The 104878-nt window shown below is 41.9% G+C and carries 86 protein-coding genes and 1 pseudogene; 34 read left to right on the top strand and 53 right to left on the bottom strand.

Going from position 1 to position 104878, the window contains the following annotated elements; genetic code table 11:
- Nucleotides 1-209 (bottom strand): annotated as a pseudogene (locus tag F1E73_RS03260) (4-phosphopantetheinyl transferase); the annotation flags it as partial.
- A gap of 189 nt (nucleotides 210-398) precedes the next feature.
- Here F1E73_RS03260 and ahcY point away from each other — a divergent pair.
- Complete coding sequence (ahcY, locus tag F1E73_RS03265; RefSeq protein ID WP_086475815.1) at nucleotides 399-1715, top strand: adenosylhomocysteinase; 1317 nt, start codon at nucleotides 399-401, stop codon at nucleotides 1713-1715.
- A gap of 100 nt (nucleotides 1716-1815) precedes the next feature.
- Nucleotides 1816-2919 carry an SDR family oxidoreductase gene (locus F1E73_RS03270; RefSeq protein WP_150451084.1) on the top strand — a complete coding sequence of 368 codons (1104 nt, stop codon included), beginning with the start codon at nucleotides 1816-1818 and terminating at the stop codon, nucleotides 2917-2919.
- Between the two features lie 94 nt (nucleotides 2920-3013).
- Here F1E73_RS03270 and rpmA read toward each other — a convergent pair whose 3' ends face one another.
- The 3 genes from rpmA to F1E73_RS03285 form a co-directional block, all read right to left on the bottom strand.
- The gene (rpmA, locus tag F1E73_RS03275) at nucleotides 3014-3274 is read right to left on the bottom strand and encodes a 50S ribosomal protein L27 (protein ID WP_086475813.1); all 261 of its coding nucleotides are present in this window, start codon (nucleotides 3272-3274) and stop codon (nucleotides 3014-3016) included.
- Between the two features lie 22 nt (nucleotides 3275-3296).
- Nucleotides 3297-3806: a 50S ribosomal protein L21 gene (rplU, locus tag F1E73_RS03280; protein ID WP_086475812.1), complete on the bottom strand. Its 510-nt coding sequence runs from the start codon at nucleotides 3804-3806 to the stop codon at nucleotides 3297-3299.
- Between the two features lie 97 nt (nucleotides 3807-3903).
- Nucleotides 3904-4362, bottom strand: coding sequence for a DUF4199 domain-containing protein (locus tag F1E73_RS03285; protein WP_086475811.1), 459 nt, complete (start codon nucleotides 4360-4362; stop codon nucleotides 3904-3906).
- Nucleotides 4363-4685: 323 nt separating this feature from the next.
- Between F1E73_RS03285 and F1E73_RS03290 the strand changes: the two genes are divergently transcribed.
- Nucleotides 4686-5105, top strand: a complete 420-nt coding sequence (locus tag F1E73_RS03290) for a hypothetical protein (RefSeq protein WP_150451085.1) — start codon at nucleotides 4686-4688, stop codon at nucleotides 5103-5105.
- Between the two features lie 126 nt (nucleotides 5106-5231).
- Here F1E73_RS03290 and gldD read toward each other — a convergent pair whose 3' ends face one another.
- From gldD to mutY, 4 genes are read right to left on the bottom strand one after another with little or no spacing between them, the layout of a single operon-like run.
- Nucleotides 5232-5786: a gliding motility lipoprotein GldD gene (gene gldD / locus F1E73_RS03295; RefSeq protein ID WP_086475809.1), complete on the bottom strand. Its 555-nt coding sequence runs from the start codon at nucleotides 5784-5786 to the stop codon at nucleotides 5232-5234.
- A complete protein-coding gene (locus tag F1E73_RS03300; RefSeq protein ID WP_086475808.1) occupies nucleotides 5776-7104 on the bottom strand; it encodes a gliding motility-associated protein GldE in 1329 nt (442 codons plus the stop codon). Before F1E73_RS03300 ends, gldD begins: the two co-directional genes overlap by 11 nt.
- 24 nt (nucleotides 7105-7128) lie before the next feature.
- On the bottom strand, nucleotides 7129-7593 hold the full coding sequence (locus F1E73_RS03305) for a single-stranded DNA-binding protein (protein ID WP_086475807.1): 465 nt from the start codon (nucleotides 7591-7593) through the stop codon (nucleotides 7129-7131).
- Nucleotides 7594-7617: 24 nt separating this feature from the next.
- Nucleotides 7618-8655 (bottom strand): A/G-specific adenine glycosylase, encoded by a 1038-nt coding sequence (gene mutY, locus F1E73_RS03310; protein WP_086475806.1) that lies wholly within the window; start codon nucleotides 8653-8655, stop codon nucleotides 7618-7620.
- Nucleotides 8656-8783: 128 nt separating this feature from the next.
- Here mutY and F1E73_RS03315 point away from each other — a divergent pair, with 128 nt between their 5' ends.
- The gene (locus tag F1E73_RS03315; RefSeq protein WP_086475805.1) at nucleotides 8784-9074 is read left to right on the top strand and encodes an HU family DNA-binding protein; all 291 of its coding nucleotides are present in this window, start codon (nucleotides 8784-8786) and stop codon (nucleotides 9072-9074) included.
- A gap of 276 nt (nucleotides 9075-9350) precedes the next feature.
- Nucleotides 9351-10898 carry an Rne/Rng family ribonuclease gene (locus F1E73_RS03320; RefSeq protein ID WP_086475804.1) on the top strand — a complete coding sequence of 516 codons (1548 nt, stop codon included), beginning with the start codon at nucleotides 9351-9353 and terminating at the stop codon, nucleotides 10896-10898.
- Nucleotides 10899-10975: 77 nt separating this feature from the next.
- On the opposite strand, the gene F1E73_RS03325 is transcribed toward F1E73_RS03320, so the two are convergent.
- A complete protein-coding gene (locus F1E73_RS03325; RefSeq protein WP_150451086.1) occupies nucleotides 10976-11905 on the bottom strand; it encodes a 3-keto-disaccharide hydrolase in 930 nt (309 codons plus the stop codon).
- A 366-nt stretch (nucleotides 11906-12271) separates the two neighbouring features.
- Between F1E73_RS03325 and F1E73_RS03330 the strand changes: the two genes are divergently transcribed.
- Complete coding sequence (locus tag F1E73_RS03330; RefSeq protein WP_150451087.1) at nucleotides 12272-12754, top strand: regulatory protein RecX; 483 nt, start codon at nucleotides 12272-12274, stop codon at nucleotides 12752-12754.
- Nucleotides 12755-12808: 54 nt separating this feature from the next.
- Here the strand turns inward: F1E73_RS03330 and F1E73_RS03335 are convergent, their stop codons facing one another.
- Together F1E73_RS03335 and F1E73_RS03340 are read right to left on the bottom strand one after the other, a co-directional pair.
- Nucleotides 12809-13306 (bottom strand): DUF6646 family protein, encoded by a 498-nt coding sequence (locus F1E73_RS03335; RefSeq protein ID WP_150451088.1) that lies wholly within the window; start codon nucleotides 13304-13306, stop codon nucleotides 12809-12811.
- A 46-nt stretch (nucleotides 13307-13352) separates the two neighbouring features.
- Nucleotides 13353-14216, bottom strand: a complete 864-nt coding sequence (locus F1E73_RS03340) for a cupin-like domain-containing protein (RefSeq protein ID WP_086475800.1) — start codon at nucleotides 14214-14216, stop codon at nucleotides 13353-13355.
- A 900-nt stretch (nucleotides 14217-15116) separates the two neighbouring features.
- Between F1E73_RS03340 and F1E73_RS03345 the strand changes: the two genes are divergently transcribed.
- Together F1E73_RS03345 and F1E73_RS03350 are read left to right on the top strand one after the other, a co-directional pair.
- Nucleotides 15117-15539, top strand: a complete 423-nt coding sequence (locus F1E73_RS03345) for a response regulator (protein WP_086475798.1) — start codon at nucleotides 15117-15119, stop codon at nucleotides 15537-15539.
- A gap of 81 nt (nucleotides 15540-15620) precedes the next feature.
- Complete coding sequence (locus tag F1E73_RS03350) at nucleotides 15621-17708, top strand: ATP-binding protein (protein ID WP_150451089.1); 2088 nt, start codon at nucleotides 15621-15623, stop codon at nucleotides 17706-17708.
- Nucleotides 17709-17991: 283 nt separating this feature from the next.
- Here F1E73_RS03350 and bioD read toward each other — a convergent pair whose 3' ends face one another.
- Together bioD and F1E73_RS03360 are read right to left on the bottom strand one after the other, a co-directional pair.
- Nucleotides 17992-18603 (bottom strand): dethiobiotin synthase, encoded by a 612-nt coding sequence (bioD, locus tag F1E73_RS03355; protein ID WP_150451090.1) that lies wholly within the window; start codon nucleotides 18601-18603, stop codon nucleotides 17992-17994.
- Nucleotide 18604: 1 nt separating this feature from the next.
- A complete protein-coding gene (locus F1E73_RS03360; RefSeq protein ID WP_150451091.1) occupies nucleotides 18605-19000 on the bottom strand; it encodes a putative signal transducing protein in 396 nt (131 codons plus the stop codon).
- Between the two features lie 310 nt (nucleotides 19001-19310).
- On the opposite strand from F1E73_RS03360, the gene F1E73_RS03365 reads away from it, so the two are divergent.
- From F1E73_RS03365 to F1E73_RS03405, 9 genes are all read left to right on the top strand, one after another.
- Nucleotides 19311-21119, top strand: a complete 1809-nt coding sequence (locus F1E73_RS03365) for a M61 family metallopeptidase (protein WP_150451092.1) — start codon at nucleotides 19311-19313, stop codon at nucleotides 21117-21119.
- 1 nt (nucleotide 21120) lies between these two features.
- The gene (locus F1E73_RS03370; protein ID WP_150451093.1) at nucleotides 21121-21654 is read left to right on the top strand and encodes a GNAT family N-acetyltransferase; all 534 of its coding nucleotides are present in this window, start codon (nucleotides 21121-21123) and stop codon (nucleotides 21652-21654) included.
- Between the two features lie 239 nt (nucleotides 21655-21893).
- Entirely contained in the window at nucleotides 21894-22697 is an 804-nt protein-coding gene (locus F1E73_RS03375; RefSeq protein WP_086475792.1) for an AraC family transcriptional regulator, read from the top strand.
- Between the two features lie 80 nt (nucleotides 22698-22777).
- The gene (locus tag F1E73_RS03380; RefSeq protein ID WP_086475791.1) at nucleotides 22778-23323 is read left to right on the top strand and encodes a cupin domain-containing protein; all 546 of its coding nucleotides are present in this window, start codon (nucleotides 22778-22780) and stop codon (nucleotides 23321-23323) included.
- 142 nt (nucleotides 23324-23465) lie between these two features.
- Nucleotides 23466-24965: a S10 family peptidase gene (locus F1E73_RS03385; protein ID WP_086475790.1), complete on the top strand. Its 1500-nt coding sequence runs from the start codon at nucleotides 23466-23468 to the stop codon at nucleotides 24963-24965.
- A gap of 285 nt (nucleotides 24966-25250) precedes the next feature.
- Complete coding sequence (locus tag F1E73_RS18105; protein WP_223883345.1) at nucleotides 25251-25436, top strand: PLDc N-terminal domain-containing protein; 186 nt, start codon at nucleotides 25251-25253, stop codon at nucleotides 25434-25436.
- Nucleotides 25437-25701: 265 nt separating this feature from the next.
- Complete coding sequence (locus tag F1E73_RS03395) at nucleotides 25702-28155, top strand: TonB-dependent receptor (RefSeq protein ID WP_150451094.1); 2454 nt, start codon at nucleotides 25702-25704, stop codon at nucleotides 28153-28155.
- Nucleotides 28156-28308: 153 nt separating this feature from the next.
- Entirely contained in the window at nucleotides 28309-29598 is a 1290-nt protein-coding gene (locus F1E73_RS03400; RefSeq protein WP_176328436.1) for an erythromycin esterase family protein, read from the top strand.
- A 156-nt stretch (nucleotides 29599-29754) separates the two neighbouring features.
- On the top strand, nucleotides 29755-30759 hold the full coding sequence (locus tag F1E73_RS03405) for an amidohydrolase family protein (protein WP_150451095.1): 1005 nt from the start codon (nucleotides 29755-29757) through the stop codon (nucleotides 30757-30759).
- 116 nt (nucleotides 30760-30875) lie between these two features.
- On the opposite strand, the gene F1E73_RS03410 is transcribed toward F1E73_RS03405, so the two are convergent.
- The 7 genes from F1E73_RS03410 to F1E73_RS03440 form a co-directional block, all read right to left on the bottom strand.
- Nucleotides 30876-31154 carry a FoF1 ATP synthase subunit delta/epsilon gene (locus F1E73_RS03410; protein ID WP_150451096.1) on the bottom strand — a complete coding sequence of 93 codons (279 nt, stop codon included), beginning with the start codon at nucleotides 31152-31154 and terminating at the stop codon, nucleotides 30876-30878.
- Between the two features lie 72 nt (nucleotides 31155-31226).
- Nucleotides 31227-32735 (bottom strand): F0F1 ATP synthase subunit beta, encoded by a 1509-nt coding sequence (gene atpD / locus F1E73_RS03415; RefSeq protein WP_150451097.1) that lies wholly within the window; start codon nucleotides 32733-32735, stop codon nucleotides 31227-31229.
- A 190-nt stretch (nucleotides 32736-32925) separates the two neighbouring features.
- Nucleotides 32926-34551 (bottom strand): SGNH/GDSL hydrolase family protein, encoded by a 1626-nt coding sequence (locus tag F1E73_RS03420; RefSeq protein WP_086476017.1) that lies wholly within the window; start codon nucleotides 34549-34551, stop codon nucleotides 32926-32928.
- Nucleotides 34552-34570: 19 nt separating this feature from the next.
- Nucleotides 34571-37318, bottom strand: coding sequence for a TonB-dependent receptor (locus tag F1E73_RS03425; protein WP_150451098.1), 2748 nt, complete (start codon nucleotides 37316-37318; stop codon nucleotides 34571-34573).
- A 244-nt stretch (nucleotides 37319-37562) separates the two neighbouring features.
- On the bottom strand, nucleotides 37563-39410 hold the full coding sequence (gene glmS, locus F1E73_RS03430; RefSeq protein ID WP_086475782.1) for a glutamine--fructose-6-phosphate transaminase (isomerizing): 1848 nt from the start codon (nucleotides 39408-39410) through the stop codon (nucleotides 37563-37565).
- A 127-nt stretch (nucleotides 39411-39537) separates the two neighbouring features.
- Nucleotides 39538-41238, bottom strand: a complete 1701-nt coding sequence (locus F1E73_RS03435; protein WP_150451099.1) for a DUF4270 domain-containing protein — start codon at nucleotides 41236-41238, stop codon at nucleotides 39538-39540.
- Between the two features lie 5 nt (nucleotides 41239-41243).
- A complete protein-coding gene (locus tag F1E73_RS03440; protein ID WP_086475780.1) occupies nucleotides 41244-42053 on the bottom strand; it encodes a glycogen/starch synthase in 810 nt (269 codons plus the stop codon).
- 103 nt (nucleotides 42054-42156) lie between these two features.
- Between F1E73_RS03440 and panC the strand changes: the two genes are divergently transcribed.
- The 5 genes from panC to radA all read left to right on the top strand — a co-directional run bounded on the left by panC (nucleotide 42157) and on the right by radA (nucleotide 47165).
- The gene (panC, locus tag F1E73_RS03445; protein WP_086475779.1) at nucleotides 42157-42999 is read left to right on the top strand and encodes a pantoate--beta-alanine ligase; all 843 of its coding nucleotides are present in this window, start codon (nucleotides 42157-42159) and stop codon (nucleotides 42997-42999) included.
- A 78-nt stretch (nucleotides 43000-43077) separates the two neighbouring features.
- On the top strand, nucleotides 43078-43428 hold the full coding sequence (gene panD, locus F1E73_RS03450) for an aspartate 1-decarboxylase (protein ID WP_086475778.1): 351 nt from the start codon (nucleotides 43078-43080) through the stop codon (nucleotides 43426-43428).
- 2 nt (nucleotides 43429-43430) lie between these two features.
- Nucleotides 43431-44396, top strand: coding sequence for a lysylphosphatidylglycerol synthase transmembrane domain-containing protein (locus F1E73_RS03455; protein ID WP_150451100.1), 966 nt, complete (start codon nucleotides 43431-43433; stop codon nucleotides 44394-44396).
- A gap of 21 nt (nucleotides 44397-44417) precedes the next feature.
- A complete protein-coding gene (locus tag F1E73_RS03460; protein ID WP_150451101.1) occupies nucleotides 44418-45560 on the top strand; it encodes an alpha/beta hydrolase in 1143 nt (380 codons plus the stop codon).
- A gap of 243 nt (nucleotides 45561-45803) precedes the next feature.
- Nucleotides 45804-47165 (top strand): DNA repair protein RadA, encoded by a 1362-nt coding sequence (gene radA, locus F1E73_RS03465; protein WP_086475775.1) that lies wholly within the window; start codon nucleotides 45804-45806, stop codon nucleotides 47163-47165.
- A 105-nt stretch (nucleotides 47166-47270) separates the two neighbouring features.
- On the opposite strand, the gene F1E73_RS03470 is transcribed toward radA, so the two are convergent.
- Nucleotides 47271-48311, bottom strand: coding sequence for an NADP(H)-dependent aldo-keto reductase (locus tag F1E73_RS03470; protein WP_150451102.1), 1041 nt, complete (start codon nucleotides 48309-48311; stop codon nucleotides 47271-47273).
- 55 nt (nucleotides 48312-48366) lie between these two features.
- Entirely contained in the window at nucleotides 48367-49131 is a 765-nt protein-coding gene (locus tag F1E73_RS03475) for an exodeoxyribonuclease III (protein WP_086475773.1), read from the bottom strand.
- Nucleotides 49132-49376: 245 nt separating this feature from the next.
- Here F1E73_RS03475 and F1E73_RS03480 point away from each other — a divergent pair, with 245 nt between their 5' ends.
- Entirely contained in the window at nucleotides 49377-51458 is a 2082-nt protein-coding gene (locus F1E73_RS03480) for a TonB-dependent receptor family protein (RefSeq protein WP_086475772.1), read from the top strand.
- A 157-nt stretch (nucleotides 51459-51615) separates the two neighbouring features.
- On the opposite strand, the gene F1E73_RS03485 is transcribed toward F1E73_RS03480, so the two are convergent.
- Both F1E73_RS03485 and F1E73_RS03490 read right to left on the bottom strand, forming a co-directional pair.
- Nucleotides 51616-53160, bottom strand: a complete 1545-nt coding sequence (locus F1E73_RS03485; protein ID WP_086475771.1) for a glycine--tRNA ligase — start codon at nucleotides 53158-53160, stop codon at nucleotides 51616-51618.
- A gap of 37 nt (nucleotides 53161-53197) precedes the next feature.
- The gene (locus F1E73_RS03490; protein ID WP_086475770.1) at nucleotides 53198-54094 is read right to left on the bottom strand and encodes a hypothetical protein; all 897 of its coding nucleotides are present in this window, start codon (nucleotides 54092-54094) and stop codon (nucleotides 53198-53200) included.
- 43 nt (nucleotides 54095-54137) lie between these two features.
- Here F1E73_RS03490 and F1E73_RS03495 point away from each other — a divergent pair, with 43 nt between their 5' ends.
- Complete coding sequence (locus F1E73_RS03495; protein ID WP_140157701.1) at nucleotides 54138-54839, top strand: ComF family protein; 702 nt, start codon at nucleotides 54138-54140, stop codon at nucleotides 54837-54839.
- A 51-nt stretch (nucleotides 54840-54890) separates the two neighbouring features.
- Nucleotides 54891-56504 carry an Ig-like domain-containing protein gene (locus tag F1E73_RS03500; protein WP_086475769.1) on the top strand — a complete coding sequence of 538 codons (1614 nt, stop codon included), beginning with the start codon at nucleotides 54891-54893 and terminating at the stop codon, nucleotides 56502-56504.
- Here the strand turns inward: F1E73_RS03500 and F1E73_RS03505 are convergent.
- The 5 genes from F1E73_RS03505 to F1E73_RS03525 all read right to left on the bottom strand — a co-directional run bounded on the left by F1E73_RS03505 (nucleotide 56488) and on the right by F1E73_RS03525 (nucleotide 63660).
- The gene (locus F1E73_RS03505) at nucleotides 56488-57264 is read right to left on the bottom strand and encodes an amidohydrolase (RefSeq protein WP_150451103.1); all 777 of its coding nucleotides are present in this window, start codon (nucleotides 57262-57264) and stop codon (nucleotides 56488-56490) included. The two genes, F1E73_RS03500 and F1E73_RS03505, sit on opposite strands and share 17 nt — an antisense overlap.
- A 60-nt stretch (nucleotides 57265-57324) precedes the next feature.
- Nucleotides 57325-57795, bottom strand: a complete 471-nt coding sequence (locus tag F1E73_RS03510; RefSeq protein ID WP_150451104.1) for an ankyrin repeat domain-containing protein — start codon at nucleotides 57793-57795, stop codon at nucleotides 57325-57327.
- An 84-nt stretch (nucleotides 57796-57879) separates the two neighbouring features.
- Nucleotides 57880-59334, bottom strand: coding sequence for a catalase (locus F1E73_RS03515; RefSeq protein WP_086475767.1), 1455 nt, complete (start codon nucleotides 59332-59334; stop codon nucleotides 57880-57882).
- A gap of 136 nt (nucleotides 59335-59470) precedes the next feature.
- Nucleotides 59471-60871, bottom strand: a complete 1401-nt coding sequence (locus F1E73_RS03520; RefSeq protein WP_150451105.1) for a DUF5689 domain-containing protein — start codon at nucleotides 60869-60871, stop codon at nucleotides 59471-59473.
- A gap of 47 nt (nucleotides 60872-60918) precedes the next feature.
- A complete protein-coding gene (locus tag F1E73_RS03525) occupies nucleotides 60919-63660 on the bottom strand; it encodes a TonB-dependent receptor (protein WP_150451106.1) in 2742 nt (913 codons plus the stop codon).
- A gap of 121 nt (nucleotides 63661-63781) precedes the next feature.
- On the opposite strand from F1E73_RS03525, the gene F1E73_RS03530 reads away from it, so the two are divergent.
- On the top strand, nucleotides 63782-64825 hold the full coding sequence (locus tag F1E73_RS03530) for an endonuclease/exonuclease/phosphatase family protein (RefSeq protein ID WP_150451107.1): 1044 nt from the start codon (nucleotides 63782-63784) through the stop codon (nucleotides 64823-64825).
- A 4-nt stretch (nucleotides 64826-64829) separates the two neighbouring features.
- Here the strand turns inward: F1E73_RS03530 and F1E73_RS03535 are convergent, their stop codons facing one another.
- The 10 genes from F1E73_RS03535 to uvrC form a co-directional block, all read right to left on the bottom strand.
- On the bottom strand, nucleotides 64830-65423 hold the full coding sequence (locus F1E73_RS03535; protein ID WP_086475763.1) for a 3-keto-disaccharide hydrolase: 594 nt from the start codon (nucleotides 65421-65423) through the stop codon (nucleotides 64830-64832).
- A gap of 102 nt (nucleotides 65424-65525) precedes the next feature.
- Entirely contained in the window at nucleotides 65526-65966 is a 441-nt protein-coding gene (locus tag F1E73_RS03540; protein WP_086475762.1) for a hypothetical protein, read from the bottom strand.
- 94 nt (nucleotides 65967-66060) lie between these two features.
- Entirely contained in the window at nucleotides 66061-68676 is a 2616-nt protein-coding gene (locus F1E73_RS03545; protein ID WP_086475761.1) for a TonB-dependent receptor, read from the bottom strand.
- 171 nt (nucleotides 68677-68847) lie between these two features.
- Complete coding sequence (gene pgi / locus F1E73_RS03550) at nucleotides 68848-70485, bottom strand: glucose-6-phosphate isomerase (protein ID WP_150451108.1); 1638 nt, start codon at nucleotides 70483-70485, stop codon at nucleotides 68848-68850.
- Between the two features lies 1 nt (nucleotide 70486).
- Entirely contained in the window at nucleotides 70487-71755 is a 1269-nt protein-coding gene (locus F1E73_RS03555) for a M23 family metallopeptidase (protein WP_150451109.1), read from the bottom strand.
- On the bottom strand, nucleotides 71748-72722 hold the full coding sequence (locus F1E73_RS03560) for a tryptophan 2,3-dioxygenase family protein (protein WP_086475758.1): 975 nt from the start codon (nucleotides 72720-72722) through the stop codon (nucleotides 71748-71750). The genes F1E73_RS03555 and F1E73_RS03560 overlap by 8 nt, the downstream gene beginning before the upstream one ends.
- Before the next feature lies 1 nt (nucleotide 72723).
- The gene (locus F1E73_RS03565) at nucleotides 72724-73554 is read right to left on the bottom strand and encodes a DUF3108 domain-containing protein (RefSeq protein ID WP_086475757.1); all 831 of its coding nucleotides are present in this window, start codon (nucleotides 73552-73554) and stop codon (nucleotides 72724-72726) included.
- 314 nt (nucleotides 73555-73868) lie between these two features.
- Nucleotides 73869-75008: a 4-hydroxyphenylpyruvate dioxygenase gene (hppD, locus tag F1E73_RS03570; RefSeq protein ID WP_086475756.1), complete on the bottom strand. Its 1140-nt coding sequence runs from the start codon at nucleotides 75006-75008 to the stop codon at nucleotides 73869-73871.
- 249 nt (nucleotides 75009-75257) lie between these two features.
- Entirely contained in the window at nucleotides 75258-77516 is a 2259-nt protein-coding gene (locus F1E73_RS03575; RefSeq protein WP_150451110.1) for a patatin-like phospholipase family protein, read from the bottom strand.
- 17 nt (nucleotides 77517-77533) lie between these two features.
- Nucleotides 77534-79321: an excinuclease ABC subunit UvrC gene (gene uvrC, locus F1E73_RS03580; protein WP_086475754.1), complete on the bottom strand. Its 1788-nt coding sequence runs from the start codon at nucleotides 79319-79321 to the stop codon at nucleotides 77534-77536.
- Between the two features lie 582 nt (nucleotides 79322-79903).
- Here uvrC and F1E73_RS03585 point away from each other — a divergent pair.
- The gene (locus F1E73_RS03585) at nucleotides 79904-80464 is read left to right on the top strand and encodes a 5-formyltetrahydrofolate cyclo-ligase (RefSeq protein WP_086475753.1); all 561 of its coding nucleotides are present in this window, start codon (nucleotides 79904-79906) and stop codon (nucleotides 80462-80464) included.
- On the opposite strand, the gene F1E73_RS03590 is transcribed toward F1E73_RS03585, so the two are convergent.
- From F1E73_RS03590 to F1E73_RS03625, 8 genes are all read right to left on the bottom strand, one after another.
- Nucleotides 80436-81086, bottom strand: a complete 651-nt coding sequence (locus tag F1E73_RS03590) for a lipoprotein signal peptidase (RefSeq protein WP_086475752.1) — start codon at nucleotides 81084-81086, stop codon at nucleotides 80436-80438. The genes F1E73_RS03585 and F1E73_RS03590 overlap by 29 nt on opposite strands.
- Nucleotides 81087-81252: 166 nt before the next feature.
- Nucleotides 81253-81636 (bottom strand): TraR/DksA family transcriptional regulator, encoded by a 384-nt coding sequence (locus tag F1E73_RS03595; RefSeq protein ID WP_086475751.1) that lies wholly within the window; start codon nucleotides 81634-81636, stop codon nucleotides 81253-81255.
- A gap of 4 nt (nucleotides 81637-81640) precedes the next feature.
- Nucleotides 81641-85042 (bottom strand): isoleucine--tRNA ligase, encoded by a 3402-nt coding sequence (gene ileS / locus F1E73_RS03600; RefSeq protein WP_086475750.1) that lies wholly within the window; start codon nucleotides 85040-85042, stop codon nucleotides 81641-81643.
- Between the two features lie 248 nt (nucleotides 85043-85290).
- A complete protein-coding gene (locus F1E73_RS03605) occupies nucleotides 85291-86241 on the bottom strand; it encodes a DUF4382 domain-containing protein (RefSeq protein ID WP_086475749.1) in 951 nt (316 codons plus the stop codon).
- Nucleotides 86242-86637: 396 nt separating this feature from the next.
- Nucleotides 86638-89067: a TonB-dependent receptor gene (locus F1E73_RS03610; RefSeq protein WP_223883344.1), complete on the bottom strand. Its 2430-nt coding sequence runs from the start codon at nucleotides 89065-89067 to the stop codon at nucleotides 86638-86640.
- Nucleotides 89051-89770 (bottom strand): DNA repair protein RecO, encoded by a 720-nt coding sequence (recO, locus tag F1E73_RS03615; protein ID WP_086475747.1) that lies wholly within the window; start codon nucleotides 89768-89770, stop codon nucleotides 89051-89053. Before recO ends, F1E73_RS03610 begins: the two co-directional genes overlap by 17 nt.
- A 176-nt stretch (nucleotides 89771-89946) precedes the next feature.
- On the bottom strand, nucleotides 89947-91296 hold the full coding sequence (gene gdhA / locus F1E73_RS03620) for an NADP-specific glutamate dehydrogenase (protein WP_150451111.1): 1350 nt from the start codon (nucleotides 91294-91296) through the stop codon (nucleotides 89947-89949).
- Nucleotides 91297-91406: 110 nt separating this feature from the next.
- On the bottom strand, nucleotides 91407-92558 hold the full coding sequence (locus F1E73_RS03625; RefSeq protein ID WP_150451113.1) for a cystathionine gamma-synthase: 1152 nt from the start codon (nucleotides 92556-92558) through the stop codon (nucleotides 91407-91409).
- A gap of 89 nt (nucleotides 92559-92647) precedes the next feature.
- Between F1E73_RS03625 and F1E73_RS03630 the strand changes: the two genes are divergently transcribed.
- Entirely contained in the window at nucleotides 92648-93391 is a 744-nt protein-coding gene (locus F1E73_RS03630) for a DUF3298 and DUF4163 domain-containing protein (protein WP_086475744.1), read from the top strand.
- On the opposite strand, the gene F1E73_RS03635 is transcribed toward F1E73_RS03630, so the two are convergent.
- On the bottom strand, nucleotides 93388-93816 hold the full coding sequence (locus F1E73_RS03635) for a DinB family protein (protein ID WP_223883346.1): 429 nt from the start codon (nucleotides 93814-93816) through the stop codon (nucleotides 93388-93390). The genes F1E73_RS03630 and F1E73_RS03635 overlap by 4 nt on opposite strands.
- A gap of 142 nt (nucleotides 93817-93958) precedes the next feature.
- Here F1E73_RS03635 and F1E73_RS03640 point away from each other — a divergent pair, with 142 nt between their 5' ends.
- Entirely contained in the window at nucleotides 93959-94318 is a 360-nt protein-coding gene (locus F1E73_RS03640; RefSeq protein WP_086476013.1) for an arsenate reductase family protein, read from the top strand.
- A gap of 82 nt (nucleotides 94319-94400) precedes the next feature.
- Here the strand turns inward: F1E73_RS03640 and F1E73_RS03645 are convergent, their stop codons facing one another.
- Nucleotides 94401-94877, bottom strand: coding sequence for an acyl-CoA thioesterase (locus F1E73_RS03645; RefSeq protein WP_086475743.1), 477 nt, complete (start codon nucleotides 94875-94877; stop codon nucleotides 94401-94403).
- 140 nt (nucleotides 94878-95017) lie between these two features.
- Between F1E73_RS03645 and F1E73_RS03650 the strand changes: the two genes are divergently transcribed.
- Genes F1E73_RS03650 through F1E73_RS03660 form a run of 3 tightly spaced genes read left to right on the top strand, consistent with a single transcriptional unit; the run spans nucleotide 95018 to nucleotide 97486 of the window.
- A complete protein-coding gene (locus F1E73_RS03650) occupies nucleotides 95018-95992 on the top strand; it encodes an NAD(P)H-dependent flavin oxidoreductase (protein WP_086475742.1) in 975 nt (324 codons plus the stop codon).
- Nucleotides 95993-96003: 11 nt separating this feature from the next.
- Complete coding sequence (locus F1E73_RS03655) at nucleotides 96004-96966, top strand: YheT family hydrolase (protein ID WP_150451114.1); 963 nt, start codon at nucleotides 96004-96006, stop codon at nucleotides 96964-96966.
- Between the two features lie 40 nt (nucleotides 96967-97006).
- Nucleotides 97007-97486, top strand: a complete 480-nt coding sequence (locus F1E73_RS03660) for a c-type cytochrome (RefSeq protein WP_086476012.1) — start codon at nucleotides 97007-97009, stop codon at nucleotides 97484-97486.
- 421 nt (nucleotides 97487-97907) lie between these two features.
- Here the strand turns inward: F1E73_RS03660 and F1E73_RS03665 are convergent, their stop codons facing one another.
- Nucleotides 97908-99446 carry a SulP family inorganic anion transporter gene (locus F1E73_RS03665; protein ID WP_086475740.1) on the bottom strand — a complete coding sequence of 513 codons (1539 nt, stop codon included), beginning with the start codon at nucleotides 99444-99446 and terminating at the stop codon, nucleotides 97908-97910.
- An 83-nt stretch (nucleotides 99447-99529) separates the two neighbouring features.
- A complete protein-coding gene (locus F1E73_RS03670) occupies nucleotides 99530-100492 on the bottom strand; it encodes a phytanoyl-CoA dioxygenase family protein (protein WP_086475739.1) in 963 nt (320 codons plus the stop codon).
- A 158-nt stretch (nucleotides 100493-100650) separates the two neighbouring features.
- On the opposite strand from F1E73_RS03670, the gene F1E73_RS03675 reads away from it, so the two are divergent.
- Nucleotides 100651-101520, top strand: a complete 870-nt coding sequence (locus tag F1E73_RS03675; protein ID WP_150451116.1) for a helix-turn-helix transcriptional regulator — start codon at nucleotides 100651-100653, stop codon at nucleotides 101518-101520.
- 143 nt (nucleotides 101521-101663) lie between these two features.
- Here the strand turns inward: F1E73_RS03675 and F1E73_RS03680 are convergent, their stop codons facing one another.
- Nucleotides 101664-102590 carry a nicotinic acid mononucleotide adenyltransferase gene (locus tag F1E73_RS03680; RefSeq protein ID WP_086475737.1) on the bottom strand — a complete coding sequence of 309 codons (927 nt, stop codon included), beginning with the start codon at nucleotides 102588-102590 and terminating at the stop codon, nucleotides 101664-101666.
- A 395-nt stretch (nucleotides 102591-102985) separates the two neighbouring features.
- On the opposite strand from F1E73_RS03680, the gene F1E73_RS03685 reads away from it, so the two are divergent.
- Complete coding sequence (locus tag F1E73_RS03685) at nucleotides 102986-103987, top strand: NAD(P)H-dependent glycerol-3-phosphate dehydrogenase (protein WP_150451119.1); 1002 nt, start codon at nucleotides 102986-102988, stop codon at nucleotides 103985-103987.
- Nucleotides 103988-104026: 39 nt separating this feature from the next.
- On the opposite strand, the gene F1E73_RS03690 is transcribed toward F1E73_RS03685, so the two are convergent.
- Nucleotides 104027-104878 (bottom strand): FAD-dependent oxidoreductase (locus tag F1E73_RS03690; protein ID WP_150451117.1); only part of this gene is annotated, 852 nt, incomplete at its 5' end.

Below are 104878 nucleotides of genomic sequence, written 5' to 3' on the forward strand. Positions count from 1 at the left end.
AGGTCCTTATCCTCATAACCCTCTTCCGCCAAAAGATGGCGGATACTTAAAAACCCTCTACGGTGCAATTCCGACTTCATTCCTACCAACCGCTTATGACATATAGGGGTGAGTTCTATTCCTTTAGAAAGTTGTGCTTCTGTCTCTTCAACTTTCCAAATCAGGACCTTAACATGGGAATCTACTGTTATTGTTTTGTAAAGAGGCATGGGATTATTTAAGTTATTACTACCTTTGCAACTGCAAAATTGATAATTGCTCCTGTACGAAAGTAAAAATAAAAACGGAGAAGAAATAGGGTAAACTAATTTATTCCTGGTTTGGATATTCTTTTACTGAGTGCCCAGCTTCCCCGACGTACCATTGGAGTCTTTGACCACTAATTTAAAAAACAAAAAATGAGTACTAAAACTATTCCTTACATACCCTATAAAGTAAAAGATATAAGCTTGGCTAGCTGGGGAAGAAAAGAAATTGATTTGGCAGAGGCAGAGATGCCAGGACTGATGTCGCTACGCGAAGAGTACGGAAGTGAGCAGCCCTTAAAAGGGGCCCGCATTGCAGGTTGTTTGCACATGACCATACAAACTGCTGTTTTAATTGAAACCTTAATAGCTTTGGGAGCCGAAGTAACTTGGAGCTCTTGTAATATTTTCTCTACCCAAGATCAGGCGGCAGCAGCCATGGCCGAGGCAGGAGTACCTGTTTATGCTTGGAAGGGAATGAGCGAAGAAGAATTTGATTGGGCCATAGAACAGACCTTGTTTTTTGGGGAGGAACGCAAGCCTTTGAATATGATTTTGGATGATGGTGGCGATCTTACCAATATGGTACTAGACAGATACCCAGAATTGGCCAAAGACATTAAAGGTCTTTCCGAAGAAACCACTACGGGAGTACACCGTCTTTACGAGCGGGTAAAAAAAGGAACCCTTCCTATGCCCGCCATTAACGTGAACGATTCCGTAACCAAGTCTAAGTTCGACAATAAGTACGGATGTAGGGAAAGTGCCGTAGACGCTATTAGAAGAGCTACGGATACTATGCTAGCAGGTAAAAGAGTGGTGGTTGCAGGCTACGGCGATGTTGGTAAAGGTACCGCAGCTTCTTTTAGAGGTGCCGGATCTATAGTAACCGTTACGGAAATAGACCCTATTTGCGCCCTACAAGCAGCTATGGATGGGTATGAGGTAAAGAAAATGGAAACCGTTGTTGGGAATGCAGATATCGTAATTACCACCACTGGAAACAAAGACATTATTCAAGCTCAGCATTTTAAGGCGATGAAAGACAAGGCCATTGTATGTAATATTGGCCACTTCGACAATGAGATAGATATGGCTTGGCTAAACGAAAACTACGGTCATACCAAGGATGAAATTAAGCCACAGGTAGACAAGTATACCTTGGATGGAAAAGACATTATAGTGCTTGCAGAAGGCCGATTGGTAAACCTTGGTTGTGCCACCGGACATCCAAGTTTTGTAATGAGCAACTCGTTTACCAACCAAACCTTGGCGCAAATTGAGCTTTGGAACCATAGTGACAAGTATGAAAACAACGTCTATATGCTGCCAAAACATTTGGATGAAAAGGTAGCCGCCCTTCATTTGGCACGTTTGGGAGTGGAATTGGAAACTCTAAGACCAGACCAAGCAGAATATATTGGTGTTAGCGTTGAAGGTCCGTTTAAGCCTGACTACTACAGGTATTAATAACACCCTATCAATAAATTACAAAATCCCTTATATTGATATCAATATAAGGGATTTTACTTTAGGCCATATCCAGAAATACCCTCTTATAAATCGCTCCATGAATATAATTTTAACTGGTGCCACCGGCACCTTGGGTTCCAGAGTACTATTTACCCTTCTAGAAGAAAAACTGCACAGCCTACATACCGTTTACCTCCCCGTTAGAAAAAAGGGCACCCTTTCACCGAAGGATCGGATCCAGAACATGCTCCAAAGTGAATACGCTCCGGAATTCATCCGGAATAACGAGCAGGAAATACATCAAAAAATAAAGGTGATTAATGCCGACGAGCTGTTGCAACCCAAAACTTTTCTTGGATCTCAAAAGATAGACATCCTTATTCATTCCGCTGGCTTTGTAAATCTCTCTACCCTCCCCGCTGCCAAGGACGAAATCTTCAATGAAAATCTGGACTTTACAAAAGCTATTTTTAAGGCCTTTAGCCCATACATCGGGAAGTTTGTATACATCAGCACCGCCTTCGCAATTGGAGACAAGGGAGGCCTGCTAAAAAACGATTACGGCGCTACCAACACCTCTGCCTACAGGAACCATTACGAGGCTTCTAAGCACCAAGCCGAACTCTTTCTAAGAAGCGAAGGCAAAATAAAAAATATCCCCATCCAGATTTTGCGCCCCAGCGTATTGGGAGGCAATATCACTGATGCGCCCCATTTTTTCATTTCCAAGTACATGGTTTTTTACCTATTTGCTAAATTCTTTAAGAATAGCGGGTCTAAGGACCCTGTACGCATAACGACCATCAAGGGCAGCAGATTAAATATTATCCCCACGGATTATGCCGCCAAGGTAATTGTGAAAGCATTGGATACCGACATTGAGCAGTTGAACATTGTTCATTCCAAAGATACCGACCTAATGCGGGGCATGACGAAAATTTTTGAGGCGGTAGGCTACAACAATTTTAGCTTCACCCCAGAACCAATTAACGAGCGTTTGGGCTTTCACACTGAGTTGGAGCAATTTTACTATCAGACTATTGGGGTACACCTAACCCCCTACCTTACTTCCAAACCCAATGAATGGGACACCCAGCTGCTAGAAAGCATTTTGCCCATGCCAGCGTATAATTTAGAGGAATACCTATCCAAGACCGTACATTTTGCCATTTCAAAAAACTTTAGAAACCAACAGTGGTAGCCCCCCCGGAAGCAGCTACTCCTAACCAAAAGCCATAAAAAAAACCCTTTTCAAAGAATGAAAAGGGTTTTTTTATATTTTAAAGAGTAAGCGACTAAGCCTCGAAGGGCTCAACGGAAACATACGATTTTCCTTTTGCTTTCTTTTGGAACTTAACAAGACCATCTACTTTTGCATGCAAAGTATGATCCTTTCCTAAATAAACATTTTCTCCAGGATTATGTCTTGTACCACGCTGTCTTACGATGATATTTCCAGCTAAGGCAGGCTGACCACCAAATATCTTAACGCCTAAACGTTTCGATTCTGATTCCCTACCGTTCTTGGAACTACCAACACCTTTCTTGTGTGCCATGATATTTCTGTTTTAATTCTTGTTATTTACTTAAAGCGGCAATTAATTCGGCCTTCTTCATTGAAGAATACCCCTCAATTCCCTGATCTTTTGCCATTTCCCTTAACTCCACTACCGTATTTTTACTTAAATCGGCCTCCGATGCTTCGGATTTCTTGGGAGCTTCGGCTTTTTTAGCAGCTGGTTTGGCTTCCGCTTTTTTCTCGGTCTTCTTCGCTCCAGAGGTAACAATTCCCTCAATTAGCAATTCCGTCAAATACTGACGGTGACCATTTTTAGTTCTGTAACCCTTACGTCTTTTCTTCTTAAAGACAATTACCTTATCACCTTTTAGGTGCTTAACGACTTTAGCCTCAACAGCGGCTCCGTCTATAGCGGGGGCGCCAACGGTGATGTTATCTCCATCTTCCAACAAAAGAACGTTGTCAAAGCTTACTTTGCTTCCTTCTTCGTCTTGCAAACGGTGAACATACACTTTTTGGTCTTTCGCAACTTTAAATTGCTGCCCTGCTATCTCTACAATTGCGTACATAGCTTGTGTTTTAATTTTATAAGAACAAGCCTAACACTATATTAGGCGGCTGCAAATATAAATCTAATTACTTAATCTACAAGCATTTTTTTCACATTTATGCCCCTGTTTTCCTCTTTGGATTGTTAGACCCCTTAAATAATTGCATAAAGGAGAGGGTAAGCACCAAAGTAGTGGCAAAACCCATGATGGCCACCGTAAAGAAAACAATTCCTTCCGAAGTGTTGTAATCCTTAAACCAAACCCTAGAAAGCTGATCTAAAAAACCTAGGTTGATTTCGGTGGCATAGAAGGCAAAGAAAATCGTAAAGATGATAGTAGCCACAAAACCGGTAACAATTCCCGCCGTAAAACCTTTACCGTAATTAAAGGACACCCCCTTTTGCAATTTAAAATACTTGATGGCCTCATAAATACCAAAACCAGTGATTACCGCATTGAACAAGCTGTAAAACACATTGATATGCAAATTAAACAAGGATAAGATTAAAAAATAGGCAATCAACGAACCGCTTGTAGCGATCCCAAACCTAATCGGAAGCGAAAACAGTTTCATAGTTTAGTTTTTTAGGTTATGCATTTAAATTACAGAATTTTTATGATTTAAACACATAAATTAACAAGTAACATCATATTAAAATCTACGAAAATTTCATTTACACCTACCCAGCACTCCATTTTCCGGCTTTATTCACCCCAATCACCCATTAAAAAGCCAAATTCCCCAGCTAAATTCCACGGAACACCCCCACCAAAAATACGCTATGTTTATTAATATAGAATGACACCAACCCACACCTATTTTCGTATATTTGATTTTCATAAAACATATCCAAACCCCTAGGGTCTTTACACCCTTTAACAATTTAATTTTTAAGTATGAAAATGAGTAGATTGATTCTTGTACTTGCCATAATAATGAGCACTGCCTATTCTTGTAAGGAAAGCAAACAAGACAGCTCCCAAATGAAAAAAGTATTGGCCATTCACGATGAGGTGATGCCAAAAATGGGGACCATAGGAAGTTTAATAAGTACGTTGGATGAAAAAATCTCCGAGGGCGACACCACCGAGCAGTACGCCACCGCAAGACAAGATCTTAAAGCTGCCCACAAATCCATGATGGACTGGATGAAAAATTTTGGAGAACGCTTTGATGGTGATGAAATTATGAAGGGAAAGTCGCTCACCGAAGAAAAGCAGCAGTGGCTAGATGAGGAAGAGGTGAAAGTAAAAGCCCTTAGAGATCAAATAAACTCTAGCATTAAGAATGCAGAAGACCTACTTGCCAATCCCTAACAGGCAAGTTTTTAACCTCACTTTCCTAAGCGTGCTCCTACACCGGAGCCAAACCAAGGGCTTAAATCCCTATTGATATACGGAAGTAATTTAAAAAACCTTGAAGTGGTAATTGCGGGCAGCGCCCTAGTTGTTCCACTTCAGGGTTTCCATAATTCTACGGATATCGTTTTGAAGATAAGCCGCGGCCGGCAAAACGGAATCATAATTGGGCTTGGCATGGAAGTAGAGGGACCCAGTTAGGAAGTGACCTGTGCTATCCGTGGCATAAAATTGCGCCTGGGAAGCAGCATTCCCCTTTACCTCATAGTACATACCAAACACCCTGTCCTCCTCATTTACAAATGGCTGCTCCAAGATATTATCGGCTTTCACTACATGCTCATAACTCAACCTCTGGGCATCGGTGAGAAGCTTGTCCAGATTGCCATCCACCTCTTTATAGGTAATAAAAATAGCTCCCTGCATTTGGGGATAATCCAAAACAAAAGAGTGGTTTGTTCGTGATGTTATGCGGGCCATCGCATTGCGATCCAGAGAAAAGTAATCTGCGGAATAGGTCGTGTATTCTGTCTCTGGATACTCCAATCTGAGCTGAGCCTTTGGTTTGGGCAATACCTCCCCCTGGCAAGCAGCCAAAAGTAGTACACCAATAAATCCAGCTATTGTTCTATACATCATTGGGCAAGGTAACTTTAATCTGTTTCAACCGTTTTTTATCCAGGCTTTCCACTACAAATTTGTAGTTCTTAAAACGCACCGTATCCCCCCTTTTCGGGAAGCTTCCGGCAATCTCCAAAACAAAGCCTGCAATGGTTTCGGACTCCCCTTTATTATCTTCAAAATCGTCCTCATCCTGAATCTTTGCTACCTTATATAAATCCCGCAAGGGTGTTTTGCCATCAAATACATAATTATAATCGTCCAACTTAGAAAACACTAGGTCCTCATCATCAAACTCATCACTTATATCCCCTACAATTTCTTCTATAATATCTTCCAAGGTCACAATCCCAGAGGTCCCTCCGTATTCATCCACCACAATGGCCAAGTGATTTTTCATGGACTGAAATTCCAATAAGAGGTCGTCCAACTTTTTATTTTCGGGTACAAAATAAGGCTCCCTTATTAGGGAGACCCAATTTAAGGTCTTGCGATCTATATAGGGCAATAAGTCCTTAACGTAGAGCACCCCAAGCACATTGTCCATATTCTCCGAAAAAACAGGAATCCTGGAGTATCCATTTTTCTTTATCTCGGTTAACACCTCTGGATACTTCATATCCTCTTTCAGCGCAAAAATATCTATCCTTGGTCGCATCACCTGCTTGGTATCTGTATTACCAAAGGAGACAATACCTTCCAATATCTTCTGTTCCTCTTTAGTGGTGTCACCCTCGGAAGTAAGCTCTAACGCCTGCGACAAATGATCTACACTTAAGCTTGTTTTTTGTTTCCCCAATTTTTGATAAATCAAGATCGTTCCAGAACGCATGGGCAAACTTAGCGGGGAGAATAGCACATCCAAGACCTTTAATGGGAGTGCCATAAAATGCGCAAAGGTAAATCTATTCCTATTGGCGTACACTTTCGGCAGAATCTCCCCAAACATCAATATTAGAAAGGTAACCACCACTACCTCTACCAAGAAGCGGACAGGAATAATGCCAAAAGCCAAGAATTGCAGGTCCTGAAAAATGATTTTCGCAATCTGATCGAACAGCAAAACCGTTCCAATATTAATGGCGTTATTGGCGATAAGGATGGTGGCCAATAATTTCTTGGGTCTATTTAATAGCTGGACAATAATGTTGCCTTTGGTCGTTTTTTTATCTTCAATCTCCTTCAGATCCGTATGGGAGAGCCCAAAAAAAGCAACCTCCGCACCCGAAACAAGGGCAGAACAACACAAAAGAATAAGAAGAACGATGACCTTTAGGGTTAACGTTACATCCACCGCAATAAAATTTAATAATAAACTATGGGGGTCGGGATCCACTTGTAGGTATCTATTTTAATTGATCTAGAATGGTAAATCATCCTCCTGCTCCGGCACATTACCACTTGCAGGGTTATTTGGCTGCTGCATGGATGAGGGGTCCTGAGGCTGTTCTTGTTGATGTGGCCTAGCAGTATTTGGGTCGCCTCCTCTTTTTGTATTCAAAAAGGTAAACTCCTGCACGTGCACCTCGGTAGCATACCGGGTAGTTCCGTCCTCTGCCTGCCATTGGCGATTTTTCAATCGGCCTTCAATGTACACCTTATCCCCTTTGGATAAATATTTCTCACATACTTCTGCCGCTTTATTTCTCACCACAATATTGTGCCAGTCCGTATTGGTTACCCTTTCACCAGTTTGCCTATTGGTATAGGTCTCATTGGTAGCCAATGGGAAGCGTCCAATACAATTGCCACCTTCAAAATAGTGCATTTTTATCTCGTCCCCTAAATGCCCGATCAGCATTACCTTATTTAATGTTCCACTCATAAATTGAATCTTAGGTCAAAAATACTAAATTTTAAATGCATTTATAAAATCTGCGATCAAAACTGGTACAGGATATTTGTGCAAATCGTCAAATTTTATCCCATCCTTTAAATTGTCCTCTGCACGCACAATCCAAAAGCGGGTGTACAGGTGTTGATGAGACAGTTTATGGACCAGTTGCTTTTCATTATATAGGTATAGCTGGGCGGGCTCTGCTACAGCCACCACCTCGGATAATCTCTTTTCCACCTCAGTAGCCTGAATTTCCTTTTTTGTCTCCAAAAGGGGAAATTCATATAGATTTTCCCAGATACCTTGCCCTCTACGCTGTTGCAACAAGGTACTATTATTTTCATCCACTACCACGAGATAATTGAAATATCGTTTCCTCACCTTATTCTTTTTCACCTTAACGGGTAAACTGCCAATAGCACCGGTAGCCAAGGCAACGCAGCTATCACTTAAGGGACAGCTATGGCATAGGGGTTTTTGGGGCGTACATTGCAAGGCTCCAAACTCCATAATTCCTTGATTGTAATCCTTACTATTATGTACGTCCATTTCCTGCTTTGCCAATTTTTTAAAATAGGAGACCCCAGGTCCGGAATTAATAGGTAGCCCTACCCCAAAATACCGCGCTAGAACCCGATAAACGTTTCCGTCTACCACTGCTTCGGGCCTATCAAAACAAATGGAGGCAATGGCACTAGCGGTATAATCGCCCACCCCTTTAAGCTTTATCAATTCCTGATACGTATCGGGAAATTTTCCGTTGTACTCTTCCGTAATAGTCTTAGCGGTAGCGTGCAGGTTTCTGGCCCTTGAGTAATAACCAAGGCCCTGCCACAATTTTAAAACCTCCTCTTCCTTAGCCGAGGCTAGGGCTTGCACGGTAGGAAACCTTTCTACAAATGTTAAAAAATAGGGAATTCCCTGGGCTACCCGTGTCTGTTGCAACATAATTTCAGACAGCCAAATTAGGTACGGTTCACGGGTCTTTCGCCACGGGAGCGGTCTCTTATGCACGTTGTACCACTCCAAAATAATTCTTGAAAAACTCATTAAACAAGGTATAATTTACAAAAGTAATGGTTTAGCTTCTTAAAATTAAGTTCTTAAGCATTGAAAGATAATATTTAATTCATATATTTGCGTCCCGAAAAAAAACACTTAGAAATATATTAGTTAGCATGACGAAAGCGGAAATTGTAACGAAAATCTCAGATAAGCTGGGCATTGAAAAAGGGGATGTACAAGCAACTATAGAAACCTTTATGGAAGAAGTAAAGGCATCTTTGGAGAGCGGAGACAACGTATACCTAAGAGGATTTGGTAGTTTTATCATTAAAACAAGAGCAGAAAAGACCGGTAGAAACATATCCAAAAACACTACCATTAAGATACCAGCACACAATATCCCTGCGTTTAAGCCTGCAAAGGTTTTCCTAGAAGGAGTGAAAAGTAATGTACTAGTTAAATAAAATAATATTAATCCATAAAACAGACCTTTATGCCAAGCGGTAAGAAAAGAAAAAGACATAAGGTAGCTACTCACAAGCGCAAGAAGCGCAGAAGAGCTAACCGCCACAAGAAAAAGTAGTTGTAGCAACTACTTTTTCTTTTTGTACGTTCATTGACATAGAAATTCTCAAAAGAATTTCGACGGGTTTATACAACCTGTACAAATTATTGTTTAATCATTTATCCCGATCCATCCTTGGGGTGCGATCGCATGGGATAAATATAAATTAATTCAGGTGAATAGAGAATTGATCGTAAGATCTAGTTCCGATGCCGTCGATTTTGCCTTGCTAAAGGAGGGAAAACTCACCGAATTACACAAAGAGGAGGACAGTAACAATTTCTCTGTTGGCGATATTATGATCGCCAAAGTTAGAAAGCCAGTTACCGGCCTTAATGCGGCCTTCGTAAATGTGGGGTACGAGAAAGATGCCTTTCTCCACTACCACGACCTCGGTCCGCAACTCGCCTCTATGTTGAAATTCATAAAAAGCGTTAGCACAGGAAAACTTAAAGACTACTCTTTAAGCAATTTTAAGTTTGAAGAAGATATTGACAAGAATGGTAGCATAAACGATGTTATCAAAGCCAATCAATCCTTGCTGGTACAAATAGTCAAGGAACCCATTTCCACTAAAGGACCGCGAATAAGCTCAGAACTTTCCATAGCTGGCCGTTATTTGGTCATGGTCCCTTTTTCCGACCGTGTTTCGGTCTCTCAAAAAATAGAGAGTAAAGAAGAAAAAGATAGGTTAAAAAGACTCGTGAGGAGCATTAAACCTAAAGGGTTTGGCGTTATTATCCGAACAGTAGCAGAAGGCAAAAAAGTAGCAGAACTAGATAAAGATTTGCAAGGATTACTGGCCAAGTGGACAGCAATGTGCAAAAAAATTCAAAAAGCACCCCATCCATCCAAGGTATTGGTAGAGCTCAATAGAGCTTCCTCCATACTACGGGATGTATTTAACGATTCCTTTACTGGGATTTACGTAGATGAGGAAACGCTTTATGAAGAAGTAAAAGATTATGTGAGTGAAATAGCACCACAGAAAGAATCTATTGTAAAATTGTATAACTCTTCCGTCCCCATTTTTGAAAAATTCGGGATAGAAAGACAGATCAAAACTTCCTTTGGGCGCACCGCCTCCATGAGTAAGGGGGCCTATCTGGTAATAGAGCATACAGAAGCATTACACGTTATTGATGTCAATAGCGGTAACCGCTCCAACAAAGCTAAAAACCAGGAAGAAACCGCATTGGAGGTCAACTTATTGGCCGCATCGGAAATTGCCAGACAGCTAAGGCTCCGCGATATGGGAGGAATTATCGTGGTAGACTTTATAGACATGAGCAAGGGCGAACACAGAAGACGCCTTTTTGAGCATCTTAGAGAAGAGATGAAAGACGACAGGGCCAAACATAAAATACTACCTCCCAGTAAGTTTGGACTGATACAAATTACAAGACAACGGGTAAGACCCGAAATGAAGATTAAAACAAGTGAGGCAAATCCCAACGGCTCTGGCCAAGAGGTGGAAGCCCCAATTGTACTGATAGACAAGATAAATTATGACTTGGAAAAACTTCTAAAAGGGCCGGCAAAGGACAATGGGATTATCTTAAACATCCACCCCTTTATAGCCGCCTATATCCTAAAAGGCTTTCCCTCTATCCGAACCAAATGGTTCTTGGAGCACAAAAGATGGATTAAGATACAGCCTCGGGATGCCTATACTTATCTTGAGTACCGTTTTAAGAATAAAGACGGAAAAACAATTTATTAAAAAAAAGCGACTACCAAAATGGAGTCGCTTTTTTTATTGGCAGCAATTGATATTTTACCATGCCCAATCAAATAACCTTATTCTACCCTTGGGGTAAGCACTATATTTCTAAACTCTATAGGGCCATGATCTCCCTGCAACAATATGGGTCCGGGCTCCCCCTCCCTACTGTCCAGGGCACCACCAGTGATCCCGGGGATAATTCTATCACTGATAACGGTTTGCCCGTTGGCAACCACGGTTACACGCCTCCCTATTAAGGTAATTTCATATTCCTGCCATTCCATGGCCGACTTTGCCACTACCTCAGAGGGCGTAAGAAACCCATATATTCCACTGAATCCTACATCTGAAGGCGCTGCCCCCTTATCATCGGTAATCTGCACTTCATAGCGACCGCGAAGGTATACGCCACTATTACTTCCTTCCGGATACCTAAACTCTAACCGCAATTTAAAATCCGTAAACTTTTCCTCGGTGACCAAATTGGCACCAGGCCCAGGACTTTTTAAGACCCCTTGCTCCACTACCCACTGATTCTCACCCAAGGCATGCCACCCTTTCAGGTTTTTTCCATTAAATATATGCTGCGGTTTTCCCCATTTGGCATTTTTCACATAGGCCAGTTCTGGAGCCCTAACGGCTTCCCATTCATAGGTCTTCCCATCGGTATAGACCATAGTACCAGTTAGCACCTCACCATCTAAAACACCACTAAATTCCATATGCCTATTCCCCTCTTCCCACTGTGGGGGAATAGAGAAACTAAATTTCCGATCTTCTATTTTCACTTCCGAAATAGGACGAGCACTTCCCATGGCATACACAAACCTTCCCACTAAAGTACGCGATCCGGAGGGACGAATCTCCAACCAAGAAGGAAGCTCCTTCCCATCCTGAGAAATTACCATATTCCACCTACCTTCAATAGGATTAATCATTTGTCCATAGGCGAGGGCCCCAAACAAAAGGAGGACCGCACCGGTTAATTTTGATAAAAATTGCATATTAAATACTTTTATTGATAGCGGTAAATATAACCACAAATTTGCCAGCTAACTACACCTCCACATAAAAATCCATACCCTATAAAAGGGCCTTAATAGCGCTTAAACCCGCCATGTTCCCTTCATGGCAGCCACCCAGAACCCCAAATTTCACCTCTATAAATACCCAACTGTTTAAAGAAGAATTACTATTTTGCCTACCTTGCTGCCCCTAGTCCTAAACACGGAAATTGGAATAACACACAACTATTACAAATAGAACACCAACGTCCTATTAATTTATTTAAGATAACAAGCACAGCAGCCCCACTCTTACCAAATCCCAAAATCCACAGAAAACAAGGCGTCACCATACCAGAAGTAACCATGCAACAACCGTATAAATCTTACTCCCTTACCGAAGCCACCAAAAAAATGGAACGCTACTGTGCCTACCAAGATCGCTGCCACAAGGAAGTAGTGACAAAACTACGGGAAATGCGTATGATTCCAGAGGCTATAGACCATATCGTGGTACACCTCATCCAGGAGAACTATCTCAACGAGGAGCGCTTTGCCAAAAGTTTTGCACGCGGAAAATTCAACATAAAAAAATGGGGGAAAAACAGAATTACAAACGAGCTAAAACAGCGCGATATTTCGTCTATCAATATTAAGACGGCACTTAAGGAAATAGATCCTGCAGAATACCTTAACACCTTTAATGCGCTGGCAGAAAAACGTTTGACCGAAATTAAGGAGAAAGACGTTCAAAAACGCCGAAAAAAATTAGCAGACTACCTGTTTTACAGGGGATGGGAGAGCCATCTCGTCTTTGAGAAGATAGGGGAATTAATCCCCTTTAAATAATGAAAATTGCCCTATTCAAGAATCCTACGGACATAGAATAGGGCAACTAAATTTTTAATTGAGGTTGAATGACGCTCCAATACTAAACACAAACTGATTGTGCAGTTTTTCTGCTGCGGTTAAATTCTCAGTTTTATATTTCGCAAAAGGAGTCGCAAATTCGCTGTAAATTCCAAATCCATCCGTAAAGAAGTACCGGAATCCCAAATGCCCACCAAAGTTCTTAAGCCCTAAATCCAGCCCAGGATAAATATCCACATTATCCCCCAACTGAAAAACATTACCTAGGTTAGCATTGAACCTTGCTTTCAAATCAATCCTTTGATCAAAATCGGTGCTAACGTTTTCTGCTACGTCCAAAACATACGACGAGGCAACCCCAATAGAAAAGTTTTCACCAAGACCATAGTCGTAGTTAACAACAATACCGGTACCACGATCCTGAAAATTGGCTCCGATCTGCATTTTTTGGTCTCCTGTTCCTTCAAATGCCTGTGCATTGACGGATGCTGCCGTTAAAGCAAATAACATTACAAGCAATAAATTTCTCATAGTTCAATATTATTTTTAGCGTGCAAAGGTACAACTTCTCATACAATCACAATTGTTTTAAACTTTTATTGGTTCGGATAATTGCCTGTTGGTTCTTCCAATCTATCCATTCTTGCCCTTTCATCCTCCGCATCAGATTGTCATAATTCCTCATCACCAACAGGTTGTAAAACGCTTTCCCCAAGTTCTTGGGGTTTCTGGCTACTGCCCGTAGACTCATAGAAAACCCCGGCGTAATATAGCGCATATAATGCCAGTAGCCTTCGGGCATATACAAGACTTCCCCATGATTCAATTCGGTCTTAAATCCGCTTGCATACTGCAAGGCGGGCCACTTTTTAAAGTCGGGATTAGAGAAATCTATACTTTCATGCGTAATGAGGGAATGAGGCACTTTGTACAAATACCGGTTTTCGGTCTGAGGGAAAAGAACCACCTCTTTCTTCCCCACAAAGTGAAAATGGAAAATATTGGCCAGATCAATATCGTAGTGCATAAAGGTGTAAGAATCCTTCCCCCCAAAAAAGAGCATTGGCAAGCCCTTCATTAGTCGCAATCCAAAATCGGGGTACTTAAAATCTTGCTGCAAGGCAGGAACCTCCTTCAATATATTCCAAAGGAAAATACGGTATTTGGTAGGCTCCTTTTGAAGCAGATCAATATACTCGGACATTTTCATACTGGCATGCGGCTCATTAAAACTATCCTTAGAATTAACGGGCCTATCGTCATACAGGGGTACTATCTTATCACCAGCAACCTTCCGCATATAGTCAAAATCCCATTTTTTATAGGCGGGCCAGTCTTCTATACAATTCTGGATCACCACTGGGATCTGCGGTTTAAAGTAGTTGTTTATAAACTCCTCCTTACTTATATTCAATACCCTGGGTATTTCTTTTAATTCCAATACAACCTGGTTATTTAATACATTAACATTCTATATTATACCTAAGCTGAAACGCAGCTTAGCCCTATAAGTCGTTCAACTTGGCGTTTTGCTTAGCCGCCTCGTTCCGTTCAAAGGCATGTCTTGGTCTGGACCAATTACACCTCAGTTCGCTCTTAACTCATTCTGTTTGGGGCTTCCCCTCCTACCTTTCTGAAGCATGCATTAGCCATAAAGGCAAACAAGCTTCTTTAGCTATAGCTTGCAGATACTCCCTGATAAAAGTAGTCGGGACCGGGCTTTCCGCTATATCTTTTATTATTCCCGAGCCTAGCTTCGGGAAATAAAAAAAGGATGTCGCTGCAATCCCTAAGCCATCGTCCATTTAAGCTTCAAAAATAACTTTAAATCATTAGAAACAGTAAAAATCCATTCCCTTTTTCAAATCTGGGAACCCCTACTTTCCCTTTAAATCTAAAAATAAAAGAAAAATAACAGTCCCTCCTATAAGCCATGTAGGCAGGGTAAAATACCTGTATAAATAAAGCATTCCCCAGCTATTCTTTTATTAATATCAGCCTTATTCCCTAAGCCTATGAAAAAAGATTTCTATCTTTACGCTGAGATCACTCACAATCAGCGCTTCTGGCAATTTGTAGGGTAGATACCCACATCACAATTCAGCAACACAGAAGCCTTGAGTGGAAGTTGAAGAACCTTTTCAAAAAACACCCCTAATTACAGTCTTGTTTTTAGTAACGGGAATAGGGATATAAAAGGCCTTGGATGCTTCAGCAAGAAAACGTTTAAACAAATAAGTATAACTAAAAATGAGCGACAAAAATATATAGGGCTAAGGAATCCCCATACTTATTAGTAGATATATTGCAATCAATAAATTAGTCTTAAATCCCCCAAATCATGAAAGACCAACTTATATTTGATTATGTAATCCTTGTTGATGACGACACTATTATTAACCATGTTCACGAGCTTCTGATCAACAAACAGCATATCACAAAGAAAATTAAATCGTACTTAAATCCGCTCGAGGCCGTTACCGCCATTCAAGCGCTTCTTTTCCAAGACAATCTCAAGATCCTAGTGCTTTTAGACTTGAATATGCCCGAGATGACCGGGTTCGAATTTTTGGATAAAATTGGGCAATTGGAAAATAAGGCACAGTTACTAGAGGTGTTCATTGTATCATCCTCCATAGACGCCCAGGATATTTCTAAAAGCAATCGCCATCCCCTAGTACGTCAGTATATCCCCAAACCTCTTAATTCCAAGATCATTGCCGGCATAATGAAAGACTACTCGCACCTGGCCACCCAGTCCTAACTTATTCAATATTTTACTCAGCACCTGCTTTGCCCCCTAGGTCAAGGTTCCCTTAACACTAACCTAATTATAATTTCCCGAATGCCGAGAGCAGTTTTTCCATTAAGGCCCAAACCATCATTCGCTACCATAAAAAAGTCGATCACCAGGAGTTTTGCGATCATTTTTTCGGGGACCTTACTTCTTATCCTTGGATTCTATATAGCCCTTAACCAGCGGGGCTACGATGTTAAAATTATCAATCTTGCCGGGCAACAACGAATGATGAGCCAAAAAGTCCTCAAGGGAATCTATGCCACCCAGGTTTCCGAAAGCCATTTACCTAAATTAAAACAAGACGCAGCAACTTGGCATCAAATGCACCAGTCCCTAGAAAAGAAGGAGTCCCACTTAGAAGCCGCTGTACTTTCTAAAGAGATGGACAGCATTTTTAAAGCCATCACCCCCTATCACCAACAACTCTATGAGATTGCCAAAAAAGCAAACATTGCAGCCCTCACCAATGAGGAATTACAACAAGTAGATGTCTTGGGTCACAGATACGTGTTAGGCATAGACGCCCTAGTTGCCATGCTAGAAAAGGAATTGGCTCTAGAACTTTCCAGGTTTAAGTATATTATCATCCTTTTAACGGGGGTCTTTATTTTACTGATATGGATACTGTACCGCTTCTATGTAAAAGACATCATTGATGCAGTACGACTCCTTTCCAAAGAAAAGGATTTACAGTACCAACACCTCCACGCTATCATGGAAAGCACCAAAAATCAGATTTGGACCATGGATAGGGAATACCGACTAATTTTCCATAATTCTGCCTTTGTGCATCACAGGTCTAAATTTTTCCAAAACGTCCCTAAAATAGGAGAGAATATTTTGGACTTCCCCTATGATACTAAGAAACCACAGCACATAAAAGACTATTACGACCGCGCACTTTCCGGGGAGTATTTTTCCATTGAAACAAAGATGGAGTTAGATAGTGAAACCTATTACTACGAACTCACTTTTATTCCCATTAGAGATAAAAGGAATGCAATTACTGGCTGTAGCGTATATCAAAATGATATTACCCAACGCGTTATAACCTTATACAAATTACAGGAAAGCAAAAACTCGCTATTAGAAGCTCAAAAAATAGCCAATATTGGAAGTTGGGACTGGGACCTCACCAATGACAAAATTAAGTGGTCGCAACAACTATACACCATTATGGGGAAGGACGCCACCTCCTTTAATCCCAGTTACAAGACTCTTCTTTCCCAAATACATGAAGAGGACAGGAAAGACTTTAAGAAAACCCTGTGCAGTTCCTTAGACGAGGATGGCGCTTTTAGCCTCTCTAACAGAATACTGCTAGACGATGGCAGCACAAGGTATATGCGGCATATGGGGAAGGCATATTTCAATGAGAACAATGCCCTGGTTCGGGTTTCGGGAACCACCCAAGACCTCACCCTGTTAGAAAAATCCCAGCAACAGATAATCCGTCAATACAGGGAACTACAAAACTTCGTATACATCGTATCGCATAATGTAAGAGGCCCTATTACCACCATTCTAAGCTTATTGCAACTATATGAAGATAGTAGCAGCGAAAAGAAAGAGGACATCATCCAAATGATCCACCAAACTGTAAATAAGCTAGATGGAACCATCAAAGATCTAAACCACTCCCTATCCCTAAAAAACTTTTCCCAAAGCGAATTGGAAAGAATAGAGTTGAAGAAAATTATCGAGGATGTTCTCATCCTAATTTCTTCGGAAATAGAGAGAACAAAGGCCAAGATAGATCTAAACATTGGCCCTTCGGTCCATGTTTATGGATTAAAAAGTTATTTCACCAACATTTTTTACAACTTAATAATCAACTCCCTAAAATATAAATCTAGAGAGAGACCCCTTAACGTTAGCATCAATGCAACTCCAAACTCTTTGGGAGGCACGGAGATCACCATATTGGACAATGGTGCAGGAATGGACCTAAACGACGAGCGCAGAAAAAAAATCTTTGATATGTACGGAAGATTAAGCGGTACGGCTAGCGGAAAAGGTCTCGGACTTTATTTGGTGAAAGTTCAGGTAGAGGCCATGAACGGTTCCATTGAAGTGGAAAGCACTTTGAACAAAGGCACCACCTTTACCCTACACCTACCGTCTTACTCATAAAAACCCCTATAAGCCATCGCTCTCGTATTTAAAACGATAGCCAAGATTGGCCAATAGGCTCCCAAACCACCCTATATGTAGGAGGCTATGCTATATACTACCTACAAGTACACTCACCGAATCACCCCCAAAGCCAGCCGCATTCAGCAGTAGCTTTTTATTTGTTTGGGCTGGTGATCATAGGCTACAAACGGGACGGGAGCAAGCTCTTGGTGCCGCAGCCTTCATACTCCCAACGCTAGGCTTAACAATACCCAACTTTTCTGGCTGGGTTTTTGCTGATTTAAAGGGCTAGCAGGGCATCCCTAAACTTGTCTGCATATTTTTTAATTACCTCCTTATCAAAATAAGCTTCTTCCTCAATTCTCCCGATTACAGGCACTTTAGTTTTTTTGATGATTAACTCCTCCGTGTAGGCATCTTCATCGCCGCTAAATAACACAGCCACATCATAACCCTTTGTTTGCAACCACTGAATGGTTAGCAAGGAATGGTTAATGCTTCCCAAATAATGCCTGGAGACCACAATTACTTTATAAGTAGGCATAATGATGTCTAGGATGGTATCGGAATCGTTCAAAGGCACTAGTAACCCACCGGCCCCCTCAATTACCAGGGAGCGCTTCGTAAGGGGTTCTACAATCTTATTAGGATCTATATGCACTCCTTCCAAATCGGCCGCTGCATGCGGACTCATGGGTTCTTTTAGAGTATAACTGTTTTTATGGATTACGGTTTTGGAGTTAGATATCAATTTGGCAACGGTATCATTATCCCTATCCTCCCCGGTTTGTACCGGCTTCCAATAGTCTGCCTCCAATGCTTCTACCAGTATGGCAGCGGCTAGGGTCTTGCCCACGCCTGTAGATATTCCGGTAACAAAAAATTGCTTCATTTTATTGTGGTTTGGTTATGATTTCACAATTTAAACATTTATACTTTCTTTTTTCGAAAAATGGGAAAAGTTTATAGAATAGGCCTTCCCGCTTAAAATAGGCTTCCATTCGCTGAGCCTTGCAATTGGGACAGCTCCTTAGGTTACCTTGATCGTCCCTAGCATAGGCCCGTATTTCATTGTAAATATCGGTAGCTCTCTCCTTGTCCGTAAAATACACCTGAAGCTTTACCCCGCCAATCGCATTGCTAATCATGGGATCGGAATTTAGGGTATTTTCATCCCGCAAAAACACAGGTATCCCCTCCCATTCCAACCTTCCTTTCAGGATATGGACATCGGCCACATACTCAAAAGTAGCAAGGGTATAAAATTCTGGATGTTTTATTACTCCCATTTTAAAACAATTTAAGCAAGGTATTTAATAGGTCACTTATTTCTTCGCTGGCATTGGCACTGTGTAAATAACATTGGAGTCGCTCCTTCCCACCCCCATTCTTCAATCCTTGTAATCTAGCTGCCAAATGAGCAAGGTTGTTATGTTTAAAAAGGCATTCTTCCTTTTCCTCTCCAAAAATTTAGTCTACAAATTTTTGGGGAAGCTCCACCATATATCTAATGTAATATTTCCTGTTTAAATAGTATATTCGCAACTGGAGGCATGGAATAAGGGCCTCCTTTATAGCTCTAAAATTAAGCATTTCCTTATGAAAAATATTGCATTGGCTGTGTGGGCCCTAATTTTATCCGTACAACTGCAAGCGCAGGCCATTGAGTACCAACTATCCTTTGAAAATGCAGTGCACCACGAAGCTGCTATTGAAGCCTCCTTTACCCACCTGGATGCCGGAACTTTTTCCGTGCGCATGGGCCGGTCCTCCCCCGGACGCTACGCCATTCACGAATTTGCCAAAAACGTGTATAATTTTCAGGCTACCGATGGTACAGGAAAAGAATTAAAAGTACACAGACCCAACCCATATCAATGGGATATTACTGGCCATAACGGAGCGGTGAACATTAGTTATACCCTTTATGCGGACCGAGGGGATGGCACCTATGCCCAAGTAGATGAAACACACGCGCATTTAAACATACCAGCTACGTTCATCTATTCCCCGGCATTGCCCGATAGGGAAATATTGGTAGACATAGTGCTGCGCGAAGACCTTAATTGGAAGGTAGCTACCCAATTGGAAAAACTCTCGGAAACCAAATTCAAGGCGCCCAACTTTCAGTATTTTATGGATAGTCCTATAGAAGTTAGTGACTTTTCCCTTCGTCAATTTGAGGTGGTCCAAAATGGCAAAAGTCAGACTATAGAGTTTGTACTGCACCACCAGGGTACGGAAGCGGAATTAGACACCTATTTTGAGAAAGTTAAAAAAGTAGTGCTAGCACAAAAAGATATTTTTGGAGAGCTACCTAACTTCGATTTTGGCAGGTATACCTTTTTGGCCTGCTATCTTCCCAATGCCTCCGGAGATGGGATGGAGCATCGCAACTCTACCATTCTTACCAGTAGCCTAGGCTTGGCACAAGGCGGTATGAGGAGAAATATTGGGACGGTTTCGCATGAGTTTTTCCATATCTGGAACGTAGAACGGATTCGCCCTCAATCCTTAGAACCCTTTAATTACGCCGAAGCCAATATGAGCGGAGAGCTATGGTTTGCAGAGGGCTTTACCAGCTACTACACCAACCTAACACTGTGTAGGGCCGGGATTATTACTCCCCAAGAATACATAGAGGGACTTACTGGGACCTTCAATTACGTTTGGAACTCCCCAGGCCGCCAATTTTTCAATCCCATAGAGATGAGTTACCAGGCACCCTTTGTAGATGCCGCCACTTCTGTAGATCCCGTTAATAGGGATAATACCTTTATCTCCTATTATTCCTATGGCAGCATGCTGGGACTGGCCTTAGACCTGTCCCTTAGAAAAAACGATCTAACCCTAGACGATTACATGAAGTTGGTATGGGAAACCTATGGCAAAAATGAGACGCCCTATACTATTGAAGACCTACACCAATCCTTGGTACAGTATGCCGGGAAGGAGTTTGGAGATCATTTCTTTGATTACTATATCTATAAAAGTGAAATGCCCAACTTTGGCAATCTATTTCAAGCGGTTGGCGTGGTGGTAAAACAGGCTACGGACCAACCCTATTTTGGGGCTAGGGTAAGCATAGATCAATTGGGTGAGGGCATCGTGCAACGCAATACCCATATTGGGAGTCCAGCCTACGAGGCCGGATTAGAAAGGGGCGATGTAATAAATACCATTAACAACACTCCCCTTACGGCAGCTAGGAATTTTGGGGAAATCATTTCCCAATACAAGGTTGGGGATACCCTGCAAGTGGCCTTTACCCGATATGGTATTCAAAAATCCACACAAGTAATTTTAACAGGAAATCCGGCGTATACCATTCAACTGGTAGAAAAGGAAGGTGATACACCCAGTAAGAGAATATTGAGAAATAGAAAGGCTTGGCTAAAAATGGAATAATATGGGCATTGAAACCACTACTTGCACTACGGACCACGAACTACGTCAGATTTTGCAACTTCAGCAAAAGAACAGACCAGGTATATTAAGTTCGGAAGAATTGGCACAAGAGGGGTTTGTGACGGTATCCCATACGTTTGAATTATTGAAAAAAATGAACTTGGTCCACCCCCATATTATTGCCAAAGATGGGAATTTGGTGGTGGGCTATGCCCTTTGCATGCATCCAAGTTTTAGCACGGCCATAGAGATATTAAAACCCATGTTTGCCCAGATTAACCGCTTGGTGCCCCAGCCGGAATCCTATATGATAATGGGTCAAATATGTATTGACAAGGCATACCGCAAGAGAGGAATTTTCCGAAGTCTTTACAGTAGGATGAAAGAGAAGGTACAACCCCAGTTTAAAGGCATCATTACAGAAGTAGCCACTACAAATCCTAGATCCCTACAGGCCCATTACGCCGTAGGCTTCACCGATATTACTACCTACGTATCCGAAGGAACCGAATGGAAATTAATCCTACTGGTATAACCCACCAATACATGGATTGGTAGATTTCGCCAGTTAAAACACCCAGCCACCCTCCATTGCTTACCCAAAAAAAATATAGGTCGAACCCATTTTTTTCACTATATTTATTTGAGCTTCCCTTGCAGGCTCCCTGCCGTGAAATCCTGGAGAAACTCTTTGTTCCCCATCTGGATTAGGCAAGACCTAAGTCTCAAATTGACAATTTGATGTAACCCAAGAAAAACGACCAACTCATATAAGTGAGTACAGAGGCCATAAAAATAGCGCGAATTACCCAAGAAGTTGTTTCCGATAAGGAAGGGAGTCACTTTTGTTTTTGCTGGATACAAAACGGGGTAACTTCCATTGAAATAGATGCCAGGAGCTACCAAAACGTCTCCAACTCCATTTTCCTACTAAATCCCCGTCACTCTTGGAAAATTCATAAACAGCACGATGGGAACTCTTCCGGATACCTGCTATATCTACCAAAGGAGGTCTTAGACCATCCCCTTATCAGCAAATTACACATTTCCGAAGTTCAACTTTTTGCCGCTGAGGAAATCCCCAAAATAAATTTGGCCCCCGGGATTGAAAAAAGGATAGAAGTCATCCTGGAAATGATAGACGAGCTCATAGGTTCGCATCTAAACCATAAAGAAGATGCCTTATTATCCCTATTACACACCTTCTTTGTATACTGTGACGGACAATGCAATATAAAATCCATTATGGCAGAAAACAATGCCAAAAAAGCACTCGTCTACCAGTTTAAACGCTTGGTAAACCAAAAGTTTTCTGAATTTCACGAAGTGGCAGATTATGCCCAATCCCTAAACGTGTCCAATAAATACCTTAACCAATGTGTAAAGGAAGTCCTTGGAGTAAACGCCAAAAAAGTGATTACGGAACAACGGATTATGAGATCGAGGCACGAGCTAAAATTCTCCGATAAATCTATCAAGGAAATATGCTTCTCCCTAGGATTCTCCTCCCCAGATTATTTCAGTTATTTCTTTAAAAAGCATACCGGCTTATGCCCTTCGGCCTTAAGACAGGCCTAGATGCAAAAATTCTAAAGGAATACTGCGTTTTTCACAATTTTACAGGAACCCTATTTCGTAACTTACAGTAAAACAATATTATGGACAGAAAATCATTTATTCAGCGTTCCGCATTTGGGGCAGCATTGGTCTTTGTACCCGCAACATTACAATCCAAAGAAAGGGCTTGCTTAGAAAAAACAGCCGTTAATAACAAGCCTAAAATAGTGACAGATGCCGATGGTGAGGTCCTGAACGTTATTGGCGACATCCAGACCCACAAATTGCTCGGGAAAGACACTGGAAACCAAATTGTAGAATGGGCAAATAATGTTCCGCCTGGCGTAGGGATTCCTCCCCACGTACATACCAAAGAAGATGAAATTTTTAGAGTGGTGAAAGGGCAGGTAGAAATAATGGTAGATGGCGAAGTCACCATTTTAAATGAGGGAGATGTAGCTTTTGCCCCAAAAAACATTCCCCATTCCTGGACGGTTATAGGAACCGAAAATGCCAAAATGATCACCTCCGCTTTTCCTGCCGGTATTGAACATATGTTTGTGGAGCTCTCCAAACTTCCAGAAGGACCACCAGACTTTAATAAGGTAGCCGAAATATGCGGTAAACACGGAATTAGTTTTATCTAAAAGACCCTCACTAGAAGGGCGACTAAATGAAGGGGTTTGCACCTACCTTTTAAAATTTTTTTTCCGTTACCAAAACCTACGATCTGGGAGTTGACCATCTAAAAGAGATTGTTATCTTTAAACCAACCAAAAAAAGATAACAATGAAGAGAATCTACTCGCTTGTACTGGCTTTCAGTATTTTTACCATAGTTTCCTATGCGCAAGAGCGCAAAATTAGTTTGGATACTACGGTAATCACCAGTGGCCAGGTTACCATTAAAGGAACACCCGTAAAATACAAGGCCACTACCGGATTGCAACCGGTATGGAACGACAAGGGCGAGATAATTGCCGGCCTGCATTACACTTTTTATGAGCGTTCTGGTATTTCGGATACTTCCAAAAGACCCCTCGTTATATCCTTTAATGGAGGTCCGGGATCTGCTTCGGTCTGGATGCATATTGCCTACACCGGACCCAAAATCCTAGCCATTGACGATGAAGGCTACCCTTTACAACCCTACGGCATTAAGGACAATCCCCATTCTATTTTGGATGTTGCAGACATTGTTTATGTAAATCCTGTTAACACTGGCTATTCTAGGGCTATAAGCACTATGGATAAAGGGGAACAGGCCAAAAACTTTTTTGGAGTCCAACAAGATATCAGTTACTTAGCCAGTTGGATAGACACCTTTGTGACCCGGCAGAACCGATGGGCCTCTCCAAAATATTTAATTGGTGAAAGTTATGGTACTCCTAGGGTATCTGGACTTTCCCTAGAGTTGCAGAACAGACATTGGATGTACCTAAATGGGGTTATTTTAGTGTCTCCCACCGGCCTAGGCATAGAGCGCGGCACCGCAGTAGAGGCCGCCAACCTATTACCGTATTACGCTGCAACGGCATGGTACTTTAAAAAACTTCCATCAGACCTACAAAGCAAAGATCTTACGGAAATGCTTCCAGAGGTAGAGGAGTATACCGTTAACCAGTTAATTCCCGCTATGGCCAAAGGGGGCTTTTTACCCCAAACGGAAAAAAAGCAAATTGCCTCCCAAATCGCTAGATATACCGGATTGTCCGAAAAGGTGATCCTAGAGCATAACTTGAGAATTCCCAAAAGATTTTTCTGGAAAGAATTACTGCGAGACGAGGGCTTTACCATAGGTAGGCTAGACTCCAGGTACCTTGGTTTGGATAGAAGTGATGCAGGGGATCGGCCAGATTACTCTCCCGAGCTTACCAGCTGGTTGCATTCCTTTACCCCCGCCATTAACTACTATATGAAAAACCACTTAAAATTTGAAACGGATCTAAAGTATAATATGTTTGGGCCCGTACATCCCTGGGATAGAAGCAACAATACCACTGCCGAAGACCTGCGTAAGGCCATGGCACAAAATCCCTATTTAAAAGTATTGGTGCAAGCAGGCTATTATGATGGGGGCACGGACTACTTCAATTCCAAATACAACCTATGGCAAATGGACCCCAGTGGTAAACTTAAAGATCGAATGAGCTGGAAAGGATACCGCAGCGGCCACATGATGTATTTAAGAAGTGAAGACTTAGCCACCTCCAACGAGCATATCCGCGAGTTTATTAAAGAAGCTACCCCAAAAGAAGGACAACCCGCACAATACACTCGAAAAAAGTAGAAAAACAATGGTTTAAGAGGAAAGCTTTAGAGCAATCCTACCTAAAAATCTTACAAAAACCACTGAGATAAGAAAGTTTATCCAGGTGGTTTTTTATTACCCCTATGCTACAATACCAAGGGTAAATCACCCATCATCCTTGGAAAGAGCACGTATATCGATTAAATTCAAAAACCCTGATAAACAACTGTTTAAATTTATTATATTCAAGGAAAATTATATAAACCGATCTGGCAACACCCAGAATGGAAACAAACTTAAAAGCCAAGTATTATGACAATCTTTATGGTTCTGACAGTTTTTACAGTAGTTTTTTGGTTATGGGCGTTGGTAGATATCTTTCAATCAAACTTTAAAAATCTCACAATTAAACGGTTGTGGTTTCTCTTAATATTTCTCCTCCCTATTTTAGGTGCCATCATTTACTTTCTCTTCGGGAAAATACAAATTGAAAACATTAAAGAATTGTAATCTCTAGGTTCTCTTTTACCATATTGAGCAAGTAATAAGATGCCTTTTATGGATAGTAGACCGCCAACACCTAAGCTTTACGTTTAGAAAATTGCGGATGAAAATCCGTTCTGTAAATATCCATTCCCTTCTCGGTCGCCTTTTAAATAAATCAGAATTATCTGATAATTATCTATTTAAGTACTACAAATATCCAAGGCAGTTCAACGAAGAAATTAGGAATTTAAGTTAATTTTAATTTTGTTTAAGGTTAAAGGACTACGTTTTGTTCAGATTAACCGCACCTTTTTTGCTTCTTGCATCGTTTAGCTTTTCCCAGAGCATCAATTTTGACCAATTGGAAAAGGAAAAATGGCTACGCTATAATGGCGGGATATCTGCAAATGGTGTTTATTATGACGGTACTGCCAATAGACAGGACCTTACCTATTACCTTACTGGTAATCTCAATTTTAATGTAGCCGGACTTTACACAATTCCATTGTCATTTACCTACTCCAATCAAAATTTTGATTTTCCCAATCCGTTTAAATTTAATCGATTAAGCCTGCACCCTTCCTACAAATGGGCTACCGCGCATATTGGTGATGTAAGCATGAACTTCTCCCCCTACACCCTAAGCGGTCATCAATTTACAGGCGGGGGATTTGAACTGAATCCGGGAGGGAGATTCCAAATAGCTGCCATGTACGGACGGTTTTTAAAGGCTACGGAGTACAATGCCGAGGAACCCAAGGCCCTAACAGCCTACAAGCGTATAGGATACGGAGTAAAGGCTGCGTACGATTTCGAGTTTATGAAACTGGGACTCATCCTTTTTAAGGCCAATGACGCTATAGCATCCCTAGAAAATCCCTTCCCAATGGAATTGGGACTGACCCCAAAAGACAATGCCGTACTCTCTTTCGAATCCGAATTTCGCTTGTTAGACAAAGCCAAATTCAATATAGAATATGCCATTTCCGGTGTTACCGAAGACACCCGCCTCCCAGATGCCCCAGCATCCAAGGGCATCCTCTCCTTTCTACTTAAGGAGAACATCAGCACCAATTACTACCATGCGCTAAACGCTTCCTTTACGTACCCTGCAGGAAACGGAACCTTGGGAGTGGGCTATGAAAGGATAGATCCCCAATACAAAACATTGGGCGCCTATTACTTTAATAACGACCTGGAGAATATTACAGTCAACGCTAGTCAGACACTGTTTAACGATAGGGTAAACCTCAGTGTAAACGCCGGCTTGCAACAGGATAATTTGGACAATGCTAAGACTTCGGATCAACAACGTATTGTAAGTGCCATCAACATCAATTATACTGCTTCGGAACGACTAGGTATCAATGGCGCTTATTCTAACTTTCAGTCCTACACCAATATTAAGGATCAGTTTGATTACATCAATCAAGTAGGGGAATTTGACAATATTGACACCTTAAACTACCGCCAAATCTCCCAAAACGCCAATCTTGGTTTTAACTATATCGTAAAAAAAACGGAGGATAAGCAACATAGCGCCAACCTAAACATGGTCTATCAGAACGCTACCAACCGACAAGAAGGTGAGCCCATCGAGGGTGGAAACAATGCCTTCTACAACGGCTCTGCGGCCTATACCCTGGGATATTTAAAAAGAGCTATGACGCTTACCTTGGCAGCAAACACTTCGTACAACACCCTAGGAGCTACAGACAATAGCCTAACCTTTGGTCCAACGATAGCTGTTGGAAAACACTTTTTTGACAAGAAACTTCGCACCAATCTATCTACTTCCTACAACACCTCCTTTGCCAATGGGGAACAACAAAACAAAATTTATAATATTAGGTTGGGCAGCAATTATGCCCTACTAAAAAAGCATAACCTCAGCCTTCAATTCATGGCGCTTTTCAGAAATACGGAGGTGAAAAATTCCCGTGACATTACCATCACCTTTGGGTATAGCTATTCGTTTGATAATTTTAAAATGGATTTTCATCCTGGAAACAGAAGGCCCACTAGTGGCGCCCTTAACAAGGAAGTTACCCTTACTTTCCGCTATAGAAATGTCTCTTATAGTGGTAGCATTCCCGAAATTAACAGGCAGTTGACCCTTGTTTTTCAAAGTCCGCAATTTGCCAACACCCCTACCTACAAAAAGGAGGAGCTACGGATGTTACTGAATTTGGTGAAAGAAGAACGAAAAGCAGGACCCTATAAGGAAAAGGCCTTGGTGTTTTTAAAGGAATTATACGATTATGCCGATTTTGAAGCCCTGTTCAGCACCTCCCTCTTTAATGTGATATCGGGAATTAAGTTAGATATGCGAAGAATTGATTTTAAACTAGAGAAACTATTTGTAGAGACCAAGGTAAAGCGCGATGAGCACCCACTAACCAAGACACCAGTCAATCCAATACCTACGGAAACAGATAGAGCGCAATACATCCAATTATTGGCCGATGACGAAGAACGAAGCAGGAAGTTATTTGGCCATCGATGGATGGAGAAAGAATTTGCCCAATACCATTCTATAGAGGTTGTTAGAAATCCTTATGGACATTTAAAAGATTTTATGGACCATATTACTACCAAGGCCTACCGACTCTACGAGGAGAGTAGGGACTTAGAGGAGTTGGAGTACTACTTGGAAAATCAAATCATTGATTACTACTATAAGAAATCCATAGGCACGGTAAATCCCGATGCCTTTGAACTGAGGTATATCAACAAGAACTAAACCTGCTTTTTACAACGCTAAGTGCAGAGCGGAATACATATTAATAGACAGTAGGAGGGCTAGCCAAGTATGCCAAGGCTTCTGTAAACCCCTCCCCACTTGACAACCACCATAATTATGGGTAACTTCATTTGTTTATATATCCTATTACAAATGAAATACAGTTTAGCAATCCTATTCTTATTTAGCATACTCTCTTCTACAGCACAGTATCTTGCAGAAAAGGCAATCCCCCTTGATGGAGAAACCAGTTTGGACAAACTAATCCTGGCCGCTGCCACCAAGGAATTGGTACTATTGGGAGAGGCCAGTCATGGTACCCACGAATATTACCTATGGCGCGATAAGATAAGTCGTAGGTTGATTGCTGAACATAATTTTAATTTTATTGCGGTGGAGGGCGATTTCGCAAGCTTATATCAACTCAATAAATACGTGAAAAATTTGGATGGCGCTGCCAGCTCGGCCAAGGAGGTGCTATTACAACTCAATAGATGGCCTACTTGGATGTGGGCCAATGAAGAGGTGGTGGCGCTGGCAGAATGGCTTAGGGATTACAACGATCAATTACCCCCTGATAAAAAAATAGGCTTTTATGGCATGGATGTGTACGATGAATGGAATTCTAAAAAGGAGGTTTTAGACCTACTCAAAGCAACCAATAAAGCCGCATACAAATATGTGAAAGATCAATACCATTGTTTTGCACCCCACAAAGGGGATAGTTGGAGGTATGCCCATGCAGTGGGGGCCGGCAAAGAGGCCTGCGCCAAGGCTACCAAAAACGTAGTGGATTATCTAAAAAAGAATCGCGACAACTTCCCTGAGCTTTCCAAGGATACGTATTTTTATCTACTACAGAATGCCATGGTAGTACACAATGCCGAGGAATTTTATCGGGAAAGTGTGGTAACCAAAGGAAATGCTGCTTGGAATTCCAGGGTTCATCACATGCATGGTACCCTAAATGAGCTGCGGGAGCTGTATGGGGAAGATTCCAAAGGTATTGTTTGGGCTCATAACACCCATATTGGAGATGCCGCATACACCAACATGCGCCATACCGGTGAAAAGAACATCGGTCTCCTCACAAGACAGGATTTCGGGGAAGACAAGGTATTCCTAATAGGATTCACCACCTACGAAGGTACAGTGATGGCAGGCTCCAGTTGGGGCTCTGCCATGCAGGAGATGACCATTCCACCAGCAATTCCCAACAGTATAGAACATAGACTGAATACTATTGGTTTAGATAAGCTTTATATTATTTTTGACGAGGAAGACCGCAAGAAAGGTAATTTAAAAGTTAAGGGAAATAGAGCAGTAGGTGTAGTCTATAATCCAAAAGGAGATGCAAGACAATTTGTACCTACCATAGTCCCCATGCGCTATGATGCCCTATTCTTTTTTAAGGAAACCACCGCAGTGCGTGCATTAAAATGAGCTAAGGGTTGCAGTAAGCACTTTATCAAACCAATTTCATTGTCTTGAGGCTCAAAAATTTCGTATCTTACCAATAAGCTAGCCCAATTTTTTTCCTCTCCCCCAATGCTGTAGGCATATTAATCCATCATTTTATCCATCATAAAATGCCTCACAATGAAAACAGTTCTTCCATTATTTATGTTGCTTTTAGGGATTACTACCCAGGCCCAAGAAAAACTACCTATCTTAGATATGCACCTTCATGCATTACCTGCTTCGTTAAACGGTCCGCCACCAACCGCCATTTGCCCTTCCCCTAAAGAAATGCCGGTTCACGATCCCAGTTCGCCATGGGCAGACGCATTTAACCACTACTTAACCAAGCCCGATTGTGACCATCCCATTTGGGGACCTATCACCGATGAGGAAGTAATGGACAAAACCTTACAAATTCTAGAGAAACACAACATCTACGGTCTTACCAGTGGATCTTTGATTGATGACTATAAAACATCTGGTGGCGACCGAATTTTACCAGGACTTCACTTTAATTTTTTTATGCCCAACTTTACCCCTGAAAAGGTTAAGACCCTTTTGTCTTCCGGGAAATACCTCGTATTTGGCGAGGTTGCCATTCAATACAACGGGGTATCCCCTAGCGATTCCATATTTGAACCCTATGCCAAAATTGCGGAGGAACTGGATATTCCCATAGGGATACATGTGGGAACCGGGCCTCCCGGTGCAGCCTACTTGCCCGGGGTGGGTAACTACAGAGCTAAACTTCACAGTCCGCTAGTGGTAGAAGAGCTTCTTATGCGCCATCCAAAACTACGAATATACCTAATGCATGCTGGCTACCCTATGATAGACGACCTCCTAGCCGTTCTATGGACCCATCCACAGGTTTATGTAGATGTGGGGGTAATCTGCTATGCAATCCCCAGAAAAGCCTTCCACGAGTACCTAAGACGGATATTTGAAGCCGGCTTTGGAAAGCGGGTAATGTTTGGCTCAGATCAGATGAATTGGCCAGAGACTATTGAAGTGGGCTTAGAAGCTATTCATACAGCAGAATTTTTAAGTGAGAAGGAAAAGCGAAATATCCTATACAACAATGCAGCAAGATTTCTACGACTAAGCGAAGAGACCATTGCGAAGCATCATGGGAGGGACTAGCCCCCTACAAAAAAATACAAACCGATTATATTTTACTATTCACTTCTCCCAATTAAACACAAAAAAAAGCCATGCAATTATGCATGGCTTTTTATGATTTGATTATTGGGATTATATTAATCTGCCAATATAATCACCTTATTATTCTTCATTTCTACTGTACCACTGGTAATATGCAAAACGGTATCACCGTTGGCATCCTGTGTAAATTTGCTTTCATGGGCCTTATCAACAACTACTTTACCCTGAATCTTTACCTTCCCCGCATCAAGTAGGGAAATAATAGGTGCGTGATTGTTCAACATTTGAAACTCACCTTTTACACCCGGAACAGTTACCGCAGTAACTTCACCAGTAAATAACGTAGCCTCTGGGGACACAATTTCTAGATACATATTTTATTTTTATAGTATTGAGTATTGAGTATTGAGTTGTCTGCCAACCGCCACTGCCTACTGTCCACTAGTTTACGCCTCAGCAAGCATTTTCTCCCCTGCTTCTATAGCTTCTTCAATAGTTCCTTTAAGGTTAAAGGCAGATTCTGGTAGGTGATCTAATTCACCGTCCATAATCATATTAAATCCTTTAATGGTCTCCTTAATGTCTACCAAAACTCCTGGGATACCAGTAAATTGCTCCGCTACGTGGAAAGGCTGAGACAAGAAACGCTGTACACGTCTAGCTCTACCTACTGCCAATTTATCTTCTTCGGATAATTCCTCCATTCCTAAAATGGCGATAATATCCTGTAGTTCTTTATATCGTTGCAACAACTCTTTTACCCTTTGGGCACAAGCGTAGTGATCATTTCCTAAAATATCCGCTGTAAGAATCCTAGAAGTAGACTCCAATGGATCTACCGCAGGATAAATTCCTAGCTCGGCAATTTTACGGGACAATACGGTAGTAGCATCCAAGTGGGCAAAGGTAGTTGCCGGCGCCGGATCCGTTAAGTCATCCGCAGGTACATAAACCGCCTGTACGGATGTAATAGATCCTCTTTTTGTAGAAGTAATACGCTCTTGCATAGCTCCCATTTCCGTGGCCAATGTTGGCTGGTATCCTACCGCCGATGGCATACGACCCAATAGTGCCGATACCTCGGAACCTGCTTGGGTAAAACGGAAAATATTATCTACGAAGAAAAGAACATCTTTACCTTGACCCTCGCCAGCTCCATCACGGAAGTATTCTGCAATGGTCAATCCGGAAAGCGCAACACGTGCACGTGCTCCAGGAGGCTCATTCATCTGTCCAAAGACAAAAGTTGCTTTGGATTCTTTCATTGCTTCCTTATCTACTTTAGACAAATCCCATCCGCCTTCTTCCATAGAGTTCAGAAAATCGTCACCATATCTTATAATTCCAGATTCCAACATCTCACGAAGCAAGTCGTTTCCTTCACGGGTACGCTCACCTACACCTGCAAATACGGAAAGACCACCGTGTCCTTTTGCAATGTTGTTAATCAATTCCTGAATCAATACTGTTTTACCAACACCAGCTCCTCCAAAAAGACCAATCTTACCTCCTTTTGCATAAGGCTCAATAAGGTCTATTACTTTAATACCGGTAAACAAAACCTCGGTAGAAGTAGACAGGTCCTCAAAGGCTGGTGCATCCCTATGTATAGGAAGACCATCCTTCCCAGCTTTAGGCAATTCTCCAAGACCATCTATCGCATCTCCAATTACATTGAAAAGACGACCGTACACCTCATCACCAATAGGCATTTGTATTGCACTACCTGTTGCGGTTACCTCAAGTCCCCTTTTTAATCCGTCGGTGGAATCCATAGAAATTGTCCGTACGGTATTTTCACCAACATGGGATTGCACTTCCAATACTAATTTTGATCCATCTTCATTTTGGATTTCCAAAGAATCATATATTTTTGGAAGGTCTGCTCCAGATTGAAATTCTACATCCACAACCGGGCCAATGATTTGGGAAACTTTACCTGTAACTTTAGACATTACTTATGTATTTAATGTTGAGTATTATTAATTCGAAAAACATTTGGCACCTGTTAATTCTACCATCTCATTTTTCGCGCTGCAAAGATATATTTTTTTAATTAAACAAAGAAGTGGTATCAAGACGTTTTTTGGATATAAAAAAACACCTCCATAAAGAAGGTGTTTAAAATCGGTTTTTTTATCTAAACTATTGGAGTGTTGGACTATAGTTTGTTGGATACTGTCCAACATCGGCCTTAACACCCGCTTCAATAAAGTTTGACCCGTATTTGGCGTCAATGGCTGCTAAAAATTTATTGGCCATCACTGCATAACCCCTAGAGGTTAAGTGAATACCGTCTAACCCTACTAATCCACCACGCACTAGGGCAGTGGTCAAAATAAAGTCGCCATCGGATATCCCTACCGTACTCGCCTTTTGTAGTATCGACTTAAAATCTACCAAAGCCAAACCTTTAGCGTCTGCAACGGACTGGATGGTAGCATTATAAGCATCCGTCGCTGCTTTTATTTCATTTTGTTCGCTGGGAAGCAACACCCATTTATCTGCCAATGGCAAGGTAATCCCTTCTATGGAAAACTGACCCGCCAATTGCTGTGAAAGCCCTGCACCCATTAAAGCGGCCACAGAACTGGTATTCACGGTTCCTATTACAGAACTGCTGGGCAGTACCAATAAATCTTCTTCCGTTGCCTGCCTTGTTTGTCCATAGGCCTGCCCCAATAATTGGGCTACCATTGGTGCGGCTTCCTCTGGAAGACCAAACTGCCCAATAAATGCGGGGAAGGTTGGACTAGCATTTAAAGCGCCTTCCAACTGAGCGGAAACATCCGCCAAAGTCTCATCCCTTATCACTACCGCACTTGCTGCAGTTTCAGAAAAGACCACCTTTCGGTTGGGCTGCCCCAAGCCGTCATATATTTGGTTGAGCGCCCCAAAGATTGAATTCAATAAGGGTATTTGAGGACCAAAGTCTGGGTTACTGGGATCTAAAGGTTTATGGGGAACCGTAGTAAAATGTGGCAAGGAGGTAATATAAGGTAAATTGGCCACCACCCCTTTTGCTCCGTTAGCAGTAAGCCCATCCACCAATGCCGTATAGGAAGCCTCAAAAACTGCCGAAGGGGTAATAGGGCTATAATTACTTGCATCTGGGTTGCTCTCCCCACCAGATAGGGCGTACCCTAAAACATCTTGCCCACCAATTTCTGAAAGGCTAAAGAACGTAGGGCTCTGTGCCATTGCCATTTCCAACACGGAAGCGTTGGGTGTAGTTCCGGTCATCCTGATAAAGTAAGGATTCGCCGCTGCGGGAAAATTGGCAAGGTTACCATAGCCCGGAGCCAATAAATGGAAACTCTTTGCCCCTGGTACTCCTAAATTATTAAAAGGCCCAGAAGGATTGTTGATGGCGATGTCCGTAGTTACGGTAACCGGCCCTATAAGAGATTCAAGAGCAACAGGCCCAGCTCCTCCAAAGACAAGCCTTGGCTCGGTAATTCTAGTTCCGCCAACGGCCAATCCGCCAAAATTATCGTTCATCAAAGGCTGGGTAAAGCTTCCCCCTCCTCCTTGGGCAAATTGTTCCGATAGAATTTTTGGAAACGACTTTTCTTGCGATGCCTTAAATAGGGCATTATCCGAAAATCCTGCGGTAAAACTAGCTCCTACCGCTACGTAGTTGGATAAATTAAGGTCCGCCACGTTTAATTCTGGGGTAGCTTCAATGACCACCTCATTACTATCGTCATTATTACAGGCCGTGAAACCTATAAGCACCGCGGACAGCATTACGTATTTTATATTTCTCATGGTAGCTTTCATAGTTTTATTAGTTATTAATTGTCCAGGATAGATAGTACATAGAACCTATATTTCCGGTACCAATAGCCGTAAAATACTCATCTCCCAAAACATTGGACGCTCCTAACTTAAAAGTAGATTTTATACTTGGAACACTATAGTTGATCTGTGCATCCACGCTATGGTAAGAAGGAATCTGACCATCGCCAAAAGTTGCCTGCCAATAATAGGTATCGCTCCATCTCCAAGCTACGTTAAATCCAAAATTCTTAAAAAGGTCTGTATTCCCAAAATTAGCCTTCACCTTATGTTCTGGCGTATTAAAATTGGTTCTAAAATCTGGGAATGCATTCTGGTCAAAATCTTGTTGGGTGTAAGTATAGCTACCCCCTAAATCAAAATTCCCCAGCACTTTAGTGTTAAGTCCTATAGACCCTCCATAAGAATTAACATTTGCCTTAGAATTGGTATAGGTCTGATAGGTTTGAAAATCCCCATTGGCCAAGGCTGCAACGGAGAGTCCGCCATCACCCACTTCCCCGTAAAACGGAGACACAACCAGCTCCCCGGAAATAAAGTCCTTATAGGAGTTATAATACACACTCATATCTATTTCCAACTTCTTGATCTTTCCTCTATACCCTAGCTCGGCAGAAGTTACACGCTCTGGCTTTACTAGACTAGAGTTCCCAATTTCCAATACGGATGGGTCTTCAGTTGCTGCAAATTCTTGTACCGAAGCTGCCAAATAAGAATTGTTGTAGGCCGCCCCTCCAGTTTGCTCCACGGTGGCCGGTTGCCCCATAAGCTGCCCTGATGCACTCACATCATAGGATCTGGAGTATCTGTCCAAGTTAGCAGGTGCTGATCCTACTAACACCGCTCTTCCAGCATTTAACCCAATAAATAGGTCTTGCGTTGTTGGATTTCTAAATCCAGTCTGCACAGAAGCCCGTATATTATGATTTCGCTTAATGGTAAAACCTGCAGAAAGACGAGGGGATACAAAGCCATCGAAGAACTCTGACTTGTCATAACGGGCAGAACCAGTCAGTTTCATCTCTACATAGTCACTAAGATCTACCTGCTTTTGCAACTGGGTATAAATACCAAATTCCGAATATTGGATACTACCATCATAATCCGTATATATAGTCCCAAAAGAATTAAGGTCGTACTTTCTGTAGGAGCCCCCTACCTGCACATCTACCGCATCCCATAGATGGGAAAAGTTGTAATTGGCATCTGCATGGTAATATTTGGAAGCATCCTTAAACTGCGAACCTTTGGTGAAGTCCGGATCATTAATCACCTTTTCAAAAGCCGCTTGAAATTCTGGTGTCCCTGGAATTAACCTTCCTGTATCTGCCTGAGCCCTTGCTGCTGCATGTGCCTGCTCATCCGTAGCGCCACTCAAGGTAGCACCCGCATAGGTATTAATGTACTCCCTAAACCATTGCTGATTGGATTTCCACAGATTATTAATATTAAGTCCGGTAAACACCATATCGTAAGAATCCCCAGCCTTATCCGAAACCACATAACCTCTCAGGAAAAAGTTATCGTTTTTCATTTCAAACTTATGCTGCTGCATGGTGAAATTATCAATATTATACCTGTTGGTCCCCTGATAAATAGTAGTTCCTTTGCCTATTTTACCCACATAGGAAATTTCAAAATCGCTAGCCCAGGGTCTATAATAAAGCCCCCAGTCGGCCTTTACACTTTCGGCATTATAATCTGTTAGGTGCCTTTCTTCATACCCAGTCCTACTCACCACCACGTCCGGGATGATTCCCAGACCACCGGAAGCGGCGCGAATATTTGTGGAAGCCTCGTCCCCATATACATTATAGCCGTCGTAATCTATACTGGCCCTGGTAGCACCTGTTCCCGGCTTGCCATCATAATTGTTGGCCGCCCAGTCTGTACCTTTTAAAGAGGAGAAATTTACCTTACCAGCAAACTTATCGCTAAATTTAAGCGCCGCCCTCATACCAAAATCGGTATAAGCATTATCTCCGGATGCCACCTGCGAGGTAATCCCTCTTTTGGCATAGGCACTGATTCCAGAGTAATCAAAAGGATTTTTACTCCTCATGAATAAAATCCCGTTAAAGGCATTTGCCCCATAAAGCGCAGAGGCAGCTCCAGGAAGCAATTCCACGCTTTGCACGTCTGTTTCCCCCATCCCCACCAAGTTTCCAAGCGGGAAGTTAAGGGCCGGAGTGGAATTGTCCATCCCATCTACCAATTGCATAAAACGGGTATTGGCAAAGGTGGCAAAGCCTCTTGTATTGATAGACTTAAAGGTAAGACTGTTAGTATTAATGTCTACGCCTTTCAAATTTTCCAATCCATCATAGAAATCGGCCGATGCGGTATTTTTTATTTCTTTCAAACCAAAACGCTCCACGGTTACTGGAGACTCAAAAATACGTTCTGGGGTCCTGGAGGCAGAAATTACCACCTCGTCCAAACGGGTTTGCTCCTCACTTAATACAATGGTAAGATTTTGATCACTTTGAGTGATATTTACCGTCGTGGGCATATACCCAATACTGGTTATTTTTAAGGTAAAGGGGGGTGCCTCACTGGTATTTAAGCTGAATACTCCATCAAAATCGGTCACCGTTCCGATAGCCTTTCCCTCAATGACCAAGTTGGCTCCTGGAATGGGTGCGTTATCCTGGTCTACCACAGTTCCACTTAGGGAAGTTTGGGAAGAGGCGAGTACTCCAAACATTAAAAAGAATAATAGAAGGGTAGTTCTCATAAAAATGTCAAGTTTAGTTAGGATTATTTTACATTACTATGCATTAAGCCAATATACATATATTTTCATTTTAACTGTAATAAACATCCTTAAATTATGCATGCATAGTAATTAAATGGCAAAAATCACCCTGTTTAAATTCCCATACCACAAAAAAACCCCTAAAACAAAAAGACATTCACAATAACCGGCCTCCCAAGACCATTACCATGAATGTCCAACCCACTTTATCCCTATCTACGATTTATTCTACCGTGACAGATTTCGCCAAATTTCGCGGCTGATCTACATTACACCCGCGCATTACAGCAATGTGATAAGACAGTAATTGCAAGGGGATGGTTGTTAGCAGAGGGGTAAGATTCTCCAATGTTTCTGGGACCTCAATCACATGGTCTGCCAATTCCCGGACCTGTACATCACCCTGGGTTACCACGGCAATAATTTTACCTTTTCGGGATTTTATTTCTTGAATATTACTCACAATTTTCTCATAATGCCCTTTGCTGGTCGCTATTACCACCACTGGCATATGCTCATCTATTAAGGCTATAGGCCCGTGCTTCATTTCCGCAGCAGGATACCCTTCTGCATGGATATAGCTAATTTCTTTAAGTTTTAAAGCCCCTTCCAGTGCCACAGGGAAATTATAGCCCCTTCCTAGATACAGACAATTAGTAGAATCCTTGTACACATTAGAGATAATCTCTACCAAAGGGTTGGTGAGCAAAGCCTCCTCTACCTTGGCGGGTATCTGCTCCAATTCCGTTAAATACTCGTGAAAACGGCTTCGATCAAAAACTCCCTTTGCCTGGGCCAATTTTAAGGCCATTAAGGTTAAAACGGTTATTTGGGTAGTAAAGGCTTTAGTAGAAGCCACACCAATTTCCGGTCCGGCATGGGTGTAGGCACCGGCATCGGTTTCCCTAGCAATGGAAGAACCTACCACATTACAAACCCCAAATACAAATGCACCTTTTTCCTTAGCTAATTTTATGGCCGCCAAGGTATCTGCAGTTTCCCCAGATTGGGAAATAGCGATTAGTACATCCTTATCTGTTACTACTGGATTTCGGTACCTAAATTCAGAGGCGTACTCCACCTCCACCGGTATTCTTGCTAAATCTTCAAAAATATATTCGGCAACCAAACCAGCATGCCACGAGGTTCCACAGGCTACAATAATAATTCTATTGGCATTTAAGAATTTCTCAAGGTTTTGATCTATTCCCGCCATTCTTATTATTCCCTCCTTGGCTAGCAGTCTCCCCCTATAAGTATCCAATATAGCTCTGGGCTGCTCATAGATTTCCTTCAGCATAAAATGATCAAAACCTCCTTTTTCTATCTCCTCTAGGTTTAATTGTAATTCTTGGATAGAAGGGTAAGCAATGGAATCGTCCTTAATCTTTCGCAGTTTTATTTCCTTACCCAAGCGGATAATAGCCATTTCCTCGTCTTCCAAATAAATGGCATTATTGGTAAACTCTATAAAAGGAGATGCATCCGAAGCCACAAAAAATTCGTTTTCCCCTACCCCAATGGCCAACGGACTTCCCAATTTAGCCACTACAATCTCATCTGGCTTCTGCCTGTCAATTACCGCAATGGCATAGGCGCCTACCACCTGGTTCAACGCTATTTGGACCGCTTTACCCAGCTTTACGTTTTCTTTTAATTTTACTTCTTCAATAAGATTTACCAACACCTCGGTATCTGTCTCCGAGGAAAAAGTATACCCCCTATTGACTAGCTCCTTTTTAATAGCATCGTAATTCTCTATGATTCCATTGTGGATAATAACCAAGTCCCCTGAGTTGGAATAATGGGGGTGAGAATTCTTATCGTTGGGAGCACCATGGGTAGCCCATCTGGTATGCCCAATTCCCAAGCTCCCCTTTAAGGACATGGATGCCTGGGCTTTTTTCTTAAGATCATCTACCTTTCCTTTGGTTTTAGAAAGATTGATGTTTTCTCCATCAAAAAGGGCAATGCCCGCACTGTCATAACCCCTATATTCTAATCGTTGAAGTCCTTTTATTATAATTGGATAGGCATCCCTATACCCTATATATCCCACAATTCCACACATATGTTCTCGGTTTAGTTAGTTAAACAAAAAAAGGTTTACTGTAACAAATGTAGTTGCTTGTTACAATAAACCTTTGGATTTTTAGATAATTAACTAAAAAAATACTGTGAGTGGTACTTTTTTTGCCCTAGTTGGCCTTGGTATAAAAGATTTCGAGTTGTAGTTTCCTGTTCTCCTGGCCACTAGGTACATTTCCACTTCCCATCAATACCGTTCCAAACGGATTTACGATGGACATTAAAGGCATTTTCACCTCAGAATCATCGGCTAACAAAGCCTTTCTGGTAGTGGTTAACCTAATATCGGAGGTAACCGACAAGTTAAGGGTGGCGTTGGCAGAATCCCTAACAATAATGTCATTTATTAAGTTGGTAATCCTAATCTTATAACGATCTCCCTTACCATTTTCCTTGTAGAGCTTACCGTCATAGTTGGTAATATTCCCAAGTGATAAATCTTCCTGGGTCTCCAAGAATGGATTGTATACAGAGCTACCATTTTCCTTATAGAGATATAGAATGGAAGGCTCTATAGCTTCTGGAGCAGCATCTAGGGTGGTCCTATCCACATAAAACACCAGGTTTGCCTCGTTAATTATCCAGTTTTTATTCTTTATCTGGTTAATAATCTCTGCGCCATCGTCTTCACCAAAAAGTTTAATCTGAGCATAACTTCCAGCCCCTCCTTTAATGTATAATTTAGAGGCGTTTTCGCCAGTATCCATCGCATTGGCAATGTGATCTGGATAGGCAGCGTTGTTAAAAGTATTTACAGCATTCCCAACAATACTCCCGGTTTCAACATCCCTTCTTATCAGCGAAAGCACATAGTCTTTCTCCACCTTTTTCACGGTGTCGTCAGAGGCACTGGTAACGCTATCGTACTCATAAGTAATAGTGATATTACCTTTAGTAAGATCTAACAACAATAATATATCATCGGGTATAGACATATGGATCCCTCTGAAGAACTCTACAAAGTTAGCCTGACTAAATAATTCTGGACTACCTTCCTTATCTAGGATATTAGCCTGGAAAAATGCCTTGTCTAATGGCACCTTTATCCCAGGAGGGGTTCTTACAGGCTCCTCTTCAGATTCGTCTACCCCTTCCGTAGCTGGGTCGTCCTCCTTAAAAACCAAGGAATCCTCATCAGATATTGCTACCTCCCCATCAAACAATACATCGGAAACAAAATTAGGCGAAAATTGCTGAGTAGAATAATAAGGTTGGGCTTCCTGAAAATTACTATTAGGATCCAAATCCCTTAAGAAATAGGTAGACCGCTCCACTTTTAAATTAAAGGGTACCTCCCTATTTCCAAAAATACTATCTAAATCAAAAACCCTAGGCTGCCTATTGGGGGGAGTCCCATCGGTAAGACTATCCTTGGCTTCTTCCCCTTTCTGATCTGCACGAGGATTAACTAGGTAAGGAATATATAAATACACCTCTTTTACCGTTTCATTCTCATTGATGGTAAGACTACTACCATCGGAATCAGCATTGGCTTCAACGCTGGCAGCGTATTTCCCAAAAACTGGATTAACGGAGGAAAGTTGTACTTGAGTAGTAATTCTCGCCTCCGTTGCTCCGTAAATGGGGTCGTTAAAATTTCCAATCTGATAAACTGGAATTCTATTAGATCTAACGGCCTTTACTTTTTTGTTATAGGCAAAAACGTCGTAAACTGCTTTATTCGCAGTAAACGGTTCGTTACCCACAACCCCACTACCAAGGGTGGTTATATCCTCTTCACACGATATAAATGTAGCTGCGAGCAGCATACCCACTACCGCTGACAAGGTTAATCCTTTCCTTAAGTTCATGCAGATTATTTTAATACTTCGGTGTTATAAAAGTTCATGTAAGCTTCCTCAAACTCATGCAATGCAACATAGGGCAAAACAGGTTTATCAAGGCCGGATATGTGATCTTCCAGCTCTTTTGGAAGCTCATTGGCCGCTAATATAACGGCATCGGAATTATTCACCGCAACTTTTAACAAATTATTATATGTGGGATCTTTAAGGTCTTTTATACTCTCTTCATCAACACCATCAAAGGCAATCTTCTTCACCAAATCAGCATCCAATGCGCCCTCAAATCCTTCGCCGTAAACGGACATAACTATCTTACTTTCACCAAACAAAGGCTCATCAGCATAAAACTTCTTTAGATATAAAGGCAACAAAGAAGCCATCCATCCGTGCACGTGAATAATATCTGGGGACCAGTTTAACTTCTTAACCGTTTCCACCACTCCTTTCGCAAAGAAAATAGCCCTTTCGTCATTATCCGGGAAGGCATTTCCATCCTCATCCGTAAAGGTGGCTTTTCTTTTAAAGTACTCATCATTATCTATGAAATAGACCTGAATCCTTTCTCTTGGTATAGAAGCAACTTTTATGATCAGTGGCATATCCATGTCATTGATCACCAAGTTCATCCCCGACAATCTAATTACCTCATGTAGTTGATGTCTTCGCTCATTAATGTTTCCGAACCTGGGCATAAATATCCTTATCTGGCCACCATTACTGTTGACCATCCTAGGTGTTTCATAGGACATTTGGGAAACTTCGTTCTCTGGTAGATAGGGGGCTAATTCAGAAGATACAAACAATATCTTTTTACCATTCATACAATCAATATTTTATTTCTAGTGCAAACGCAGCTGCAAAATTACAAAAATTATGCAGATTAGCAGTATTTATAGTAAGTTTGCTGACTTTTAAGTAAATCGCATGCAGTTAATTAACACCAAAAAGGAACTTAAATCACTTTTAAATTCTTTGGATGACACCAAATCTATTGGCCTTGTTCCTACCATGGGCGCCCTGCATTTAGGGCATCTCTCCCTAATTGAGCAAGCGAACAGAGAGAATGATCATACCGTAGTAAGCATTTTTGTAAACCCCACCCAATTTAACAATCAGGAAGATCTGGCAAAATACCCCAATACCTTGGAAGCCGACCTTTCCCTATTAAAATCAGTATCGGACACCCTAATTGTCTTTTCCCCCAATGCAGAGGAAATCTATTCGGGGAATATTAGCTCCCAAACATATGATTTTAACGGCTTGGATAAGGTTATGGAAGGGGCGTTTAGGCAAGGGCATTTTGATGGTGTGGGCACCATTGTGGAAAAACTTTTCACACTTATTAATCCGACAAGGGCTTATTTTGGCGAAAAAGATTTTCAACAGCTTCAAATCATCAGAAAGCTCGTTCAACTTAAAAATCTTCCAGTAACCATAGTGGGCTGCCCAATTGTCAGGGAAGCTAACGGACTCGCCATGAGCTCTAGAAATGCAAGGCTTTCCGAAGAATTAAGGGAAGAGGCGGCCTTTATCTATAAAACCCTCCTATCCGCCAAAGAAAATTTTGGCACAAAAAGTGCAGACTTTATTATGGATTGGGTGAAAAATGAATTTAGCACCCAACCCAATTTGGATCTAGAATACATAACCATTGTTGATGAAGCGCATTTACAGCCCATTAAAGAACCAAAAAAGGACACCCCATACCGGGCTTTTATTGCCGTTTATGTAGATGGGGTACGACTTATAGACAATATTGCCCTTTAAATTGGCAGGTTAGCAGCCGCAATAAGGTGGTATTCCAAAACAGCTATAACTAAAAACTAAATTGATTAACTTTGCACCATGCTAATAGAAGTAGTAAAATCTAAAATACACCGGGTAAAAGTTACCGGTGCCGACCTAAATTACATAGGCAGTATTACCATTGACGAAGACTTAATGGACGCCGCCAATATAATTAGGGGAGAAAAGGTACAGATTGTAAACAACAACAATGGTGAGCGACTGGAGACCTATGCCATTCCAGGCACTAGAGGAAGTGGAGAGGTTACCCTAAATGGGGCAGCTGCAAGAAAAGTAGCTGTAGGGGATGTATTAATACTGATCACCTACGCCCAAATGGAATTTGAGCTAGCTAAAAACTTTAATCCTTCCCTGGTATTCCCCAACGAGGAAACCAATCTTTTGACCTAGCCTTGAAACCATCGACTAAGAAAACCTTAAAAACCCTACTCCCTATAGCACTGGGGGTTTTCTTAATCTGGTATTCCTATTTTTCTACCACGGAAGAGGAGCGGAAACAGATACTCTATTATATAAAAAACGCCGACCTTTTTTGGGTGGGCGTTTCTATCTTATTGGGGATTATGACCCATATCTCTAGAGCCATAAGGTGGAACTACCTTTTACAGCCCCTCGGATACCGCCCCAGCGTGGTAAACAATATTTTAATTATTCTCACTGCCTATTTCACCAATTTAGGTATTCCCAGGTCCGGAGAAGTGCTTAGGGCCACCGCCTTAACCACCTACGAAAATGTCCCATTTGAAAAAGGGTTTGGAACCATTGTTACAGAACGGATCATAGACCTGATAATGTTACTACTGGTAATTGGACTCGCGTTTTTTTTACAAACGGATATTATTTGGGCGTTTCTTAAGGACCGGGGCTTAAATGTTGCTTTTTTAACTACCCTCCTACTTTCAGGAATCCTAGGCTTCACCCTTCTTTTCCTTTTTGTTAAGAAATCTAAACACCCCTGGGCAGAAAAAATTAAAAGACTCCTAAGAGGCCTAATAGGGGGCATTCTCAGCATTTTTAAGATGAAACAAAAATGGGCGTTTGTAGCGCATACCATCTTCATCTGGACTGCCTATATTGCCATGTTTTGGGTTATAAAATACACTGTTTTGGAAACCGTAGACCTAACCATAGGTCAGCTTTTGGTAGCCTTTGTCGCAGGGGCCTTTGCTATGTCTGCCACCAATGGCGGCATTGGCATATACCCCATAGCCGTAAGTAGCGCCCTAGCTATTTTTGGAGTGAGCTCTGCTTCCGGAGATGCCTTTGGATGGATCATGTGGATCTCGCAAACTTTAATGATCGTAGTGTTTGGGGCAATATCTTTTCTATTATTGCCGTTATGGAACAGAAATAAATAGTTTCCAAATCCAACTTAACCTATGCTACGCTTTTACACCTTAATGGCGCTCTTCCTATGCTTAGGATCTAACGCTCAAATTACCCAAGAAGTTTTTGAATCCTATAAGTTACAGGATAAACGGACCGTATCTTATTACATACCCGAATCCTACGACAAGCAGCAAAAACATCCTGTCATCTTAACATTGGACGCAGAATACCTCTTTGATCAGGTGGTAGCCAATGCCAAGTTTTATAGTAGATTCCACGGTATGCCAGAAGCTATTGTGGTTGGAGTACACCAATCCATGCCCTACACTCGGGACCTAGATTCCAGCTTTGACCCCCATAACGGACTACCCACCGAAGATGGCAAACGATTTTTTGAGTTTTTGGGAATGGAACTCATCCCCTATCTGGAAAACAACTACAGTATTGCCCCATTTAAAATGTTTGTAGGCTACGATGTAACGGCTAATTTTGGAAACTTCTATCTCTTTAAGGATGTTTCCCTCTTTAATGCCTATGTCTCCATCTCACCTACTTTAGCCCCCGAAATGATTACCAGGGTTCCACAGCGGTTGTCTGTTATGAATAAAAAGATTTTCTATCAGTTGATTTTAGAAGGCGAGAAAAACGAAAAAACACAGGAGGTGCTTGCCCTAGACCAGGCCCTAAAAACACTGGATGCAGATAACCTACACTATTTCTTTGACCAATACCCCAACGCAGACCCTGTATCGGTAGTAACCTATGGCATTGGGAAAGCGTTCGACAATATTTTTGGAATGTTTAAACCCATCAGCCCCAAAGAATACCGTGAGAACATACTCACTTCCAATGAGCCGGTCTTTCAGTATTTGGCAGACAAACAACAATCTATTTCAAATTTATTCGGATTTAAAAAACCCACCAGCCTTAACGACATAATGGCTATTTATGCCGCCACCAGAAAAAAGGAGAATTTTGAATCGCTAAAACCCTTGTCTGATCTTTGCAAAAGAGAATACCCCAACACCATGCTAGGGTTTTATTTTGAAGGGGAATATTTAGAGCAAATGGGAAAGCCAAAAAAAGCACTGAGAACCTTCGAGAAAGCCTTCTCCATGGCAGAAATAGACTTTCTTACCAAGGATATGGCCTTGGAAAAAATACAGGCCTTAAAGGCAGATTTCGGCTATTGATCCTAGTACATTGATAGCCAAAAACAAAAAAGAAAGGCTATTAAAGATTACGGCTCTTCCATGCTTTGGCATAAGGATGAACTTCATTCATAGATCACAAAGGGCAAGCCTTTAAGGCTACGGGGCCATATGCTACTTTCTATAGGTTTCTACCTTCCAACATTGAGTCAACTCTCTTTACGATTGCCCACACGCTTTTTTTGAATCCTTTTACTACCTTAGCGCAAAGTAGAAAATAGGAAAATGGCCAAAACCAAAACAACATTTTTTTGTCAAAATTGCGGCACCCAGTACGCCAAATGGGCTGGACAATGTAGTGCCTGTAAGGAGTGGAACACCCTTGTAGAGGAAATAGTACAGAAAGAGGAAAAGGTAGCCTGGAAAAGTAGCTCCCCTAGCTCCAAGACAATCGCAAAGCCATTAAAGATCAATGAAATAAGCACTGATAAAGAACTTCGACTGGATGCGCACGATAAAGAATTTAATCGGGTGCTAGGTGGAGGTATTGTCCCTGGCTCCCTCATTCTTTTGGGAGGTGAACCCGGAATTGGAAAAAGCACCTTAATACTACAGATTGCCCTTAAACTACCCTATAAAACACTCTATGTTTCTGGTGAAGAAAGTCAGAAACAGATTAAAATGCGTGCAGATAGGATCAATGCTAATAATGAAACCTGTTTTATACTGACCGAGACCAAAACGCAAAACATCTTTAAACAAATCCAGGCGACCGATCCAGATATTGTGGTCATAGACTCCATACAAACCCTACATACAGACTATATTGAATCGGCCGCGGGCAGCATCTCACAAATTAGGGAGTGCACTGCAGAGCTCATAAAATTTGCCAAAGAGACCAACACCCCAGTACTATTAATTGGCCATATTACCAAGGACGGCGCCATTGCCGGACCAAAGATTTTGGAGCATATGGTAGACACCGTACTACAATTTGAAGGAGACAGAAATTACGTTTACCGGATATTACGCTCCCTTAAAAACAGGTTTGGCTCTACAGCAGAATTAGGCATTTATGAAATGCAGGGCAGCGGACTGCGCGAAGTAAACAATCCGTCCGAGATCCTAATTTCTAAGAATGAGGAGGGTTTAAGTGGTACTGCCATTGCCTCTACGGTAGAAGGCATGCGCCCCCTAATGATAGAAATACAAGCCCTGGTAAGCACGGCGGTTTATGGAACCCCACAACGCTCTACCACAGGCTATAATGCCAAACGCCTAAACATGTTATTGGCGGTATTGGAAAAACGAGCCGGCTTTAAATTGGGCGCAAAAGACGTGTTCCTTAATATTACCGGAGGCATCTCTGTAGACGACCCAGCAATAGATTTAGCCGTAATTGCAGCCATCCTTTCCAGCAATGAGGACATCCCCATAGAAAAGGGAGTTTGTTTTGCGGCAGAGGTAGGCTTAGCAGGAGAAATACGACCTGTACAGCGTATAGACCAGCGAATTATGGAAGCCGAGAAATTGGGCTTTACCACCATTTACGTGTCCAAAAACAACAAGATAACACTTAAACAGCCCAAAATACGGGTTGCATTAATTGGAAAGATCGAGGATGTTGCCCAGCAAGTATTCTCCTAATCCCTTGAATTGAACATTCTCGTTAGCACCAGTAGTATTAGGACAACCAATAAGATCAATGCCAATTGCCAAAATCCGATTTTTAAAAAATACATAGCTTTAGGTTTAAGGGGCAGGGTTAGGAATTTGATTGTGAATCGCTTCAATCCCTTGAAGCACCTCATCACTTAAATCAATATGTATACTTTCTATATTTTCTTTCAATTGCTCCAAATTGGTAGCACCAATGATATTACTGGTTACAAAGGGCCTGCTATTTACATATGCTAAGGACATCTGCGCAAGGGACAGGCCATTTTCCATCGCCAATTTATGGTACATCTCTGTGGCTTTAACCGCAGTTTCCCCACTATACCTATTGTAATTGGGGAACAAAGTGATCCTACCGTCTTTTGGCTGCCTCCCTCCCAGGTACTTTCCGCTTAACACGCCAAAGCCCAGCGGTGAATAGGCCAACAGCCCCAAATCTTCCCGATGGGAGATTTCTGCCAATCCTACTTCATACAGTCTATTTAATAAACTATAGGGGTTCTGAATCGTAATCATCCTTGGCAAGTCGTGATGCACCTTACTTTCTTCCAAGTATCGCATGGTTCCCCAAGGCGTTTCATTGGAAATCCCCACCTGCCTAATTTTACCCTCCCTGATCAGGTCGCGCAAGGTTTCCAAAATCTGATGAAAATTATCCTCCCAAAGATCTGTTCCGTCGTATTGGTAACCTCGCTTCCCAAAATAATTGGTAACCCTATCTGGCCAGTGCAATTGGTACAGATCCAAATAATCGGTCTGAAGGCGTTTTAAGCTTCCTTCTACGGCCGCGGTAATAGATTCCCTATTAAACCCGGTAGTCCTAATAAAACTGGTGGCCGGGGACCTACCCACAATCTTGGAGGCAAGTACTATCTTTTCCCTATTGCGATTCTTCTTAAACCAGGTACCAATAATTTTCTCGGTATGGGCATAGCGTTCCGCGGCCGCAGGAATAGGGTACAACTCTGCCGTATCAAAGAAATTGACACCCTGTTCCAAGGCATAATCCATTTGCTCATGGCCCTCCGCCTCGGTATTCTGATTCCCCCAGGTCATGGTTCCTAGACATATTTTACTGACTTCTATATCGGTATGCGGAAGATTCGTATAGTTCATTTTGCTGCTTTAAATCGTTTAGTTTTATTATTTTTTAGAATTAAGGTCGATGGATTTACTCCTCCAATTCCACCAAAATGGGACAGTGATCACTATGCACCGCTTGGGATAAAATCACCGATCTCTTTAGACGTTCTTCCAAGGGATTACTTACCAGGCCGTAATCTAATCTCCAGCCCTTATTATTAGCCCTAGAATTTGCCCTATAGCTCCACCAGGTATAATTATCCGGTTCTTTATTAAAATGCCTGAAACTATCTATAAAACCGCTTTTCATAAATTTATCTAACCATTCCCTTTCCACTGGCAGAAAGCCCGAAACATTTTTATTTCTTACGGGGTCATGGATATCAATAGCCTGATGACAAATGTTATAATCGCCACAGATCACCAAATTGGGTCTGGATTGTTTTAAGTGGTCCACGTAAGCCTGGAAGTCGGCCATATATTGCAACTTATGATCCAATCTAGCAATATTGGTCCCAGATGGCAGATATAGACTCATTACGGAAACATCCTGAAAATCGGCCCTAATATTCCTACCCTCAAAATCCATATAGTCTATCCCAGTACCAAATTCGATGTGATCTGGTTTCCTTTTAGAAAGGATTGCCACCCCACTATAGCCCTTTTTATTGGCACTGTACCAATAGTGGTAGGGGTATCCGGCGGCTTCAAATACCTCAAGATCCAATTGTTCTTCATTGGCTTTTATCTCCTGCAGACAGATAACATCTGGATTTACCGTTTGCACCCACTGCAAAAAACCCTTTCTCAGGGCTGCTCGAATTCCATTTACATTATAAGAAACAATTTTCATCCACTTCTATATTTCTCCACCCTGGCTACTGGTCCTCCCAGCCGAAAGGCGGTAGTTTTTTCGTTCTTTTCAGGGGAAATCCCTGAAAAATTGGGCTAAAAATAGACAATGTTTCCCTAACTGAAAAAGACAACTGGCATAGATTAAGACATGGGTTATGATTATCCCCAAACAAGATACCTAGTAAAGCAATTCCATAAAAATCCTAGAATAATCCTTAGGTTTGCCAATCAAAATACCATTTTATGAAAACCCCTTACGTTTATCTTCTTACGTTATTACTCATCAACTTTACCGTGGCCCAAGACCCTGTTCAAAAAGACAGCATAACGGTATTGGATGAAGTGATCCTCCTGGAGGCTCGTGCATCTGCTGCAGACAATGGAATTGTGCCCACCCAAATAATTGGCGGCAAGGTATTTAAAAATTACAGCCCTATAGAAATGGTGTCGGCTATCAATCAGGTTTCCGGGGTTTACATATTGTCTGGCGCACTAAACACCAATAGGATTACCATAAGGGGAATAGGGGCCAGAACCCTGTACGGAACGGACAAGTTACGCCTCTACTACAACAACATCCCTATTACCAATGGATCTGGCTTTTCTACTATAGAATCCTTCGATTTAGAAAACCTAAGTCATATAGATGTGATTAAAGGACCAAAAGGGACCAATTTTGGAGCTAATTTGGGAGGGGCTATCCTCCTTAACTCCAAACAGCCTGCCGTGGGATCCTCCTATTTTAGGAACAACGTAACCGCAGGCTCCTATGGACTATTAAAGAATAATTTTTTGTTTACGCTGCAAGAAGACAAGGTTTCCCTTAGCCTACATTACGGACATATGGAAAGAGACGGGTACCGGGAAAACAATCGGTTTGAACAAGACGGAGTCCTCTTGGATTTAAATTATCGATTAAATCCTAAAACAAACATCGGGCTTCTGGTAAACCATGTAGACTATACGGCACAAATACCCAGCTCCCTAGGACTAACAGATTTTACGGAAAACCCTAGAAAGGCAGCATTTACATGGAAAGCGGCCCAGGGCTACGAGGCCAATAAGTATAGCCTGATAGGACTCACCCTTAACCATTCCTTTTCGGATAAATTAAAAAACTCCAGCAGCATATTTTACAGCTACTTGGATCACTACGAACCCCGGCCGTTTGGCATATTGGACGAATACACCCATGGATATGGATTTAGAACCAAGTTTACCGGACACTTTGGGCAAAATACAGAAGGAATAGCCTACAGTTTTGGTGCGGAATTATACAAGGATGAATACAACTGGAGGGAATTTGAAAATTTATACAAGGAAAACCAGGGACAAGGAAGCAAAAAGGGGCATTCTTTTGCCAACAACAAGGAGTTTAGACGACAGTTCAATGCCTTTGGAAGCCTTTTATTTCCCATTACCGATGTATTTACAGCACAATTGGGCATCGGCCTTAACAAGACCCATTATGATTTTAGGGATTTGTTTAACGAGGGCGACGCCAATTTGAGTGCTAAAAGGGATTTTAAACCCATCTTCTTGCCCAGCCTTAATTTAGCGTACACCGTTCTAGACCAAAATACCATTTATGCCAATATAAGCAGGGGATTTTCCAACCCTAGCCTAGAAGAGACCTTAACCCCAGAGGGAGTAATTAATCCGGACATCGCACAGGAAACAGGAATCAATTATGAGATTGGCTCCAAATGGAATCTCCTAGACCAAAAACTGGGAATTCAGTTGGCGCTCTACAGAATGGATGTTAATAATCTATTGGTTGCGCAGCGCGTTGGGGAAGATCAGTATATTGGTAAAAATGCAGGGAAAACAAAACACCAGGGATTGGAGCTGGAAATGGAATACCGCTGGAATCTTGGCACCAATTTAGAACTATCCCCCTTTATCAGTTACACTTACAGCAAACACCAATTTGTATCCTTTATAGATGAAGGGAATGATTATTCTGGGAACCCCCTGACCGGAGTGCCGGCACACCGTTTAAATTCTGGTCTACAGGCTAGGGTATGGCAGCAGTTTTATTGGAATACTACCCACCAATACGTAGGGGAAATTCCCCTCACGGACGCGAACACCCTTTATAGTGATTCCTTCCAAATAATTAACAGTAAGCTAGGGCTTGGAAAACATTTATCCAAGAAGCTTTATATGGATGTATCCCTTGGCTTAAACAATATTCTGAACACCCACTACGCTAGGTCCGTACTTATTAACACCCAAGGTTTTGGTGGCTCCGAGCCGCGCTACTATTACCCTGGGGATGGCAGAAATTTCTATGGGAGTCTGCAGTTGAGATATTCCCTTTAGGCTATTTAATCCCCCGGTGCTTTTAGGCGAAACTACGAATACCCTTATATAGCGGTACAAGTCTCACCTAGCCGCGCAAGGAAAAAAACAACCCCCATTAGAATTTATTTTCCAATGGGGGTTTATGGTACTTATGATAGAGAATGCAACCTACATGCTACTCTATTCTTTTAAGCCAAGTTTTCATATCCACCTCATCATGGATAATCTTTTTAACATCGGCAATAGCTACTCGTTGTTGCTCCATGGTATCCCTATGACGGATAGTGACTGTTTGGTCTTCCAAGGACTGATGATCTACGGTTATACAGAAAGGAGTACCATTGGCGTCTTGCCTTCTATAGCGACGGCCCACTGCATCCTTATCATCATAAACTACATTAAAGTCCCATTTAAGATCCTCTACAATCTCCATAGCCAACTCTGGAAGGCCGTCTTTTCTCACCAATGGGAATACTGCCGCCTTGTTAGGAGCCAATACCGCTGGTAACCTAAGGACTGTCCTAGTAGTACCGTTTTCCAATTCTTCCTCTTGTAGGGAGTTGGCAAAGACAGCTAAAAACATCCTGTCTACACCAATGGAAGTTTCCAATACATAGGGTACATAACTCTCATTGAGCTCTGGATCAAAGTACTGTAATTTTTTCCCTGAGAATTTCTCGTGGTTGGCCAAGTCAAAATCGGTACGGGAGTGAATCCCCTCCAATTCTTTAAATCCAAACGGAAACTTAAATTGTATATCGGTAGCGGCGTCTGCATAATGCGACAATTGCTCATGGTCATGGAATCTATAATTGTCCTGGCCCATCCCTAGAGACAAATGCCATTTCATTCTTTTCTCTTTCCAAGTCTCATACCAATCCAACTGTGTACCTGGTTTGATAAAGAACTGCAATTCCATCTGTTCAAATTCGCGCTGACGGAAAATAAACTGTCTCGCTACAATTTCATTTCTAAACGCCTTCCCTATTTGGGCGATCCCAAAAGGAATTTTCATGCGCGCGGTTTTCTGTACATTTAAAAAGTTGACAAAGATCCCCTGCGCAGTTTCGGGCCTAAGGTAAAGATCCGTGGCGTTTTCTGCGGAGGCACCCAATTTGGTCGCGAACATTAGGTTAAATTGCTTTACATCTGTCCAGTTTTTAGAACCGGTTAATGGACACGCAATTTCCAACTCTTCAATGAGCTGCTTTACATCTGCCAAATCTTCTTTCTCCAAGGAAGTTCCAAGCCTCTTTAAGATAGTAGCAATCTGCTCTTGATATTTCACTACCCTAGGGTTGGTCTCCATAAACTGAGCCTCGTCAAAATCGTCCCCAAAACGCTTCTTCGCCTTGGCAACTTCTTTTTCGATCTTAGCCTCAATTTTAGCTGCATGTTCTTCTACAAGAACATCGGCTCGGTATCTCTTTTTGGAATCTTTATTATCTATTAAGGGGTCATTAAAGGCATCTACGTGTCCGGAAGCTTTCCAAATCGTTGGGTGCATAAAAATGGCAGAATCAAGGCCCACAATATTATCGTTCATCTGGACCATGGCTTTCCACCAATACTCCTTAATATTCTTTTTTAACTCTGCTCCATTCTGGGCATAGTCATAAACCGCACTAAGCCCATCATAGATTTCACTCGACTGAAATACATATCCGTATTCCTTAGCATGTGAAATAACTTTTCTAAAATCGTCTTCTTTTTTTGCCATGCGACAAAAATAGGACAATCCCCCATAATTGGGTAATTTATTTCAACTGAAATTCCGTGGAAGCCAACAATTTCTCGTCTTCAAAGACATTTAAGGTGTAAGTTCCTTCTTCCAACGATCCTTCTGGCATAGATATGGCATCGCAAACATTAAATTGCTCCCCCATAAAGACTAGCTGAACCCGTTTACTGTAAACATTTCCGTTCACTGAAATTGTATTAGCATTGTCTTCTATAACAGACATATTAGGCCCTAAAAACTGGTAGTAGATTACCCGGTCCTCATCTTTGGTGTTTGGGTTTCCAATAATAGTAACACACCCCCTAAGTCTAGAGATGGTATTGGCCTTGTTGGTCCTTATTGGTTTTCCGCTGCGGAAACGGAATCCGCTACCTTCGGAGTTAATTATTTTAAGGTGGTTCTTCTTCTTTAATTCCTGACTAAGCTCTCTATTCCTTTGTATTAATAGTGCCTCCTTTTCTGCCAGGGAGCTACTCTCCCCCCGTAAATTTTCTACCAATTCCTTGGTCTGTTCATACTTGTTGTCCATCAACATATTGTTGTACCTAAGAAAACTATTCTTAAGCTTAAGACTATCATACCTAGACTGTAGGGCCACGAGCTCCGTTCTGTATCCTTTCAGCTTTTCCAAGGAAAAATTTAATTTCCCTACGGAGTCCATCAATTGCTGTACCCTGTACTTGGAGTCTTGCAATTCTATCTCATTCACCTCGTTAAGGGCAGCTAAGCGATCTACGTCCGTTTTAACCAAAGCAATATCCCGCACCAATAACTCCCGTTCCTGTTGTAGAAAACTGAGGTCCCTTTTAGACTGGGCATAATTAAAATAAAAAGCAATGAGCACCCCTATAATAACAGCCACTAAAACAGCTACCATTATCTTATAGTTTAATTTATTATCTTGAAAATCCATCTATAGCTATGCGTATTTTGTAGTTTAAAGATAATAAGGGCTCATGTTCCACAAGCTTTCAAATATATTAAATGATATCAACTCCGTCTTACTACCCAAGCTATGTTTTGGATGTAACACCCTATTAATCAGAGGAGAAGAACACATTTGTACCGTTTGCAGGAACCAATTGCCACTTACCGAATATACCTTTAACGCAGAAAACCCTGTTGACCGTATATTTTATGGCAGAATTAACATTTCCAAGGCTAGTGCATTTCTTTTTTTCACGGACCAAGGCATCGTAAAAAACTTGATTCACTATCTAAAATATAAGAACCAAGAGCAAATTGGCTATTTTTTAGGTGAATGGTATGGCCTCACCCTTAAAAACAACAATTACCTCAGAGATATAGATTATGTTATCCCGGTTCCCCTACATCCCAAAAAACGCAGAAAACGGGGATATAACCAAGTAAGTTTATTTGCCAAAACGGTGGCTATTCATCTAAACGCACAATATTTGGAAAACGTTTTGATAAAAACTGCCAATACCAGAACACAAACCAACAAAACGAGGCTTTTACGGTGGCATAACAAGCAGGCATTGTATCTATTGACCGATCACAAACTGTTGCGGAACAAAAAAGTTTTGCTACTAGATGATGTAATAACCACTGGAGCTACTATGGAGGCCTGTGCCATTGCCCTATCTGAAGCACCAGGCATTGAAATATATCTTGCATCCATGGCCATTGTGCCTTAATTTTACATTTCTCCAAATTAGTTGTTTCTTTGTGGCACTTTTATTTATCGTATGGTTCAACGCGTTTTAGGGTATATATTTTTGGTTTTAGCGGTTTCTGCTTTTCTACAATGTGCTAGACGGGGCGCACCAAGTGGGGGCCCAAAGGATGTTACCCCTCCAAAATTAATTAAGGCAGAGCCATCAAATATGACCACCAATTTTAAAGGGGATAAAATTCGGCTCTATTTTGACGAATACATCAAGCTAAACGAGTTGGAGAAACAATTGATTATCTCCCCTCCCCTAAAATATACTCCGTTGATAACCCCACAGGGTTCCCCCAGAAAATATGTGGAAATCATCCTCAAGGATACCTTAAAGGAAAACACCACCTATACCTTTAATTTTGGTCAGAGTATTGTTGATAATAACGAAGGAAACCCCAGCAGCTATTTAACCTATGTGTTCTCTACTGGAGACTATATAGATTCTTTAACCGTATCTGGAGTGGTATTGGATGGTTTCAATAAAAAAGCAGACAATTTTATAAGTGTTATGCTGTACGAATTGGACAGCACTTATACGGACTCTACCATCTATAAACGGCCGCCAAATTACATCACCAATACATTGGATAGTACCACCATCTTTCATTTGAAAAATTTAAAAGAAGGAAAGTATGCGCTGTTTGGCCTAAAGGACGAAGCCAAAAACAATGTTTTTGATCAAAAAACCGATAAAATTGCTTTTATAAAGGATACTATTTCTCTACCTACGGACTCAATTTATGTACTAACCCTATTTAAGGAGATTCCAGATTACACCCTATCGGTACCGAATTTTGCTGCAAGCAATAAAATTATTTTCGGATATCAAGGAAAGGGCGAACACATTGAAATAGAGACCCTTTCCAAACTACCGGACAGCATAAAGACCAAGGTCCTTAAAGAGCGCAATAAGGATACCCTTAATTTTTGGATCACCCCCTTTACGGCAGATTCCCTAGTATTTTCCGTAAGCAACTCCCTAGAGAAATTTAGGGATACCTTTACGGTAAAAACAAGGAAGCTTGCAGCAGACACTTTGGTATTACAACCCAACCAACGGGGCTCTTTAGAGTTTGGAAAACCATTTTTTATAGGTGCCAATACCCCACTCGTTAACTTAGACACTACCAAAACTTCTTTGTGGCGAAAAGATTCTACCGCCGTGAAGCATACGGTTACCTTGGATACCCTTGGCAATAAAATTGATTTTAATTTTGAAGTGGAGCCCAATGAAAGCTATACCTTAGACCTCCTCCCAGGCATGACAACCGACTTCTTTGGAAAAGAGAACGACACCTTATCCTATAAATTAACCACTAAAAGTTATGCCGATTTTGGCAATCTAAGGTTAAGCCTGGAGGGTGCTGTTACCTATCCTTTAATTGTGCAATTGACCGATGAGAAGGGAGTGGTAAAAAAGGAGCAATTTGCGGATGAAGCCAGAATATTCCACTTTAATCATATTGCGCCCGCAAAATACCTTATTCGGGTAATTCACGATAGCAATGGCAATCAAAAATGGGATACTGGAAACTACCTTAAGGGCATTCAACCAGAAAAAGTCAGTTATTACCCTTCGGTCTTGGAGGTGCGTGCCAATTGGGAACTGGAGCAAACCTTTACTCTTCTAGAGTAAACTGATCGCGATCTTCCAAAAAAAGGAACCGCTGTCTTTGTTCTTCTATATGTTTTTTACTTAAAGTAGCATATAGGACCGTCTCTACTTCCGAATACGCCAGGGAATTACCCAAAACATCATACACAGCGGAATGGCCCACGTATTGGATCCCGGAGGGATCGGCTCCCACCCTATTAACCCCAATCACATAAGCCATGTTTTCTATGGCCCTTGCCTTTAGGAGGGTATCCCAGGCAGCTATTCTTTTTTCTGGCCAATTGGCCACATAGATAAGCACATCATAGGCCTCCGTATTCCTTGCCCAAACCGGAAACCGAAGATCATAGCAAATGAGGGGGCAAATTCTAAATCCCCTATAGTTTATTAACAACTTTCTGCGGCCAGAGGCATACACCTTATCTTCTCCCGCTAGGGTAAATGTATGACGCTTGTCGTAACTAGCCGTTGTGCCATCTGACTCCACAAACCAGAGTCGGTTGTAATAATTCCCTGTATCACCAAAGACAATACTCCCTACCAAGGCAGCATTATTTTGGGAAGCCATAGCCTTCATCCATGCCAGCGTACGCTGCCCTTCCTCCAAGGGGATATTGGCAGGAGACATCGTAAAACCAGTAGTAAACATCTCTGGGAGTACAATCAGATCTACTTCTTTGGAAAGGGTTTGGATTGTCTTCTCTAAGCTATCCCTATTGGCCTGAGGATTTTCCCACACCAGCGGGCATTGTACCAGGGCGATATGTAATTCTTTCGACATTGCTATCATTTTCTAATCCAAGAAACTTTGTACTATTGGGAAGAAAGTGGGCCTAGGCCTCTAAACATTTTCCAATAGGGCAACTAGATTGGAGAGGCCTTGCATGGCAGCATGGTCCAAGGCGGTTTTACCCCTAACATCGGCTATAGAGGCATCGGCACCAGCCTGCAACAACATTTTGGCAATTGCCTCCCTATTAAAGGTAGCGGCATAAATTAAGCAAGTAGCTCCCATAGCATTCCGCTCATTAATATTGGCCCCATTATTTATTAGGGTCTGTGCAACCTCTGAAAATCCTTTGAAACAAGCCCCCATTAGGGCGGTATTCCCCGAGGCATCCTTGGCGTCTACTTTAGCACCCTTATCCAACAGTAAATTCACTATTTCGGCTTCCTCATAATAAGCGGCTAAGATTAGAGGGGTAGCCCCCCGTTGGTCTATACTGTCTACCAATTGAGGATGCACGTTTAGCATTTTGCCTACTGCTTCTAAATTGCCATTTCTAATTTCGTTAAAAAAAACTTCGTTCATGGGCATATCACGTTGACGAATAGTATAACAAAAACCGCCACATCAAAAATTGCCGTGACGGTTCCGTTTTAATTAATTCATTTATTAATAATTGGCAAGCTCACTAATGCCCAGTGCTTTTCTTACACCCTTCCCGTAATTGGGATCGGCCTTATCGAAATGCGCCAACTGCCTTTCCACTATCTCCATGGATACGCCTTGCATAGCTGCTGCAATATTATTGAATAAACGTTGTTGTTGCTCCTCATTGAACAGTCTAAACAAGTCCCCAGGTTGTTTATACTCCCCATAGGTATCGTTTTCTTCGTAACGCCTAATATCCCCATTGATGGTCATTGGCGGCTCTTCTACCGTTGGATCCTCTACGGCCCCTCCCTTGCTATTTGGCTCGTAATAGGCATCGGGATTCCCAAAGTCATTGGTGAAAAAACGCATAGCCCCATCTTTGTGATAATGGTTCACCTCGGACTTGGCCTCATTAGCTGGTAAGGCCTCGTAATGAGTGCCCAAGCGATATCTATGGGCATCGGCATAAGAGAATATACGCGCTTGCAGTACTTTATCCGGTGAAAAACCAATCCCTGGGACTATATTGGATGGAGAATAGGCAGCATTTTCTACATATTGAAAATAATTATCAGGGTTTTTATTCAATTCCATGATACCCACCTCTATCAAGGGGTAGTCTGCATGCGGCCATACCTTGGTGAGGTCAAAGGGATTATAGGGTGTTTTTTCGGCTTCGGCCTCAGGCATTATTTGCACCATAAGTTTCCACTTAGGATACTCCCCTCGCTCAATAGCCCCGTAAAGCTCTTCTTGGTATTTCTCCCTAGTTTGCCCAATTACCTCCGCAGCTTCCTCATTGGTATAGTGCCGATGTCCTTGTTGTGTCTTAAAGTGGAATTTTACCCAATAGCGCTCTCCCTCATTATTCCAAAAAGAAAAGGTATGGGACCCATAGCCGTTCATGAACATAGGTGCGGTGGGTATCCCCCGGTCCGACATCAATATGGTTACCTGATGAAGACTTTCTGGGGACAGGGACCAATAGTCCCACATAGCTTCGTTAGATCTTAAATTGGTCTTGGGATGCCTTTTTTGAGTTCGTATAAAATCAGGAAATTTGTAGCCATCGCGTAAAAAGAATACCGGAGTATTGTTTCCAACAAGATCCCAATTTCCTTCCTCGGTATAGAATTTTAAGGAGAACCCCCTTACATCGCGCTCCGTATCCGCAGCTCCCAGTTCCCCGGCAACCGTAGAAAACCTAGCTAACATTTCTGTTTTCTTTCCTACTTCAGAAAATATTTTTGCCCTTGTATATTTAGTAATATCATTGGTTACCGTAAAAGTTCCCATGGCTCCCCATCCTTTTGCATGTACCACCCTCTCAGGAATACGCTCCCTATTTTGGTGTGCTAATTTCTCCAGTAGCTTATAGTCCTGCATTAATACAGGGCCCCGTTCACCGGCCGTTTGCGACCGCTGGTTATTGGAAACGGGTGCGCCCGCCGAAGTTGTTAATCTTTTTTTCATTTTAATCTTATTTTAGTTTGCACGCATACCATGCAATTAATTAGTTGCTAACACTCCTAAATTTACAAAATAAAATGGCTTTTTCCCAGTCTAACTCCCATAATCCCTAAGAGGCCCATTAATTACCCCTTATTTATTATCGCACCCCAGGGCTAAAATCTTCCGGGGCATTCTGGGGCTGATTGATAGTGTCACTACCCCCAGTGTCATTATAAATGGTCCATTCACTAAAAGTATAAACGGGATTTGCTTCTTCTACATTTGGGTTCCGTACTGCTCTACCATCCTCAAACTCATGATTGGTACCGGTACCATCTACCCCCACCACTCCAAAACTATCAATGACTGTCCCAAAGGGGTCTACCAATTGAAAATTATCATCCCCATTGGAGTCGGCCGGACTGTTTTTCCCCACGCCTAAGTCTGGGGGAAACCCGTACACGCTCGTAAAAGAATTGGCATTGGGCGATATCACAAAAGTACTTTCTGCCCCAATAGTAAATTCAGAGAGATCAATGGCAGAGCTCACTTCTACATTGGCATTGGTATAGCGGAGCAAACGCCACCCCTTTAAACTTAAGGGCATGCTATCTGCATTATACAACTCTACAAACCTAGCCTCGGCATTGTTATTGGGATCGGCCAGTTCTGATATAAACACCTTGTTAGACGTAAATTCGTCCACAAACTCAGCACAGCGCTCCTCTGTGAAATCCACATCCCCCAAATCCCGTATGGCCAATTGATAGGTGTTCCGCTCCCGTAACAACACCCCCGTAATCTCCCCATTTAAAGCGGGAAGTTGTTCCGCTTGGAAGTCGGCATAACCACTATTTAACATAATTAGCTCCTCATCCAGGCAATTAACCAGGGTTCTACTGGTAGCCTCCTTGGGATTGGCAAAAGGCAGCCCCAATTGGTCCTCTCGTACTTCTAGGTCCTTAAAGCGTACTAGGGTATGGGCAAAACGTTCATCTACCTCCCCTATCTCCAAGGTTTTAGGTTCTATTGTTACTACATCGGCACAATCTCTATAGAGATGACGGTCCATGACAGCAGCGGGCAATCTTCCCACCGAAATATTACCAAAGGAAGTAAATTGTCCTCCCAGTTTATACACCCCTTTGCTTTTCCCAAGATAGAGTCCTTTTAAGGCAATCAGGATTTTACTTCCAACTGGAAAGAACAAATGCGTATCGCGCACGTCCAACTCTATCTGAAATCCCTCTGTGGCATTCGCTGGCCTATCCTGAAAGTAGAGGACCCCGAAAAAATTTCCACTTTGGTCCGATGAGTTTACATAGCCCTCAATAATCAACTCTTCTTGTATCTGTAGGGTCTTATCCACATAAAGCCCTTTGACATCTGCGTAGCTGGCGTTGGCGGTTAAGTTATTGGTACAATTGGTTTCTGGCATCTTAAAATCGGGATCCTTTACACATCCAAAAAACGCCCATAGTCCAAACACCAGAACTCCCCATGCCCTAGAGAGCAGCTTACATTTAAGAGAAGTCGTTATGCACATTATTTTGGTCATTGTAATTTGGTTTAATACATCCCCATCACTTATTTAAAGGCCTCCCCTTAGAAACTAAGGGCTAGGTTAATAAAGTAGGTTCGCCCATACCCATACCAGTACTTTGGTGCAAACGAAGGACTCCCACTTAGGGTATCTTGTTGGTATTGACCAAAATTGGCATTTCTACTTTGTTCATACCCCCCGCTACGGTAGCTTACATCAAAAATATTATTGATACTTACAAATACGCTGATATACTTGCCAGCCTTCAACCAAGATTTTCCCCCTACCATATTTAATAAATAGCTATCGTCCAGTTTGTCTTGCCGCAGCAACTGTTTTACATTTTCTTCGGTTGCATTGGGAAACGGACTTCCCGTCTGTGGATTTATATAAAAGCTAGCTGTTCTGGCTATTGTGGAGAGTCCTGCATAGTTATTACCCAAATAATTAGCTGTAGTACCAATCCACCAATATTTTGGATCTCTATATTCTACGCCCAGCGCATAGGCTACTTGGGGTCCCTGAGAAAGTTTATGCCCCTTTATTTTAGAAATGCCCAAGGAGCTTTTCCCAAGCGTGTTTATAAGTTCTTCCTCCGCCCCTGAGGTATCAAAATTAATGGTGACCCTGGGGTCGCTTGCATAGAGGTGCTTCCCTACGGCGGCAACGGCCGACAGTTTTACGGAGGATGAAATTTGATATTCCAAACCCAATTCCGTCCCCATATGCAATTTATCCAAATCGCTGACTACTTCCTGAACAAAATCGCTCCCCACCCCAGCATCCACAAAGAAAAAATTTATATCGGTGGTGTTTTGTAACCGCGTATAATATCCGCTTAGCCTGCCCGTAAGCTTGGGCAACCGCAGGTAATAGTTAATATCTACCGTATTTATCTTTTCTGGCTGTTGTTGGGGAACGGTCTCATTGTTTTCCCTAGGATTAATAAATACATTCTGATAAACCGGCGCTTTCATGATATAAGCCCCTGCCAAGGAGATCCAATGCCTACCGTTAAACTTATAGGTAACCCCTCCCTTGCCGCCAAAATTGGAAAATTCCTCCCTCACCCCCTTTCCCAAGGAGTTTTCATAAAATCGCTCATTCCTAAACAATCCCTCCCTTTGGTAGGCGATATTAGAATATTTGGCCGCCAAAAATCCTTCCCATTTATTTCTGGTAATACTGAATTGCGAGAATAGATCTAGCGCCTCCGATCTAATTTTATACGAATAGTTAAACTTATCGCCTGTTATTTTATGGGGATTCCCCTCTACGTCATTTAATGTATTGGAAAAACGATCCCGATCCTCATGGAAATCGCCTCCCAACAAATCTTTAATTTGGGCGTAATTATCCGACTCCGAACTTCTATAGGTACCACCAAAATCTAATTTTACCCAGGGACTTATTCGATAATTAAATACCGTGCTAGCACTTAACTGGCTTTCTTCTAGGGTATCATCATAGAGCAAATAAGAAGATTTCCCATCCATAGCAGCAGTGGAATTCGCCTGATAAAGTCTACTCCAGTTTAACTGCGGATTTTCCTTAAACCCTTCCTTTGCCATCCGAGCACTTACAAAATTGGCCCCAATGGGGCTGTTGATATAATAACTAGGTAAATACCGATAGTAGGTGGGATCTGGATTGGGGGCATTGTAATACCCTAACCTACTTCTGGCATCGGTTCCAAATTGATAGGAAATCCCGGTATTTACCTCCAAGGACGGGGAACTAAAAAAATGATTGAACATTAGTATAGGCGCTACCAACTTGCGTTCTCTAGCATTGCGAATCTCACCGTCTTGTTTACCCCAGTACGGATTATATCTTGCTCCTTGCAAATTAAATACCTCTTCCGTAATGGCAGAGGACCTCCCCCTTCTGTTGGGCGTTAGGATGCCCGTTAACAAAAAGCTGTTTTTTGGGTCGATGGCAACCTCCACAGCCCCAAACAAGGAATACGCATCGTAGAGGGTCCCTTCAATAAAGCCCTCCTCTGCCCACCGTCTGGAAGCAGACACGCTATAACTAAGCCCTTTGGCCCCCCTCCCCGAAGAATAGGTTGCCATTAACCTACCTGCATAACTGCGATTGGAGGCCGAACTGGATATTCTTACCCCCTTCCTAAATCCAGATGGCCTGGTATTTATATAGGTGGTGCCAAGGATACCTCCAAAGGAATGGTCGGAAATCTGAAGGCCATGGCTATATTCCTGATTGCGGGTTACGTCATTTAATCCACCCCAATTATTCCATTGTGGCCTACCATTCAACATTTTGTTCATTGGAATTCCATTTAATAGCACCTGACCATTTTCGGACCCGTATCCTCGGACCCTAAAAAATGCCTGACCAAAATCGAAAGCAGCACGATTGAGAAAAACATCCCTACTGGCTTGTAACATCCCAGACGTCAGGGCACTCATTTCATCTTCCAAAAGATCGGAATCCGTAAGGGTAATTAGGTTGTCTGACTTTTCAAAAGTGATATCCCTTTCCAAATAAATGATTCCCAAATCTATGGCATGGTCTGTTGCCTGAAAAGGAATTCGCTTGGAGATATAGTCTTGGGCATGGATGGTTAAGATATAAGAAACCCCAGCATCTACTTTAAAGGAAAAATCACCGCTTGTTTCATCTGGCCCTTCCAACAATACTCCCGAAAGCTCTAACTGCACCCCTGGCACCATGCTTTGGTTATAATGATCTAATACTGTCCCACCCACCTCCAATCTACCTTGAGTCCAAGCCTGAAGTCCAGTAAGTAAAAAAAGCGATAAAACGAGGGGCCTAACCATGCAGTAGTCTTAGACTTTGTTAAATTGTGATATAATATATTACAACTTGACAGATAAATCGCTAAATAAAATACGAATTGCATGATTTTTTAGTTAAATTACAGAGAATACCCACCATAAAATGAAATACACCACCTTTATACTTGTTTTCTTCTCTTTAGTGATTGGGATGTATTCCCAGGCGCCGAAGAGCTATCAGATCCGGACCGTGGCTTTTTATAACGTAGAGAATCTCTTTGATACGCATAGGGACTCCCTCACCTTTGACGGGGATTTTACCCCCACAGGAAAAAATCAATGGACCCAGGAACGGTATCGGAAAAAACTTGATAACATTACTCAGGTATTATACCAGATTGGGAGAGAAGTTACCCACAACGCACCCGATATTATTGGGCTATGTGAAATTGAAAACAGGGGGGTTCTGGAAGATTTAATACAACATCCCACCCTAAGGGACTTAGATTATGATATTATCCATTTTGATTCCCCAGACGAGCGAGGCATAGACGTAGCACTTTTATACAGGCAATCGGCATTCTTGCCCACCTCGTTTCGCAGCCACCGATTATTACTTACCAAAGAGGAAATATTCCGGGACTACACTAGGGACCAGTTGGTGGTAGGCGGACTATTAGACGGGGAGCCCCTGCATTTCATTGTAAACCATTGGCCCTCTAGAAGCGGTGGGGAGGCTAGGAGCAGGCCCAACCGTATTGCTGCTGCCCGGTTGAATAAACGGATCATAGATTCCATAATCCGCCAATCACCCGATGCAAAAATAATCAGTATGGGCGATTTTAATGACGACCCTACGGACTACAGCTTTAAAAAAATATTGAAAATTAAGACAAAGGAGGAAATCTTGGAACCTTCCGAGCTCTACAATCCCATGGAAAATCTCTATAAAAAGGGTTTAGGCACCTTGGCTTATAGAGATCGATGGAATTTATTTGACCAACTGTATTTCACTGCCAACCTGTATATGGAACCAAAGTCAGGATACCGTTTTTGGAAGGCAGGCATCTTTAATCCGCCCTACCTAATTGATCCTAAAGGCCAATACAAGGGGTACCCATTACGAACGTACGCCAATGGCAATTACGTAGGCGGCTACAGCGATCATTTTCCGGTATACCTCTTTCTAATACGACCGATTCCCTAATAGGTTACTGAGGCAGGGAAAGCTTAATGTTTCTCCACTTAACCTTTATACCGCCACCATCGTGTATCTGTAGGGCAATGGAACCTTCTCCCTGGGCTATCTTCTCATCGTTAATCCGTACCATTTCGGTACCGTTTAACCAAGAGGTTAGGGTGCCACCAGAAAGACGGATCTTCATGGTATTCCATTCCCCCTCCTTCAGTACTTCTTCTTTTTCTGGATCTGGCTTAACCAACCATCCTCTTCCATAAGACTCGTACACACCTCCTGTATGGTGTCCGGAAGGAGCTACCTCTACTTGCCAGCCACTTACCTTGGTACCCTCTATGGTAGAGCGTATAAACACGCCACTATTACCATCTGCCTCCTGCTTAAACTCTAGGCTAAGCTCAAAATCTTTATAATGTTCATTGGTAGCCAAGTACCCATAGGCTTTATCGGGCCCACTTTCACAGACCAACAAGCCGTCTTCCACATACCATTTCTCGGTACCGTAGACTGTCCACCCGCTAAGGTCTTTTCCGTTAAAAAGGGAGATTTCCTGGGCCATCATGGGGATCGCCAACAAAGAAAATAGTAGGGATAGTAGTTTTTTCATAGTATAAAGGTTAGGGTTGGATAATGGTGATTTATTTATCTAAAAAAAGGAGCCTGCCCGCTTAACTACTGGTGTAGGTAGGCTCCATAAATTTATATGCGACTAATTAAGCCATTGTGCCCATGGAATTCTACTTAATATAAGTAGCAGACCCAAGCCGTAGAAAATGGTGATGGTCTTAAACTTTCGTTTGGCTTCCAATATTTTCTTATGCCTAGACCAACCAATGGTAATTAGTACGAGCGCAATAATATTAATAAAAGGATGCTCTACCGCCACTAAACGGGCAGCGGAATTCATTCCTCCCATTCCCAATGTTTGAATGGCATTCAATCCCTTGGGGGACACAAAGAATAGTATCAGTCCTACCAAGAGTTGTAAGTGAGCCAAGATCATGGCAAAAAGGCTAATCCTAAAATCTTTGGTCAGGGTAAAGTCTTTGTTACCCGTCCATCCCAAAATTGCATTGGCGACCGCCAAAAAGAGTACGGCCAAAGCCACATAGGCCAAATAAGAATGTGTGTTTAATAATGCTTCGTACATAGTTATAAGTTTAAGCTATAAATGTACTGACTTTTTAAGTATAAAAAAACCCTGCCGATGGCAGGGTTTTCAAATTTATTATGGAGAAGGTTCCTTAGAACTTCAAACGAATACTTGCGTTCCATGTTCTTCCAAAACCAAAATAAGCTCTGTTATTAACACTTACTCCCTTATACGTATCGTCTCCCGGCTCCACGTGAATGTTGGTCAGGGATTCAGAAATATACTCCTCGTCTGTAACGTTGTTTACGTTCACTCTAAACACCAAGTTGTAAGCAGAACTCACCTGCCAATCATAGGTTAAGCCAGCATCCAACAAGCCAAATGAAGGAAGTTTTACTGATCCTCGGTTGTTAGGGGTGGCAAACTCATCATCTGTTGGCAAGAATCCAGCATAAAGATTATCGAATTTATTATAATCCGCATCTACACTAAGTCCTCTAACAAACTCGTACCTTCCTCCAAAACCGTAGGTAAACTGTGCAGCATCGCCTACTTTAACTCCCTCAAGGTATAATGGATCTCCTTCGGCTACTACATTTTGGTTATCGTCATATACCGTCTGTCTAGCATTTCCATCATACTCCCAGTTTCCAATGGAGGTATACCCTCTAAACTGAAGATTGTCTGTAGGTCTTAAAGTAAAATCTACCTCCACTCCAGTATGCACCTGCTTTACCCCTTGGTACTGATAAAATCCGTCTCCAGAGCTTAAGCTACCACTTACTACTCTATCATCCCAAGTAGTGTGATACGCGTTTACGTTAGCTGCAAAAACACTACTTCTAAAGCCGTATCCAGCTTCAAAACCAGTAATCTTTTCATTAGTCAACAATGGATTGATCTCGTTCCTAAAGTTTAGGAACATATTGTCCTGGTAAGGCTGACGTGAATAATGACCGGCATTAACAAATAGGTTGTGCTGCGCATTAAAGTTATAGTTGGCCCCAGTTTTTACGTTATAACCAGAATTGGTAACCTTTTCGGAAGCTTCGTTCCCTTTGGCGTAGTTAAAATAGTCGAACCTTTGGTTAGACTGAGTAGATACCGCACCTTGAACAAAAGCCGATAGCTTTTCACCAGCGTACTCTAACTGGGTAAAACCACCCAAGTAACGAATGTCTTCCGGGTTGTCATAAGCAATTCTTTGATCCCTTGGCGTACTGTGGAAAGTAGCTTTCCAAGGATTTGGACTATAAGCTTCTGTAACTACATAGTCTGACCCCAATTGCTGATTGTTGGTATCATCATCCCAACCATCTAGACCAAAAAAGTCTACCACTCTTCTAAAGTGCTCACCGTGGTAAGACCTTCCGTCAAAACCAACGTTAAAACTCAACTGATCATTGATCTTATGGTTAAAGTTACTTACCACTCCAAACCATCTATGCTCGTTAACACTAGAACGTAGAATATCTGCCTCACGACCATTAGCTCTTCTTTCCCCAACAATTAAACCACTGGAGTTTCTTGGAAGAGAGCGGTTGTATCTGTACTGACCAGTTAAATCGAAATTATCCTCACCTTGGGAAGAGTAGTTTCTAAGTCCAATAGATCCACCTCTACCGTAGGATGCATAAAGCACCGTAGACAACTCGGAGTTATCACTCATTTTCCAGTCCCAGCTAAGGTTAGCTATTGGCTTGTGGTAATAATTTCCAGAAGTATTTCTAAACTCACCATTTAAATATCCCCACTGATCATTATACCTTTTTCCTTTTTCTAGAAGGGTAGCGATGGTATATCTGTTTCTCTGGTAGTGAATTTGAGGGGCACCGGTAATTAAAAAGTTAAAGGTGTGATTCTCATTAGGTACATATCCTACAGAGAAGAAGTAGGTTTGACCGTTTCCTCCCATAAAATCGTTATAACCATCTCCTTGCCAATGACCTAAAAGGGTAGAAAAAGCCCAGCCTTTTTCGCTCAACCCAGTAGAGTAATAGGCAGAAGTTTTTAGGTAGTTATCGTTACCGATCATGGTCTGCGCAAATCCACCTTCTTTGGTATCTACCGTTTTGGTAACAATGTTTACAGTACCACCAACTGAGGAAATTGCCAACTTAGAAGAACCCAATCCTCTTTGTACTTGTACGGCATTAGCAACATCTGTTACCCCTTGCCAGTTAGACCAGTACATCTTACCGTCTTCCATTCCGTTGATAGGCTGTCCGTTTAATAAGAAAGCTGTATTAGATTGGTCAAAACCGCGCACTTGGATTCTTGAATCCCCAAATCCACCACCACTCCTAGAGGTATACACAGAAGGTGTAGATTTTAACAATTCCGGAAATTCCAAATTCCCACCTTTAAGTGCAATATCTGCGGCCTTAATAGTAGATACAGCGATAGGGGTTTGTCTGTCCCTAGCCAAATCGATAATACCGGATCCTACAACAACAACGCCTTCTAACTCCTCTGCATCGGGCATTAAAGTTATAGCACCAATATTACCTGTTTTGGTAAAATTGACTCTCTTATTGATAAAACCGATGTACGAAATTATCAGAGTACCAGAATTTTTCGGAACTTGAATACTAAAGTTTCCGTCAAAATCCGCAGCAACACCCGTAGAGGTACCTTGTACCATAACATTTGCACCCGGTAAGGGTCCACCTAAATCACCGTCTATCACAGAACCGGTAATGATTCCCTGTGAAAATCCGATCGCCGTGCTTAAAAGCAAGGCAAAAACCAAGTAAATTTTTCTCATCCTTCTAGAGTTAAAGAGTTTTTAATTAACGCTGCAAACATGTTCATTTTTTTGCATCCGTATATTAATTCAATGTTAAATTAGTTGGCGCAAATTTAACAAAAAAACTCAGGAAGGATATATAGCTTTCAAGAAGTTATGGACGATTCGACGAAATGCCAAGCTTTCGCACTATTTCTTAAATAAGTGCAAAAGATTTAACGTAGAGGCATCATGATCGGCAATATTTTCACCTTCAATATCATTTAAGACAGCCGTGGCCAATTGCTTCCCTAACTCTACGCCCCATTGATCATAACTATAGATGTTCCAAATTACGCCTTGCACATAGATCTTATGCTCATAGAGGGCAATAAGGGAGCCCAAGGATTTTGGAGTCAATTTATCTATAAGAAGGGTATTGGTAGGCTTGTTACCCTCAAACACCTTAAATGGCAAGATCCGGCCAATCGCATCTTCTGGGGTATTATTATTCTGAAGCTCTTGCTCCACCACTTCGGCCGATTTGCCATTCATCAGCGCCTCGGTCTGCGCAAAAAAGTTGGCCATTAATTTATTGTGGTGGTCGGTATCCCCGTAGAGCGATTTCTTAAACCCAATAAAGTCGGTAGGAATCACTTTGGTTCCTTGATGGATTAACTGAAAAAAGGCATGTTGGGAATTAGTACCAGGTTCTCCCCAGATAATAGTCCCTGTTTGATAATCTACTCGATTTCCATTTCTATCCACGCTTTTCCCGTTACTTTCCATCACCCCCTGTTGGAGGTAGGCAGAAAAACGAGAGAGGTATTGGGAATAAGGGATTACAGCCTCTGTTTCGGCGCCATAGAAATTATTGTACCATATACTGATCAGTGCCAATACCACTGGAATATTATTCTCCAGCTCGGTATTTTTAAAATGGGTATCCATCTCATGGGCACCGTCTAACAATTCACTAAAATTCTTATAGCCTACTGCTAAGCAAATAGAAAGACCTACTGCGCTCCACAGGGAGAAACGGCCTCCTACCCAATCCCACATAGGGAATACATTTTCTGCTGCTATCCCAAACTCCGAAATTTTTTCCGTGTTGGTAGAAACTGCAGCAAAGTGTTTGGCCACATCCGCTTGAGAGGCGTGTTTTAAAAACCATTTTTTTATGGTAGTAGCATTGGTTAAGGTCTCTTGAGTGGTAAAAGTCTTTGATACTACCACGAACAAGGTTGTTTCTGGATCCAAATCTCTTAGAATCTCGTGTACGTGATCCCCATCTACATTACTTACAAAGTGCGTCTTAAGATGGTTGCCATAATATTTTAGGGCTTTTACAACCATTTCCGGACCAAGGTCCGATCCTCCAATACCTATATTCACCACATCGGTAAAGGCTTTTCCCGTGTATCCTTTCGCGGCTCCGGAAATAATGGACTCGCTAAACTGCTGCATCTTATTCCTCACCGCAAAAACTTCAGGAACAATATTTTCACCAGCTACTTTTATTACATCGGTTTCCTTAGCCCTTAATGCGGTGTGCAATACGGCCCTACCTTCGGTTTCATTAATTTCCTTGCCGTTAAACTGATCGGCAATAGCAGCAGACAATCCCACTTCCTTAGCAAGTTGCAAAAGCAACTCCATGGTTTCCGCAGAGATTCTATTTTTGGAATAGTCTACTGTAAAATTGTTCCAAGAAATAGAAAAATCTTCTGCACGATCTGGATGTGAAGCGAAGTATTCGTTTATGGTTTTAGCTGCATTCTCCTTAAAATGTGAAGATAATTTTTTCCAAGCTTCTGTCTTGGTAGGGTTACTGTGCTGTTGAGCCATCTTAATTGTTTAGTGTTAAAAGGTCTTCCTCCGGAAGCGCTATATATTCTATACAGTCCAACCGTTCTTTAATTGGAGCGATATGTTCTAGGTATTGTACTTTTATGCTATCGGCAATGGGGTCTGCATCTGGCAACTTTTCACGTAGGGGATCTACCTGCCGTCCATTTTTCCAGAAGCGGTAACACACATGGGGTCCGCTGGTATTTCCGGTCATCCCAATCCACCCAATGATATCTCCTTGTTTTACAAATTGCCCTCTTTTCACATTTTGCGCCTTCATGTGCAGGTATTGGGTACTATAGGTACTGTTATGCTTTATTTTTACATATTTCCCGTTTCCGCCTCTTTGGGTAGATTCTGTCACCGTACCACTTGCCGTCGCCATAATGGGAGTTCCTAGGGGAGCGGCATAATCCGTTCCTTTATGCGGGCGTATCCGGTTGCCATAGTAGGCAATTCTTCTTTTAAGGTTATACCTAGAGGATATCCTACTAAACTGTACAGGGGAGCGCAAAAATGCACGCCTAAGATTCTTAGCATCCTGATCAAAATACTCACTGATATTCCTCACGGAATCGGCCACAAAATTAAAGGCGTAAAACGGCTCCCCATTATGCTCAAAATAAGCAGCCTCTATATTTCCTGCACCAGCATATATGGTATCGTTAATATATTTCTCCTTGTAGATAACCTTAAACTTATCGCCCTTTTGCAACCTAAAAAAGTCAATATTCCAAGCGTATATTTCAGAAAGTCTGTTGGTAATATTATAGTCTATTCCTTGATCCAAAATAGCTTCGGACAAGGAGGTTTCTATTACCCCAGACGCTTCCCTTTCTACATATTTCACCTTTTGCTTTTTCCTATAGGCTACTACGGTATCTCGTAAATCCACCACGGTATAGTTAATAGGATCGTTTTGGTAAATAAATACCTGGGCAGCGTTCACCGTATCCTTGGATTTTAGAATTACATAGGGTTTCCCTACATTAAATTTTCGGACATCAAAGGTATCTTTATACTGTTGGGTAATAGCAGCTATTTTAGGATAGCCTACCTTATTCCGAAGCATAATTTCCCCAAAGATATCCCCTTTCCTTACGGTATCCCTCAACACCTCAAAGTCGGACAGATTGAATCCAAACTCTTCCACCTCCACAGGCTTCTGAATGGTTACAACTTCTGCCAAGTCATCTTTTTGAGTGTTATCCTCCTTACAGGAAACAACTAATACTAAACTAAAAACTAGGGCCCAATACTTACTCATTGTCACTTTTTACTTTTTCGGGGTTAAAGATATGGTCTACCCATTGTTTCCCCCAATCATTTAACTCTTGTTTTGTATACAGCTCCGGAAAAAAGACCACTTTCTGAAAACTAGGCGGCAAATATTGCTTCCAATTGGTGCCCCCGGTAGCTTCAATCTGGGCATCATCCTTGGTTAGGTAGCGATAGGCCGACCCCATATGCATCAGCGGCCAGTTTACGTTGGCATTCATATCCATAGCCTTTAACGCATCAATCAAGGTTTTATTCTCCTTGGCAGCTTTGGGAAGCTGTTGGTATTTTTCGTAGATGGTATTATCCTTCAGCCCCTTTGCTATTCTAATTAATCTAGGCGTGTATCGGTATTCGAACTGCTTAAGGGTGAGCGTCTTTTCCCCTGTTGCTTTATCGGTGGCCCCTTTTTTCCAATAGATATGCTCATAGAGCTCCTCTATGGAATTCCTGGAAGAGTAATTTGCCCTTTCCTTGTAATCTACCAAATTCTCCATGGGGGTCGCATAAAGCTCAATCATCCTATATTGCGCAGATTGGAAACCACTGGCCGGCAACAAGGCCATTCTATATTGCATAAATTGTTCCCGCTGCATCCCTTTTATCATCACACTAAAGGACGATATTAAGACTTGGTAGTAGCTATTAATCCGATTTGCCTTCTCTATAAAGAAGTCTACATTTTGAGATTTATCATCCACCAGTTGTTTTTGTTCGTGTAGGATAAGCTTAAAATAAAGCTCGGTAATCTGGTGGTACATGATGAAGATTTCCTCATCGGGGAAGTGGGTCCTTGGCACTTGTATACTGAGCAAGGTATCCAAATTAATATAATCCCAATAGGTGAGGTACCGCTGATAGAGCAGCCCATCTAAATAAGAACTAAGATCTTGCCCAGAATCCTTGTATTTTTCTTCTAATTTGGAGATCTGGGAATCTATATGCTCTTTGTTCATTTTAGTCCATTATTATTTTAAACTGATGCTTAAGTCCATTATACCCATCCAAACTAGCCTTTATAGACCCAACTTTTAAATCTGCCTGGATAAGTACAGGAATCTTATTCTTATCGTTGGAGACCCATAGGGTTAAGCTTTCCTGCTCCTTAAATACCCTACCGGATTGAACGTACGGCCTAAACTTTAAGCTCTCTACTTTGCCGTATTTAGTTTTTAGGACCTCTTTGCCCAAGTATTTAAGTTTAAAATTAAATACTCCGTCATCATCATAAAGCATATTAAGTTTAATGCTTTCATTCAGTTTCAAGTCCTCAAAATTATAATTGTTGCGAAGATAATAAAAGGCTGAAACCAAATCCTGGATATCATCCTGAATAGTAAATTTAAACTTTTTATCGTTCTTTTTATCTTTTAATACCGCAGTCTCCGAATCATAATCAAAATTCACCTCAATATCCTTGGTATATCCACCTTCATTGATATTTCGGATAAATTTATAGGGCCTACCGGTTTCCTGATCAAAATAACTTTCATAGGTATCGTCTACCTTAAAAAACAAACTGGCAAATCCAGTAGTTTTTCCATTCCCGACCACGTGGTACACGGGAACCCCATTAAATTCTTTAGAACTTACATGTAAGGTGGCGTAGCTGGCATTTAAAAAACCGTAATGAATTCGGAACTTAAGCCATTCCCCCGGTTTAAAGGCAGATTCCCTTTCTTTATCTGAGTCTAGGTATAGGTCAGTAGTCCCGCCTAGGGCCGGTTGGTTTTGGGAGTTCAAGAAAAGTCCTAAAATCAATATCAGGACAACGCTTATCTTTTTCATATTCTTTGGATGTTGTAAAATTAATAAAAACCTTTGATTTTCACCGTTCTTCTACTAATCTAAACAAGAATTACACCAAAGTATTGTAACAAAAAAAAAGCCCAGTCGTTAGACCGGGCTTTCCTAAATAACCAACCAAACTTTAAATTATGAAAAACCAATACTTAAAGTTGCAAGGGAACCACCCCTTGCGAGTACAAATTTAAAACAATCATCCCTTTTGGAATAGGTTTTAACGTACTTTAACGCTCACCTTAACATTATTTAATACCGCTAAATATAAAATTAAGATTTTGTTAAGACATCCGTTCTATTTAGAGGGTTCCACGCGACTCCTGCTCCCTTTCTATCGCCTCAAAAAGGGCCTTAAAATTTCCCTTTCCAAATGATTTTGCTCCCTTTCTTTGGATGATTTCTATGAACATGGTAGGCCTGTCCAAAATTGGCTTTGTAAATATTTGTAAAAGATAGCCTTCATCATCCCTATCTATCAAAATTCCAAGCTCCTTTAAGGGGGCCAATTCCTCATCAATCTCGCCCACTCTATCCAAAACGTCCTCATAATAACTAGGCGGAATACTCAAGAACTCTACGCCCCTAGACCTAAGGGATCCCACGGTCTCTATAATATTATCCGTAGCGAGTGCCATATGCTGCACCCCAGAACCATTATAAAACTGTATAAATTCTTCTATTTGAGATTTTTTCCTCCCCGATGCAGGTTCGTTGATCGGGAATTTGATACGCCCGTTCCCATTACTCATCACCTTGCTCATCAGCGCTGTGTACTCTGTAGATATATCTTTGTCATCAAAAGACACCAATTGTGCAAATCCCATGACCTTGGCATAAAACTCACACCATTTGTTCATTTCGTTCCACCCCACATTACCCACAATGTGATCTATATATTTTAGCCCCACATCCGGCGCCTTATAATATGGGTCCCACGCCCTATAACCCGGCATAAAAACCCCCTTGTAATTCTTACGCTCTACAAAGATATGCACGGTCTCCCCATAGGTATGGATCCCGGACAGCACCACTTCCCCTTTGTCATCTTTTTTCACTTTAGGCTCCATATAGCTCTCCGCTCCACGACTTACCGTTTCCATATGGCTTTTCCTAGCATCATCTACCCATAGGGCAATTACTTTTACCCCATCTCCATGAGCATCTAAATGCCTATTGATATCCCCACCGGATACTAGGGGAGAAGTAAGTACCAATCTTATTTTGTCTTGTTGCAGCACATAGGACACCCTGTCCGAAACCCCCGTTTCTAGACCGGCATAAGCAAGAGGCTGAAACCCCCAGGCAGCCATATAATAGTAGGCGGCCTGTTTAGCATTCCCCACATATAATTCTATATGATCTGTTCCTAGAATAGGTAAAAAATCTTCCGCCTCCGGATTCTCCTTGGGCAGTTTTAATGAGGTATTGTCTGTAGCCATGATGATATTGTTTTTTTAAGTTGATTGAAATGTTTTGAAAAACGTACTTCGGAATAAGGGAGAACATCCCCTCTCCATAGATTCCTTAAAAGATAGAAAATCCTGGAACCACTTACCACATTGCCCTGAGGTGGGCACTAATATCAACCCTAAATTGCAGCATGCTTATTTACTAATACTGTTCCTAGCAAATATCGCAATAAAAACTGTCTTAACTGACAAATTGATAATTTTAACCTTTTAGAGGCCTTAAAACCAATACCCGAGACTAAAAAAAAGATGATTCTCCTTCTTCTCGGGGGAGAATGTAAAATAAACTTGGACGGGACCAAGAATAGACTCTAGGCCATATCCAATTCCGTAACCGGAATATTCCGGAATATCAAACCAATCTGCGGTCCTAAATAGGTCGTCCCCCACATTGGCATAATTAGCTTTCAAGAGCAGATGGTTTTTAGGCCAAAACTCATAGTCTAACTTCACGGTTGCCTTTACATAGCTATTCCCCACAAGACTTAAGAAGTCGTACCCCATAAAAGGTATGGCATTATTGGTTAATTGGGTGCCATACCCACCCAGCACAAAGTCCATAGAGGCTACGGGCGACTTCCCCCATTTAAAACCTCCTTCGTGTTCCATTTGAAAATACACCTTATTCAATAATTTAAAGGCACCTCCCATCCTAGCCCTGCCCACAGAAAATTCTTTAAAATTGTTATTGAAGTCGGACGAAAGCACATAAAAATGAAAATCCCCGTCAAAGAAAAGACCTTTGGTAGGAAAGAAAATATCGTCGTAGGTGTCAAACGTCAGCTTCCCGTACGCGCTGTAAAAATCGCTTTTCTCAAAATAGGTCCTTCCATTAGAGGGGAGGCTGGGTGCCTCGGAAGGCTCTGCAAGGTTAAGCGTTTTTGTACTGTATTTCAACAGCTTGTGCTCCATCCCTAAAATAAAGGAGAACTCTTCCTTTAATACTGTTTGTAGATATATCTGATTGGTGAGATCGGTGGCACTTAGATTAATCTTTTGGATATTGGAACTGGCATCTACCTCGAAGTTAGATTTTATCAAGGCAAAATCTACTTCCTTATTAAAATGATCGAACTCGGAATTGATTCCGAAACTCCAGTAAAATCCCTTATCTACATAATACTCTAGCCGATACCTTAGATTATCCCCTACTATAAGATCTAGGGAGGCCACATCATCATCCATCAAAAAATTCTTCCTAGTCAAATTTACAATTCCGGCACTTTTGTAGAGACCGTTATAGTGGAGTCCGCCTCTAATAAACATTTTATCCGGATTCTCCTTCACATTTAGCAGCAATCCAACTCCCGGTCCATTGCTAAGCAGCTCATACTTTATGGACTTAAAATTCCCTGTTGCAGATAGGTTATTAATACCGCGCTGTAGCTTTGCAAAGGTGATCTCATCATCCTCATTAAATCGCAACTTCCCCATAATATAGGCCCTGGAATAATTATGGTTCCCCTGTATCATTAATTCATTCACATGAATGGTATCCTTAAGTTTCGCTGGCACTACCCCCTTCTGTTTGGTTATAGGCTTCTTGGCCAACCCTTCCAACTCCTTAATTTTAAGTCGGGCTGCCCTTTCCCCCTCATCTATTATAGCACCACCAAAACCAAAATCGATGACCGAGTACCCCTTAATATTGGGTGTAATATAGATATCGGTCTGTTCTGCTTTGCGTTCCATAGCCTTCACCGTTCTATAATTATTGATCTGCAAAAGGATACCTGTTGCAGATTTCAAGGACTCCCTATCGGAAAGTCCGTGCTGCACATCTACACCAATGATCACATCGGCACCCATTTTTTTCACCTCCTCTAGGGGGTAATTATTAACCACCCCACCATCTATCAACACTTTGTCATCAATTTCTACCGGTCTAAAAAGCGAAGGAAAGGTACCGCTGGCCAAGATAGCCTGAGGTAAATACCCCCCCTCTAAACGCACCTCATCCCCCGTTTCCACATCGGTTGCGATGCAGACAAATGGAATTTGAAGCTTATTAAAGTTACTCACATCTTTTACATGGTAGAGCAACCTCACAAATTCATTGTAAATACTCTGCCCCCCAGAGATACCTTGTGGAATGGTTATTTTAAATTTATTGAAGGGAAGGGTAATGGCATACCTTTCCGAGTCTTCCTTTTCATAGAAGGTCTTGGCCCCTCTTGGCACATTATCCTGTATAAGTGCGGTGAAATCAGTGCTTTTAAAGATAGAATCTAGCTGGGAAGCGGTATATCCCGATGCATAGAGGGCCCCTACAATAGCCCCCATACTGGTACCACCGATATAATCTATAGTGACCCCGGCCTCCTCAATTACTTTTAACGCCCCAATATGGGCAAGGCCTTTGGCTCCGCCGCCACTAAGCACCAGCCCTACTTTTAAATCTTTATTCCCAGTAGTGTCCTGCCCGCACAGCAGCGCGGAAAAACCAAGAAACAGCAAGGGGAATAAAAATTTAGGCATAGTACTAAAATAGGGGATTAATGAAAGGTTTCATAAATTATTTTTGCTTTGGCGCTTCCCACGGTTTCTGCCAGCTGCTCTAAGCTGGCTTCCTTGACCCTTTTTACCGATTTAAATTTTTTAAGCAAGGTTTCCACGGTCTTACCCCCAATCCCCTTTATAGACTCTAGCTCCGAATTAATAGCCGCCTTGCTTCTTTTGTTTCTATGGAAGGTAATCCCAAACCGGTGTGCTTCATTCCGTAGTTGCTGTATTGTTTTAAGGGATTCAGATTTTTTATCCAAATACAGCGGGATGGGATCTTCCGGGAAAAATATTTCCTCCAATCTTTTGGCGATGCCCACAATAGCTATCTTACCCCTAAGTCCCAAGGCATCCAAGCTTTTAAGTGCTGCGGACAACTGCCCCTTTCCCCCGTCTATAATGATAAGCTCTGGTAGGGACTCTTCCTCTTCCATTAACCGCTTATATCGCCTAAAGACCACCTCTTCCATGGAGGCAAAATCATCTGGCCCCGTCACGGTTTTAATATTGTAGTGCCTGTATTCTTTTTTGGAGGGCTTACCATCCCTGAACACTACACAGGCCGCAACCGGGTGGGTCCCCTGAATATTGGAGTTATCAAAACACTCTATATGCCGGGGTTCTTTAGACAATCGGAGATCGGTCTTCATCTGCGCCATTAGGCGATTGGTATGCCTATCTGGGTCAATTATTTTTATCTGTTTAAATCGCTCCTGACGGAAAAATTTGGCATTCCGCTCCGAGAGTTCCATAATCTTCTTTTTATCCCCCAATTTGGGCACCACAATTTTCAGATGCTTTTCTAGCTCTATGCGGTATGGTAGGTAAATTTCCTTAGACTGGGAGTTAAATCGCTGCCTAATCTCTACCACCGCCAATTGCAGTAACTCCTCATCCGTTTCATCCAACTTTTTCTTTATTTCCATGGTATGAGACCGGATAATGGATCCATGCGAAAGTTGAAGAAAGTTAATATAGGCATAGGCATCATCCGAGACAATGGTAAACACATCCACATTATTGATGTTGGGGTTTACGATGGTTGATTTCACCTGGTAGTTTTCTAGCACTTCTATCTTTTCCTTGATCTTCTGGGCCTCCTCAAATTTCATTTCCTCGGCCAAGGTTTTCATCTGGTTTCTAAAGTAGTGTAAGGACGATTTAAAGTTGCCTTTTATAATCTCTCGGATATCCGCTATTTGACGGTTGTAGTTTTCTTCGGATTGCAATCCCTCACAAGGCCCCTTACAATTTCCCAAATGATATTCTAGACAGACCTTATACCTATCTCCCGCAATTTTATCTGGGGAAAGGTCATAATTGCAGGTACGCAACGGATACACACTTTTTATAAGGTCTAACAAGGTGTGTACGGTCTTCATACTGGTATAGGGCCCATAATACTCAGACCCATCTTTGATAAATCTTCTGGTGGGAAAAATTCTGGGAAACCGTTCGTTTTTTATACAGATCCACGGATAGGTCTTATCGTCTTTCAACAGCACGTTGTACCGAGGCCTATATTTTTTTATTAGGTTGTTCTCTAACAGCAGCGCGTCCGATTCTGTTGGAACCACAATATGCCTTATCTGTTTAATTTTTTTTACAAGGACCCGAGTCTTTCCGTACTCGTGCTTTTTATTAAAATAGGAACCCACCCTTTTTTTAAGGTTTTTGGCTTTCCCCACATAGAGTATCTTTTCTTCGGCATCATAAAATTGATAAACTCCCGGATTTTCGGGCAGCGATCTCAATTGAACTTCAAGAGGTATATAAGGCATTATTATTTAAGGTTTCTCCTTTATTAATTAGTAACGAAAATTACTGCGATTTTATTAGAGCTCATAGGAAATCCCAGTTTTTAATGGACACTACAAAATACCCTGAGCTAGAAAGCTTAATCCTTAGACCATCCCAAAAGGCTTTTATTTTTTTCCTCCCACCACGGGAAGGTCATTTTCCTATAGCTAACCACTTAGACATAGCACTCTAGAAACCAGCTACTAATACAATAAATAGCCTCCAGTTTTAGGGGTATAGCTTTTGGCTACTCGGACCAGAAAACAAGGTTTTTGGCCTGAAAAACCCCTCCAAACCATAATGAAACGTTAAAAACAGTGCATTTCATCGATTAAATAGTGCTTTTTACGGATAATCTACCTCTTTTTTTGCTATATTTAAAAAAAATAAGGCGACAAAGCAATGGACAATTACATCATTACGCTCGGAACATACTTAATTATAATGGGCATTTTTAAGGTCTATTACAAATTAAAGGTATCCACCAAAGAATAGCTTTCCCAATAAATTTAATCCACTATTCCCCAAAAAGGAATCACGCCCCCTACTCATAACTTTTACGTATGCTGAAGAAGGATTTGCGGTTGCGCTACAAAAATCGCCGAAAAGATCTTAGCAATCAGCAAGTTGATGATTTCAGTTTAGCTATTGCCAATCAACTTTTAAAAGTCCCTATCTGGGATTATTCCTTTTACCACTTATTTTTAAGCATTACCGAACAAAAAGAGGTAGACACCAGCATGCTCTTATCCATTTTGCAAGGCAAGGATAAAAATGTGGTGCTTCCAAAAATGGCCGACAATCAACAATTGGTTAACTACCTACTTACCGACAGCAGTATTATCAAGAAAAATCATTGGAACATTCCAGAACCCGTAGATGGAATAGAGATTCCCCCTAATAAGCTAGATGTGGTATTTATGCCCTTACTGGCATTTGACCTTAAAGGCAATAGGGTAGGATATGGCAAGGGATTTTATGACAGCTTGCTTAAAGACTGCAGGCCAGACCTTATAAAGGTAGGCCTTTCATTTTTCCCGGCTGAGGATGAGATATCTGACAGCGAACCCCACGATGTCCCTATGGACTATTGCGTTACTCCTGAGCGGATTTATTCGTTTTAGCCTCTTCCGGAGAGGGTCCGAAGGCTTTTTTATTGAAGACGATCAGAATTCCGACTCCAGTACTAATAGCCATATCCGCAATGTTAAACACCGGCTCAAAGAAGCGGAAGGTATTCCCTCCAATTACAGGGACCCAGGATGGCCACACCGTGTCTATCATTGGAAAGTATAGCATATCTACCACCTTCCCGTGAAAAATACTCCCATAGGGCTCTGCTGCAAAGGCAGTAGCCACCTGAGAATAACTATGATCAAAGATTACTCCGTAAAATACGGAATCTATGATATTCCCCAACGCTCCGGCAAATATTAAGGATACTGCTATGATTAGGGTTTTGGAGGCGTGTTTCTTAATGGTATCTAACAACCAATAGCCAATCCCTACAATTGCAAAAAGCCTGAAAATTGTGAGTACTAGTTTCCCTGCCCTATCGGAAATGGGCAGGATATCGCTTAGCTTGGTGCCCCAAGCGGCCCCTTCATTCTCTATGAACAAAATTTTGAACCAGCTAAAAACTTCTACCGATTCTCCCAACATAAAGCTGGTTTTAATATAGAATTTACTCACCTGGTCTACCAAGAGGATCAGGAGAATAATGATAAGCGATTTTTTTAAATTCATTACTTAAAAAATAGATGCGGCAAAAATAGACATATTTTTCGATTTTCCCCTGGAGGTACTTACCGGTTATGGAATTAGAAAGCAATTGTTTGTGCTAACAAAAAACATGGACACAAAAAAATCGCATTAAAAAAAAAACGCCTTTTCAGGCGTTTTTTTTCATTTGTTAGGTTTGCATGTTTTTTGCCTCGATGCTCAGGGTGGCATGCGGCACAAGCTTTAGTCGCTCCTTATTAATTAATTTCCCTGTAACACGACATACGCCATAGGTTTTGTTTTCTATACGCAGTAAGGCGTTCTTCAAATCCCTAATAAACTTCTCCTGACGGATTGCCAATTGGGTATTTGCTTCTTTACTCATGGTCTCCGAACCTTCCTCAAAAGCTTTGAAGGTGGGCGAGGTATCATCCGTACCATTATTCCCATCATTCATATATGAACTTTTAAGAAGCTCTAGGTGACTTTTTGCTTTTTCGATCTTCTCCTCTATCAAGGCTTTAAATTCGCTTAAATCCTTATCTGAGTATCTTACTTTTAAATCTTCGGCCATAATACTAATGTTTTACAATGAATAATCTCGTATTTATTTCATCGAAAGCTATCTCTACACCGTTCTCCAAGCTTTCTACAAAATTTAGCTCTGCTGTTAAGGTCTCGGACTTAATATAGGCCATATTACTATCCACAGCCTCCTCAACAAAACCATTTTTTAACAGGGTAACATTTATTTTATCCGTTACCTCAAATCCAGAATCCTTTCTAAGGTTCTGAATCCTATTCACCAGTTCTCTAGCGATACCTTCCTTTTTAAGGTTCTCATTAATGGATACGTCCAAAGCTACTGTGATGGAGCCTGAACTTGCCACTAACCAACCTTCAATATCTTGAGAGGATATTTCTACATCCTCAAGCTGTAAAGTAACACTTTTATTATTAATCTGCAGATTAATTTCGCCTTCTTGTTCAATTTTCAAGATATCTTCTTGATCTAGCTTGGCAACCTCCGCAGCTATTTGCTTCATATCCTTGCCATACCTTGGCCCCAAAGTTTTAAAATTGGGTTTTATTTGCTTCACCAAAATTCCGGAAGCATCGTCCAACAGCTCTATTTCCTTAACATTAACCTCAGATTTTATCAACTCTGCCACTGCTTCCACTTCCCTTCTCTGATTTTCGTCCAGCACAGGAATCATAATTTTTTGCAGGGGTTGACGCACCTTAATTTTCTCTCTTTGCCTAATAGACAATACCAAAGAGGAGATTACTTGGGCTTTATCCATCTTGCTCTCCAACTCTTTATTCACCATTGCTGGATCGTACTTTGGAAAATCAGCCAAATGAACGCTTTCAAAAGGTTCCTTTTTGGTGGTATTGGTCAAATCCTTATAGAGTCGGTCCATATAAAATGGCGCTACAGGTGCAGACAATTTTGCCACTGTTTCCAAACAGGTATACAGGGTTTGATAAGCGGATATTTTATCGCGCTGATAATCCCCTTTCCAGAAACGTCTTCTACTTAGGCGAACATACCAGTTACTGAGGTGTTCCTGCACATAATTGGAAATGGCCCTTGTTGCCCTTGTAGGCTCATAATCGCCATACGCCTCGTCTACGGTCTTGATCAGCGAATGCAATTCGGACAAAATCCACTGATCTATCTCTGGTCGCTCTTCCAACGGCACATCGTCTTCCGAATAATCAAATTGGTCAATATTGGTGTATAAAGCAAAGAAGGAGTAGGTATTGTAGAGTGTTCCAAAGAACTTTCTTTTCACTTCCGCAATCCCTTCCACATCAAATTTTAAGTTATCCCACGGATTGGCATTGGAGATCATATACCAACGAGTGGCATCGGGTCCAAACTCGTCCATCGTCTCAAATGGGTCTACTGCATTCCCAAGACGCTTAGACATTTTCTTTCCCTCTTTATCTAGCACCAGCCCGTTAGAAACCACGTTTTTGTAGGCCACGGAGTCGAACACCATTGCAGCAATGGCGTGCAGGGTATAGAACCACCCTCTGGTCTGGTCTACTCCCTCAGCAATAAAATCGGCAGGAAATGTAGTCCCTTGATCTATCAATTCCTTATTTTCGAAGGGGTAATGCCATTGTGCATAGGGCATGGATCCACTATCGAACCACACATCTATAAGGTCACTTTCGCGTTTCATGGGTTTTCCAGAATCGGAAACTAGGGTAATCCCATCCACAATGTTTTTATGTAGATCTATTTTTTCGTAGTTCTCCTCGGACATATCCCCAACTACAAAGTCCTTAAAGATATCTTCCTCTAGGAATCCGGCTTTCACCGCTTTCTGCATTTCTTCCTTAAGCTCTGCCACAGAACCAACGATGCGTTGCTCCGAGCCATCCTCGGTACGCCAAATAGGCAGGGGAATCCCCCAATACCTCGAACGAGAAAGGTTCCAATCATTTGCATTTGCCAACCAATTTCCAAACCTGCCTTCTCCGGTAGCCTTAGGCTTCCAATTAATAGTCTGGTTAAGGCTGAACATTTTATCTTTTACCTCGGTAATTTTTATGAACCAAGAATCTAATGGGTAATACAGAATAGGCTTATCGGTACGCCAGCAGTTGGGGTAGCTATGCACATATTTCTCTACCTTAAATGCCCTGTTATCTTCTTTTAGTTTGATGGCGATCTCCACGTCTACAGACCTTTCGGGCGCCTCACCATCCTCATAATATTCGTTCTTCACATATTTTCCGGCCAGCTCTTGAAGTTCTGGGCGGAATTTTCCTTGTAGATCTACCAGGGGCACAGGATTGTTATTCTCATCTAACACCAACATAGGTGGCACCTCTGGTTCTGCCTGCTTGGCTACAAGGGCATCATCTGCACCAAAGGTAGGTGCGGTATGCACAATTCCGGTACCGTCTTCCGTAGTAACAAAATCGCCCGAAATTACCCTAAAGGCATTTTCCGGATGCTGATAGGGCTGCGCGTAGTCTAATAGCTGCTCATATCGAATCCCTACTAAATCGGCTCCTTTCACCTCATCAACGATCTGATACGGAATTTTCTTGTCCTTGGAAGTATAGTTGGCCAGGTCTGCCTCACTTTCCGCAAGGTAGTACTTACCGGTAAACTGTTTTCCTATCAAGGATTTGGCCAAAACCACGGTCATAGGCTCAAAAGTGTATTGGTTAAAAGTTTTAACCGCCACATAATCTATCTTGGGACCTACGGTAAGCGCCGTATTAGAAGGTAAGGTCCATGGAGTGGTAGTCCACGCCAAAAAAAATATCTCGTTCTCCAAACCTTTAAAAACACCGTTCAAGGAGTCTTTTTTCACCTTAAACTGGGCCACCACTGTAGTATCAGTAACATCTTGGTAGGTTCCAGGCTGATTGAGCTCGTGCGAACTTAAGCCGGTCCCTGCTTTTGGGGAATAGGGCTGAATGGTATATCCTTTGTAAATAAGCCCTTTATCGTAAATCTGCTTAAGCAACCACCAAACAGACTCCATGTATTTGGATTTATAGGTAACATAAGGATCCTCCATATCTACCCAATACCCTACTTTTTCGGTCATGGAATTCCATACATCCGTATAGCGCATTACGGCCTTCTTACAAGCTGCGTTATATTCTGCCACCGAAATCTTGGTCCCAATATCCTCCTTGGTAATCCCTAATTCCTTTTCAACACCTAATTCTATAGGCAAACCGTGGGTATCCCAACCAGCTTTTCGCTTTACCTGGAAGCCTTTCATGGTCTTATATCTTGGGAAGATATCTTTTATGGTACGGGCCATTACATGGTGTATCCCTGGCAAACCGTTGGCAGACGGGGGACCTTCGTAAAAGACAAAGCTCTCTTTACCTTCCCGAGAGGAAACACTTTTTTCAAAAATGGCGTTCTCTTTCCAGTAGTTCAATATCTCTTCTGCCACTTTGGGCAAATCCAATCCCTTATATTCTGCAAACTTCATAATAACAGCTTCTAATGCTTCATTTTAAGTTTGCAAAACTACTAAATCTATACAAATTTTTACCCATCTTAGCCCCGGTAAAAAAATCTTTTATCATTCCACTTGGTTTTTCATCAAACTAAATGAACCTCCTTTCTGGTCGTTTTATTAAAAATCCAATTCTTATCGCCTTCAATCTGATGCGAATAAAAAAAAGGGACCGTCCAAACGGACAGCCCCTTTTAAAATTATTAAACCTTTGTGATTTCTTACTGTACAGTCCCCGTAACGCTAACGGAAGCAGTAATATTTAAAGCAGAGGTTATATTGATTGCACCTAGGTTAAGTCCGGTGGTAGACTCTACTTCCAACATGGAATTAAAAGACAATTCACCTTGTGCATCCTCCTTATAAGAGGCAAAAACAAGCTCGTACTCTCCTTCTTTCAAAAATTCCAAGCTATAGGATCCATTTAGGCCTTTGGCCTCAGAACTGGTTACTGCGTTGGCAAAGGTTACATTACTCTCACCTTTCCCTTTAGTCTCCACATCGGCATTGAATTTACCTTTCTCATAAGCATACACAATAATCTTATCCGAAGTGTTTTTAGAATCGTTTACCATTCCGGAAATTTTTCCGGTCACCGCGGCGTTTACCGTTCTAATACCAGCAGAAAGCTCGGCCATCGTTACAAAATCGTAGTCGCTAGACAAGGTGCTTTTCTCTTCCTTGATAATTTTCCTAAGATCAAAATCCACCACAATTTTATTGTTAGCCTGTGCAAGGATCTCAAAAGTATCGGTCACTTTAATCTTGTTGGAAGAGGCTGCTATGGCGTCTTTTGTTCCGTCTGCTCTTTCTACGTAGCAACCAGGGGAGTTACCTTGGACATCCTTATCAAAATCCAATTCAAAAACAATGTTTGAATACGATTTTGCCTGCAGATCCAAATTACCCAAAGCCTTGGTTTTACCATTTACTAAAGCGGCTAGGTTTACCGTAGTAGCGCTAAAGCCTTCCAGTGCTTTTCCGTCTACAGACACATTGGCTATGGTAACAAAAACAGCCTTTACATCGGCATTATCAACGGGGGCATCAGTAATTTCAAAACTAGTATTATACGACTCACCTTCCATGGAAGAATCATCACTTTTTTCACATGATACCATTGCCATTACAGCAAATAACATCAATCCTGCATTCTTTAAATAATTTTTCATAGACTTCATAATAATTTAATTTGAATAGTTACTAATAAAACAACTCAATCTAACTTATCCCTACCCCAAAAATGTTAAAAGTACACAAGCAAACACTACCCTTTTGACTCCCAGCGGATTAAAATGCTAATTAACTAGGTGCGCATTGCCCTCTGGGACAGGGATGCACATTTTAGTGGCCCAACTGAGCGATGCTAAAATATAAATAGCCAATACTACATGCCAAACTCAGCGGACAGAAATTTCTATTGCCCCCAATGAATACGGCCTACCACATCCCTGTGAAGGGATATAATAAGCACCAAAAACCTTAAAGGAACCAATCTACTGTAGCGGGATTGAACCTTACATGGTTAAGGCCACCCCTATGTTGTTCTTCCCCCTGCAGTGTAGCATTTAGAACAAATAGCGCGCACCGAGTATTAAATTAATTCCGGGGGCTACAATCCCTGAAGAATAGGAACGGTAGCGTTGATCCGTTATATTTTCTAAGTGCAGGTGCAGGGTCCATGGCGAGGAAACCTGGTATTGGGAACGTAGGTTTAGGGTATACCAAGAAGGAGAATAGGTGTCTCCATTGGCATCTTGCGCATATATATAGCTTTTCTTCCTTTCGGAAAGAGCCATATCGCTATGGGAAATCTCACCGTTATAGTTAACAAAAAGATCGGTCTTTAGCCTGTGGTTCTTCCAAACAAGGTGAACATCCCCAAAAGTCGGTGCCACGTGTCTACCTGGAGAATGCGACCCATCATCCTCTTCTTCCTCCCCCTTGGTTACGGTTAAGTTGGAAACCAAGGATAGGTTTTCGGTCATATAAACATCCACTCCAATCTCAAATCCATGCACATAGGCCATTGCAGCATTTTGCACGGCCTGCACCCTGCTCATTTCTCCATGATAATCAATTTCACCCTGCCCATTAAATTGATAATCGCGACGTACCAATGCATCTACCAAATACGTATAAAAGGCTGCTGCTTTAATGGTAGACCGGTCCTTAAAATTCTTCCGAACCCCTATTTCCATATTATAGGCATATTCTGGTTCCAAATCCGCATTGGGGACTACTACAGCCCCTGGCTCGGAATCAAAGACTTTTCCTATATCATCTATATTAGGTGCTCTAAAGCCTGTAGAACCGTTTAGCGTGAGCTGCAAATCCGTTCTAGGGAACCAACTAAATCCCACACTCCCCGTTAAAGCGCCAGTACTTAGATCGGCATTTTTAAAAGGAAACGGGTAAAAGCTATGATCAAAATCTGCATTTATCCACACATGGCTATAGCGCAGGCCGGATGAGAGGGTGAAATTGGGTTTTGCTTTGAGCTCCCCACTTATATAAGCGGCCAGCGTTTGCCAACTAGACCCATCGGGATAACGGGAAGCGGATGGCTGATTGGTATTGTCCCCTAGGTGCAGCCTATGACCATGGGATCCAATCTTATTGTACACATACTCACTCCCATAATAAAGCCTGAAGTTGCCCATTCTCTTATTTTCAAGATCCACATTTAGGCTAAGTGCATCCACATTTTCTTGGGTACTGTATAGGTAGTCATCCTGGAAACCACGCTCATTTCTACTCTCCTTAAAGTTTTGATAAGCTGCAGTTATTTTTAACCCATCATAGAATTTTCTAAGTCCGTCTTGATAAAACTGAAGATTCCCCATAAACCACTTTTGCGGACCGTAGTACCACTCTGCAGATCGGAGTCCGTCCCCATCCTTGGAAGGCCTAATCAGCCTGTCGTACCTATCAAAATCGGAGGTTTCCGAATAAAACAGTCCTAGGTCTATATTCCAATTATTATTAGGTTTATAGGCCACTTTCTGCATCAGGTTTAGCTGATCATAGCCAGTTGGGCGCTGCAATTTAGAATTCTTGTTTTGCTTAATTACATCTCCTTCTCCCATACCATTTACCACATACTGCGTACGCAGGTAAGATTGCGGACCGTGCGACCCCATCCTCAGGTCGCCAAAATCATTGTATGAAAAACTGGATAAAAAGGCCCATTCCTTTTTACCTAAATTAAGATCTACATGAAAGCTATTTTCACTGTTGGCCGTAGCATACCTGTAACCTCCAGTACCGGTAACCAAAAGGCTATCCTGGGAAGAAAACTGCGGTTTTTTAGTGTAAAAATTCATTACCCCTCCAATAGCATCTGAGCCATAGATAACGGAACCGGGTCCAAAAATAACCTCGGTACTCCTCACGGTAAAGGGATCTAATGAGATGATATTTTGGATATTACCACTTCTAAAGATCGCATTGTTCATGCGTACCCCATCTACGGAAATCAACAATCTATTGGTTGCAAAACCACGTATCATTGGGCTCCCTCCCCCTAACTGACTTTTTTGCACAAAGACCTTTCCGCTATTACTAAGGAGATCAGCCGAGGTTTGAGGCGCGGTAAACGCGATGTTTTGGGCATTGATCACTTCAATTTTCTGAGGAATATCTTTTCGTTGTTGTTCCCATTTGGAAATGGACATAACCACCTCATCCAATTGTTCGGCATCTAAGGCCATATACACCTTTCCCCTCTTCAACAGATTTTCTTTGGTAGCCTTCACCATCTGATACCCGATATGTCTCAGGGTAATACGCTCTCCCTCCTGGAACTGGGAGAGGTTGCACACCCCATCAAAATCTGATAGCGCTGTTTTAGACTTATCGGCGTTATAAACAACCACATTGGAGATCGGCTGCCGATCATCTGCATCCAACACAATAATTTCCTGACCTCTAACCCCATAAAAAAGCAAAAGGACAAGTACAAATACGGTCCTTTTCATATTAACTAAACACCTCATTTAACACTGCCAACGTTTTCGGTTTTCTAAACCCCTGTAGATGCAACTCATAAAAAAGCACCAGGTTTTTCAACAGGTTCTTCCTGTCATTTTTATTCAACTTAATCCCTTCTATGCCATCAAAACCTATGCCCAAAATGCTTTTAAAACAAAATAGTTCCCTCCCCTCTAGAATAGGGTTTAGGGAAGGTTCTTTTACAAATTCTCCCTCCAAAAGATCGAAACAGGGGTAGTCTTTATTTTCCATATCGGGGAAAAAGCCTAGGTACTTACTAAGCATCAAAAGAAAATGCAGGTGAAAATTAGCATAATCGCTATGGGTATCTAGCCATTGAAAAGAGGCTTCCATAAAATGAAAAAGCTCTGTATTGGGCTCTTCCTCATGAATACTATTCGCAATCATTTCGGCTAAGAAGAAGGTAATGGCATTTTTGGCAATTTGAGTATGGAGACTCTGAAAGTGATAGCTCACCCTCACTTCTTTTAAATGTTCTAAAGTGCCTTTATCCTTGTGAACCGCAACAATTTCTAGCTGCGCCAAGGGTTGAAAGTACGCTGCCTTTAGCTTGCCTTTCTTTGCCGCCAGCACCCCTTTTAACATATAGGTCCGTATTCCGCTAGAAAGGGTGTACATGGTAACTATCAGGCTGGTTTCCCCATATTTTATGGCTTTCAGCACAATGGCCTTCGTAGTGACCTGCATAGTGAATGTATTTAGGGTTAAAAATTGAACACTATTACCAAATGAACTCTTACTTCCCGGTACCGTAAAGCTCAGGATATTAGCCCTACACGCATAGTACCATTCATAAAAAAGGACCGGAAATGCCTTAAATCGCCATTCCGGTCCTACTTTTTACTGAGTATTTTCTGCAAATACTATATTACTCCCTGCGCAAGCATGGCATCGGCCACTTTTACAAAGCCGGCAATGTTTGCTCCTTTTACATAGTTACAGAATCCGTCCTCTTCACGGCCATATTCTATACAAGCCTCATGAATGTCGCTCATAATTTTCTGAAGTCGGCTATCCACTTCTTCACGGGTCCAACTTAGTCGCAATGAGTTTTGTGACATTTCCAGACCAGAAGTAGAAACTCCCCCAGCATTGGCCGCTTTTCCTGGTCCAAACAAGATTTTAGCCTCCAAGAAGCTATCTATAGCCTCTGGGGTAGAAGGCATATTTGCACCTTCTGCCACACAGATACATCCATTTTTCAATAAGGTCTTCGCATCTTCCCCATTCAATTCATTTTGGGTAGCACATGGCAAGGCAATATCACAAGCTACCTCCCAAGGCGTTTCCCCTTCCTTATAAACTGCAGAAGGATATTTCTCCACGTATTCCGAAATTCTTCCTCGTCTATTGTTTTTTAGATCCATCACAAAGGCCAACTTCTCAGAATCAATACCATCCTTGTCATAGATATATCCACCAGAATCGGAAAGGGTAAGCACCTTCCCACCCAATTCCATCGCCTTTTCGGCGGCATACTGGGCCACGTTTCCAGATCCAGAAATAACAAACGTTTTACCTTCTATGGTTTGGTCTATATTGTTCAACATACTCTGAACAAAATATACCGTTCCATATCCCGTAGACTCTGGGCGAATTTTGGAACCACCATAGGAAAGACCTTTCCCGGTTAACACCCCTGTGAATTCATTTCTTATTTTCTTGTACATACCAAAAAGGTACCCTATCTCTCTGGCTCCTACTCCGATATCTCCGGCAGGCACATCCGTATCTGGACCTATATGTCTGCAAAGCTCCGTCATAAACGACTGACAGAAGCGCATGACCTCCCCGTCCGATTTTCCTTTGGGATCGAAATCTGCACCCCCTTTACCACCTCCTAAAGGAAGGGTAGTTAAGCTATTCTTGAATACCTGTTCAAAGGCAAGGAATTTTAATACACTCGCATTTACAGTGGGGTGGAATCTTAAGCCGCCTTTATAAGGTCCTAAGGCAGAGTTCATCTGTACCCGGTACCCCCTGTTTACATTTATCTCTCCTTGGTCATCTACCCACGGCACCCTAAAATAGATTAAGCGCTCCGGTTCTACCATTCTTAGAAGTAAATTTTTACCACTGTACTCTTCATTCCCCGGTAGGAAAATAAAGGGTATAATGGTTTCAGCTACTTCTTGAACCGCTTGAATGAACTCTGGTTGGTGACCATTACGGGCCTTTACCTCGTCCATGAATGCTTTAATCCTTTCTTCCATAAAAAATATTGTCAGTTTACTATTCTTAAGTTAATATTGATTTTGATGACAAAAATATGGCTTTTATGGTGTTTCTCAATCAATTTTATTGAATTTTGTTGTTTTCACTGCTAAAAAGCCTGTTCCAAGTCCTCAATTAAATCGTCCACATCCTCTATTCCCACACTCAGCCTTATTAATGAATCTACCACGCCGCTTTTCTCCCGTTCTTCCTTGGGAATACTAGCATGCGTCATACTTGCAGGGTGTCCGGCCAAACTCTCTACGCCCCCTAGCGATTCTGCCAGGGTAAACACCTTTAGCCTTTCCACAATTTTTATCGCCGTGGCATAATCTGCCCCCTTGGGAACAAAAGAAATCATGCCGCCAAAATCTTTCATCTGATCTTTTGCCACCTGATGATTGGGATGACTGGCAAATCCGGGCCAATACACTTTTTCTACGCCTGGGTGGTTGGCGAGGTATTGGGCCACAGCCCTCCCGTTCTCACAGTGTCTCTGCATTCGCACATGCAGGGTCTTTATACCTCTCAGCACCAAAAAGCTATCCATGGGTCCGCAAACTGCCCCACTGGCATTTTGAATAAAATAAAGTCTATCTGCTAATTCCTTGTCCTTCACTACCAAACCTCCCAGCACAACATCACTATGACCGCCCAAGTACTTGGTAGCAGAATGCATTACAATATCGGCCCCCAGATCTAGGGGTAACTGCAGATAGGGAGTAGCAAAAGTATTGTCTACCGCCAATAGAACACCTTGCTGTTTTGCCAATTGCGCCACCGCTTTAATGTCTATAATGTTCATCATGGGATTGGTAGGTGTCTCTACCCAAATTAATTTGGTCTTCTTGTTGATATGCGCTTCAATAGCACTTGGATCTTGCATTCCTACGAAGTGAAACACAATACCATACTGCTCAAATATCTTTTTAAAGATTCGATAACTACCTCCGTACAGATCATTAGTAGAAATTACCTCATCCCCAGGCTTCAAGAGTTTCATCACCGCATCCATAGCGGCCAGTCCACTGCCAAAAGCAAGTCCGTAATTTCCGTTTTCTATACTTGCCAACGCATTCTCCAGGGCGGTTCTGGTTGGGTTGGCACTTCTGGAGTACTCGTACCCCTTGTGTCCGCCCGGGGTGGTCTGTGCATAGGTGGAAGTCTGGTAAATTGGAGGCATTACCGCTCCATAAGCCTTATCTGGAAACTGCCCTCCGTGAATGGTTTTACTATTGAATCTCAAGGTTTTCTTGCCCATAATAATAAGTTATATCACAAATGTACCTTTATCTTTCCGGGAAACCAATGAAATTGTAGTTTTGCAATACTCTAAAATTGCTATCTACGATGAAAAATAGTGTCTTGTGTTTCTTGGTTTTAATTTTGATCTTGGGTTGCAAGGACGACGGGCAACTTGCGTTTGAACCCCTAGAATTCACCTCGGAAAAATGTGCGGACTGCCCTGAGATTACCATTTCCATTCCCAAGGCGCTTCCCAAGGATGCCTTAAGCGAAGCAATTAATACCGCGGTAAGGGAAGAGGTAATTTCCATGCTAGATTATGACGACACCTTAGAGGCCAGCACCATAACGGAAGCCATGCAATCCTTTAAAAACGGATACTTAGATATTAAACAACATTTCCAGGATGAGGCAATAGGATGGGAAGCCATTATAGAAGGTAAGGTCACCTACGAAGACCCCCACTTAATTACGCTTCAAATTAACACCTATACCTTTACGGGGGGTGCCCATGGATTTTCGTCCATCCGATTTTTAAACTTTGATAAAAAGAAGGCGGTAGAACTAGACAATACCCAACTGTTTTCCAATCAAGAAGCCTTAGCCCTCTATGCGGAAAGGCAGTTTAGAAAGCAAGAGCAGATTCCAGAAACCGACAGTATTAACGCTACTGGATTTATGTTTTATGGAGATTCTTTTTACCTGCCCGATACCATAGGATTAACTACCGAAGGTCTGGAGATGATCTACGCCCCCTATGAAATAGCCTCCTATGCAGATGGTCCCATTAGGCTGATCTTACCTTTTAAGGAAGTGCAACCCTATTTAAATTATGAGCTGGGCTCTTAACCATTTCTCTTTAGCGCTTTTAACAAGGATAGAACAGCCCCCGTATGCAGCCCTTCGTGAAACACGTTGAACACAATGGCATCTTCCACAGATGAAAGCGTCACGTTTACACTTGCGGTATACTCCTGAAAATCTGAGAATAGCCCGCTAGCATAATCTTGTTGTGCCCATTCTACCGTTGCGAATAAGAGCTCTTTTATTTTATTGATCTCCTCTTCCGTAGCCGTACCATCGGGAACCGTGCCCTTTTGAAATTTTTCTACCAATGCGGTATCTACCCGCATGGGCTGGCCACTAAGTTTATAGATCAATAATTGCTGGGTTACCACCACATGGGCAATATTCCACCAAATATTGTTCCTAAATCCCTCCGGAATCTGCAACAACTGATCCCTTGGGGTCTCCTCCAAAAACTTGTTTAGTATTTTCCTATTTTAAAGGCTAATAACAAATGCATGTTCCAAAACTTCCATATGTACACGTATTACCAATTAGCTATAAATGTAGTGTTTTTCAAGGAAATTGGGTTTCTTTGCATGTCTTATCAACAACCGTAAAATGAAAATAATGAAGAAGATATATCACCTAAGCAGCTGTGATACCTGTAAGCGCATTTTAAAAGAATTAAATCCTGGAGCGGAATTTGAACTTCAGGATATAAAAACAACTAGTATTAGCCCGGAGCAACTCTCACAAATGGCCGAAATGGCAGGAAGCTATGAGAAACTGTTCAGTAGGCGGGCCCGTCTTTACAAGGAGCGGAATTTAAAGGAACAAAACCTTTCCGAATCCGATTACAAGGAGTTAATCCTAGAGCATTACACCTTTTTAAAACGCCCCGTAATTATTGTTGACAATCAAATTTTTGTAGGCAATAGCAAAGCAGCGGTTGCCGCTGCTAAAACGCTCATAAAGCCCACAGCATAACACATAAAAGCAACCCTGGAACAAGCTAACTGCTATTGCGTTGCTCCAGGGTATTTTGTAAATATTTTTTCCGGAAATAAACTTATACCAAGTCCTTGGGACGCACGGAAAACTTACGGGTATCCTCCCTGGTAAGCACCTTAAAGGTCCCTGATTTGGGTACCTTGTTAAACGAGTTCAATAAAGGCCTGGCCAATCCGGTAAGACTTCTAGTAGTTAAATCTATCCAGGCACCCATCACCTCACAATGAGCAAAGTTTCTCCCCTTTTCGTCGTAAAAGTTGTGGTGAAATTCAAAAAACATTCCGTCTTCACTAAGTCCGTTCAATTCCAAGCTCACCCTAACCGGGGTGCCTATAAAAGCCTCCTTAAAATAGTAGACGTGTTCATGAAAAACCACCGGCCCAATATTATGGGTAACCATTGATTGTTGATTAAATCCCAACTCCATTAAAAAAGCCATTCGTGTGTGGCTCATAAAATTGAGATAGGCAGCATTGGCCATATGCCCATTGGCATCCACATCACTCCAGCGAATTTCAAATTCTTTTATATACATCCTTATTTATTTAGTATTTTTGAAAATGTTATGCATGCATAACATTTTTCAAATGTAGCACAGTTTTGTGAGAGAATAAATTTATACCTTACAATTCTTGTGTTACCCACAAGGTTTAACTAATTAAAACACCCATCCAAATGAATGAAAAAGCAGCTTTTATAAAAGACCTCTCCCTCCCTGCCATAGCAGCCCCTATGTTTTTGATATCCGGGCCTCAATTGGTCATAGAATGTTGTAAAAATGGGATTGTAGGGACCTTTCCGGCTCTTAACCAACGTACCACTGAAGGTTTTGAGGAATGGGTGGTAGAGATTAAATCTCAATTAAAAGCATTTGAGGCGGAAACCGGCAAGAAAGCGGCCCCTTTTGGAGTAAACTTGATTGTACACCCTACCAACCCAAGGTTGGAGGCCGATTTACAAGTTTGCATTAAACATCAAGTACCTCTAATTATCACCTCTTTGGGTGCCGTCTCTCAACTGGTGAATGCCGTTCATAGTTATGGCGGACTCGTATTTCACGATATCATAAAGAAGCGCCATGCCGAAAAAGCGGCAGAGGCAGGCGTAGACGGATTGATTCTAGTATCTGCTGGGGCCGGAGGCCACGCAGGAACCATTAACCCCATTTCCCTAGTGGCAGAGATAAAGAAATTCTTTCATAAGACTATCATCCTCTCTGGCTGCCTCAGTACCGGTAGGGATATTGCCACCGCCCTTCAAATGGGGGCCGATTTGGCCTATATGGGCACCCGCTTTATAAACACCAAGGAGAGCAAGGCCCCTGAAGAATACCAAAAAATGATCATCGATTCGGACGCGGACGACGTAGTATATACCGCAGCCGTTTCCGGGGTACACGCCAACTTTTTGTATGACAGTTTAAAAGCAACAGGGATTACTGAGGCCGATTTAAAAAAAGATACCAAAATAGACTTTGGAAAAGAATTGGATACTGAGGCCAAGGCATGGAAAACTATTTGGTCTGCAGGGCAAGGAGTCACCTCTATAGACAATGTGCCCACCGTTTCCGAACTGATAACCACTTTAAAATCTGAATTCAAGTCATCCATTGAGGAACAGGCAAAGCGGTTGGAAATCTACCCAAAGTAAAGCAAACTTTTATGCCTATAATCACTTCCGAATACCATCCGCCATTTCCTTTTAGAAATGGCCATATTGCCACCATTTATGCTGGCTTGCTAAGAAGGGTAAGCGAGCCACCTCAGCAGAGGGAGCGACTCCATCTCCCGGATGGAGACTTTATGGATCTAGACTGGAGCTTTACCAGTGGGAGCACTTCCAAGGTAGCAATTCTATTGCACGGCTTAGAAGGAAATTCGAAACGCCCTTATATCACCGGAGCAGCCAAGGAATTTGTTGGAGCGGGAATAAATGTTTGTGCGGTTAACTATAGAGGTTGTAGCGGAACCAATAACCATCTCTTTAAATCTTACCATTCTGGGGCCACGGAAGACCTGGAGCAAGTGATACGGCATGTTTTAGAAAAGGACCGTTATAATGAAATTCACCTTAAGGGATTTAGCCTTGGCGGTAATCTGGCCTTAAAATATCTGGGCGAGGAACGCAGCCTCCCTAAGGAAATAAAAAGTGCCATTGCCGTATCGGTACCCTGCCACCTTCACAGCTCCCTAGAGCAGTTATTAAAGCCCAAAAACCGTTTGTACGCCCATCGGTTTAAAAAACGTTTGGTAGAAAAACTCCGTGCCAAACAAGCGCTTTTCCCCCAGAAAATAAGCGACCATGAAATTGCCAGTATCCAAACCCTGAAGGATTTTGACGACTTATATACCAGTAAGGCCCATGGTTTTTTGGATGCCATGGATTATTACGAGCAATGTAGCTCCCTGCAATTCTTGGAGTCTATAAACATTCCCACCCTAATTATCAATGCCAAAAACGATTCGTTCCTAGGCAAACAATGCTATCCCTACCGAGAGGCGCAGAATAGCCGCTCGGTTTTTTTTGAGTCGCCCACCTACGGCGGACATGTTGGCTTCTATGAGCATAATAATATTAGCTATACGGAAAAAAGGGCATTAAATTTCATTGAAGAGCAGCAATAAAAAATCTATTTCCTATCTTAGTGCTTTAATTAAAAAAAAAATGAAAAAACTACTGATCCCTATCGCCATTTTGGGCTTAATGATAAGCTGTGGTGAGAAAAAAGAAGAGAAAAAATCCGGTTTTGAAATGAACCGCACGAAGAAGGAAGTAAAAGCGGTTACGAAAAGTGAAGGAGTGCCGATTGACATGGACAACAAAGGGGTTGGTCCCATTAAATCCGTTACTTTCGGCGACAACATAGATAAAGATATGGCCGCTAAGGGCGAGAAGATTTTTAGCTCCCTATGTGTGGCATGCCATATGGTAGACCAGCGAATGATTGGACCTGCAATAAAAGGAATCTATGAAAGAAGAAGTCCAGAATGGGTTATGAATATGATCTTAAACCCTGACGGAATGCTTAAGGAAGATCCAATTGCCAAGGCGCTACTTAAAGAATACAACAATGCCGTTATGCTGAATCAGAATTTATCAGAAGAGGATGCAAGAGCGGTTGCTGAATATTTCAGAACCCTGTAGGCTAGGAAACCTTATTAAATAGAAAAACGCTGATCAATGGCCTATGGCCTTGGTTGGCGTTTTTTTGTTTTTACACACAACAGTAAGGATTGTGTGTATTCTTTAGTGAGGCTCCCAAAACTAAATCGGCGCTCACCCAATTGAGTTTAGGGACTCATTTCTAGATTACATCTTACCCCTCCTGTACCTCTTCCCTTATCCTTAGCTTTGTTTTGTATCCATTCCCTGACCTAGACCTTTCAGCTCCCTTAAGAAAGGAACAGCGGACTTTTACTAGGCAAGCCTATACAACTTAAAGCTAGAGAACAAATAGCTTGTAGGCTATTAAATAAGAAACTCTAATGCCTCCATAATGACCCATAAAAAAGCCCCCTATCTTTTTGGATACGGGGCTAGCTATTTTTCAGGAACTGCACGTAGGTTACACCCTATCTGCCATCACCTTATACGTTGGATCTTTAATAATGTCTACCTCAATCACACTTTCGGCGTTGGATAACAATCTTAAACAATCACTGCTTAAATGTCTCAGTCGTAATTTCTTCCCTTGTTTCTGGTACCGAGCCGTAATTTTGTTGAGGGCATCTATGGCAGACATGTCTACCACCTTACTCTCTTTAAAGTCTATTACAACCTCTTCCGGGTCGTTATCCACATCAAATTTTTCTAAAAAGGTAGTGGTAGATCCAAAGAATAAGGGACCATATATTTCATAGTATTTAACACCATCCTCGTCTACACGTTTTCTTGCTCTAATTCGCTTGGCGCTTTCCCAAGCAAATACTAAAGACGATATAATTACCCCGATGAGTACCGCTAGGGCCAAGTTGTGAAGCACAACCGTCACCGCAGCTACCAATATCAAAACAAAGATATCGTGCTTCGGCATTTTATTGAGTATTTTAAAACTCACCCATTCGAAGGTTCCAATGGCAACTACCATCATCACCCCTACTAGGGCGGCCATCGGGATTTGCTCTATCACCGGCCCTCCTACAAGGATAATCAGCAGGATGGTCAAAGCCCCAATAATTGCAGACAGCCTTGCTCTTGCTCCAGAACCAACGTTCACCAAGGTTTGGGCAACCATGGCACATCCGCCCATACCACCAAAGAATCCATTAGCAATATTAGCAACACCTTGTGCCGCAGCCTCCCTATTGGATTTCCCTCTGGTATTGGTGATCTCATCTACCATATTAAGGGTTAGTAGCGATTCTATAAGTCCAACCCCAGCCATCACCATAGCATAGGGAAAAATAATTTTTAGCGTCTCCCAAGTAAAGGGGATATTCGGGATATGGAACGACGGTAAGGAGCCACTTACAGAGGCAATATCAACTACTTTTTTCGTTTCTATACCTAGAAAATACACTACGCCAAAGACCACTAATATCGCTACCAAGGAAGCAGGAACCGCTTTCGTAATCTTGGGCAATACCGATACAATTAGAATAGTCAAAAGTGTTAAGCCCAGCATAGTATACAGTGCTGTCCCTTCCATCCATGAATTTTCCCCACCTCCCATGGATTTAAACTGGTCTACCTGCGACATAAAAATAATCACCGCCAGTCCGTTTAAAAATCCGAACATTACTGGTTGGGGGATAAGCCTAACAAATTTCCCAAACCGGAATACGCCAACCATTAATTGTAATAGTCCGGCCAAAGCCACGGCCGCGAAAAGGTATTCCACTCCGTGAGAAGATATCAATGCGATTAACACTACTACAGTAGCCCCTGCTCCTCCGGAGACCATTCCTGGTCTTCCTCCGAAGATTGCCGTAACAATCCCCATAATGAAAGCAGCATAAAGCCCGGTTAGGGGGGTAAGTCCTGCTAAAATTGCGAACGAGAGCGATTCTGGTATCATGGTCATAGCCACCGTAAGCCCCGCGAACACCTCTGTTCTGTAATTTACTTTTTGCCTAAAATCGAATAGATTTAAATACTTTTTCACATTTGCGTTTTAAGGGAGGCAAAAATACTGGTTTTTATTCTTTAATGAGGCATTATACCGCAAAAAATGAGAACGCTCCTTCTTTACCACCTTTTTAACCCTAAAAGCTTCTCCCCCAACTCACTTAATGTTGCTTGCGGGTATTTTAATTGCTCCCAATTTCTGGGATCCCCTGGAAAAGCATAGCCTTCTGGAGCCACTCTATTCTTCCAAGAATTCACCCGCCAATCGCGTAAGGCAGTATTATCTTCTTCGGCGGGCATCATGGATATATACTGCGCAATGCGCACTTTGTCTTTACTAAGATTAGGTCTTATACCATGGGGTTGGGTGCTATTAAAGATCAACAGGTCTCCAGCTTCCATTTTTACCTTCACAATTTTATCCTGCAAATTGCTTACATCTGGCTGAAATCGATCCCGATCCTCTGGCTGGGTACGTTTCCAGCTGTCATAATTGCGATACAACCAAGGGATGCATTGAAAACCGCCTACATTCTCATCGGTTTGATCGGATAGCGCTAAAACACCTTGAACATTTTGGGGTTTGGTCTCCGGATCATAATCCCAGTGGATAAAACCTTTCTGTTCATAACCTGGCCGATTGGGTAGATTTAGATTGGCCCTATCAATGGTGACCCATAATTTTTCCGTGCCCCAGATATCTACAAAAGCATCGTAGATACGCTGTTGTTGCCTATTGTTCCATAACAATTGATTGTTGTACACCTCCACCATTCCCGTTCCTGCTAGCTCTTTCATCTTCATTTCTGCCCTTGGCGGCGCATACCAACTCTCCTGATCCTTGGGGTCTTTTTCATCAAATTCCCATAAGAATTGGGCGGTTTCATCGGCCTGGGCCTTTGTAATGGCATTTTTGATCACAATATAACCGTTGTGCACCCAAAAATCCCAATCGGCTTCACTGAGCACCCGTAGGCTCTGGTCTTTTGTCCGATCGTTCAGTTTCATCTTGCTGGAAGTTGCCGTAGACGGGTTTCCAGGAATTTCCTCATGGTACTTATTCCCCATTTCCATTTTTTGCATAACCACTAGTTTTAAGTTAACAATTTGTCTAATTAGCTAGTAGTAAATGTAGCCATCAACAAAAACTGAAACCACCTTGATATTGACCGTAATTTGAACTATATTGACATTTAATGAAGTGACAGGGCAATACACTGAACAATATTGTTATATAGTGCATGAAGATTCAACTCGAAAAAATAGGTTCGGATGCGGAAAAGTCCTTTTATCTCTTGCACCATCCCAGATTAAACGATTTGTTCTATTGGCATTTTCACCCAGAATACGAACTAGTTTACATAGAGGGTGCAAGTGGCACCAGACATGTAGGAACACATATTTCCTCCTATTTGGAAAGCGATCTAGTCCTGATTGGGTCTAACATTCCCCATTTAAATTTTGATTACGGGGTGAAGACCGCTTATGAGAAAGAAGTACTGCATTTAAATCCTCATTTTAAAAACAAGGTATTTAAGGAAATGCCGGAGTTCTCTAACCTCTATACCCTTTTGGAACGATCGCAGCACGGCATCGTCTTTTACGGTAAGACCAAGGCTATCATTGGAAAAAAAATGAAGACCCTATACGGTATGCCTCCCTTTGAGCAATTTTTGGAAGTGCTCCATATATTACACCTATTGGCCAACAGCCAGGAATATGAACTCTTACACCCCCATCCCGTAGTTAATCAATATTCCAAAAAGGAACAACAGCGATTAAAGAAGGTATACGAATATGTAGATGCCCACTATCAGCACAAAATAACTTTAGACGAGGTAGCCGATCTTTGTAGTCTGGAGAAGGCGGCCTTTTGCAGGTATTTTAAAAAAGCCACTGGCAATACCTTTATCCAATTTTTAAACCAATATCGAATAAGTCAGGCCAAGCGCTTATTACTCAAGGGCAAAAACGTAAGTGAAGCCTGTTTTGATTGCGGCTTTGAAAGTCTGTCTTACTTTAACAAGATATTTAAAAGGTTAAACCAGCAGAATCCTTCCGATTTTAAGAAGGAGCACCATAAATATACAGACCAGCCCAGAAGATTTTAACTATCGTCCACAAAGAATGATTCCATGATATCGTTAAAACACAGCGGCTCCCTAATAAAAAAACCGCCCCTACCACTACGCAGGGACGGCTTTAACCAACCAACCTAAACCTTCAATATTTCCTTGCTTACCTTAAAATGCAGTTATCTTTTCCTTTTCACGGACTCTTCCATAACGGCATTGGAAGATTTTATCCTCTTTTTGTCTCTTTGTGAGCCATCTGATTTAAGGTAGGTAATAAAACCGCGTCCTTTAAAAGTATAGACAGTGCCACTACCAGTATGGTAAAGTTCTAACGTACGATCGTTAATAACATAAAGTTCAAAATAATCGTTGTCCATAAAGTCATAATCCAATGTTACGGCCTTTACCAGCTCTTCATTGAGCAGGTTAAAAACCTGATAACGCCCCATATAATCCCAGCTCACCTCATTTAAATTAGTTCCACTGGCATCCAAAGAAGAACGAAAACCACCACCGTTCCCATCTTCGTAGAACTGCAAAAAGTTTTCTTCATCAAACGCATTAATCTCCCCCTCCTCACTAGTATATACTTTCTCCCATAGGTCATATTCCTGAAGAAAATATTGGAGATTGTCATAGAAAATTCGATCGTAATTAAAATTGGCTCTTTGGTAACCCTTTAAAAAGTAAGAGGTATCTGTTTGACCGTCATAGAGTTCTATGGTATTATCGTTTACCACAAAAACTTCCAAGCCCCAAAGGCCATCTACATCATGATCTATATTTAACCAACCTTTTTCGGTGTTAAATAATCCCACTGGAATTCCATAACCATTGCCTGTTTTTCCAAACCCTACCAAATTATTGTTGGCATACAGGGCTCCCCCTTTAAAGGATACCGTAAATGCTCGCTGTAGAAAGGGCACCTCCCCCGTTCCCATGCTAGCGTCTATATCTACATACCACAATTCGTAGGAATGCAGTAATTCCCTAAGATTGGAACCAGCTTGTTGTAAATAATCCTCTTCCTCTACATTTTCCACATAACAACTTGCGACCAAGGGTCCCATTAATATTAAAAGGCTCCATAATTTAACAGCTCTCATAAGCTTTCTTTTAATCGGTTACTCAAATCGCTTTAATCAATCTTCATGCCGCTTTTCCTCGCGCCTGATCATCAAGCAATTAGGATTTCTCAATTTACTTAGAGGAGCATTTTGCCAACCACAGGCCCATTAACCGTGATACTAGCCCTATTGTTTTTCTACCCTAAGGGTGTTTTGAAACTTCAGAAAACCGCCCTACATTGTCGCCCCGTAAGAAGGTGGCTTAGGGAGTGCTCCCCATGTTCACCATAGGTTTCTTATTTCATGGGAAACCTTAAAATATGTAATCTTCCAAAGTGGTTGTTCCAGATTATGGGACTAGTTATTGCCTGGGATTTTGGATAGAGAAATGGGACCCCTATAGAGAGGAAGTAAAAATTGATACCTTTGTGCTGATGAAAAACGATATGAATATCGCCGTTTTAGGAGGAGGAAGCTGGGCTACCGCCATTGTAAAGATGTTAACAGAAAATGCTGATACCGTACAATGGTATATGCGGAATAAGGATGCCATAGCCCATATTGAGCTTCATAGGCATAACCCTAATTACCTAAGCTCTGTAGAGTTTAAAACGGATCAATTACGACTCACCGATGATATAAATGTAGCTGTCTCCAATGCAGATGTCCTTATTTTTGCCATTCCATCGGCGTTTTTGCATTCAGAATTAGAGCCATTGACCGTATCCTTAAAAGACAAGATTATTTTCTCTGCTATTAAGGGAATTGTCCCGGAATCGAGCCTGATTGTTGGGGAACATTTTAATGTAAACTACGAGGTCCCCTTTAAAAACATAGGAGTAATCACTGGTCCTTGCCATGCAGAAGAGGTGGCCTTGGAGCGACTTTCTTATTTAACCATTGCCTGTGCAGATACGGAAAAGGCAGAATTAGTGGCCAAGCACCTCAGCAGTGAATTTATAAAGTGTAAAATTTCTGATGACATCATAGGCACCGAATATGCTGCCATGCTGAAAAACATATATGCTATAGCAGCCGGAATTGCGCATGGACTTGGTTATGGCGATAATTTTCAGAGTGTACTGATGAGCAACGCTATTCGGGAAATGAAGCGCTTTATTAAACAGGTACATAAGATGAAACGTAACATCAACAATTCGGCCTATTTGGGAGACCTTTTGGTTACCGGATATTCTGTTTTTAGTCGCAATCGTATGTTTGGCAATATGATTGGCAAGGGGTATACGGTAAAGAGTGCTATGATGGAAATGAAAATGGTTGCCGAGGGATATTACGCCACCAATAGTGCCTATTTAATTATAAGCGACCGAAAAAAAGAGGAGAAGACCCCCATTTTAAATGCGGTTTACCAAGTTTTGTACAAGCACGAAAACCCTAAACAGGTCTTTATGGAGCTCACTGAGAAGCTAGATTAACCACGGCGGTTTTCCTAACAGGCACCGCAAAGGCACTGCTTACGGCCTGTCTAGCGTAAAACGCGAATGTTCCGAGATATCTGCCTGCAGGGTTTTTCTATAGCCGTCCACTATAATGTCGTCCAATTTATAGATCTTTTGAAATTCCTTTAAAAGGGGTTCCATCAGTTCTTTAACGCTATCAATATCGAAATAGAGTCGGCCTGTTCTTCTGATGAAAAAATCCATAGGATTTGCTACCATTTCATAATCAACGGCAAATCTCAACTCGGCCTTAGCCATACGAACGTTAGGATCTTTTTCCTTTAACTTGGCGTATTCCGCCAAGATTGTTTCTGTCTGCTTCCCGTAAGTGGTTACCAAGAACCAGGCATGGTATTCTGAAAAACCCTCGGGGGCCAATCGCTCATGAATTTTGGAGATATATTTTTTAACGTGTTTGTACTTTTTAAAATCGTTCCCACAGAGCGCTATTTTATCTGTGGTGCAATCCTTAGTTTTTGTGCTGTATTCCTCCTCCAACTTTTCTGCCACCTTATCCACCACCCGTTCGGCCATTTTCCGATAACCGGTGAGTTTCCCTCCCGCAATACTGATTAAACCGGATTTGGAAGTGAAGATTTCATCCTTTCGGGAGAGTTCTGTTGCAGATTTCCCCTCTTCGTGGATTAAGGGCCGCAGACCCGCCCAGGAAGAAATGATATCCCCCAACTCTAAATTGATTTTAGGAAACATATTGTTCACCGCGGATATTAAATAAAGGGCATCGGCCATACCTACCCGCACCTCATCTTTATCCTCCTTGTAATTGGTGTCCGTAGTACCTATATACGTAATTTTCCCTCTTGGGATGGCAAACATCATCCTCCCATCCGGAATATCAAAATAGAC

Source organism: Arenibacter lacus (assembly GCF_008711145.1).
GTDB lineage: Bacteria > Bacteroidota > Bacteroidia > Flavobacteriales > Flavobacteriaceae > Arenibacter > Arenibacter amylolyticus.

Coding starts and splice junctions, on each gene's coding strand:
- ahcY (WP_086475815.1), top strand. CDS start 399: ATGAGTACTAAAACTATTCCTTACATACCCTATAAAGTAAAAGATATA.
- F1E73_RS03270 (WP_150451084.1), top strand. CDS start 1,816: ATGAATATAATTTTAACTGGTGCCACCGGCACCTTGGGTTCCAGAGTA.
- rpmA (WP_086475813.1), bottom strand. CDS start 3,274: ATGGCACACAAGAAAGGTGTTGGTAGTTCCAAGAACGGTAGGGAATCA.
- rplU (WP_086475812.1), bottom strand. CDS start 3,806: ATGTACGCAATTGTAGAGATAGCAGGGCAGCAATTTAAAGTTGCGAAA.
- F1E73_RS03285 (WP_086475811.1), bottom strand. CDS start 4,362: ATGAAACTGTTTTCGCTTCCGATTAGGTTTGGGATCGCTACAAGCGGT.
- F1E73_RS03290 (WP_150451085.1), top strand. CDS start 4,686: ATGAAAATGAGTAGATTGATTCTTGTACTTGCCATAATAATGAGCACT.
- gldD (WP_086475809.1), bottom strand. CDS start 5,786: ATGATGTATAGAACAATAGCTGGATTTATTGGTGTACTACTTTTGGCT.
- F1E73_RS03305 (WP_086475807.1), bottom strand. CDS start 7,593: ATGAGTGGAACATTAAATAAGGTAATGCTGATCGGGCATTTAGGGGAC.
- mutY (WP_086475806.1), bottom strand. CDS start 8,655: ATGAGTTTTTCAAGAATTATTTTGGAGTGGTACAACGTGCATAAGAGA.
- F1E73_RS03315 (WP_086475805.1), top strand. CDS start 8,784: ATGACGAAAGCGGAAATTGTAACGAAAATCTCAGATAAGCTGGGCATT.
- F1E73_RS03325 (WP_150451086.1), bottom strand. CDS start 11,905: ATGCAATTTTTATCAAAATTAACCGGTGCGGTCCTCCTTTTGTTTGGG.
- F1E73_RS03330 (WP_150451087.1), top strand. CDS start 12,272: ATGCAACAACCGTATAAATCTTACTCCCTTACCGAAGCCACCAAAAAA.
- F1E73_RS03335 (WP_150451088.1), bottom strand. CDS start 13,306: ATGAGAAATTTATTGCTTGTAATGTTATTTGCTTTAACGGCAGCATCC.
- F1E73_RS03345 (WP_086475798.1), top strand. CDS start 15,117: ATGAAAGACCAACTTATATTTGATTATGTAATCCTTGTTGATGACGAC.
- F1E73_RS03350 (WP_150451089.1), top strand. CDS start 15,621: ATGCCGAGAGCAGTTTTTCCATTAAGGCCCAAACCATCATTCGCTACC.
- bioD (WP_150451090.1), bottom strand. CDS start 18,603: ATGAAGCAATTTTTTGTTACCGGAATATCTACAGGCGTGGGCAAGACC.
- F1E73_RS03360 (WP_150451091.1), bottom strand. CDS start 19,000: ATGGGAGTAATAAAACATCCAGAATTTTATACCCTTGCTACTTTTGAG.
- F1E73_RS03365 (WP_150451092.1), top strand. CDS start 19,311: ATGAAAAATATTGCATTGGCTGTGTGGGCCCTAATTTTATCCGTACAA.
- F1E73_RS03370 (WP_150451093.1), top strand. CDS start 21,121: ATGGGCATTGAAACCACTACTTGCACTACGGACCACGAACTACGTCAG.
- F1E73_RS03380 (WP_086475791.1), top strand. CDS start 22,778: ATGGACAGAAAATCATTTATTCAGCGTTCCGCATTTGGGGCAGCATTG.
- F1E73_RS03385 (WP_086475790.1), top strand. CDS start 23,466: ATGAAGAGAATCTACTCGCTTGTACTGGCTTTCAGTATTTTTACCATA.
- F1E73_RS18105 (WP_223883345.1), top strand. CDS start 25,251: ATGGTTCTGACAGTTTTTACAGTAGTTTTTTGGTTATGGGCGTTGGTA.
- F1E73_RS03400 (WP_176328436.1), top strand. CDS start 28,309: ATGAAATACAGTTTAGCAATCCTATTCTTATTTAGCATACTCTCTTCT.
- F1E73_RS03405 (WP_150451095.1), top strand. CDS start 29,755: ATGAAAACAGTTCTTCCATTATTTATGTTGCTTTTAGGGATTACTACC.
- F1E73_RS03410 (WP_150451096.1), bottom strand. CDS start 31,154: ATGTATCTAGAAATTGTGTCCCCAGAGGCTACGTTATTTACTGGTGAA.
- atpD (WP_150451097.1), bottom strand. CDS start 32,735: ATGTCTAAAGTTACAGGTAAAGTTTCCCAAATCATTGGCCCGGTTGTG.
- F1E73_RS03420 (WP_086476017.1), bottom strand. CDS start 34,551: ATGAGAAATATAAAATACGTAATGCTGTCCGCGGTGCTTATAGGTTTC.
- F1E73_RS03425 (WP_150451098.1), bottom strand. CDS start 37,318: ATGAGAACTACCCTTCTATTATTCTTTTTAATGTTTGGAGTACTCGCC.
- glmS (WP_086475782.1), bottom strand. CDS start 39,410: ATGTGTGGAATTGTGGGATATATAGGGTATAGGGATGCCTATCCAATT.
- F1E73_RS03435 (WP_150451099.1), bottom strand. CDS start 41,238: ATGAACTTAAGGAAAGGATTAACCTTGTCAGCGGTAGTGGGTATGCTG.
- F1E73_RS03440 (WP_086475780.1), bottom strand. CDS start 42,053: ATGAATGGTAAAAAGATATTGTTTGTATCTTCTGAATTAGCCCCCTAT.
- panC (WP_086475779.1), top strand. CDS start 42,157: ATGCAGTTAATTAACACCAAAAAGGAACTTAAATCACTTTTAAATTCT.
- panD (WP_086475778.1), top strand. CDS start 43,078: ATGCTAATAGAAGTAGTAAAATCTAAAATACACCGGGTAAAAGTTACC.
- F1E73_RS03460 (WP_150451101.1), top strand. CDS start 44,418: ATGCTACGCTTTTACACCTTAATGGCGCTCTTCCTATGCTTAGGATCT.
- radA (WP_086475775.1), top strand. CDS start 45,804: ATGGCCAAAACCAAAACAACATTTTTTTGTCAAAATTGCGGCACCCAG.
- F1E73_RS03470 (WP_150451102.1), bottom strand. CDS start 48,311: ATGAACTATACGAATCTTCCGCATACCGATATAGAAGTCAGTAAAATA.
- F1E73_RS03475 (WP_086475773.1), bottom strand. CDS start 49,131: ATGAAAATTGTTTCTTATAATGTAAATGGAATTCGAGCAGCCCTGAGA.
- F1E73_RS03480 (WP_086475772.1), top strand. CDS start 49,377: ATGAAAACCCCTTACGTTTATCTTCTTACGTTATTACTCATCAACTTT.
- F1E73_RS03485 (WP_086475771.1), bottom strand. CDS start 53,160: ATGGCAAAAAAAGAAGACGATTTTAGAAAAGTTATTTCACATGCTAAG.
- F1E73_RS03490 (WP_086475770.1), bottom strand. CDS start 54,094: ATGGATTTTCAAGATAATAAATTAAACTATAAGATAATGGTAGCTGTT.
- F1E73_RS03495 (WP_140157701.1), top strand. CDS start 54,138: ATGTTCCACAAGCTTTCAAATATATTAAATGATATCAACTCCGTCTTA.
- F1E73_RS03500 (WP_086475769.1), top strand. CDS start 54,891: ATGGTTCAACGCGTTTTAGGGTATATATTTTTGGTTTTAGCGGTTTCT.
- F1E73_RS03505 (WP_150451103.1), bottom strand. CDS start 57,264: ATGTCGAAAGAATTACATATCGCCCTGGTACAATGCCCGCTGGTGTGG.
- F1E73_RS03510 (WP_150451104.1), bottom strand. CDS start 57,795: ATGAACGAAGTTTTTTTTAACGAAATTAGAAATGGCAATTTAGAAGCA.
- F1E73_RS03515 (WP_086475767.1), bottom strand. CDS start 59,334: ATGAAAAAAAGATTAACAACTTCGGCGGGCGCACCCGTTTCCAATAAC.
- F1E73_RS03520 (WP_150451105.1), bottom strand. CDS start 60,871: ATGACCAAAATAATGTGCATAACGACTTCTCTTAAATGTAAGCTGCTC.
- F1E73_RS03525 (WP_150451106.1), bottom strand. CDS start 63,660: ATGGTTAGGCCCCTCGTTTTATCGCTTTTTTTACTTACTGGACTTCAG.
- F1E73_RS03530 (WP_150451107.1), top strand. CDS start 63,782: ATGAAATACACCACCTTTATACTTGTTTTCTTCTCTTTAGTGATTGGG.
- F1E73_RS03535 (WP_086475763.1), bottom strand. CDS start 65,423: ATGAAAAAACTACTATCCCTACTATTTTCTTTGTTGGCGATCCCCATG.
- F1E73_RS03540 (WP_086475762.1), bottom strand. CDS start 65,966: ATGTACGAAGCATTATTAAACACACATTCTTATTTGGCCTATGTGGCT.
- F1E73_RS03545 (WP_086475761.1), bottom strand. CDS start 68,676: ATGAGAAAAATTTACTTGGTTTTTGCCTTGCTTTTAAGCACGGCGATC.
- pgi (WP_150451108.1), bottom strand. CDS start 70,485: ATGGCTCAACAGCACAGTAACCCTACCAAGACAGAAGCTTGGAAAAAA.
- F1E73_RS03555 (WP_150451109.1), bottom strand. CDS start 71,755: ATGAGTAAGTATTGGGCCCTAGTTTTTAGTTTAGTATTAGTTGTTTCC.
- F1E73_RS03560 (WP_086475758.1), bottom strand. CDS start 72,722: ATGAACAAAGAGCATATAGATTCCCAGATCTCCAAATTAGAAGAAAAA.
- F1E73_RS03565 (WP_086475757.1), bottom strand. CDS start 73,554: ATGAAAAAGATAAGCGTTGTCCTGATATTGATTTTAGGACTTTTCTTG.
- hppD (WP_086475756.1), bottom strand. CDS start 75,008: ATGGCTACAGACAATACCTCATTAAAACTGCCCAAGGAGAATCCGGAG.
- F1E73_RS03575 (WP_150451110.1), bottom strand. CDS start 77,516: ATGCCTAAATTTTTATTCCCCTTGCTGTTTCTTGGTTTTTCCGCGCTG.
- uvrC (WP_086475754.1), bottom strand. CDS start 79,321: ATGCCTTATATACCTCTTGAAGTTCAATTGAGATCGCTGCCCGAAAAT.
- F1E73_RS03585 (WP_086475753.1), top strand. CDS start 79,904: ATGCTGAAGAAGGATTTGCGGTTGCGCTACAAAAATCGCCGAAAAGAT.
- F1E73_RS03590 (WP_086475752.1), bottom strand. CDS start 81,086: ATGAATTTAAAAAAATCGCTTATCATTATTCTCCTGATCCTCTTGGTA.
- F1E73_RS03595 (WP_086475751.1), bottom strand. CDS start 81,636: ATGGCCGAAGATTTAAAAGTAAGATACTCAGATAAGGATTTAAGCGAA.
- ileS (WP_086475750.1), bottom strand. CDS start 85,042: ATGAAGTTTGCAGAATATAAGGGATTGGATTTGCCCAAAGTGGCAGAA.
- F1E73_RS03605 (WP_086475749.1), bottom strand. CDS start 86,241: ATGAAAAATTATTTAAAGAATGCAGGATTGATGTTATTTGCTGTAATG.
- F1E73_RS03610 (WP_223883344.1), bottom strand. CDS start 89,067: ATGAGGTGTTTAGTTAATATGAAAAGGACCGTATTTGTACTTGTCCTT.
- recO (WP_086475747.1), bottom strand. CDS start 89,770: ATGCAGGTCACTACGAAGGCCATTGTGCTGAAAGCCATAAAATATGGG.
- gdhA (WP_150451111.1), bottom strand. CDS start 91,296: ATGGAAGAAAGGATTAAAGCATTCATGGACGAGGTAAAGGCCCGTAAT.
- F1E73_RS03625 (WP_150451113.1), bottom strand. CDS start 92,558: ATGGGCAAGAAAACCTTGAGATTCAATAGTAAAACCATTCACGGAGGG.
- F1E73_RS03630 (WP_086475744.1), top strand. CDS start 92,648: ATGAAAAATAGTGTCTTGTGTTTCTTGGTTTTAATTTTGATCTTGGGT.
- F1E73_RS03640 (WP_086476013.1), top strand. CDS start 93,959: ATGAAGAAGATATATCACCTAAGCAGCTGTGATACCTGTAAGCGCATT.
- F1E73_RS03645 (WP_086475743.1), bottom strand. CDS start 94,877: ATGTATATAAAAGAATTTGAAATTCGCTGGAGTGATGTGGATGCCAAT.
- F1E73_RS03650 (WP_086475742.1), top strand. CDS start 95,018: ATGAATGAAAAAGCAGCTTTTATAAAAGACCTCTCCCTCCCTGCCATA.
- F1E73_RS03655 (WP_150451114.1), top strand. CDS start 96,004: ATGCCTATAATCACTTCCGAATACCATCCGCCATTTCCTTTTAGAAAT.
- F1E73_RS03660 (WP_086476012.1), top strand. CDS start 97,007: ATGAAAAAACTACTGATCCCTATCGCCATTTTGGGCTTAATGATAAGC.
- F1E73_RS03670 (WP_086475739.1), bottom strand. CDS start 100,492: ATGCAAAAAATGGAAATGGGGAATAAGTACCATGAGGAAATTCCTGGA.
- F1E73_RS03675 (WP_150451116.1), top strand. CDS start 100,651: ATGAAGATTCAACTCGAAAAAATAGGTTCGGATGCGGAAAAGTCCTTT.
- F1E73_RS03680 (WP_086475737.1), bottom strand. CDS start 102,590: ATGAGAGCTGTTAAATTATGGAGCCTTTTAATATTAATGGGACCCTTG.
- F1E73_RS03685 (WP_150451119.1), top strand. CDS start 102,986: ATGAAAAACGATATGAATATCGCCGTTTTAGGAGGAGGAAGCTGGGCT.